This window comes from Kocuria sp. KH4 (assembly GCF_053711175.1).
The window spans coordinates 1-111,834 of the sequence record NZ_JBSJYX010000001.1; the positions used below are offsets into that span (position 1 = coordinate 1).

Below are 111,834 nucleotides of genomic sequence, written 5' to 3' on the forward strand. Positions count from 1 at the left end.
GCCGAGATCAGCAGGAACACGTCCACCCCGCCGGAGACCCGCCCGAGGAACACGTGGTAGAGCACCACCAGCAGCACCGCCACGAACCGCAGCCCCTGCACCTCCGGACGGAACCCCGCGTACCGGGACGGCCCGGTGCGCGGGTGGGCGGCGGCACCGGACGGGTCGGACGAACGGTCGAGCGTGGTGGTCACAGGATCTCCAGGACGTGCGGGGGGGGGGTGGGGGGAGGTGGAGCGGGGGCGTCAGGGCGTGACGCCGTCGGTGGCCAGGGCCTCGAGGAGCCGCCGGCCGAAGATCGGGGCGGTGGTCTCGGAGTAGACGCGGCTGAGGTGGTCGTCGTCCCAGTAGACGTAGACGTTGCCGATCACCGGTGGGCACCGGCCGTCCGGGCAGATCAGGTCGGTGAGGTCCATGACCGAGTACAGGGGCAGCTCCTCGGCCAGCGGCGCCGCGGGGTCGGGGGTGCCGACCATGGGGTGGTCGAAGGTGCAGCCGGGGGCGTCGGCGCCGTCGCGCACGGCGCACTGCGCCGGCGCCTCCGGGAAGCGGGGGGTGTCGCGGATCCCGACGACGGGCACCCCGGCGCCGGTGAGCTCCCGCACCCGGTCCTCCAGCCCGGGCCGGGTGAACTCCCGCTGCGTGTCGGTGAAGGTGGACTGGACCAGGACGAGCCCGGGGTCGACCGCGCCGAGCATGTCCCCGGCGCCCTCGAACCACGCCCGGCAGCTCGCCGATCCCGGCTGGTCCTCCGCGGAGGCGTAGAAGCAGCCCGGCTGGATGTAGGTGAGGACCCGCCAGCCCCGTTCCTCCGCGAGAGGGCGCAGGGCGGGCAGCCAGTGCTGGAGGTGGCTGTTGCCCACCACGAGCACGGTCCGCCGGGCCTCCTCCTGGGGCACGCTCTCGTGGCAGAAGCGGCGGTAGTCCTCCGGGAGGCCGACGTCCTCGGGGCAGGGCGTGCCGAGGGAGGCCGGCTGCTTGGGCAGGTCCTCGGGCAGGGGCAGGACGGGGGCGTCCGGGTCGCCGCGGAACTCGAAGCCGGGCTCCAGGACGGCGGCCCCGGGGTTGTTGCGGTCCGCGGCGGCCAGGACCTGGGCGGTGCGCCGCTCCTCGATGTGCTGCCAGGCGAGCACGGGCATGGCTACCAGGGCCAGGCTCACGACCACCGACATCGCCAGGCGCCGCTTGGTGCGCTCGGGCCAGGCCCAGCGCTGGAACGGGCGCTCCACCAGCGTCGTGGCCAGCACCGCCAGCACCAGCGAGACCAGGATCAGGGCCACCCCCGAGCGGGGTCCGGCCATCGGCCGGTCGCGCAGCACCAGGTAGGTGATCAGCAGCGGCCAGTGCACCAGGTACAGCGCGTAGGAGGCGTCCCCCAGCCGCACCAACGGCTTCGAGGCCAGGATCCGGTCTAGCCCGAACGGGGACCCCGAACGCCCGGCCACGATGATCGCCGCCGCCGAGACCAGCGGCCACAGCGCGATCCACCCCGGGAACGCGCCCTGCACATCCACCAGCACGCCCACCGAGACCATGCTCACCAGCCCCGCCCAGCCCAGCACCACCCGCACCCGGGGCGAGGGCCGCAGATACGGCAGGGCCAGGGCCAGCAGCGAGCCCAGGGCGAACTCCCACAACCGGGCCCGGGTGTCGAAATAGGCGAAGGCCTGCTGGGTGGCCGTGGTGTGCACCGACCACCCCAGGGAGACGACGAAGATCCCGGCGAAGGCCACCGCCAGCACCGGCACCGGCCGCCACCCCCGCCACCGGCCCAGCAGCCAGGCCACCCCGAACACCAGCGGCCAGACCAGGAACACCTGTCCCTGCACCGACAGCGACCAGAAGTGCTGGAACGGGGAGGCCGTGGAGTGGTCGGCCGCGTAGTAGTCCACCGCGTTCAGCGCCAGCGCCCAGTTCTCCACGTAGAACACCGAGGCCAGCCCCTCGGACCGCCACCGCGCCACGTCGGCGTCGGGGTAGACGGCGGCCACCAGGACGAGGGTGCCCAGGATTGTGAGCACGGCCAGGGGCAGGAGGCGTTTGAACACGTGCAGCCAGTAGCGTCCCAGGGCGAGCGGCTGTCCGGCCTCGAGCTTGCGCACGAAGGACAGGGTGAGGAAGAACGCCGAGATCAGCAGGAACACGTCCACCCCGCCGGAGACCCGCCCGAGGAACACGTGGTAGAGCACCACCAGCAGCACCGCCACGAACCGCAGCCCCTGCACCTCCGGACGGAACCCCGCGTACCGGGCCACCCGCCGGGCCGTGGCCGCGTCGGCCGGGACCCCCTGCTCGCGAAGGCTGGTCATGGGCATCTCCTGGGCGCACCGTGCCGCCGAGGGGCGCGGGCAGTGGTCGGACGGGACCTCCGCACTCTACCGGAGGTGGACCGGGCGCGGACGGCAACGGCCGACGGACCCGCCCCGCGCGGGCGGGACGGGTCCGTCGGACGGGCGGCGCAGGTCAGTGCTGGTGGCCGTGCCCCGCGTCCTCGGCGGGCTTGTTCGCCACGAGGGTCTCCGTGGTGAGCACGAGCGCCGCGATGGACGCGGCGTTCTGCAGCGCCGAGCGGGTGACCTTGACCGGGTCGATGATGCCGGCGGCGACCATGTCGACGTACTCGCCGGCGGCGGCGTCGTAGCCGTGGCCGGGCTCGAGGTCGGTCACGCGGGAGACGACCACGGCCCCGTCCTGGCCGGCGTTCTGCGCGATCCAGTACAGCGGCTGGCGCAGCGCGCGGCGGACGATGCCCAGCGCGGTCGCCGCGTCGCCGGTGAGCCCGAGGTCGGACTCGTCGAGGACCTTCGCGGCGTGCACCAGGGCGGTGCCGCCGCCGGAGACGATGCCCTGCTCGAGGGCCGCGCGGGTCGAGGAGACGGCGTCCTCGATGCGGTGCTTGCGCTCCTTGGCCTCGACCTCGGTGGCCGCGCCGACCTTGATCACGGACACCCCGCCGGCGAGGCGGGCGAGCCGCTCCTGGAGCTTCTCGCGGTCCCACTCGGAGTCGGTGCGCTCCGCCTCGGCGCGGATCGTGGCGACGCGCTCCTGGATCTGCTCCGGGGTCCCGCCGCCGTCGACCAGCGTGGTGGTGTTCTTGGTCACCGTGACGCGCCGGGCCGTGCCCAGCTGCTCCAGGGTCACCTGGTCGAGGCTGATGCCGAGCTCCGAGGTGATGAACTCACCGCCGGTGAGCACCGCGAGGTCCTGCAGGATCGCCTTGCGGCGGTCGCCGAAGCCGGGGGCCTTGAGCGCCACGACGTCGAGCGTGCCGCGCAGCTTGTTGACCACCAGGGTGGACAGGGCCTCGCCCTCGACGTCCTCCGCGATGATGGTCAGCGGCTTCTTGGCCTGGAGGACCTTCTCCAGGACCGGCATGAGCTCCTGCACGGAGGAGATCTTGCCCTGGTACAGCAGCACCAGGGAGTTCTCCATGACCGCTTCCTGGCGCTCGGCGTCGGTCACGAAGGACGGGGACAGGTAGCCCTTGTCGAACTGCATGCCCTCGGTGACCTCGAGCTCCACCTCGGTGCTGGAGCCGTCCTCGACCGTGATGACACCGTCCTTGCCGACCGTCTCGAAGGCCTGGGCGATGAGCTCCCCGATCGCGGGGTCCTGCGCGGAGATGGTCGCCACGTGGGCGACGTTGACGCCCTCGACCGGGCGGGCGTTGTCCAGCAGCCGCTGCGCGACGGCCTCGACGGCCTGCTCGATGCCGCGCTTGAGGCTCAGCGGGTCGGCGCCGGCGGCCACGTTGCGCAGGCCCTCCTTGACGAGCGCCTGGGCCAGGACGGTGGCGGTGGTGGTGCCGTCGCCGGCGACGTCGTTGGTCTTGGTCGCCACCTCCTTGGCGAGCTGGGCGCCGAGGTTCTCGTAGGGCTCGTCGAGCTCCACCTCGCGGGCGATGGTCACGCCGTCGTTGGTGATCGTGGGGGCGCCCCACTTCTTGTCGAGCACCACGTTGCGCCCGCGGGGGCCGAGGGTGACCTTGACGGTGTCGGCGAGCTTGTTGACGCCGTTCTCGAGGGACTTGCGGGCGGCGTCGTCGAATGCCAGCTGCTTGGCCATGGGCGAAGAGCTCCTTCTGGGTGGCTGGTGGTCCAGCGGGGTTCGGTGATCGGGAGCGACGAAGGGTGCCCGCCGCGGCCCGCCGGGGAAGCGGGGCGCGCGGCGGGCACCCTTCGTCAGGACTGCGGGGTCTGCTGCGCCGGTTCTACTTCTCGACGACGGCGAGGACGTCGCGGGCCGGGAGCACCAGGTACTCCTCGCCGTTGTACTTGACCTCGGTCCCGCCGTACTTGGAGAAGATCACGACGTCGCCCTCCTTGACGTCGACCGGGATGCGGTTGCCGGAGTCGTCGACGCGGCCGGGGCCCACGGCCAGGACCTTGCCCTCCTGGGGCTTCTCCTTGGCGGTGTCCGGGATGACGAGACCGGACGCGGTGGTCTGCTCGGCGGCGAGCGGCTGGACGACGATGCGATCCTCGAGGGGCTTGATGGAGACCGACACGATCTCTCCTTCTCTGTAGGCGTGGAAAGCGGTGGGCGACCGCGGGCAGGGCCCGCCGTCGTGCTTCGGGCCGGTTGGCGCACCAACCGTCGTCGCGGTGCCGATCGATCGCCTGGCCCTTAGCACCCTCACCCGGAGAGTGCCAAGGCCCACTGTAGGAGGGGGCTGGCAGTCGGTCAAGGCGAGTGCCAGCGCGGTGGGACGGGCGCTCCCGGCCGCCGAATTAGGGCACGCCGCTGTTCGCCAATGATTTGCCTCACCCGCCCGGCACCCTCTAGGTTGAGCGGTAAGGCAAGCCTTACCTCGGCCGAGAACCGGTGCCGCCCCGACGTCCCGTGCCCGCGCACCGGGACGTCGCCCCGTGCGCGGCCCGCCGTGCGCCCCGCCGGGGGCGGCACGGCGGGACTCCGCACCCGAAATCCCCGCACGAAGGACCACCATGAACCGCACACCGTACCCGGCCGCCGCCCTGGCCGCCGTCAGCGCCCTCGCCCTCACCGCCTGCAGCGGAGCCCAGGGCGGCGAGACGGCGTCCGCCGAGCCCTCTGCCGCCGCCACGGTCGAGGTCGAGGACAACTACGGCACCCAGACCGTGAGCACCCCGCCGACATCGGTCGTCGCCACCGACAACCGCACCTTCGAGACGCTGGCCGACTGGGGCGTCGAGCTGGTGGCCGCCCCGCGCGCCCTGATGCCGGACACCATCGCCTACGCCGACGACGAGTCCGTCACCGACCTCGGCAACCACCGCGAGCCCGACCTCGAGGCCGTCGTCGCGGCCGAGCCCGACCTCATCGTCAACGGTCAGCGCTTCGCGGACTTCCGCGACGACTTCGCCGACCTCGTGCCGGACGCCAGCATCGTCGAGCTCGACCCGCGGGAGGACCAGCCCTTCGACGAGGAGCTGAAGCGGCAGACCTCGGTGCTGGGCGAGATCTTCGACCGGACCGCGGAGGCGGAGGAGATCAACGGCGCCTTCGACGCGGCGATGCAGCGCGTCGTCGAGGAGTACCAGCCCGGCGACACGGTCATGGCCGTCACCGTCTCCGGCGGCGAGATCGGCTACATCGCCCCCGAGGTGGGGCGGACCCTGGGTCCGCTGTTCGAGATCTTCGACTTCACACCCGCCCTCGAGGTCGACGGGGCCACCGACGACCACCAGGGCGACGACATCTCGGTCGAGGCGATCGCCGACTCGAACCCCGACTGGATCCTCGTGATGGACCGCGACGCGGCGGTCAGCCCCGACGACGCCGAGTACACGCCCGCGCAGGAGGTCGTCGAGAACGCCGAGGCGCTGCGCAACGTCACCGCCGTGCAGGAGGACAACGTGGTGTACATGCCCAAGGACACGTACACCAACGAGGGCATCCAGACCTACACGGAGTTCTTCGACACCCTGGCCGACGCCATGGGCGAGCAGAACTGACCGACCGTGCGGACGACGGTGGTGGGGCTGCCGACGGCGGCACCACCACCGTCCCGCGCCGGGCACGAGGCCGGAGGAGAGGCACACCCATGACCACGACCACACCGGGGCACCGGGCCGGGAGCAGCCCGGGGAACAAGGGCGCGCTGTTCGACCGGAAGCTGCTCGCCGGCGCGCTCGCGGTCCTCGCGCTGCTGGCCGTGTCCCTCCTCACGGGGGTCTACGACGTGTTCGGCGCCGAGGGCGGCGGCGAGATGTTCGCCATCACCCGCATCCCCCGCACCGTGGCCCTGGTGCTCGCCGGGGCCGCCATGGCGATGTCCGGGCTGGTGATGCAGCTGCTCACGCAGAACCGGTTCGTGGAGCCCACCACGACGGGCACCACCGAGTGGGCGGGGCTCGGCCTGCTCGTGGTCACGCTGCTGGTCCCCACGGCGAGCCTCCTCACCCGGATGGTCGGCGCCGTGGCCGCGGCCTTCCTGGGAACCATGATCTTCTTCCTCTTCCTGCGCCGGGTGTCGCTGCGCTCCTCGCTGATCGTCCCCATCGTGGGGATCATGCTGGGCGCGGTGGTCGGGTCCGTCTCGACGTTCCTGGCGCTGCAGACCGACATGCTGCAGAGCCTGGGCGTCTGGTTCGCCGGCAGCTTCATCTCCGTCCTGCGCGGCCAGTACGAGGTGCTGTGGATCGTGCTGCTGGTCGTCGTCGCGGTGTTCCTCGTGGCGGACCGGCTCACCGTCGCCGGGCTCGGCGAGGACATCGCCACCAACGTCGGCCTGGACTACCACCGGACCGTCCTGCTCGGCACCGGGCTGATCGCGGTGGCCACCGGCGTGGTGACCGTCGTCGTCGGCAACCTGCCGTTCCTGGGCCTCATCGTCCCCAACATCGTCTCGATGGTCCGCGGCGACGACCTGCGCAGCAACCTGCCGTGGGTCTGCCTGCTGGGCATCGCCGTCGTGACGGTGTGCGACCTGATCGGGAGGATCGTCATCATGCCCTTCGAGATCCCGGTGTCCGTGATCCTCGGGATCCTCGGCGCCGTCGTGTTCATCCACCTGCTCCTCAGGCAGCGCCGACGTGTCTGAGGCCGTGACCGCGACCCCCGCGACGATCCCGGCCGCGGCGCCGCCGGCCCCGGCCGGCCGGCGCGGCGCCGGCGCCTTCCCCTCGCCCCGGGCCCGGCGGCGGTACTGGACCGTGGTGGCCGTGCTGGCCCTCGCCTCGGCCGGCTTCGCCTTCGGCCTGCTCGCCTGGGACAACCCGATGCCGGTCGGCTCGGACGGCTTCTGGCGGATCGCGGAGCGCCGGGTCACCGCCGTCGTGATCATGGCGGTCGTGGCCTTCTGCCAGGCGATGGCCACCGTGGGCTTCCAGACGGCCACCAACAACCGCATCATCACCCCGTCGATCATGGGCTTCGAGTCCCTCTACGTGGCGATCCAGACCTCCACGGTCTACTTCCTGGGCGCCGCCGGGATCCTCGTCCTCCAGGGCGTCCCGCAGTTCCTGCTGCAGGTCGCCCTCATGGTGGGCCTCTCCCTCGCCCTCTACGGATGGCTGCTCTCCGGCCGGTACGGGAACCTGCAGGTCATGCTGCTCGTGGGCATCATCATCGGGGGCGGGCTCGGGTCGGTCTCGACGTTCATGCAGCGCCTGCTCTCCCCCAGCGACTTCGACGTGCTCTCCGCGCGGCTGTTCGGCTCGGTGACGAACGCCCACGCCGACTACCTGCCGGTGGCCGTCCCCCTGTGCGTGCTGGCCGGCGGCGCCCTGTGGCTGAGCTGCGCCCGCCTCAACGTGCTCGCCCTGGGGCGGGACGTGTGCCTGAACCTGGGCCTGCGGCACCGGAGCGAGGTCATGCGCACGCTCTTCCTCGTCTCCGTGCTGATGGCGGTCTCCACGGCGCTGGTCGGCCCCATGACGTTCCTGGGCTTCCTGGTGGCCACGCTCGCCTACCAGTTCGCCGACACCTACGACCACCGCCGCGTCTTCCCCGTGGCGGTCCTCACCGGGTTCCTCGTCCTCACGGGCGCCTACTTCGTCCTCAACCACGTCTTCTACGCCCAGGGCGTGGTCTCGATCATCATCGAGCTGGTCGGCGGCTCCGTGTTCCTCTACGTCATCCTCCGAAAGGGCCGGCTGTGATCACCCTCACCAACGTGCGCAAGGACTACGGGAGCGAGGTCACCATCGGCCCCGTGGACCTGGAGATCCCCTCGGGCGGGATGACCGCCCTGGTCGGCCCCAACGGTGCGGGCAAGTCCACGCTCCTGACCATGATCGGGCGGCTGCTCGGCCTCGACGCCGGGACCATCGACATCGCCGGCTACGACGTGGCCCGCACGAAGTCCAAGGACCTCGCCCGGATCGTCTCCGTCCTGCGCCAGGAGAACCACTACGTCACCCGGCTCACGGTGCGCCAGCTGGTCGGCTTCGGGCGCTTCCCGCACAGCCACGGCCGGCTGACCGCGGTGGACGAGGAGGTCGTCAGCCGGTACATCGACTTCTTCGGGCTGCGGCCGCTGGAGCACCGCTACCTCGACCAGCTCTCCGGCGGGCAGCGCCAGCGCGCCTACGTGGCCATGGTCCTGGCCCAGGAGACCGACCACGTGCTGCTGGACGAGCCCCTGAACAACCTGGACATGCGCCACGCCGTGTCGATGATGCAGCACCTGCGGCGGGCCTGCGACGAGATGGGCCGCACCATCCTCATCGTCCTGCACGACATCAACTTCGCCAGCCACTACGCCGACCGGATCTGCGCCGTGAAGGACGGCCGGGTCGCCGAGTTCGGCGAGCCGCGGGAGATCATGGACGACGCGGTCCTCAGCCGCGTCTTCGAGACCCCGGTGACGGTCATCGACGGCCCCCGGGGCCGCCTCGCCGCGTTCTACTGACCGGCCGGCGCCCGGGCGCACCGGGGGCCGGGCCGGGGCCGGATAGGGTGACCCCATGCGCGACGAGGCGACCGACATCGCACCCCTGCTCACGGACGAGGGACGCCGGCTGCTGGAGCGGACCGGCCCCTACGACGCCGACGACGCCCTCGCGGCGGCGACCCGGCTGCGGGCCCAGGGCCACGACGCCGGGCTCGTCTCCGCGGTCCTCACCCAGGCGAGGCTGCGCACGCGGGCGCGCGCCAAGTTCGGGGACTTCGCCGAGCGGATGCTGTTCACCCGGGCCGGCCTCGAGCAGGCCACCCGGCTGCGCGTGGCCGCCCTGCACGCCCGCCGCTTCGCCGACGCCGGCCTCGCCCACGTGGCGGACCTCGGCTGCGGCATCGGCGCCGACGCCCTGGCCCTGGCCTCCCTGGACCGGCGGGTCACGGCGGTGGAGCTCGACGAGACCACGGCCGCGGTGGCCCTGCTCAACCTCCGCCCCTTCCCCGAGGCCACGGTGCTGCACGCCGACGCCGCGTCCCTGGACCTGGACGGGCTCCCCGGCGGGCCGCCGGACGGGGTCTGGCTGGACCCGGCCCGGCGCGAGACGTCGTCGTCCGGGACCCGCCGGATCTTCGACCCCGAGGCGTTCTCCCCGCCGCTGTCCTTCGTCGAGGCGCTCGCCGCGCGGGGGCTGCCCGTGGGGGTGAAGCTGGGCCCCGGCATCCCCCACGAGGCGGTGCCGGCCGGGTGCGAGGCGCAGTGGGTGTCCGACCGCGGGGACGTGGTCGAGGCCGTGCTGTGGTTCAACGCGGTGGCCCGGCCCGGTGTCCGGCGGGCGGCCCTCGTCCTCTCCGAGCACGGGTCCACGGAGCTCACCAGCCCGGAGGACCTCGACCCCGCCCACGCGGACGCGGTGGTGGGTCCGGTGGGGTCGTACCTGTACGAGCCGGACGGCGCGGTGATCCGCGCGGGCCTCGTCACCGATCTCGCCCGCCGGCTGGACGCGCGGCTGATCCACCCGCGGATCGCCTACCTGAGCTCCGACGAGCTCGTCCGCACGCCGCTGGCCCGCGCCTACCGGGTGCGGGAGGTGCTGCCGCACACCGTGAAGGTGCTCAAGCGGTGGGTGCGGGAGCACGAGGTCGGCACCCTCGAGATCAAGAAGCGCGGCACCGACGTCACCCCGGAGCAGCTGCGCCGCCAGCTCGCGCCGAAGGGACCCGGCCGCGCCACCCTCGTGCTCACCCGCACGGGCCCGGGCGCGGGCCCGGGGGCCGCGGAGCGGCGCGTCGTCCTCGTCGTCGAAACCGTAGACTGAGGGCTCCGCGGGCGAACTGCCCCGCACCCGACCGGGCGATCCGGCCCGCCACCGCGCGGGCGAGCACGCCCGCAGAGCACGGAGGACCTGCCGCGTGGAGATCTCGTTCGCCCGCTCCGACCAGTCGACGCTGGGCGTCGAGTGGGAAATCGCCCTGGTGGACGGCACCACGGGCGACCTCGTGCCGCGCGGCCGGGAGACGTTCGAGGCGGTCCTGGAGGCCCACCCCGAGTGGGGCACCGACGGCGACCACCCGCAGCTGACCGGGGAGTTCCTGCTGAACACCGTGGAGATGGTCACCGGGGTGTGCCGCGACGTCGCCCACTCCACCGAGCAGCTGGCGGCCATGATGGACGAGATCCACAAGGTCACCGACCCGCAGGGCCTCGAGATCTTCGCCGCCGGCACCCACCCCTTCGCCCGCTGGCAGGACCAGCAGGTCACCGACAAGCAGCGCTACCATAAGCTCGTGGACCGGACCCAGTACTGGGGCCGGCAGATGGTCATCTACGGGGTGCACGTGCACGTGGGCCTGGACTCGCGGGCCAAGGCCCTGCCGGTGCTCGACGGGCTGCTGACCTACTACCCGCACCTGCTGGCCCTGTCCTCGAACTCCCCCTTCTGGGCCGGGGAGGACACCGGCTACGCGTCCCAGCGCTCCATGATCTTCCAGCAGCTCTCCACCGCCGGGCTGCCCTACCACTTCCCGTCCTGGGACGCCTACGAGCAGTGCATCGAGGACATGGTCGCCACCGGCATCATCGAGGAACTCAGCGAGGCGCGCTGGGACGTGCGCCCCGTGCCGCGGCTGGGCACCGACGAGGTGCGGTTCTGCGACGGGCTCTCGACCCTCTGGGAGGTCGGGGCGCTGACCGCCCTCACCCAGTGCCTCGCCGAGTCCCTGTCCCGCGACGTCGAGGCCGGCCGCGAGCCCGTCCGGCTGAGGCCGTGGCACATCCAGGAGAACAAGTGGCGGGCCGCCCGCTACGGCCTGGACGCCGAGGTCATCACGGGCGCGGACAACACCGAGCGGGACCTGCGCGAGGACCTGCTCGGCCTGCTCGACCGGCTCGAGCCCGTCGCCGCGCGGCTGGGCTGCGCGCAGGAGCTCTCCGACGTGGAGCGGATCCTGCGGGAGGGCGCCGGCTACCAGCGCCAGCGGGCCGTGGCCCGCGCCCACGGCGGCGACCTGCACGCCGTCGCCCTCGACATCGTGCGCCGCACCCGCGAGAACGACTGAGCGTCCCGTCCGGCCGAGCCCCCGCGGGCTCCCGTCCCCCACAGGTGGCAGACATGAGCGAACCGACCCGTCCGGGCGGCACCGTGCCGCAGGGCCCCGTCCTGCAGATCGGCGCCCTGCACCCCCTGGTGGAGGAGACCCTCGCCGCCGAGCACTCGGCGCTGCGCCTGCCCGCGGACGCCCGCGAGCGGGAGGAGTTCCTGGACCGGCACGCCGGGGAGGTGCGCGTGGCGGTGTGCTCCGGGCGCACCGGCGTGGACCGGGAGCTCATGGCCCGCCTGCCCCGGCTGGAGGCCGTCGTGCACTTCGGCGTGGGCTACGACGGGACGGACGCCGCCGAGGCCGCCGCGCGCGGGATCCGGATGAGCAACACCCCGGACGTGCTGACCGACGCGGTGGCGGACACCGCGCTGGCCCTCTACCTCGACGTGCTGCGCCGGTTCTCCGCGGCCGACCGCTTCGTGCGCCGCGGGGAGTGGGAGTCGACCGGCAACTACCCCCTGACCGTGCACGCCTCCGGGCGCCGCGTCGGCATCCTCGGCCTCGGCCGGATCGGCCGGGCCGTGGCCCACCGCCTCATCGCGCTCGGCTGCGAGATCCACTACCACAACCGGCGGCCGGTCCCCGGCGCCGCGCACCGCTACCACCGCTCCCCCGCGGAGCTCGCCGCCGCCGTCGACGTCCTGGTGGTCGCCGTGCCCGGCGGCCCGGACTCCGCGGCGCTGGTCGACGCCGCGGTCCTGGACGCCCTCGGCCCGCAGGGCTTCCTGGTCAACGTCGCCCGCGGCGCGGTCGTGGACGAGACCGCGCTCGTCGCCGCCCTGGAGGACGGCCGGCTGGCCGGGGCCGGACTCGACGTGTACCGCGCCGAGCCGCACGTGCCGCCCGCGCTGCGCCGGCTCGAGAACGTGGTGCTGCTCCCGCACGTGGGCAGCGCCACGGTGCAGACGCGGCGGGCCATGGCCGAGCTCACCCTGCGCAACCTGCGCAGCTGGCTCGCCGACGGGACCCTGGTCACGCCCGTGGACTGACGGGCGCGGACCGGCTCAGACCGAGACGGTCGTGACGGGCAGGGAGGAGTCGGCGGCGAAGCCCAGCCCCGAGGGCTCGCGGCCCTCGGCCACGACGCGGGCGGCGAGCGCCGCGACCATGGCCCCGTTGTCGGTGCACAGGGAGAGCTTCGGGACCACCAGCTCGATCCCGTGCGCGGCGCAGCGCTCGGCGGTGAGCTCCCGCAGCCGCGAGTTCGCCGCCACTCCCCCGCCCAGCAGCAGCGTGCCGAGCCCCTGCTCGGTGCACGCGAGCACCGCCTTGCGCGTGACGACGTCGGCCACGGCCTCCTGGAAGGACGCCGCGACGTCCTCGACCGGCACCGCCCGGCCCTCCGCCTCGTGGGCCTCGACCACGCGGGCCACCGCCGTCTTGAGCCCGGAGAAGGAGAAGTCGTAGCGGTGCGGGCCGGGCCCCTCGGCCGAGCCCAGGTACTTCCCGGCGGTCAGCCCGCGCGGGAAGCGGAAGGCCGTGGGGTCCCCGGCCCGGGCGGCGGCGTCGATGGCCGGCCCGCCGGGGTAGGCCAGCCCCAGGACCCGGGCCACCTTGTCGTAGGCCTCGCCGGCCGCGTCGTCGATCGTGGCCCCGAGCAGCCGCACGTCCCGGGAGAGGTCGTCGACGGCGAGGATCTCGGTGTGCCCGCCGGAGACCAGCAGCGCGCCGAGGTCCCGGGGCAGGCCGTCCTCGAAGCCGCCCCGGAAGCCGTCGATCCCCGAGTCCTCCAGCACGCCCACGCTCACGTGGGCCACGAGGTGGTTGACCGCGTAGAGCGGCTTGCCGGTGGCCACGGCGAGCGCCTTCGCGGCGGCCACGCCCACCATGAGCGCCCCGGCCAGGCCGGGGCCGGAGGTCACGGCCAGGGCGTCGAGCTCGCCCAGGCCCACGCCGGCCCGGTCCAGGGCCTCGCGCAGCGTGGGCACGAGGGCGTCGAGGTGGGCCCGGGAGGCGATCTCGGGGATCACGCCCCCGAAGCGCGCGTGCTCGTCCATCGAGGAGGACACGACGTTGGCGAGCAGGGTGCGCCCGCGCACGATCCCCACGCCCGTCTCGTCGCAGGAGGACTCGATGCCCAGCACCAGCGGTCCGTCGGTCATCGGTCGTCCTCCGTGGGGCGGGTCGGGCCCGGGGCGCTCGGGGGCTCCGGGGTGGTGAGGTCCAGGCGCATGATCAGCGCGTCGGTGCCGTCCCGGTAGTAGCGGGGCCGGGTGTGGATGTGCTCGTAGCCGAAGCGGCGGTAGAGCCGCTGGGCGCGGGGGTTGTCGGCGCGGACCTCGAGCAGCACCTCGGTGGCGCCGAGCTCGCGGGCCTGCCCGTGCAGGGTGCGCAGCAGCGCCGAGCCGATCCCGCGGCCCTCGAGCTCGGGCAGCACGGCGATGGTCTGGACGTCGCCGACCGGGCGGATGCACATCAGTCCCGCGTAGCCGACGATCCGGTCGTCCAGCTCCGCCACCCAGTACCAGCACACGGGTTGGGCCAGCTCGGCGGAGAACATCTCCAGCGGCCAGGCGTCGGCCGGGAAGAGGTCCTGCTCCAGGGCGTGCACCACGGGCAGGTCCCGGGCGGTCATCCGGCGCAGGGTCCAGGGAGGCCGGGGGTCGCTCACGCGAGGGCCTTCTTCCGGGGGCCGGGGACCTTCGCGTCGGACTCGCGCAGGTACAGGGGCGTCGTGTCCGGGCCGGGCTCCTCGCCGCGGGCGCGCAGGCGCAGTGCGGCGAGCCCCAGCGACGACGCCGTGGGCTGGGCCGCGGCGAACGCCGGCACGGGGAAGGCCAGCCGCTCCGCCCAGATCCCCGCGCCGCGGCCGTAGGCGGGCAGCGCCGGGAGATGCTCCGCGACGGCGACCCCGGGCCCGGCGACGCGTCGCGGGCCGTCGGGCTCCAGGACGTAGCGGGCCCAGTAGACCTCCTTGCGGCGGGCGTCGGTGAGCACGAGGAACTCCTCGTGGCCGGCCGCCCGGGCGTGCCCGGCGGCGTCCTGGGCCAGGGCCTCCAGGCTCATCAGCCCGTGCAGCGGCAGGTCCCACGCGAAGGCGAGCGCCCGGGCGGTCGCGATCCCGGCGCGCAGCCCGGTGAAGGGGCCGGGTCCGGTGCCCACCAGCACGCCGTCGAGCCCGGCGCCGGTCAGGCCGTGCCCGTCCAGCAGGTCACGGACGGCGGGGGCCAGCACCTCGGCGTGGGAGCGGGTGTCGGGGCTCACGAAGGAGCCGGCGATCCCGCCCGCCCCGGTCACGAGGGCGGCGGAGGCGACGGCGGAGGAGTCCAGGCACAGGAGAAGCACCAGGCCATTCTAGTGCCCGCGCGCGGGGGCCTCCCCGGGCGGGTCCAGCGGCGGGGGCCCGCCCGCCCAGCGCGGGCCGATCCCGGTCAGCGTGATCCGGCGGGGCTCCGCGTCCTCGTCCTCCGTCCCGTCGTCCTCCGTTCCGTCCTGCGGCCCGTGCCCTTCCGCCGCGCCGCCGGGGGGCGCGGCGCCCACGGCGCGCTCCAGCACGATCTCCAGGCGGGAGTCGGCGAGGTGCTCGACCTTCCCGGCGCCCCACTCCACCACGGTGACGGCCGAGTCCACGGTGTCCTCCAGGTCGATGTCGTCGACCTCCGCCGCGCTCTCCAGCCGGTAGGCGTCCACGTGCACGAGGTCCGGGCCGCCGGGGCGGGGCCCGTCCGGGACGTTGGGGTGGCGCCGCACCAGCACGAACGTGGGCGAGATGATGCCGGGGCGCACCCCCAGGCCCCGGCCCAGCCCCTGGGTGAAGGTGGTCTTGCCCGCGCCGAGCTCGCCCGTGAGGACCAGCAGGTCCCCGGCGCGCAGCCGGGCCCCGAGCCGCTCGGCGAGGGCCTGGGTCCGCTCCGGGCCGTCCACGCTCAGGGTGAGGGTCCACTCGCTCATGCCCGCTCCTGCCCGTCGGCCGCCGCGCCGTCCACGTGCACCCGGGGCACGCGGGACGAGACGCGGGTGACGATCTCGTAGTTGATGGTGCCCGCGGCGTCCGCCCAGGCGGACGCGGAGGGGTCGTCGCCGGCCCCGAACAGGACGGCCTCCGCGCCGAGCAGACCGTGCTCGGGCGCGGACAGGCCGGGGGCGCCCAGGTCCACGACCAGCTGGTCCATCGCGACCCGGCCGACCTCGGGGTAGGTGCGCCCCAGGATGCGCACCGGCCCGCCGGTCCCGGAGCGCGGCACGCCGTCGGCGTAGCCCAGCGGGATCAGGGCGAGGGTGGTGGGCCGATCGGTCACGTAGCCCAGCCCGTAGGAGACGCCCTGCCCGGCGGGGACCTCCTTGACGGCGCTGACGGTGCTGCGCAGGGTCATGGCCGGCACCAGGCCGAGCTGCTGCGGCGTGCGGTCCGGGAACGGGGAGAGACCGTAGAGGCCGACCCCCACGCGGACCATGTCCAGCAGCATGTCCTCCGGGCGCTCGAGGCCGGCGGCCTGGAACAGGCCCGGGGAGTTCGCGGCGTGCCGCAGCGCGGGGCGCAGCCCGGCGGCACGCGCCGTGTCCACGGCCGCGCGGAAGCGCTCGAGCTGCTCGCGGGTCTCGGGCCGGGCGGGCTCGTCGGCCACGGCGAGGTGGGTGAACACGCCGGTGACGCGCAGGAGGCCCTCGGCCTCGGCCTGCGCGGCGCGGCGCACGAGCTCGGGCCACCGCTCGGCCGTCGCGCCGTTGCGGCCCAGTCCGGTGTCGATCTTGAGGTGGATGCGCGCCGGCCGGCCGAGCGCCCGGGCGGCCTCGGCGACCGGGCCGAGCTCCCACCCGCTGACGCCGAGCTCGACGTCCTGGGCGAGGGCGGCGCGGAAGTCCGTGTCCACGGTGTGCAGCCACGCGAGCACCGGGGCGGTGATCCCCGCCGCGCGCAGGGTGAGGGCCTCGGCCACGTGGGCGACGCCCAGGGCGTGCGCGCCGGCTCCCAGGGCGGCGCGGGCCACGGGCACGGCCCCGTGGCCGTAGGCGTCCGCCTTGACCACGGCCATCAGTCGCGCGGGGCCGGCCAGCTCCCGGATCCTGCGCACGTTGGCGCGGACCGCGGCGAGGTCGACCACGGCGCTGCGCTCGGGCCGGACGCTCCTGGAGAGGTCGTCGGCAAGGACACCGGGAAGGTCTCCGGGCAGGGCGCCGGGAGTGCGGTCGGAGCGCCCGCCGGTGCTCCCGCCCGCGACGCCGCCGGGGGAGCCACCGGCGCGGGCGCCGGTCGGAGGGCACGGGACGGGCTCAGCACGGTTCACGGGTCCCATTCTCGCACCCGCCCGCCCGCGCCCCGCGCTTCGGGGCCCCACCCCCGGGCCGGGCGGCGCCCGCGGGCGCCGGCGGGACCCGGGCCGGGGGCTACAGTGGAGCCGTGTCCGACGCTCCGCTGCACGTCCTGCTGATCAGCCTGCACACCAGTCCCCTCGAGCAACCCGGGTCCGGCGACGCCGGCGGGATGAACGTCTACGTGCGCCAGCTCGCCGCGGCGCTGGTGGCCGCCGGGCACACCGTGGACATGGCCACCCTGGACCGGGACCCCGGTGCGCCGCGCACCGCGGGGGTGCGGGCGTCCCGCATCGGCGAGGGCCTGCGGCTGCTCACGGTCTCGCTGCCCGGGGCGGCCGGCGCCGCGAAGGAGGACCTCCCGGGACTGACCGGCGCCTTCGCCGAGGTGCTCCGCGCCGAGGCCCCCCGCCCCGACGTGGTGCACGCCCACTACTGGCTCTCCGGGACCGTGGGCCGGGCGCTCGCCGACGACTGGCGCGTACCCCTGGTGCTCACCCTGCACACCACGGCCCTGGGCAAGAACCTGCGGACCCGGGCCGGGGAGGGGCTGGAGCCCGCCGCCCGCGCCGAGGCCGAGGCCGGGCTGATCGCCCGGGCCGAGGCCACCGTGGTCAACACCCGCACCGAGGCCCTGCAGATGGTGGAGCTCTACGACGCCGACCCGGCGCGGCTGACCGTGATCATGCCCGGGGTGGACCTCTCCGCCTTCTCCCCCGCCGGGTCCGGCCGGGACCGCCGGGACGGGTCCCGGCCCGGCTCCCCGGGCCGACCGCTGCGGGTGCTCTTCGCCGGCCGGCTGCAGGCGCTCAAGGGCCCGCACGTGCTGGTGGACGCGCTCGCCCGGCTCCGCGCGGACGCGCCCGGGATGCCGGTCGAGCTCGAGGTCGTGGGCGTGGGCACCCGTGCGTTCACGGCCGGGCTGCAGCGGCAGGTGCGCGAGCTCGGGCTGGCGGACGCGGTGCAGTTCGGCCCGGCCCTGCCGGCTCCGCAGCTGGCGGAGCGGATGCGCCGGGCCGACGTGGTGGCCGTGCCCTCCTCCTCCGAGACGTTCGGCCTCGTGGCGCTGGAGGCCCAGGCCTGCGGCACCCCCGTGCTGGCCACGGACGTGGACGGGCTGCGCACCGCCGTGCTCGACGGGGTCACCGGGCGGCTCGTCCCGGACCGCGACCCCGCGTCGTGGGCGCACGCCCTCCTCGGGCTCGCCCGCGACCCGGAGGCCCGGGCGCGCATGGGCGCCGCCGCGGCCCTCCGCGCCCGGGAGCACTCCTGGGAGCGCACCGCCCTGGCCACGGCCGAGGTCTACGCCCGGGTCCGGGACCGCGTGCGGGTACGCCACGGTAGCCCGTGGAGCGTGCCTACACTCGGACGGTGACGACTTCGTTCCTCCCCCCCGCCGACCTCGCCCGCCACCTCGACCGCCACCGTCTCACCGGAGCGGTGGCCACCCCGCGGGAGGCGAACCTGCGCAACATCCAGGGCTTCCTCGACGGCGACCAGCACCAGCACATGGGCGTGGTCCGCACCCGGGACTGGACGTACGACGAGGTCTTCGCGCTCATGCGCGACCGGGTCGGCATCTCGCCCGACCGCTCCCACGTCGAGGGCCAGGACACGATCTCCGCCGAGCTCGCCGTCGCCGCGCTGGAGCGCTACGCGCGCGTGTTCGGGGAGGTCGTCGCCGCCGGCGGGCGCGTGCTCTTCGCCACGGGCCACCCGGCCGGGCTGTTCCCCGTCTACGCGCAGCTGGCGCGCGTGGCCCGGCGCGCGGGCGCCCACGTCGTCCGGGTCCCGGACGGCTTCGCCTTCGAGGACGGCGACGTGCGCCAGATCGAGCACGTGGTGATGGTCGAGCAGTACGGGGGTCTGCGGCACACCCACTTCCCCGGGCCGATGTCCCTGGCCCTGGAGACGCTGCGCCGCGACGGGCAGAACCCGCCGGACCTCGTGGTCGCCGACCACGGCCTCGCCGGGGCGGCCGGCTCGCGCGGGCTGCGGACGATCGCGATCGCCGACTGCAACGACCCCGGGGTGTTCGTCGCCGAGGCGCAGGGGCAGGTGGAGGTCGCCGTCCCGCTCGACGACAACCTCCCGCCGCGCCTCTACGACCCCGTCACCGCGTTCGTGCTGCACCGCGCCGGCCTCGACGACTGGGTGTAGGCCGGCCCGGGGGCGGGGGAGCCCCGCACCGGTCCGGTGCGGGGCTCCTGTCCCGCCCCTCAGCGGGCGGGGGCGGGGGTCAGCGTTCGCGTTCCCCGCGGATGAAGGCCTCCAGGTTCGCCCGGGCGGTGTCATCGGCCTGCTGCTCGGGCGGGGACTTCATGAAGTACGCCGCCGCCGAGGTCAGCGGCCCCCCGATCCCGCGGTCCAGCCCGATCTTCGCCGCCCGGATCGCGTCGATGATCACCCCGGCCGAGTTCGGGGAGTCCCACACCTCCAGCTTGTACTCCAAGGAGATCGGGGCGTTGCCGAAGCCGTGGCCCTCCAGACGCACGTAGGCGAACTTGCGGTCCTCCAACCACGGCACGTGGTCGGAGGGCCCGATGTGCACGTCCTTGGTGCCGAACTCCCGCTGAACGTTGGAGGTCACCGCCTGGGTCTTGGAGATCTTCTTGGACTCCAACCGGGTGCGCTCGAGCATGTTCATGAAGTCCATGTTCCCGCCCACGTTGAGCTGGTACGTGCGGTCCAGCACGTACCCGCGGTCCTCGAAGAGCTTGGCCAGCACCCGGTGGGTGATCGTCGCCCCGATCTGGGACTTGATGTCATCCCCGACGATCGGCACCCCCGCGGCGGTGAACTTGCCCGCCCACTCCTCGGTGGAGGCGATGAACACCGGCAGCGCGTTGACGAAGGCCACCCCGGCGTCCAGGGCGGCCTGGGCGTAGAACCGGTCGGCCTCCTCCGAGCCCACCGGCAGATAGGACACCAGCACATCCACCTGCGCCTCCCGCAGCGCGGCGGCCACGTCCACCGGCTCCTGCTCCGACTCCTGGACCATCTCCCGGTAGTAGGAGCCCAGCCCGTCCAGGGTCGGCCCGCGCTGGACGGTCACCCCGGTGTGCGGCACGGAGGCGAAGGCCAGGGTGTTGTTCTGCCCGGCGGAGATCGCCTCGCACAGATCGACCCCGACCTTCGCGGCGTCGACGTCGAAGGCGGCCACGAACTGCACGTCGGAGACGTGGTAGTCCCCGAAGACCACGTGCATCAACCCCGGCACGGTCTCGGCCGGATCGGCCTCGGCGTAGAAGTGCACGCCCTGGATCAAGGACGAGGCGCAGTTGCCGACACCGGCCACGGCCACTCGGATGGGATGCTGGGACACGGTTCTCCTTCGTCGCGGAACGTCCGCCCCCCGCCCGGCGGCTCGGGCCGCACCGGCGTCGTCGACGGCGTCCGGGTGCGGCGGGGAGGACTCAAACCCCCCAAGTCTAGACCCCGCCACGGGGAACGGCCCGCCCCCGGAGGGACGGGCCGTTCCCCGTGGCGGGCCGGCGGTCAGCGCAGCCAGCCCTGCAGCACGTTGCGCGGCCGCTGCATCTCACCGTGCTTGGCGCCGAGGACCACCACGGTGCCCGACAGGGCCGGGATCACCCACTGGAGCACCTTCAGCTGCTTCTGGGCGGAGGCCAGCTCCGGGGAGGCGTCCGGGCGCGGCTCGGTGGCGCCCTGCGCGCCCTCGTCCGCGAGCTTCTCGATCTTCTTGCCGAGCACGCGGGAGTACGCCGTGACCCCTGCGCCCACCACGGTGATCAGGGCCTTGGAGACCGTCGCCCCGCCGACCCCCTCCTGGCTGGCCAGCCGGCCCTTGTTCTGGGCGATGAGCGCCGCGCCGGCGACGCCGTGGGCGACCAGCGCCGCCGCCTGGAGCGGCGCCCACTTCTTCCACCCCAGGTTGGACAGGCGGGTGCGCTCCCGCGGGTCCTGCGCGGCCGCGGCCGCCCCGTTGAGCCCGACGGCGCCCATGAGGGAGCCGCCGAACCAGGCCGCGGCGGTGAGGTCGTGGATCGAGCGGGTCAGGTACTCGTTGTCGGACATCGCACTTCTCTTCCTGGAGACGGGCCCGGTGCGGCCGCGGAGCGGACGCACCGGCGATAAGGATGCTTACTTCCTATCACCGGCCGGTCCGCGGGGAAACCCCTGCGCACCAGATGACCGCCCGCGGGGGCGGTTTTCACAGGGCGCTCACCAGCAGTGCCAGGGCGAGCACCAGGAACAGGGCCCCGGCGGCCAGCTCCACGGCGGCCCCGTGGCGGCGGAAGGCCGCGGCCAGGCGTTCGACGGAGCCCATCCACGCCACGGCGGTGAACCAGGCGAGGCCCACCGCCACCAGCAGCACGAAGACCAGGGCGGTCTCCCACCAGCGGGCCCCGGCCGGGACCACGTTGGCGAACAGGGCCACGAAGAAGACGACGGCCTTCGCGTTCGAGAGGTTGGTGACGAGCCCCAGCACGAACGCCCGGGCCGGGCCGGGGGCGCCCCCGCGCGGGGCGCCACCCGGCAGCGGCACCGTGGACCCGGCCGCTCCCGCCGGCACGGCCGCCGGCACGGCCCGTGCGGCGAGCCCGGCCCGGACCCCGCTCACCCCCAGCCAGCCGAGGAACAGCGCCCCCGCCACCTGGATGAGCCGCTGCACGGTGTCGGCCTGGCTGATGAGGACGGTGACGCCCGTGAGGGACAGCGTGATCCACACGAGGTTGCCGGTCATCACGCCCACGGCGGTGAGCACCCCGGCCGCACGGGAGCCCAGCGACGAGCTGCGCAGGATCACCAGCACGTCCGGGCCGGGGGCCACGATCCCGGCGATCCACACCCCCAGCAGGGCGAGGTACTGCGAGACCTCCACGGCCTACCGGGCCCCTCGGCTCATGCGTGCTTGGAGTCCTGGGCACCCGCCCAGATGTTGATGTCGGAGTCGGTGGCCAGACGGTCGATGGCCTCCAGCTCCCCGGGGGTGAACGCGAGGTGGTGCACCGCGCCCACGCTGTCCTCGAGCTGCTCCGGCGAGGAGGCGCCCACGAGGGCCGTGGTCACCTGCCCGTCCTGCTGCTCGCGCAGCACCCACGCGATCGCCATCTGGGCCAGGCTCTGCCCGCGGGCGGCGGCGATCTCGTGCAGGCCGCGGACCTTCTCCAGGGTCGTGTCCGAGAGCCACTCCGGGTCCAGGGACTTCTCGGCCGCGGCCCGGGAGCCCTCCGGGATGCCGTCGAGGTAGCGGTCCGTGAGCATGCCCTGGGCCAGCGGGGAGAACACAATCGAGCCCATGCCGGCCTCGGTCAGCGCCCCCAGCAGCGAGGTCCCCGAGGGCCCCGGGGCCTCGACCCACCGGTTGAGCATCGAGTAGGAGGGCTGGTGGATGAGCAGCGGGGTGCCGAGCTCGCGCATGATCCGCTGGGCGCGCAGGGTCAGCTCCGCGTTGTAGGAGGAGATCCCCACGTGCAGCGCCCGCCCCGAGCGCACGATGTGGTCGAGGGCCCGCATGGTCTCCTCGAGCGGCGTGTCCGGGTCCGGGCGGTGGTGGTAGAAGATGTCCACGCGGTCCAGGCCCATCCGCTGCAGGGACTGGTCCAGGGAGGACACCAGGTACTTGCGCGAGCCGCCGAACTGGTACGGTCCCGGGCCCATGGTCCAGCCGGCCTTCGAGGAGATCACGAGCTCGTCCCGGTACGGCGCGAGGTCCTGGGCCAGGATCCTGCCGAAGTTCAGCTCGGCGGCGCCGGCCGGCGGGCCGTAGTTGTTGGCGAGGTCGAAGTGGGTCACGCCCAGGTCGAAGGCCCGGCGCAGCGTGGCGCGCTGGGTGGCGAGCGGCTTGTCGTCGCCGAAGTTGTGCCACAGCCCCAGGGAGATCACGGGCAGCTTGAGCCCGGAGTCCCCCACGCGCCGGAAGGGCATGGTCTCGTAGCGGTCCTCGGCGGCGAGGTATCGGTCATCGGGTCCGTAGGTGCGCACGGCGGCCTCTCGGGGGTCGGTGGACGGTCGGGGGGACAGGGCGCGGCGGTTCAGTAGCGCACCACCGCCGCGCCGTGGGGCGGCAGGGCGGCGACGGCGCCGCCGTCGGCCCCCGCGGTGAGGGAGACCTCGCCGGAGCGGAACAGCACCTCGGCGCCGGCCGCCCCGGGCACGGGCGCCTCGACCGGGCCCGCCCCGAAGTTCAGGACGACCGCGACCCCGTGGGCGGAGCCCGGCGCCGTGGCCCGGCGGAGCACGAACCAGCGGGCGTCCTCGTCGTGGTCGGTGTCGATGGTCCCGAACCGCGGGTCCGTGAGCTCGGGCACCGCGCGCCGCAGCGCGATGAGCTCGCGGTAGGCGGCCAGCACCCGGGCGTGGTCGCCCCGGCCGGGCTCGTCCCAGTCCAGCTTCGAGTCGGTGAAGGTGCTGGGCGCCTGCGGGTCCGGGACCGTGGACTCGTCCCAGCCCATCGCGGCGAACTCCGCCTTGCGGCCCTTCGCCACGGCCTCGCCGAGCTCGGGCTCGGGGTGGGCGGTGAAGAACTGCCACGGGGTGGACGCGCCCCACTCCTCGCCCATGAACAGCATGGGGGTGAACGGCTGGGTGAGCAGCACGGTGGCGCCGAGCACCAGCTGGTCGGCCGAGAGGCTCGCGCTGATCCGGTCCCCGGCGGCCCGGTTGCCCACCTGGTCGTGGTTCTGGATGCAGGTGACGAACTGCCACGGGCGCACCCGCTGTTTGTCGACCGGCCGGCCGTGGTGGCGGCCGCGGAAGACCGACATGGTGCCGTCGTGGTAGAACGCGTCGCGCATCACCTTGTCGAGGGTCCCCAGCGCGGCGAAGTCGGCGTAGTAGCCCTGGGTCTCCCCGGTCAGCGCCACGTGGGCGGCGTGGTGGAAGTCGTCGAGCCACTGCCCGGTCATGCCGAGGCCGTGGGCCGTGGTCGGCGTGATCATCCGGTGGTCGTTGAGGTCGGACTCGGCGACCGTGAACAGCGGCCGGCCCGTCTCCACGCCCACCCGCTCCACGAGGTCGGCGATCTCCTCGAGGATGTGCACGGCCCGGTGGTCCTGCAGCGCGTGCACGGCGTCGAGCCGGAACCCGTCCACGTGGTAGTCGCGCAGCCACATCTCGATGTTGTCGAGGATGTAGTCGCGCACCCCGTCCGAGCCCCAGCCGTCGAGGTTGATGAGGTCGCCCCAGGTGCTGGAGCCGGGCTTGAAGTAGTCGGCGAACAGGGGCAGGTAGTTCCCGGAGGGGCCCAGGTGGTTGTAGACCACGTCCTGGATCACGCCGATCCCGCGCTGGTGGCACGCGTCCACGAAGCGCTGGTAGGCGGCGGGCCCGCCGTAGGACTCGTCCACGGTGTACCAGAGGACGCCGTCGTAGCCCCAGTTGTGCTCGCCGTTGAAGCCGTTGACGGGCAGCAGCTCCACGAAGTCCACGCCGAGGTCCACCAGGTGGTCGAGCCGCTCGACCGCCGCGTCGAGCGTGCCGGCGGGCGTGAAGGTGCCCAGGTGCAGCTCGTAGATGACCGAGCCCGCCAGGGTCCGGCCGGTCCACGCGGTGTCGCCCCACCGGTGCGCGGAGGGGTCGAAGGTGCAGGAGAGCTCGTGCACGCCCTGCGGCTGGCGGCGCGAGCGGGGGTCGGGCAGGACCTCGGAGACCTGCGAGCGCTCCTCGGGGGTGCCCTCGTCGAAGGTCTTGCCCAGGACGTAGCCGTAGCGGACGGTGCCGGCGGGGACGTCGGCGTCGTCGGGCAGGGTCCACCAGCCGTCGCGGCGGGCGGCGGGCCCCTCGGACGAGCCCGCGGGCAGGGAGGCGGCGGGGACCATGGCGTGGTCCTCGCCCTCGATCCGCACGGTCACGGACCGGGCGTGCGGGGCCCAGACGTCGAAGCGGTTCAGGTGGTCACGGGTGTTCATCGGGTCTCAGGAGTCCTTCCGGCGCAGCAGCGCCACGGGGTAGTCGGACAGCAGGTCGGAGAGCGCCACGGTGCCCGTGTGCGGGCGGCGGGTGAGCACGTCCTCGAAGTCGCCCTCGGGCAGCTGAAGGGTCTCGTCGGCGAAGCCGCCGCGGGCCGCCAGGCCCAGGGGGAGGCGGGTGGCCACGGTCACGGCGCCGCCGCGGTCGAAGGCGAACACGTGCCCGGCCCGCGGGCCGGAGGCCTCCAGCGGGGTGTAGCCGGTGAACAGCCCGGGGTGGTCGCGGCGCAGCCGGAGGGCCCGGCTGGTGACGAGCAGCTTGGCCGCGGCGTCGGGGCCCACCGCCGGGATCCCCTCGGCGGTCCCGGCGCCGGGCGCGTCCAGCCGGGCGAGCATCGCTGCCCGCTCCTCGAAGTCCACGGGGCGGCGGTTGTCCGGGTCCACGAGGGACTCGGCCCACAGCTCGGAGCCCTGGTAGACGTCGGGGACGCCGGGCATCGTGAGCTGGACCAGCTTGGCGGCGAGCCCGTTGCTCCACCCGGCCTCGGTCACGTGCTGGGCGAAGCCCTCCACCACGGCCCGGATCTGGGGGTCGTGGAAGACCAGCCCGACGAACCGCACGAGCCGGTCCTCGAAGTCGTCGTCCCCGTCCACCCAGGCGGTCGAGTTCCCGGCCTCGCGGGCGGCCTTGAGCGCGTAGTCCACGGTGCGCTCCTGGGAGATCGGCCAGGCGCCCACCACGGCCTGCAGCACGAGGTTGACGAGCGGCCCGTCGCCCACCCGGACGCCGGCCTCCCCGGCGAGCCGGGTCGCGGTGCCCACCACGCCGGCCCACTGCTCGGCGGCCTCGGACAGGACCGTGATCCGTGCGCGCACGGCCTCCGAGCGCTTGGTGTCGTGGGTGGACAGGGCGGTCATGGCGAGGGGCTCCTCGGCGGCCCGGCGGCCGAGCTCGGCGTGGGCCTCCTCGGGCGTCACGGCGAAGTGCGAGGGGTCGCCGCCCACCTCGGTCAGGGAGGTCAGGCGGGGGAAGCGGTAGAACGCGGTGTCCTCGACGCCCTTGGCCATGACCATCCCGGAGGTCTGCTGGAAGCGGCGCGCCAGCTCCCCGAGCTCGGCGTCGTCCGTGGCGCCGACCCCGAGCAGCTCGCCCAGGGTGCCGATCGGGCCGGTGAGCTCGGGCCGCCGCTGCCGGGCGGCGTCGAGGGCGGTGCGCAGGTGCTCGGCGCCCTCGGGCAGGTAGCTGCGGTAGACGGGGAAGCCGGCCAGGATCTCCGCGAGGGCGTCCACGGCCTCGTCGTGGTCGAGCCCGGCGTCGGCGGGGACCGCCCGGGCCAGGCGCAGGACCTCGGCGTGCAGGGCGTCGTCGGCCATGGCGCGCTTGGTGCCGTGGATCATCTCCTCCCAGTGCACCGGCTCCCCGCCGCGCAGGCGGGCGTCGAGGCTGGTGAGCGCGTACTCCCCCGCCGGGTCGGTGAGCAGCCGGTCGAGCACGCCCAGGGCGTCGTAGCCCGTGGTGCCGGCCGTGGCCCAGTCCCGGGGCAGCCGCTCGCCGGGCTCGAGGATCTTCTCCACGACGACGTAGGCGCCGCCGGTGAGCTCCTTGAGCCGCTCGAGGTACTGCCGCGGGTCGCGCAGCCCGTCGGGGTGGTCGATGCGCAGCCCGTCGACGAGGCCCTCGTCGACCCAGCGCCTGATCTCGGCGTGGGACTCCTCGAAGACGGCCGGGTCCTCCACGCGCACCCCGGCGAGCGTGGCCACGGTGAAGAAGCGGCGGTAGTTCAGCTCGGCGTCCCCGCGGCGCCAGTTGATCAGCTCGTAGTGCTGACGGGCGTGCACGTCCCGCGGGTCGTCGCCGGCGGCCCAGGTGCCCTCCGCGAGGGGGTAGACGTTGTCGTAGTAGCGCAGGGTCCCGTCCTCGACGCGCAGCTGCTCCAGCTCGTCGTCGCCGTCGCCCAGCACCGGGAGCAGCACCTTGCCGCCGCCGGCCTCCCACTCGACGTCGAAGGCGGCCGCGTAGGGCGAGTCCTGCCCCTCGGCGAGCAGGGACCACCACCACGGGTTCTGCTGCGGGACGGCCACGCCCTGGTGGTTCGGGACGATGTCGACCAGCACGCCCATGCCGCGGGCGTGGGCGGCGTCGGCGAGCGCCGTGAGCCCGGCGGGACCGCCGCGGACGGGGTCCACCTCGGCCGGGGAGGCGACGTCGTAGCCGTGGTCCGAGCCGTCGACGGCCCGCAGGATCGGGGACAGGTAGACCCAGTCCGCGCCGAGGTCGTGGAGGTAGTCCACGAGCCCGGCCGCGCGGTCCAGCGTCAGGTCGGAGGTGATCTGGAGTCGGTAGGTCGAGATAGGTGTGCGCACCGCACCAGTCTGTCGGCCCGGGCCCGGAAATGCCAGCAGGCTGTCGACCCGTGTCCGGGTCGACAGCCTGCCGGCGCCGCGGCTCACTGGTCGGCGGGCGTCCTCACGTACACCGCCACGGAGGCGGCGACCGACGCGTCGGGCTCCTCCTCGGGGGCCTCGTAGGCGCGCAGCACGACCGTGGACTTGCCCTCCAGGGTGATGGCGCTGCGGGCCTTGCGGATCTGCCCGTCGGAGTGCCGGCCGGCGGTGTCCAGGATCTCCTCCCACTGCCGGCCGTAGCGGGCCGGCGGCAGCTTGTACTTCACGGGCTCCGGGTTGGAGTTGAAGTACACGATGAAGTTGACGTCCGTGATGGGCTGCCCGCGCATGTCCACCCCGGCGATGCCGTGGCCGTTGAGCCACATGCCCAGGGACCGGGACAGCGGCTCGTCCCAGTCGGCGGGCTTCATCGGGGAGCCGTCGGGGTTCAGCCACGCGATGTCGGGCATCGGGCGCCCGGTGTCGTCCTCGTCCATCTCCACGGGCCGGCCGTCGAAGAAGTTCGACCGGCGGAACGTGGGGTGCTGGTGGCGCAGCTGGGTGACCGCGGCGGTGAACTCGGTGAGCGGGGCGTCCATCGCGTCCCAGTCGATCCAGGACAGCTCGTTGTCCTGGCAGTAGGTGTTGTTGTTGCCGTCCTGGCTCCGGCCCAGCTCGTCCCCGTGCAGGACCATGGGGGTGCCCTGGGACAGCAGCAGGGTGGCCAGGAAGTTGCGCTGCTGGCGGGCGCGCAGCGCCAGGATCTCCGGGTCGTCGGTGGGGCCCTCCACACCGCAGTTCCAGGAGCGGTTGTGGGACTCCCCGTCGTTGTTGTCCTCCCCGTTGGCGTCGTTGTGCTTCTCGTTGTAGGAGACGATGTCCCGCAGCGTGAAGCCGTCGTGGGCGGTGACGAAGTTGATCGACGCGAAGGGACGCCGGCCGCTGTGCTCGTAGAGGTCGGCGGAGCCGGTGATCCGGGAGGCGAACTCCCCGAGGGTCGCCGGCTCCCCGCGCCAGAAGTCCCGGACGGTGTCCCGGTACTTGCCGTTCCACTCGGTCCACTGCGGCGGGAAGTTGCCCACCTGGTAGCCGCCGGGGCCGATGTCCCACGGCTCGGCGATCAGCTTGACCTGGGAGACGACCGGGTCCTGCTGGACGAGCTCGAAGAACGTGGAGAGCTTGTCCACGTCGTAGAACTCGCGGGCCAGGGTGGCCGCGAGGTCGAAGCGGAAGCCGTCCACGTGCATCTCGGTCACCCAGTAGCGCAGGGAGTCCATGATCAGCTGCAGGGAGTGCGGGTGCCGGACGTTGAGCGAGTTGCCGGTGCCCGTGTAGTCCATGTAGAACTTCTCGTCGCCCTCCACCGTGCGGTAGTAGGCCTGGTTGTCGATGCCCTTCATCGACAGGGTGGGGCCCATGTGGTTGCCCTCGGCGGTGTGGTTGTACACCACGTCGAGGATGACCTCGATGTCCGCCTGGTGCAGGGCGCGCACCATGGCCTTGAACTCCTGGACCTGGCCGCCGAGGTCGTTGGTGGAGTTGTACTCGTTGTGCGGGGCGAAGAAGCCGATCGTGTTGTAGCCCCAGTAGTTGCGCAGGCCCTTCTCGAGCAGGGTGCTGTCCTGGACGAACTGGTGCACGGGCATCAGCTCGATGGCCGTGACGCCGAGCTTCTGCAGGTGGGCGATGACGGCGGGGTGGGCCACGCCGGCGTAGGTGCCGCGCTGCTCCTCGGGGACGTCCGGGTGCTGCTGGGTGAGGCCCTTGACGTGCGCCTCGTAGATCACGGACTTGTGGTACGGGGTGCGCGGGGTGCGGTCGCCCTCCCAGTTGAAGAAGGGGTTGATCACCACGCCCATGGCCATGTGCGGGGCCGAGTCCTCCTCGTTGAACGAGTCCTCGTCGCCGAAGTTGTAGGAGAACAGCGGCTGGGCCCAGTCGAACTCGCCCGCCACCGCCTTCGCGTAGGGGTCGAGCAGCAGCTTGGAGGGGTTGCAGCGCTGGCCCGCCGCGGGGTTCCACGGCCCGTGCACCCGGTAGCCGTAGCGCTGACCGGGTTGGACCGTGGGCAGGTAGCAGTGCCAGACGTAGCCGTCCTGCGCGTCGACCTCGATGCGGGTCTCCGACCCGTCGTCGTCGAACAGGCACAGTTCGACCTTCTCGGCGATCTCGCTGAAGAGCGCGAAGTTGGTGCCGGTGCCGTCGAAGGTGGCACCGAGGGGATAGGACTGGCCGGGCCAGACTTCCATGAGGTCTCCTGTCGTACCGCCGGGCAGGGGTCACCGTCAGCGGGCTGGGTATCGGGGCAAGTGCGCTTAACCTTAGCCGGGTCCGGCGGCCGTCGTGGCCGCCCCGCTCGCGGGGCGCCCGCGGGTCCGGGTGCGCGGAGCCGGACCCGGTTCAGGGACGGGCGGACCGGGGGCCGGAGCGCAGCACCCGCCGGACGTTGCCGGCGAGGACCGTGGGCGGCACCGGCCCGAGCCCGTCGAGGCGGGACGCGTACCCGTGGACGGCCACGGCGAGCGCGGCCGCCACCGCGAGGCGGGCGTCCCCGCGGGCCCAGTCCCCGGCGGCGGCGAACGCGTCCGGGTCCTCGGCGCAGCCGGCGAGCGCGGCGCCCATGATCCCCGCGAGGGTGTCCCCGCTGCCGGCCGTGGCCAGCCAGGGGCTCCCGTCCGACTGGGAGAGCATCGTGCCGTCCGGGGCCGCCACCAGGGTGGTGGCGCCCTTGAGCACGACCACGGCGCCGGTGGCCTCCGCGGCCGCGCGCGCCCACCGGGCCGGCTCGGCCTCGATCGCGGCGCGGTCGGGGGCGTCCGCGTCCCCGCGCAGGGCGGCCAGCCAGGCCAGGACCTGCTCCAGCTCCCCGGCGTGCGGGGTCAGCACCTTCCCGGGGCCGAGACCGCCCTCGGCCGCGGCGCGCGCCGCGGCGGTGAGCGCGCCCGCGTCCACGACGGCGGGCAGCCCGCCGGCGAGGACCGCCCCGATGCGCGACTCCTGCGCGGGGTCGCCCACCGCGCCGGGGCCCACGACCCACGCCTGGACGTGCACGTCGGCGGGGTGGTCCTCGGAGGCGACGACCTCCGGGCTGGTCAGGCAGACGAGCGAGCGGGTCGCGGCGTCGCCCAGGTGGCGGACCATCCCGGCGCCGGCGTCCACGGCGGCGCGGGTGCACATCAGGGCGGCACCGGGATACGTGGGCGAGCCCGCCACGACGCCGACCACGCCGCGGGAGTACTTGTGGGACGCCGCACCCGGGCGCGGCCACAGCGCCGCGACGTCGGCGGGCTCGAGGCGGCGCAGCGCCGGGGCGGGCAGGTCGTCCTCGATGCCGATCCGCACGGTGCGCACCTCCCCGCAGGACCGCTCGCCCGGGGGCAGGAGGAGCCCGGCCTTCGCGCCGCCGAAGCTCACCGTCACGTCCGCGGGGAGCACCGGCCCGGAGACGGCGCCCGTGTCCGCCGAGACCCCGGAGGGGACGTCGCAGGCCACGACCAGCGGGGCCTCCCGGTCCGGCCACCGCTCCAGCACCGCCCGGACGAGGTCCGCGGCGGCCCCGCGCAGCCCGCCGCGGGCGCCGGTGCCGAGCACGGCGTCGAGCACGAGGTCGGCGGCCAGCACGCGTGCGGGGCCCTCCCCCTCCGGGACGTCCGCCAGCGGCAGGACGCGCCCGCCGGCCGCCGCGAGCGCCGCGGCGGCCTCCGGGTGCAGCCGGTCCCCGACCGCCACGGCCAGCACGGACGCGCCGCGCCGGGCCAGCTCGGCGCCGGCCCACAGCCCGTCCCCGCCGTTGTTGCCGGTGCCGGCCAGGACGACCACCCGCGCGCCGGCGACCCGGCCGCGGCGGGCGCGCAGGCGCTCCGCGCAGGCCAGCGCCAGTCCGTGCGCGGCGCGGCGCATCAGGGCGGGGCCCTCCCCCCGGGCCAGGTGGGGCGCCTCCGCGTCGCGGACCTGCGCGCCCGTGTACGCGACGATCACGACGCCGCCCCGGCGGACGCGGCCGCCCGCGCCCCGGCCGGCGCGGCGCCCTCCCCGGTGCGCTCGGCGATGACCATGGCCATGGCGATCCCGCCGTCGTGGGTCATGGTCAGGTGCCACCGGTCGATGCCCTGCCGCCGGGCCTCCTCCGCCACGGTCCCCTCCGTGCACAGCACCGGGGCGCCGGAGGGGTCGTTCTCGATCCAGCAGTGCTGCCAGATCATCCCGGGCGGCGCCTTCAGCGCCTTGGCCGCCGCCTCCTTCGCCGCGAAGCGCGCCGCGAGCGAGCGGACGTGCAGGTCCCGTTCGAGCGGGGTGAAGAGCCGGGCCACGAGGCCGGGGGTGCGGGCGATCTGCTGCTCGAAGCGGGCGATGTCCACCACGTCGATGCCGGTGCCGATGATCATGTCCCCACCCTAGCCACCCGGCCGGGGCCCCCGACGACCACCGGCCCGCCGCCCCGGGGACGGGGCGACGGGCCGGTGGTCGTCGGGCGGCTGCCTACTCGACGGTGACGGACTTCGCGAGGTTGCGCGGCTGGTCCACGTCGTAGCCCTTGGCGGTGGCGAGCTCGCAGGCGAAGATCTGCAGCGGCACCGTGGTGAGCAGCGGCTGGAGCAGCACCGGGGACTGCGGGACGCGGAAGATGTGGTTCGCGTAGTCCGCGACGGCCTCGTCCCCCTCCTCCGCGATGACGATGGTGACCGCGCCGCGGGCGCGGATCTCCTGGATGTTGGAGACCACCTTCGCGTGCAGGGAGTCGCGGCCCCGCGGGGAGGGCACGATCACGAAGACGGGCTGCCCCTCCTCGATCAGCGCGATCGGGCCGTGCTTGAGCTCGCCGGCGGCGAAGCCCTCGGCGTGGATGTAGGCGATCTCCTTGAGCTTCAGCGCGCCCTCCAGGGCCACCGGGTAGCCGACGTGGCGGCCGAGGAAGAGCACCGAGGCCGCGTCCTTCATCGACTGGGCGAGGTCCTTCACCGCGGCCTGCGCGTCGATGACCTGCTGGATCTTCGCGGGCATGGCCTCGAGCTCGGCGAGGATCCCGGCGATCTCGTCCTTGTACTTGTTGCCGCGCAGCTGGGCCAGGTAGAGCCCCAGGAGGTAGGCGGCGGTGATCTGGGCCAGGAACGCCTTGGTGGAGGCCACGGCGATCTCGGGCCCGGCGTGGGTGTAGAGCGCGGCGTCGGCCTCGCGCGGGATGGTGGAGCCGTTGGTGTTGCAGATCGCCACGACCTTGGCGCCCTGCTCCTGGGCGTGCCGCACCGCCATGAGAGTGTCCATGGTCTCGCCCGACTGGGACAGGGCCACCACCAGGGTGCGCTCGTCGACGATCGGGTCCCGGTAGCGGAACTCGTGGGCGAGCTCGACCTCGGTGGGGATCCGGCACCAGTGCTCGATGGCGTAGCGGGCCACCTGCCCGGCGTAGGCGGCGGTGCCGCAGGCGACGACGACGATCTTGTCCACCGCGCGCAGCACGGACTCGTCGATCTTCAGCTCGTCGAGCACCAGGTTGCCGTCCGGGTCCGTGCGGCCCATCAGGGTCTGCTCCACGGCGGCGGGCTGCTCGTTGATCTCCTTCTCCATGAAGGAGGGGAAGCCGCCCTTCTCGGCCGCGGCGGCGTCCCACAGCACCTCGAAGGGCTTGCCCTGGGCCGGGTTGCCGTGGAAGTCGGTGATCTCGTAGTCGTCGGCCGTGATGGTCACGACCTGGTCCTGGCCGAGCTCGACGGCGCTGCGGGTGTAGTCGATGAACCCGGAGACGTCGGAGCCCAGGAAGTTCTCGCCCTCGCCGAGGCCGAGCACCAGCGGGGAGTTGCGGCGGGCGGCGACGACGTGGCCGGGGTGGTCCACGTGCACGGCGAGGAGGGTGAACGCGCCCTCGAGCCGGCGGCAGGCGACCTGCATGGCGGCGGTGAGGTCCTGGTCGCCGAGGTCGTTGTAGACGTCGGCCAGCAGCGTGGCGGCCACCTCGGTGTCGGTCTCCGAGGCGAACGCGTGGCCCTTCTCGACCAGCTCGCGCTTGATCTCGGCGAAGTTCTCGATGATGCCGTTGTGGATCACGGCCAGCCGGCCGCCGTCCACGACGTGCGGGTGGGCGTTGGTGTCGGACGGGCCGCCGTGCGTGGCCCACCGGGTGTGCCCGATGCCGGTGCTGGAGCGCGGCAGGGGACGCTCGCCCAGCTCCTGCTCGAGGTTCAGCAGCTTGCCGGCCTTCTTGCGGAAGCCGACGGTGCCGTTCGAGAGCACCGCGACCCCCGCGGAGTCGTAGCCGCGGTACTCGAGGCGGCGCAGGCCCTCCACGAGGACGGTCAGGGCGTCGTGCCCGGAGGAGGTGCCGCGCTCGTCCGCGACCAGGGAGGAGGGGCCCACATATCCAACAATTCCACACATGCGCTTCAGGCTACCGCATGGATCCGCGCCGCCACGGTGCGCCGGACCGGCGGCGCGGACCCCATTTCCGGGGACGTCCGCGGCGCCGTGTCCCCGGAACGGGCCCGGTCCGCGACGCCGTGCCCGGGGCCGTGGTGCGGCGTCCCGGGGCCGTGGTGCGGCGTCCTCGAGCACCCGGCCCGCCGGACCCGGCCGGGTCCGGCGGGCCGGGTCCGCGTCAGTCGTTGACCTTCCCGAGGAGCTCGAGGACCTCGTCGGCGGTGCTCGCCCCGTCCAGCTGCCGGACCTTCTCCTTGTTGCCGAAGATCTTCGCGACCCGCGAGAGGATGGCCAGGTGCTCGTTGTCCTTGCCGGCGATGCCGATCACCCAGGTCACCGGCTTGCCGTTCCAGTCCAGGCCCTCGGGGTACTTCACGACCGACAGGGCCGAGGAGCGGATGCTGTCCTTGGCCTGGTTGGTGCCGTGCGGGATCGCCAGCCCGTTGCCCATGAACGTGGACACGGAGGCCTCGCGCTCGTGCATGGAGGCCACGTACGCGTCGGTCACCGCCCCGGCGGCGACCAGCAGCCCGCCGGCCTCGTCGATGGCCTGCGCGGCGTTGCGCGCCCCGCCGTCCATCACGATCCGCTCGCGGGTGAGGATCGCGCCCCCGGACGCGGCGTCCCCGCCGGTCGCGGGCCCGCCCGCCGCGGCCGCGGCGCCGGCCGGAGCACCGGCGGCGTTGCCGGCCGGGCCGCCCGTCGCCGCGGTGTCCGCCGCGGGAGCGCCCGCGGCGGGGACGGTGGCGCCGTTGCGCTGCTGGACGGCCTCGACGATCTCGTCGTAGCGGGGGCTGCCCATGAAGTTGTCCACGGTCACCAGGGCGGCGCCGGGCACCTTGGGGCGGGCCCGGGTGGCCAGGTCCTGGTGGGTGACCACGATGTCGAAGTCGTCGGTGAGGTTGGCGATCGCGGCGTTGGTGACCTTGACGTCGCCGAAGCCCGCGGCCTTGACCTTGTTGCGCAGCACCGAGGCGCCCATCGCGGAGGAGCCCATCCCGGCGTCGCAGGCGAAGACGATGTGGCGCACCGGCCCGCCGTCGCCGAGCTCCCGGGCGGTGGTCCCGCCGCTGTCGGCGCCGCCGCTGGTGCCGACCATCGCGGAGGCGACGCTCGACTTCCGGCCCTTCATGGTCTCCATCCGGGAGGTCGCCTCGGCCAGGTCGCCCTCCCCCTTGTCCTTCGACGTCTTGAGGATCACCGCCGCGACCAGGAAGGTCACCACCGTGGCGATGGCGACCCCGGCCAGCACGCCCAGGTAGTTGCCCGCCGACGGCGGGGTCTGGGCGAGCACCGCGATGATCGATCCCGGCGCGGCCGGGGCCTGCAGCCCGGCCCCCAGCAGCGTGAAGGTCAGCACCCCCGAGGCGCCCCCGGCGATCGCGGCCAGGATGAGCGCCGGCTTCATCAGCACGTAGGGGAAGTAGATCTCGTGGATGCCGCCCACGAAGTGGATCAGCGCCGCGCCCGGGGCCGAGGCCCGGGCCGTGCCGCGGCCGAAGACCATGTAGGCCAGGAGGATGCCCAGCCCCGGACCGGGGTTGGCCTCCAGCAGGAAGAGGATGGACTTGCCCTCCTCCAGCGCCTGGGTGGTGCCCAGGGGGGTGAGGATCCCGTGGTTGATCGCGTTGTTCAGGAACAGCACCTTCGCCGGCTCGATCAGGATCGAGGTGAGCGGCAGCAGGTTGTTGGCCACCAGGAAGTCGACCACCCGCGCGGCGGCCTCGGAGAACACCGTCACGGCGGGGCCGACCACGAAGAAGCCCACGATCGCCATGAGACCGCCGAAGATCCCGGCCGAGAAGTTGTTCACCAGCATCTCGAACCCGGGCTTGATCTTCCCGTCCCAGATGGCGTCGATCTTCTTCATCAGCCACGCGGTGAGCGGGCCCATGATCATCGCGCCGATGAACATCGGGATGCCCGCGCCCACGATCACGCCGCTGGTGGCGATCGCCCCGACCACGCCGCCGCGCACGTCGTAGACCATCCGCCCGCCGGTGTAGGCGATGAGCAGGGGCAGCAGATAGGTGATCATCGGTCCGACGAGGCCGGTGTGCGGGGTGCCCTCGGCGTCGGTGCCGAAGCCGCCGATGGGCCCGTAGGGCAGGAACGGGGACGTCTCGATGAACAGGGCCGTGATCAGGCCCCAGGCGATGAACGCCCCGATGTTGGGCATGATCATCCCGGACAGGAACGTCCCGAACCGCTGCACGTGGGCGCGGGCCGCCTGTGATCGGCCGCCCGTCGGTGTCGTCGTTCCCGTGGTCGTCGCCGTGGCCATGGTGGTGTCCTCGCTCTCGGGAGGGGCGGTGCTCCCTCCGATGGATCGCACCCGCCCTGCGGTGTCGCGGTCCCTCGGAGGCCGAGGGCCGGAACGTGATCAAATCTACACCCGGGCCCCGGCGGTGTCTGCGGCGCGCGGGGCCGTGACGCGGCGCGGTCTAGACTGTGCTCGATGACCGCATCTACGCTGAGCGAACGCACCTCGCCCTTCGTGGAGCTCGACCGGCAGACCTGGTCGAGGCTCTCCCACGAGATCGACGTTCCGCTCACCTCCCAGGAGATCGAGAACCTGCGCGGCCTCGGCGACCGGCTCGACGTCGCGGAGGTGCGCGAGGTGTACCTCCCGATCTCGCGGCTGCTGACCCTCTACGACGAGTCCTCCAACCGGCTCAACGCCTCCACCAACGCCTTCCTCGGCGAGGAGCACGCCCGGACGCCCTTCGTGATCGGCATCGCCGGGTCCGTGGCGGCCGGCAAGTCCACCACCGCCCGCCTGCTGCGGGAGCTGCTGTCCCGGTGGCCCTCCACCCCGAACGTCCAGCTGATCACCACGGACGGGTTCCTGCACCCGAACGCCGAGCTCCAGCGCCGCGGGCTCATGGACCGCAAGGGCTTCCCGGAGTCCTACGACCGCCGGGCCCTGCTCCGCTTCGTCGCCAAGATCAAGTCCGGCGCCCCCGAGGTGCGGGCCCCGAAGTACTCCCACCACAGCTACGACATCGTGCCCGGCGAGGAGGTCGTGGTCACCCGCCCCGACGTCGTGATCGTCGAGGGGCTCAACGTGCTCGCACCGGCCAAGGTGGGTCCCGGGGACCGGGCCTCCCTCGCGCTCAGCGACTTCTTCGACTTCTCCATCTACGTGGACGCCCGGCCCTCGGACATCGAGCGGTGGTACGTGGAGCGCTTCCAGGCGCTGCGCTACTCCGCCTTCGCCGACCCCGGCTCGTACTTCCACCGCTACGCCGACCTCTCCGACGCCGAGGCGGTGGCGACCGCCACCGGGATCTGGCGGCGGATCAACGAGCCGAACCTCATCGAGAACGTGCAGCCGACCCGCGGACGTGCCCGGCTGATCCTCTCCAAGGACTCCGACCACTCGATCCGCCGCGTGCTGCTGCGCAAGAACTGATGCGCGCCCCCCGCCGGGCCGGGCCGGCACCCCGCGCCACCGGGCGGCGCGGCGCGGGACCGCCCGCGGCCGGGCTGCTCGTGAGCGGGGTGCTCGTGGCCGGCCTGCTCGGCGGGTGCACACCGGGGACCGGGACGCCCGGCGGCGGGGACCCCGCGCCGGGGAGCGCTCCCCCGGCGTCCCCGGCCCCCGGCACGCCCGGCACCGGGCCCTCCGGCACCGCGGCGGCCGCGGGCCCGCCCACCGCCGCCGGGTCCTCCGCGGCCCCGGCGGAGCGGTCCCGGTCGCTGGACGACCCGGCCTCCCTGTCCGTCGTGGTCAACAAGCGCCGGCCCCTCGTCCCGGCGGACTGGGCCCCGCCGGCGCTCGAGGACGTCGAGGGCCACCGGCTGCGGCCCGAGGCCGCCGCGGCCGCGCGCGGGATGCTCGCCGCGGCCCGGGCGGACGGGGTGCCGCTGCGGATCGTCTCCGGCTACCGCTCCTGGGCGGAGCAGCAGGAGACCTACGCCGGCTGGGTGGCGCGCAAGGGGGCCGCCGCCGCGGACGTCGTCTCCGCCCGGCCGGGCCACTCGGAGCACCAGACCGGTCTGGCCGTGGACGTCGGCGAGGGCGGCGGCTGCGACCTGCAGGTGTGCTTCGCCGACACGGCCGCCGCCGCCTGGGTGGCCGAGCACGGGCCCGAGCACGGCTTCGTCGTCCGCTACCCGTGGGGCGAGGAGGCCGTCACCGGCTACTGGTACGAGCCGTGGCACCTGCGCTATCTCGGGCCGGGGCCCGCGCAGGAGCTCGTGCGCTCGGACGCCGCCACCCTGGAGCAGTTCGCCGGGCTGGGCCCGGCCCCGGACTACGGGACGCCCGGCCCGGGCTGATCCGCCGCGGGCCGGTAGTCTGCGGGGATGCTCAAAGGATTCAAGGACTTCATCATGAAGGGCAACGTGCTGGACCTGGCCGTGGCCGTGATCGTCGGCGCGGCCTTCGCCCAGGTCGTCAACGCCATGGTCGAGGCGGTGCTCATGCCGGGGATCTCCGCCCTGGTCGGATCGCCCGACTTCGACTCCTTCGCCGTGCTCACCCTCAACGGCAACGACATCAGGTTCGGCGTGCTGCTCACCGCGCTGGTCAACTTCCTGCTCGTGGCCGGCGCGGTCTACGTCGCCGTCGTGCTGCCCATGAACAAGATCCTGGAGGCCCGCGACCGGCGCCTCGGCATCGACCCGGACGTGGAGGAGGCCGACGCCCAGGTGCAGCTGCTCACCGAGATCCGGGACGAGCTGCGCCGCCGCGCCTGACCCCTCCCGCCACGGGGACGCCGCCTCCACCATCACCCGGACCACGGGCTCCGTTCCCGACGGGCGCAGCAGCACCCGGCCCGTCTCGCCGAGGCGCTGCTCGACCTCCGCGACGGCCGCCTGCACACCGGGGTTGGAGCCCACCGCGGCACGGTCCACGCCGCGGACGTTGAGCAGCACCTGCGGCAGGCGGGTCATCACCGTGGCCAGCTCGGAGAGCGGCGCACGGGTCTGGGCCACGCGGGAGGCCAGCATCAGCCCGGTCAGCAGCCCGTCGCCCGTGGTGGCGTAGTCGGACATGATGACGTGGCCGGACTGCTCCCCGCCCAGGTTGTAGCCGTGCTCGGTCATGGTCTCGAGGACGTAGCGGTCCCCCACCGCGGTCTCGCGCAGCTCGATGCCCGCCTCCCGCAGGGCGAGCTTGAGCCCGAGGTTGCTCATCACGGTGGCCACGAGGGTGTCGTCGACGAGCCGGCCGGCGTCCTTCAGGGCGAGGGCGAGGATCGCCATGATCTGGTCGCCGTCCACCTCCCGCCCGGCGGCGTCCACGGCGAGGCAGCGGTCCGCGTCCCCGTCGTGGGCGATCCCGAGGTCGGCGCCGAGCTCCACGACGGCCCGCCGGAGGGGCTCCAGGTGGGTCGAGCCGCAGCCGTCGTTGATGTTCAGCCCGTCCGGCTCCGCGCCGATGACGTGCACGTCGGCGCCCGCGCCGCGGAACGCGTCCGGGGAGACCCCGCTGGCGGCGCCGTTGGCGCAGTCGAGGACCACGCTGAGGCCCTCCAGCCGGTGCGGGATGGCCCCGACCAGGTGCAGGACGTAGCGGTCCTCCGCGTCCGTGAGCAGGTGGACGCGGCCCACCCCGGCGCCCGTGGGGCGGCGGAAGTCACCGGCCTCGAACACGGCCTGGATCTCGTCCTCCACGCGGTCGGGCAGCTTGCGCCCGCCGTGGGCGAGGAACTTGATCCCGTTGTCCGGGGCCGGGTTGTGCGAGGCGGAGATCATCACCCCGAAGTCCGCGTCCAGGTCCGCGACGAGGTAGGCCAGCGCGGGGGTCGGCAGCACCCCGGCGTCGTGCACGTCCACCCCCGAGCCGGCGAGGCCGGCGGCGACGGCGGCGCTGAGGAACTCGCCGCTGGCGCGCCCGTCCCGGGCGACGACCGCGGTGGGGCGCCGCCCCTCGGGGGCGTGGCCGTGGCCCAGCACGATGGCGGCGGCCTGGGCCAGGTCCAGGGTCATGTTGGCTGTGAGGAGGTCGTTCGCGAGCCCGCGCACGCCGTCCGTTCCGAATAATCTAGACATCGCCCCCATCCTACGTTCCCGTCGCCGCGGGGGACGGCAGGCGGCGCACGAACGCACGAACCCCGTCCGCGTCCGGTGGGCACCGGGGCGGACGGGGTCCGTGGGGCTGGGCGGACGGGCCGGGCGGCCCGTTCGATCAGCGCTTGGAGTACTGCGGGGCCTTGCGGGCCTTCTTGAGACCGGCCTTCTTGCGCTCGATGACGCGCGGGTCACGGGTGAGGAAGCCGGCCTTCTTGAGCGTGGGCCGGTTGTTCTCCACGTCGATCTCGTTCAGGGCGCGGGCCACGCCGTGGCGCAGCGCGCCGGCCTGGCCGGAGGGGCCACCGCCGTGGATGCGGGCGATGACGTCGTAGGCGCCCTCGAGCTCCAGCAGCCGGAAGGGGTCGTTGACCTCCTGCTGGTGCAGCTTGTTGGGGAAGTAGTTCTCCAGGGTGCGGCCGTTGATGGTCCACTGGCCGGAGCCGGGGACGACGCGCACGCGGGCGACGGCCTCCTTGCGGCGGCCCACGGCCTGGCCGGAGACGGTCAGGGCCGGGCGCTCGGCGGCGACGGCGGACTCGGCGGCGGGGGCCGACTCGGAGGTGTAGCTGCTCAGCTGCTCCTCGACGTCCACGGTGTTCTGCTCTTCAGTGTTCTGAGCCACGATTCTCCTCGATCAGTTCTTGTCTCGTAGGCCCGGAACTACTGGGCGACCTGGGTGAACTCGAAGGTCTGGGGCTGCTGGGCACCGTGGGGGTGCTCCGGGCCGGCGTAGACCTTGAGCTTGGACATCTGCTGGGCGGCCAGCTTGTTCTTCGGGAGCATGCCACGGATGGCCTTCTCCACGGCGCGGACCGGGTTCTTCTCCAGCAGCTCGGCGTAGGAGGTGGACTTGAGCCCGCCCGGGTAGCCGGAGTGGCGGTAGGCCCGCTTCTTCTCGAGCTTCGAGCCGGTCAGGGCGACCTTCTCGGCGTTGATGATGATGACGAAATCACCGGCGTCCACGTGGGGAGCAAAGGTCGGCTTGTGCTTTCCGCGCAGCAGCGTTGCGGTCTGGCTGGCAAGACGACCCAGGACGACGTCGGTGGCATCGATGACGTGCCACTGGCGCTGGATGTCACCGGGCTTCGGGGTGTACGTACGCACGTTAGTTTGCCTTCGTTCGGGTTCTCTCGGTGGCGCTAGTTGGGATCACGCCGTTTCTCGGTGTGCCGTCCGGGGCTCGGGTGAGGACCGAGCTGCATCCGGTGCCCGAGACCCCGGTGCACCGGAGCGCCATGCGTCCTGCAACTGGACGGCGGATCCGGGTACACGTGAACCGAGGCGGGACACGCACAACAGCACCCCACGTTACCGGATCGGGCGGTCAAAGACCACTCCGCGGCATACACCCGGACCGTGCGGCGGTCAATCCCGGTGCAGGGGGTCCCGCAGGGCCCGCGTGCGCTCGGCCCGCTCCCCCAGTCCGTCGGCGCCGGGGTAGCGCACCTCCTCGAGGACCAGGGCGTGCGGGGGCGCCAGCAGCACCCGGGCGTCCCGCACCCGGTCCGCGAGGCGGCGGCCCAGCCAGTCCTGGTGCTCGCGCCCGGCGCCCACCCGGGCGGCGGCGCCGACGACGGAGCGGACCATGTGGTGGCAGAACGCGTCCGCCTCGATGCCGAGCACCACGAGGCCGTCCCGGTCCCGCTGCACGGACACGGCGAGGACCTCCCGCACCGTGGTGGCGCCCTCCCGGGGGCGGCAGAAGGACAGGAAGTCGTGCAGCCCGACCAGGTCCTGCACGGCCGCGGCCATGGCGTCGGCGTCCAGGACGTCCTTGGTCCACCAGGTCAGGTGGCGGGTCAGCGGGTCGTGGCCCGCCGCGCCGTCGTCGATCCGGTAGCTGTAGCGGCGGGCGACGGCCGAGAACCGGGCGTCGAAGCCCGCCGGCGCGGCCGCGGCCCGGCGCACCACGACCGCTCCCGGGCTCTCCGGCAGCCCGCGCTCCCGGCGGCCGCGCCCCAGCACGTGGCCGAGCGCCCCGGTGAGCCGGCGCCCGAGCGCCACCCCGGGATCCTCCCCGCGGCCGCGGGCCAGCCCGCGCCACTCCTCCGGGGTGAGGTCGAGGTGCACGACCTGGCCGCGGGCGTGGACCCCGGTGTCGGTCCGGCCCGCCACCACGACCCGCACCTCGCGGCGCACCAGCACGGCCAGGGCGTCCTCGAGGGCGCCCTGGACGGTGGGCAGCCCCGGCTGACGGGCCCACCCGGCGAAGGGCGCTCCGTCGTAGGCGAGGTCGATCCGCACCCGCACGGCGTTCTCGGTCATGGGCGTTCCTTACGGTCGGGGTCGGCGGCGGTGCCCGGCGTCCGGGCGCGGGGGCCCTGGGACGAGCCGCCGGGCGCGAGGGGACCGGGCACGGCAACGCCGCCGGGGACCAGGTCCCCGGCGGCGTGCGCGGTGTTCGTCCGGACGGACCCGCTCAGCGCAGCTTCTGCGCGGCGGAGCCGCCGGCCGGCTGGAAGCCGGCGGCCTCGGCGTTGGCCGGGGAGTCGAACCAGATCTCGGCGGTGGTGCCCGCGTACCAGCGCGAACCGGGCACGTGGTACTTCATCGAGTTCCGGTTGCCCTTGACCTCGAAGCCCTCGGGGGCCTCGCCCGACTCCAGCGGGGCGTGCGAGCCGGGGAACTCCGCCTCGGCGTTCTCGGCGGCGACCTCGGCGGCCTGCTCGGAGCCGACCTCGGGGGCCTGCTCCTCGACCGGGATCTCCTCGGCGGCGACCTCGGCGGCGGTGCTGCCGGCCGGGGTGTCGACCGGGGCGGCGGGCGCCGGGGCGGCGGGCGCCGGGGCGGCCTTCGCGGTGGCGCGCTCGGCCTCGGCCACGGTGGCCTTGGTCGCGACGGGCTCCATCACGAGCTCGATGACGGCCATGGGGGCGTTGTCGCCCTTGCGGTTGCCGATCTTGGTGATGCGGGTGTAGCCGCCATTGCGGTCCTCCATCGCCGAGGCGATGGTGGTGAACAGCTCGTGCACCACGGACTTGTCGGTCAGCTGCGCGAGCACGCGCCGGCGGGCGGCCAGGTCACCGCGCTTGGCGAAGGTGATCAGCCGCTCGGCGTAGGGACGCATCCGCTTCGCCTTGGTGACGGTGGTCGTGATGCGCTTGTGCTCGAACAGCTGCTGGGACAGGTTCGCCAGCATCAGGCGCTCGTGGGCGGGGCCGCCTCCGAGGCGGGGTCCCTTGGTGGGAGTAGGCATGGTTGTTGATCTCCTGGAAGTTCGTCCCGCCCGGGCCGGGCGGCCGGCGGGACCTCAGCGGGAAGGACTAGTGGTCGTCGTCGTCGAACGGGTTCTCGTCGTCGATCGCGGCGGCGCGGGCGGCGAGGTCGAAACCGGGAGGCGAGTCCTTGAGGGCCAGGCCGAGGTCGACGAGCTTGGCCTTCACCTCGTCGATCGACTTGGCGCCGAAGTTGCGGATGTCCATCAGGTCCGCCTCGGAGCGGCCCACGAGCTCACCCACGGTGTGGATGCCCTCGCGCTTGAGGCAGTTGTAGGACCGCACGGTGAGCTCGAGGTCCTCGATGGGCAGCGCCATGTCGGCGGCCATCGCGGCGTCGGTCGGCGAGGGGCCGATCTCGATGCCCTCGGCGGCCGTGTTGAGCTCCCGGGCCAGGCCGAACAGCTCCACCAGGGTGGTGCCGGCGGAGGCCACGGCGTCACGCGGGGTGATGGCCTCCTTGGTCTCCACGTCGAGCACCAGCTTGTCGAAGTCGGTGCGCTGCTCCACGCGGGTGGCCTCCACGCGGAAGGTCACCTTGAGCACGGGCGAGTAGATGGAGTCGACCGGGATGCGGCCGATCTCCGCGTCGCCCGCCTTGTTCTGGGCGGCCGAGACGTAGCCGCGGCCGCGCTCGATGGTCAGCTCGAGCTCGAGCTGGCCCTTGGCGTTGAGCGTGGCGATGTGCAGGTCCGGGTTGTGGATCTCCACGCCGGCCGGGGCCGTGATGTCCGCGGCGGTCACGACGCCCGGGCCCTGCTTGCGCAGGTAGGCGACGACGGGCTCGTCCTGCTCCGAGGACACGGCGAGCTTCTTGACGTTGAGGATGATCTCGGTGACGTCCTCCTTGACGCCCTCCACGGTGGAGAACTCGTGGAGCACCCCGTCGAGCCGGATGCTGGTCACGGCAGCACCGGGGATGGAGGAGAGCAGCGTGCGGCGGAGGGAGTTGCCGAGGGTGTAGCCGAAGCCGGGCTCGAGCGGTTCGATCACGAAGCGGGACCGGTTGTCGGCCACGACCTCTTCGGAGAGGGTGGGGCGCTGTGCGATGAGCACTGATGTTTCCTTTCAGCGGGCATCCGCTATATGACGCGCGCAAATGGTGGAAAACAGTTGGTGGGTGCGGACCGGTGCCCGGTCCGTCAGTCGGCGTGCCCACCGGGGCCCCCGCGGGGTCCCGGTGGGCACGCTCGCATCAGACGCGGCGGCGCTTCGGCGGGCGGCAACCGTTGTGCGCGCTCGGGGTGACGTCCGAGATGGAGCCGACCTCGAGGCCGGTGGCCTGCAGGGAGCGGATGGCGGTCTCGCGCCCGGAGCCCGGGCCCTTGACGAACACGTCGACCTTGCGCACGCCGTGCTCCTGCGCGCGCTTGGCGGCGGCCTCGGCGGCCATCTGGGCGGCGAACGGGGTGGACTTGCGCGAGCCCTTGAACCCCATCTCCCCGGCGGAGGACCAGGAGAGGACGGCGCCGGTGGGGTCGGTGATGGTGACGATGGTGTTGTTGAACGTCGACTTGATGTGGGCCTGGCCCTGGGTGACGTTCTTCTTGTCCTTGCGGCGGGGCTTGCGGGAAGCCGCTGCGCGAGTCTTCGGGGGCATGGATGTCTCCTACAAAGTTTTCAGGAAGAGCAGTGAAGAGTGGTGGTGGGCCGCTCGGAGGACCGTGGGGTCCCGGCGTGCGAGCGGCGGCCGGCTACTTCTTCTTGCCGGCGACCGTGCGCTTGGGACCCTTGCGGGTGCGGGCGTTGGTCTTGGTGCGCTGGCCGTGCACCGGCAGGCCGCGGCGGTGCCGGATGCCCTGGTAGCTGCCGATCTCGACCTTGCGGCGGATGTCGGCGGCCACCTCGCGGCGGAGGTCACCCTCAACCTTGTAGTTGTCCTCGATGTAGTCGCGCAGCTCCACGAGCTGGGCGTCGGTGAGCTCGCGCACGCGCAGGTCGCCCGAGATGCCGGTGGCGGCCAGGGTTGCCAGCGCGCGGGTGCGGCCCACGCCGTAGATGTAGGTGAGCGCGACTTCCAGCCGCTTCTCACGGGGAAGGTCGACGCCTGCGAGACGAGCCATATCGGCAGTTCTCCTTGTGCTTCTCCAGAGGTCTGGAGCATCGCTGTCCGGTCGGGGACGTCATGTCCGTCCGCCGGTCCCCGGCCTCTGTACCGGGGGCACCCGCCTGGATCTCTCCGGTCGGGAGCGGTGCCTTTCGTGGTTCCACTTGCGTGGGTGGTCGGGGCGGGTCAGCCCTGACGCTGTTTGTGGCGCGGGTTCTCGCAGATCACCATGACCCGCCCGTTGCGGCGGATCACCTTGCACTTGTCGCAGATCGGCTTCACGCTCGGTTGGACCTTCATCGCATTCCTTCGCGTCGTTCTCTCGAGTGGGTGCGGCCCGGGGGCCGCCGGTCCTACTTGTAGCGGTAGACGATACGACCGCGGGTGAGGTCGTACGGGCTCAGCTCCACCACCACGCGGTCCTCGGGGAGGATCCGGATGTAGTGCTGGCGCATCTTGCCGGAGATGTGGGCGAGGACCAGGTGACCGTTGTTCAGCTCAACGCGGAACATCGCGTTGGGCAGAGCCTCGACCACAGTGCCTTCGATCTCGATGACTCCGTCTTTCTTGGCCATATCCTCCGCTAACTTCAGGTGCCCCCCGCCGGGGCGGCGGGCAGGGTTTCGGGTGTACATCGTCGTTAAACGCCGCAGCGGACCTGTACGCGCGCACCATCACCGTTCGTGGTGCACGGTGGGGGTCGGCGGGGTCCGATGAGTGCGGAATCGCTGGAGCACAGACAACCAACAGAACACTCTACGTGATGGGGGGCGCGGGCCGCCGCTCAGACCACGGCGGCGAGCTGCCCGCAGGCGCCGTCGATGTCCGAGCCGCGGGTGTCCCGCACGGTCGTGGGGATGCCGTGGGCGCGCAGGCGCTCCACGAAGTTCTGCTCCACGCCCGGGCGGGAGGCGGTCCACTTGGAGCCGGGGGTCGGGTTGAGCGGGATGGGGTTGACGTGCACCCAGCCGGCGCCGCGGGAGTTGAGCTTCTCCCCCAGCAGGTCGGCGCGCCAGCCCTGGTCGTTGATGTCGCGGATCAGGGCGTACTCGATGGACACCCGCCGGCCGGTGACGTCGTAGTACTCGCGGGCGGCGTCGAGGGCCTCGTCGACCTTCCACCGGGTGTTGATGGGGATCAGCTCGTCGCGCAGCTCGTCGTCCGGGGCGTGCAGGGACAGCGCCAGCGTCACGGGCAGCTTCTCCCGGGTGAACTTCCGGATCCCGGGGACCAGGCCCACGGTGGACATGGTGATCCCGCGCGCGGAGATGCCCAGCCCCTCGGGCGACGGGTCGATCAGCCGGTGCACGGCGCCCAGCGTGGCCTTGTAGTTGGCCAGGGCCTCCCCCATGCCCATGAACACGATGTTGGACACGCGCAGCGGCTCCTGCTCGGCCCGGCCCACCCGGCCGCCGCGCAGCAGGCGCGCCCCCTGGACCACCTGCTCCACCATCTCGGCGGTGGACAGGTTGCGGGTCAGCCCGGCCTGCCCGGTGGCGCAGAACGGGCAGTTCATCCCGCACCCGGCCTGCGAGGAGATGCACATGGTCACCCGGTTGGTGTAGCGCATCAGCACGGACTCGACCATCGCCCCGTCGAAGAGCCGGTGCACGCTCTTGAGGGTGGCGCCCTGGTCGGCCTCGAGGGTGCGCACGGAGGTGAGCAGCGTGGGCAGGGCCTGTGCCACCAGCTCCTCCCGCCCGGCCGCGGGCAGGTCGGTCATGTCCTCGGGGGCCGAGGCGAGCCGGTCGAAGTAGTGCCGGGAGAGCTGTCCGGCGCGGAAGGGCTTGTGCCCCAGCTGCGCGAGGAACTCGCGGCGGCCCGCGAGGTCGAAGTCGGCGAGGTGCTGCGGCGGCTTGCCCCGGCGCGGCGCGGTGAAGGTCAGCTGGCCGGGCTTCGGGCGGACGGTCAGCTCGACGGGCGTCGCGGTCCGGCCGCCGGCCGGGCCGTCCTGCTGCGGTGCCTGGGTCACGGTGGTCTCCTCGGTGGGTCGGGGGTCGGTCCGCCGGTTCACGAGCGGTCCTCCGGGATCGGGACGGGGGTGACGCCGAGCGGCTCGAGCTCCGCGGCGCCGCCGTCCTCGGCCGTGAGCACCCAGACGCCGTCGGCGTGCAGGGCCACGGAGTGCTCCCACTGGCTGGAGCGGGCGCCGTCGGTGGTGACCACGGTCCAGTCGTCGTCGAGCACGCGGGTGCCGATCCCCCCGCGCACGAGCATCGGCTCGATGGCGAGGGCCATCCCCGGCCGCAGCCGGGGGCCGCGGTCGGTGCTGCGGAAGTTCAGGACGTCGGGGGCCATGTGCATCTTGGAGCCGATGCCGTGGCCCACGTACTCCTCGAGGATCCCGAACCGGTGCCCGGAGACCTGGCGGACGTGGTCCTCCACGGCCGCGCCGATGTCCCCCACGTGCGTGCCGGTCGCGGCGGCGGCGATCCCCCGCCACATGGCCTGCCGGGTGACCTCGGACAGCTCCGCGTCGGCGGGGTCGGGACGGCCGAGCAGCACGGTGCGCGCCGAGTCCCCGTGCCAGCCGTCCACGACGGCCCCGCCGTCCACGGAGAGGATGTCGCCCTCCTGCAGCACCTGCTCGCCGGGGATGCCGTGCACGACGACCTCGTTGACGGACACGCACACCGCCGCCGGGTAGCCGTAGTAGCCCAGGAAGTTGGAGCCCGCCCCGTGCTCCTCCAGCACGGAGCGGAACACCGCGTCCAGGGACGCGGTGGTCACCCCGGGCACGGCGGCCGCCACGGCGGCGTCGAGGGCGCGCGAGGTCACCACCCCGGCGCGCTGCATGCTGCGCAGCTGGGCGTTGGTCTTGTACTCGATCCGGCGGCGGCCGAACATGCGGTGTTCCTTCCGGGCCGCTGCCCCGGACGGGGGGCTCGCGGCGGTCGTGGGTTAAACGTGAGACCCCCGGCGGGTGTCCGGGGGTGTCACGGAGTCGGCGGTGCGGGGCGTCCGGTCAGGACAGGACCGCCAGGATCCGTGCGGTGACGTCCTCGACGCTGCCCAGCCCGTCGACCTCGCGGACGATCCCGCGCCGGTCGTAGAGGTCCACGACCGCGGCGGTCTCCGCGTCGTAGACGTCGAGGCGGTGGCGGATGACGTCCTCGGTGTCGTCGGTGCGGCCCTCCTTCTGGGCCCGGCCCAGGAGCCGCTGGACGAGCTCGTCGCGGTCGGCGGTCAGCTTGAGCACGGCGTCGAGCTCCTGGTCCAGCTCGGTCAGGATCGTGTCGAGCTCCTCCACCTGCGCGGCGTTGCGCGGGTAGCCGTCGAGCAGGAAGCCGTCCGCGGTGTCCGTCTCGGCCAGCCGGTCGCGCACCATCCGGTTGGTCACCGAGTCCGGGACGAGGTCGCCGGCGTCGATGTAGCTCCTGGCCTCCTCGCCCAGGGCCGTCCGGCCCTTGATGTTGGCGCGGAAGATGTCACCGGTGGAGATCGCCGGCACGCCCAGCTTCTCCGAGATGCGCACGGCCTGGGTGCCCTTGCCTGCGCCCGGGGGGCCGATGATGAGCATGCGGGTCATGAAGTCTCCTTGCGGTCGGGATGGGCTGCGGGCCCAGTCTACCGGGCGTCCTCCGCGGGGCCCGGGCCGGGCCTCAGCGCAGCAGGCCCTCGTAGTTGCGCTGCTGCAGCTGCGCCTCGATCTGCTTCACCGTGTCCAGCCCCACGCCCACCATGATGAGCAGCGAGGGCCCGCCGAACGGGAAGTTCTGGTTGGCGTCCACCAGCACGAGCGCCACGAGCGGGATCATGGACACGATGCCCAGGTACAGGGCCCCGGGGAACGTGATCCGGCTCAGCACGTACTGCAGGTACTTCTCCGTGGGCCGGCCCGCCCGGATGCCCGGGATGAAGCCGCCGTAGCGCTTCATGTTGTTGGAGACCTCCTCCGGGTTGAACGTGATCGACACGTAGAAGTACGTGAAGAACACGATCATCAGGAAGTACAGCACCATGTAGACGGGGTGGTCGCCGGTGACCAGGTAGGTGTTGACCCAGTTGACCCAGCCGGGGATGTCCGAGCCGTCGTCCGGCATGCCGAACTGGGCGAGCATCCCGGGCAGCATCAGCATCGAGGACGCGAAGATGATGGGGATGACGCCGGCCATGTTGACCTTGAGCGGGATGTAGGTGGTCGTGCCGCCGATCGTGCGCCGGCCCACCATCCGCTTGGCGTACTGCACCCGCACCCGGCGCTGGGACTGCTCCACGAACACCACGCAGGTGATCACCACGAGCCCCACGGCCAGCACCGACAGGAACACGCCCCAGCCCCGGGTCCGCAGGATCTCGCCGAGGGCGGAGGGGAAGGTCGCGGCGATCGAGGTGAAGATCAGCAGGGACATGCCGTTGCCCACGCCCTTCTCCGTGATCCGCTCCCCCAGCCACATGATGATGGCGGTGCCCGCGGTCATCGTGATGACCATGATCAGGATCGTCAGGACCGTGTCGTCGGGGATGACCGGCAGGGGGCAGTCGCCGAGCAGGGCGCCGGAGCGGGCCAGGGAGACGATCGTGGTGGCGTTCAGCAGCGCCAGCCCGATCGTGAGGTAGCGGGTGTACTGGGTGAGCTGGGTCTGTCCCTGCGCGCCCTCCTCGTGCAGCTCCTGGAAGCGCGGGATCACCACGCGCAGCAGCTGGACGATGATGCTGGCGGTGATGTACGGCATCACGCCGAGGGCGAAGACCGACAGCTGCAGCAGGGCGCCGCCGCTGAAGAGGTTCACCATGTCGTAGACCCCGCCCGTGGTGGTGCCCAGGGCCAGGCATTGCTGCACGTTGCCGTAGTCGACGCCCGGCGCCGGGATGAACGTGCCCAGGCGGTAGAGCACGATGAGGGCGAGGGTGAACCCCAGCTTGCGTCGCAGGTCGGGGGTTCGCAACGCCCGTCCGAAAGCGCTGAGCACATGTCCTCCTAGAGACTGGGTCCGACCGGCGTCCGGCCGCGGGGGTGGGGTGGGGCGGGAGCCCGGTCCTGCGGTCCGCGCGCGGGCGGGCACGGACGACTCCGGCCAGTCTAACGAACGCACCGCGACCGGGGCGGCCCGGCGCGCGCCGGGCCGGGGCGGCCAACGGGTCAGGCCCCGCCCACGCTCGCGTGGACGGGGCCTGCTCCGACGATGCCGTGGGACCGGGCGTGCCCGGTCCCACGGCGCGCGCTCACAGCGCGGTGGTGCTGCCGCCGGCGGCGGCGATCTTCTCGGCGGCGGAGCCGGAGAAGGCGTGCGCCTTCACGTCGACCGCGACCGCGATGTCGCCGGAGCCCAGCACCTTGACGGGCTGGTTCTTCCGGACCGCGCCGCGGGCCACGAGCGACTCCACGGTCACCTCGCCGCCCTCCGGGTAGAGCTCGGAGAGCTTGTCGAGGTTGACGACCTGGTACTCCACGCGGAACGGGTTCTTGAACCCGCGCAGCTTGGGCAGGCGCATGTGCAGCGGCAGCTGCCCGCCCGCGAAGCCCGCCTTGACCTGGTACCGGGCACTGGTGCCCTTGGTGCCGCGGCCGGCGGTCTTGCCCTTGGAGCCCTCACCGCGACCCACGCGGGTCTTGGCGGTCTTCGCGCCCGGGGCCGGACGCAGGTGGTGCACCTTCAGGGCGTGCACCTTCTCGGTGCTCGGAGCGGTGCTCTGAGCGCTGTTCTCAGCAGTGTTCTCTGCCATGGTTACTTGGCCTCCTCGACCTTGACCAGGTGGGCGACGGTGTTGACCATGCCCGCGGTCACGCCGTCGGCCTTGCGGACCACGACGTTGCCCGGCCGCTTGAGGCCGAGGGACCGCAGGGTGTCCCGCATGTTCTGCTTCTGGCCGACCACCGAGCGGATCTGCGTGATGCGCAGCTCCGCCCCGTCGGGCTGGATACGCTTGCCGGACATCAGGCACCTGCCTTCTGGATCGAGCGCAGCAGCGGACCGGGGACGACCTCGTCGACCGGCAGCCCACGACGGGCCGCGACGGCCGCCGGCTCCTCGAGCTGGCGGAGCGCCTCGATCGTTGCGTGCACGATGTTGATCTGGTTCGACGAGCCGAGGGACTTCGACAGCACGTCGTGGATGCCGGCGCACTCGAGCACGGCGCGGACCGGACCACCGGCGATCACACCGGTACCCGGGGTCGCCGGACGGAGCATGACGACACCGGCAGCGGCCTCGCCCTGTACACGGTGCGGGATGGTGCGGTCCTCGATGCGCGGGACGCGGAAGAAGTTCTTCTTCGCCTCCTCGACGCCCTTGGAGATCGCGGCCGGCACCTCCTTGGCCTTGCCGTAGCCGACACCGACCATGCCGTTGCCGTCGCCGACGACGACGAGGGCGGTAAAGCTGAAGCGACGACCGCCCTTGACGACCTTGGAGACGCGGTTGATGGTCACGACGCGCTCGAGGAACTTGTCCTTCTCCTCCTCGCGCCCGCCACGGCCGCCGCGGCCACCGCGCTCGCCACGGCCCCCGCGCTCACCGCGGCCGCCGCGCTCGCCACGGCCCCCGCGGTCGCCGCGGGAGTCCTGGGAGCGGTTGGCGTCGGTGCTCTGCTGGGCCCCGGTCGCCTCCGTGGAGGCAGTGCTGGCTTCGGTCACCTGGGTTTCCTTCTCGTTGTTCTGCTCGCTCACAGTGCCAGACCTCCCTCGCGGGCGCCGTCGGCGACAGCCGCCACGCGACCGTGGTACTTGTTGCCGCCGCGGTCGAACACGACGGCCTCGACACCGGCGGCCTTGGCGCGCTCGGCCACGAGCTCGCCCACGCGCTTGGCCTTGGCGGTCTTGTCCGCCTCGGCACCGCGCAGATCAGCCTCCATGGTGGACGCCGAGGCGACGGTGACACCCTTGGTGTCGTCGACGACCTGGACGAACACGTGGCGGGCCGAGCGGTTGACGACCAGGCGCGGGCGGGCGGCCGTGCCGGCCAGGTGCTTGCGCACCCGGACGTGGCGGCGGCTGCGCGCAGCGGCCTTGGACTTGCCCTTGATCTTCAGAGCCATGATTACTTACCAGCCTTTCCGGCCTTGCGGCGGATCTGCTCGCCGGCGTACCGCACGCCCTTGCCCTTGTAGGGCTCGGGGGCGCGCAGCTTACGGATCTTCGCGGCGACCTCGCCGACCTGCTGCTTGTCGATGCCGTTGACCGAGAGCTTGTTGACACCCTCGACGGTGAACGAGATGCCGTCCGGGGCCTTGAAGGTGATCGGGTGGCTGTAGCCGAGGGCGAACTCGAGGTCCTGGCCCTTGGCCTGCACGCGGTAACCGGTGCCGACGATCTCGATGCCCTTGGTGTAGCCCTGGGTGACGCCCTGGATCATGTTGGCGATCAGGGTGCGGGTGAGCCCGTGCAGCGACCGGGACTCGCGCTCGTCGTTGGGTCGGGTGACGGTGAGGGTGCTGTCCTCGAGCGCGACGGTGATCGGGCTGGCAACGGTGTGCTGCAGCTCGCCCTTGGCGCCCTTGACGGAGACGACGTTGCCGTCGATCTTGATCTCCACACCGGCCGGCACAGAGATGGGGAGACGTCCGATACGTGACATGTTCTCTTCCTTTCTGTTCCGGGTTACCAGACGTACGCGAGGACTTCGCCGCCCACGCCCTTCTTCGCGGCCTGCTTGTCGGTCAGCAGCCCGGAGGAGGTGGACAGGATGGCGATGCCCAGGCCGCCCAGGACCTTGGGGAGGTTGGTGGACTTGGCGTAGACGCGCAGGCCCGGCTTGGAGATGCGACGGACGCCCGCGATGGAGCGCTCCCGGTTGGGACCGAACTTCAGGGACAGCGTGAGGGTCTTGCCGACCTCGGCCGCCTCCTCCTGGTAGTCCGCGATGTAGCCCTCGGTCTTGAGGATGTCCGCGACCCGGGCCTTGAGCTTCGAGTACGGCATGCTCACGGAGTCGTGGTAGGCGGAGTTGGCGTTGCGCAGACGCGTCAGCATGTCCGCGACAGGATCTGTCATTGTCATTTTGGGGGCACATGCCCTTCCTCGTCCCGGTTTCCGCAGGCGCCGTGCGGCGCGCGAGCAGACCTGGAACGTAGCGAGATTAGTTGGTCTTGAAGGGGAAACCGAGCGCCTTCAGCAGCGCGCGGCCCTCGTCGTCGGTCTTCGCGGTGGTGACCACCGTGATGTCCATGCCGCGGACGCGGTCGATGCGGTCCTGGTCGATCTCGTGGAACATCGACTGCTCGGTCAGGCCGAAGGTGTAGTTGCCGTTGCCGTCGAACTGGCGGTCGGAGAGACCGCGGAAGTCGCGGATGCGCGGCAGCGCCAGGGTGACGAGGCGGTCGAGGAACTCCCACATGCGGTCGCCGCGCAGCGTGGTGTGCGCGCCGATCGGCATGCCCTCGCGCAGCTTGAACTGCGCGATGGACTTCTTCGCCCGGGTCACGAGCGGCTTCTGGCCGGTGATCGCGGTGAGGTCGCGGACCGCGCCGTCGATCAGCTTCGAGTCCTTGGCGGCGTCACCGACGCCCATGTTCACGACGACCTTGACGACGCGCGGGATCTCCATGACGTTGCCGTAGCCGAACTGCTCCTGCAGCGCGGGCACGACGGTCTCGCGGTACTTGTCCTTGAAGCGCGGGGACACGCTGATCTCGGTGGTTTCGCTCATCACAGATCCTTGCCGGTGCTCTTGGAGACCCGGACGCGGACGGTCTTCTGGCGTCCGTCGCGCTCCACGGTCTCGGTGCGGTAGCCGATGCGGGTCGGCTTGTTGGTCTCCGGGTCCACGAAGGCCACGTTGGACACGTGGATCGGGGCCTCGACCTTCACGATGCCGCCGGCTTCGCCCTGCTGGGTGGCCTTGCGGTGGCGGGTGACCACGTTGACGCCCTCGACGAGCACGCGGGAGGTCTCGGGGAACACGCGCAGGACCTTGCCCTGCTTGCCCTTGTTGTCCTTGTTGCCGGAGATGACCTGCACCAGGTCGCCGGTCTTGATCTTGAACTTCGCCATGGTCAGAGCACCTCCGGGGCCAGCGAGATGATCTTCATGAACTTCTTGTCGCGCAGCTCGCGGCCCACGGGGCCGAAGATGCGAGTACCACGGGGGTCCCCGTCGTTCTTCAGGATCACTGCGGCGTTCTCGTCGAACTTGATGTAGGAACCGTCCGGACGACGGCGCTCCTTTTTGGTGCGGACGATGACGGCCTTGACGACGTCGCCCTTCTTCACGTTGCCGCCGGGGATCGCGTCCTTGACGGTGGCGACGATGATGTCGCCGATGCCTGCGTAGCGACGTCCGGATCCACCGAGAACACGGATGGTGAGGATTTCCTTCGCACCCGTGTTGTCGGCGACCTTCAGTCGCGACTCCTGCTGAATCACTGATTACTCCTGTCGTCACGCCGGTTCCAACACCGATCGAGAGCACGGTGCGGGCCTTGCGGAACAGCTTGTCGGATGATGTGCCCTCCCCCGGCGTCGCACGCCGGACCGGGCCCAGCCCTCCATGCCAGGAGCATCTGAACCCGCCACCAGGCGGCGCGGAGGCGCCCTGCACGCGGTCATTATGCGCTGGCACGAAGAGCTGTGGGGTGTACGGGCAGACGAAAACGCCCATACAAGCTCACCAGCTTAGCACAGGCGGCGCCGCGCCCGGGCCGCCGGGGAACGACGGCGGCCCGCCCCTCGCACGGAGGGACGGGCCGTCGCCGCGGTGGCCGGCTCGGCGGAGCCGGTCCGGACTACTTCGCCTTCTCGATGATCTCCACGATCCGCCACCGCTTGGAGGCGGACAGCGGACGGGTCTCCGAGATCAGCACGAGGTCGCCGACGCCGGCGGCGTTCTGCTCGTCGTGGGCCTTGACCTTCGACGAACGGCGGATGACCTTGCCGTACAGGGCGTGCTTGACGTTGTCCTGCAGCTGCACGACGACGGTCTTGTCCATCTTGTCGGAGACCACGTAGCCGCGACGGCTCTTGCGGTCACCGCGCTCGGGGGCCTGCTCGGCCCCGCTGTTGATCTGCTCGGTCACTTGGCGTCCTCCTCGGAGGTGGTCTCGGCGGTGGTCTCGGCGGAGCCCGCCTGGGGCCGGATGCCGAGCTCGCGCTCGCGCAGCACCGTGTAGATGCGGGCGATGTCGCGCTTGACCGCCTTCAGGCGGGCGTTGTTCTCGAGCTGACCGGTTGCGGACTGGAAACGGAGGTTGAACAGCTCCGTCTTCGCCTTGCGCAGCGCCTCACCCAGAGAGTCCTTGTCGAGGGCCGCGAGGTTCTCGATGCTCAGATCCTTGGATCCAACAGCCATTCTCATTCACCACCTTCGCGACGCACGATGCGTGCCTTCATCGGGAGCTTGTGGATCGCCAGGCGCAGGGCCTCGCGGGCGACCTCTTCGGAGACACCGGAGAGCTCGAACATCACGCGCCCGGGCTTGACGTTCGCGACCCACCACTCGGGCGAGCCCTTACCGGAGCCCATGCGGGTCTCGGCGGGCTTCTTGGTCAGGGGACGGTCCGGGTAGATGTTGATCCAGACCTTGCCGCCACGCTTGATGTGGCGGGTCATGGCGATACGAGCGGCCTCGATCTGACGGTTCGTCACGTAGGCCGGCGTGAGCGCCTGGATGCCCCACTCGCCGAAGGCGACGGTGGTGCCGCCCTTGGCGGCGCCCGTGCGCTTCGGGTGGTGCTGCTTGCGGAACTTCACACGACGTGGGATGAGCATTTAGTTACCACCCTCTGCGTTGGTCGCCCCCGCGGCCGGGGCCTGGGAGGCGGGGGCGGAGTCGCCGCGCTCACGGCGTCCGCCACGGTCGTTACGGTCGGTGCGACGACGGTCGCCGCCGCCACGACGCTCACCCGGACCGCCGCGGCGGTCACGGTCGCCACCACGCCCGCGCGAGGGAGCGGCGGCCTGCTGGGCCGCCAGTTCCTTGGCGGTGAGGTCGCCCTTGTAGATCCAGACCTTCACGCCGATGCGGCCGAAGGTCGTCTTGGCCTCGAAGAAGCCGTAGTCGATGTTCGCGCGCAGGGTGTGCAGGGGCACACGGCCTTCGCGGTAGAACTCCGAACGGCTCATCTCGGCGCCGCCCAGGCGGCCGGCGCACTGGATCCGGATGCCCTTGGCGCCGGCGCGCTGCGCCGACTGGATGGCCTTCTTCATGGCGCGGCGGAAGGCCACGCGGGAGGCGAGCTGCTCGGCGACGCCCTGGGCGACCAGCTGGGCGTCCACCTCGGGGTTCTTGACCTCGAGGATGTTCAGCTGGATCTGCTTGCCCGTGAGCTTCTCGAGCTCGCCGCGGATGCGGTCGGCCTCGGCGCCGCGGCGGCCGATGACGATGCCGGGGCGGGCGGTGTGGATGTCCACGCGCACCCGGTCCCGGGTCCGCTCGATCTCCACCTTCGAGATGCCGGCGCGCTCCATGCCCGTGGACATGAGCTTGCGGATCTTGATGTCCTCACGGACGTAGTCCTTGTACCGCTGGCCCTCCTTGGTGGAGTCCGCGTACCAGTGCGACACGTGGTCGGTGGTGATGCCCAGCCGGAACCCGTGCGGGTTGATCTTCTGTCCCACTTAGCGGACCTCCTCGCTGTCAGGGCTCGCCACGATCACGGTGATGTGGCTCGTGCGCTTGTTGATGCGGTAGGCGCGGCCCTGGGCGCGCGGCTGGAACCGCTTCATGGTCGGACCCTCGTCGACGAAGGCCTCGCTCACCACGAGCTCGTCCTCCTTGAACGGCAGGCCGTCGCGGTCGGCCAGCTGGCGCGCGTTGGCGACGGCCGACTGGAGGACCTTGAACACCGGCTCCGAAGCGCCCTGGGGGGCGAACTTCAGAATCGCCAGAGCCTCATTCGCCTGTTGGCCACGAATCAGGTTGACGACGCGCCGGGCCTTCATAGGCGTCACGCGGATGTAGCGCGCAGATGCCTTGGCTTCCATTGCTTTCCTTCTCTCGTCTTCTCGAAGTGCTCACGCTGCGGGATCCCGGAGGATCAGCGGCGCTTGCCCTTCTTGTCGTCCTTCACATGGCCGCGGAAGGTCCGCGTGGGAGCGAACTCGCCGAGCTTGTGCCCGACCATCGACTCGGTGATGAACACGGGGATGTGCTTGCGTCCGTCGTGCACGGCGATCGTGTGCCCCAGCATGTCGGGGATGATCATCGAGCGGCGGGACCACGTCTTGATGACGTTCTTGGTGCCCTTGTCGTTCTCCTTGGCGACCTTCAGGAAAAGGTGCTGATCGACGAAAGGGCCCTTCTTCAGGCTGCGTGGCATGTGTCAGGCTCCTTAGCGCTTGTTCTTGCCGGTGCGACGACGGCGGACGATGAGCTTGTCGCTCTCCTTGTTGGGGCGGCGGGTGCGACCCTCGGGCTTGCCGTTCGGGTTGACCGGGTGGCGGCCACCGGAGGTCTTGCCCTCGCCACCACCGTGCGGGTGGTCGACGGGGTTCATGACCACACCGCGCACGGTCGGGCGGATGCCCTTCCAGCGGTTGCGGCCGGCCTTGCCCCAGTTGATGTTCGACTGCTCGGCGTTGCCGACCTCGCCGACCGTCGCGCGGCAGCGGACGTCGACGTTGCGGATCTCGCCGGAGGGCAGGCGCAGCTGGCCGTACTTGCCCTCCTTCGCCACGAGCTGCACGGACGCGCCGGCGGAGCGGGCGAGCTTGGCGCCGCCGCCCGGACGGAGCTCGACGGCGTGGATCACGGTGCCGACGGGGATGTTGCGCAGCGGGAGGTTGTTGCCGGGCTTGATGTCGGCGCCGGGACCCGACTCGACGACGTCGCCCTGGGACAGCTTGTTCGGCGCGATGATGTAGCGCTTGGAGCCGTCCACGAAGTGCAGCAGCGCGATGCGCGCCGTGCGGTTGGGGTCGTACTCGATGTGCGCGACCTTGGCGTCGACGCCGTCCTTGTCGTGACGGCGGAAGTCGATGACGCGGTACTGGCGCTTGTGCCCGCCACCCTTGTGCCGGGTGGTAATGCGGCCGGTGTTGTTGCGACCGCCCTTCTTGGGCAGCGGCCGGACCAGCGACTTCTCGGGGGTCGTGCGCGTGATTTCTGCGAAGTCGGCAACGGAGGAGCCGCGACGGCCCGGGGTTGTCGGCTTGTGCTTACGGATAGCCATGTGTCAGTTCCTCGTTAAAGTGGTCTCCGCTCAGGCGAGCGGACCGCCGAAGATGTCGATGGTGCCTTCCTTCAGGGTCACAACGGCACGCTTGGTGCCCTTGCGCTGACCCCAGCCGAAGCGCGTGCGCTTCCGCTTCCCGGCACGGTTGATGGTGTTCACGGTCCCGACCTTGACGCCGAAGATCTGCTCCACGGCGTACTTGATCTCCGTCTTGTTCGAGTCGGGCGCCACGAAGAACGTGTAGCGGCCCTCGTCGATGAGACCGTAGGACTTCTCCGAGACGACGGGCGCAATGATGACGTCGCGGGGATCCTTGATGGTGGTCGCGCTCACTTGGCGTCCTCCTGCTTCTTCTTGCCGGCGGCCGCCACGAAGGACTCGAAGGCGTCCTTGGTGAAGACCACGTCGTCGGAGACCAGCACGTCGTAGGTGTTGAGCTGGTCGGCGTAGACGGTGTGGACGTCGTCGAGGTTGCGCACCGAGAGCGCGGCCACGTCGTCGTTGCGGTGGAGCACGACCAGCAGGTTCTTCCGGTCGGTGAGCCCGCGCAGGGTCGCCAGGGCGCCCTTGGTGCTCGGGGCGGTGCCCTCGACGACGGCCTCCACGACGTGGATGCGGCCGTTGCGCGCCCGGTCCGAGAGGGCTCCGCGCAGGGCGGCGGCCTTCATCTTCTTGGGGGTGCGCTGGCTGTAGTCGCGCGGGGTCGGCCCGTGCACCACGCCGCCGCCGGTCATGTGCGGGGCGCGGATCGAGCCCTGACGGGCGCGGCCGGTGCCCTTCTGCTTGAACGGCTTGCGGCCGGCGCCGGAGACCTCGGCGCGGTTCTTGGTCTTGTGCGTGCCCTGGCGGGCGGCCGCCAGCTGGGCGACGACGACCTGGTGCAGCAGCGGCACGTTGGTCTGGACGTCGAAGATCTCAGCGGGCAGGTCGACGTTGACGGTCTGAGTTGCCATGGCCTATCAGGCTCCCTTCACTGCGGTGCGGACGAGGACGACCGAACCCTTGGGGCCCGGCAGGGCGCCCTTGATGAGCAGCAGGGAGTTCTCGACGTCCACGGCGTGAACCGTGAGGTTCTGCGTCGTGTGACGGACGGCGCCCATGCGGCCCGCCATGCGCATGCCCTTGAACACGCGAGCGGGGTAGGACGCGCCGCCGATGGATCCCGGCTTGCGGTGGTTCTTGTGGGCACCGTGGGAGGCGCCGACGCCGGCGAAGCCGTGACGCTTCATCACACCGGCGGTGCCCTTGCCCTTGGTCTTGCCGATGACGTCGACCTTCTGGCCGGCCTCGAAGATCTCGACGGAGAGCTCCTGGCCCAGCGCGTAGGTGTCGGCGTCCGCGGTGCGGAGCTCGACGACGTGGCGGCGGGGGGTGACGCCGGCCTTCTCGAAGTGGCCGGCCAGCGGCTGGGTCACCTTGCGGGGGTCGATCGCGCCGAAGCCGATCTGCACGGCCGAGTAGCCGTCCCGGTCCTGGTTGCGCAGCTGGGTCACGACGTTGGAGTCCGCCTTGACGACGGTCACCGGCACGAACTTCCCGTTCTCGTCCCAGACCTGGGTCATGCCGAGCTTCGTGCCCAGCAGGCCCTTCACCTGGCGTTCGAAAGTGGTAGTCATTGGGATGCGATCCTCTTTACAGCTTGATTTCGATGTTCACGTCGGCCGGCAGGTCGAGGCGCATGAGCGAGTCGACGGCCTTCGGCGTGGGGTCGATGATGTCGATCAGCCGCTTGTGGGTGCGCATCTCGAAGTGCTCACGGCTGTCCTTGTACTTGTGCGGCGAGCGGATGACGCAGTACACGTTCTTCTCCGTGGGCAGCGGCACGGGGCCGACCACCGTGGCGCCTGCGCGCGTCACCGTCTCAACGATCTTCCGGGCCGAGACGTCGATGACCTCGTGGTCGTACGACTTCAGCCGGATGCGGATTTTCTGTCCCGCCATGGCGTCGTGACTCTCTTTCTTCAAGTACTTCCCTGTGACGGAGCGTGTGCTCCTTGTGCATGGCGCCGCCTGCTGGGCGCCCCTCCACGCAGACTGAATCCGGAAACCTCCGGGTTCCTCACCCTGCTGGAGCTCCGACCCCCGAACTCGGGCGTGTCGCCGCGTGCAGCACACGCGGGCGCACCGAATCCGCTGAACGGGGTGGGCTGTATGTGGTCCGTACGTGGCAGCGTCTCGGGCAGCTGGCCCTCGGTTCTGCTTCGGGTCCCGACGACTTCTCGGGTGGTGCCGGTTCGAACCGCTGAGAGCACACGTCGGCGCTTGAACAACGTCGTCCATCCTGCCAGAGATGGGCATCCGGTGCAAACGCACGCGGGGCGGCGCCGGCGCCGGACGCGTACCCGACCGAGCCGCAACCGTGAGGATCCCGCGACCCGCGCCGGCGGGGACGGTCGTATCCTGGCCGTGTCCGTGCACCGGTGTCCGGAAGGGGCGGGTCCCGTGCTGTCCACCACGCGACTGGTCGCGATCGTGCCCGTGCGGGACCTCGACCGCGCCCGGGAGTTCTACGAGCACACCCTCGGCCTCTCCCCCGGGGTCGGCCCCGACCCGGAGGGCGTGCTGTTCAGCGACGACGGGCACAGCGGCCTGCAGCTGCTGCTGCGCCCGGACGCGCCCGCGTCGGGGCTGACGCAGGTCAGCTTCGAGGTGCCCGACGTCGAGGCCGCGGTCCGGGAGCTCGAGGGCCGGGGCGTGCGCTTCGAGGACTACGACCTCCCCGGGCTGCGGACCGTCGCGCACGTGGCCACCACGGAGGGGATGCGCGCCGCCTGGTTCACCGACCCCGAGGGCAACATCCTGTGCCTGCACGAGCGCACCGGCTGACCCGGCCCCGGACACGGCAGGACCCCCGCCGCTGCACGAGCGACGGGGGTCCTGCTGATCGGCAAGGAGCCCGGGAGGATTACTTGATGATCTTGGTGACGCGGCCGGAGCCCACGGTGCGGCCACCCTCGCGGATGGCGAAGCCGAGGCCCTCCTCCATGGCGATCGGCTGGATCAGCGCGACCGTCATCTCGGTGTTGTCGCCGGGCATGACCATCTCGGTGCCCTCGGGCAGCGTGATGACGCCGGTGACGTCGGTGGTCCGGAAGTAGAACTGCGGACGGTAGTTCGAGTAGAACGGGTTGTGACGGCCACCCTCCTCCTTGGAGAGGATGTAGACGTTCGCCTCGAAGTCGGTGTGCGGGGTGATGGAACCCGGCTTGCACACGACCTGACCGCGCTCGACGTCGTCACGCTTGAGACCGCGCAGCAGCAGGCCGCAGTTCTCGCCCGCCATGGCCTCGTCCATCTGCTTGTGGAACATCTCGATGCCGGTGACGGTGGTCTTCTGGACCGGGCGGATGCCGACGATCTCGACCTCGGAGTTGATCGGCAGCGTGCCGCGCTCGGCACGGCCGGTCACCACGGTGCCGCGGCCGGTGATCGTGAAGACGTCCTCGATCGGCATGAGGAACGGCTTGTCCATCTCGCGGATGGGGTCCGGCACGTTCTCGTCGACGGCCTCCATGAGCTCCTCGATCTTGGAGACCCACTCGGGGTCGCCCTCGAGGGCCTTCAGGGCCGAGACGCGCACGACCGGGGCGTCGTCGCCGTCGAAGCCCTGGTCGGAGAGGAGCTCGCGCACCTCCATCTCGACGAGGTCCAGCAGCTCCTCGTCGTCGACCATGTCGGACTTGTTCAGGGCCACCAGCAGGTAGGGCACGCCCACCTGGCGGGCGAGCAGCACGTGCTCGCGGGTCTGGGCCATGGGGCCGTCGGTGGCGGCGACCACGAGGATGGCGCCGTCCATCTGGGCCGCACCGGTGATCATGTTCTTGACGTAGTCGGCGTGGCCCGGGGCGTCCACGTGAGCGTAGTGACGCTTCTCCGTCTGGTACTCGATGTGCGCGATGTTGATCGTGATGCCGCGCTGCTTCTCCTCCGGGGCGGAGTCGATGGCGCCGAAGTCGCGCTGCTCGTTCAGGTCCGGGTACTTGTCCGCCAGGACCTTGGAGATGGCAGCCGTGAGCGTCGTCTTGCCGTGGTCGACGTGGCCGATGGTGCCGATGTTGACGTGCGGCTTGGTGCGCTCGAACTTGGCCTTCGCCATGGTTGTTCCTCCTAGAACATTTGTCGAAACTTGCTCAGCACTACCCCACCGGGTGTTGGTCGGGGGGCGCTGAGGCACTCAGCAGTACTGAAACCTCTGCAAGTCTACTTTGGCTGTGCGTGTTTGATGAAATTCCCGGCCGGGGCCGAGGGGTGGTGCCTACTCGCCGCGGTTCTTCTGCACGATCTCCTCGGCGACGGCCTTCGGGACCTCCGAGTAGCTGTCGAACTGCATCGAGTACACGGCGCGGCCCTGGGTCTTGGACCGGAGGTCGCCGATGTAGCCGAACATCTCGGACAGCGGCACCAGGGCGCTGACCAGCTTGACGCCGCTGACGTCCTCCATGGACTGGATCTGGCCGCGGCGGGAGTTCAGGTCGCCGATGACCTCGCCCATGTACTCCTCGGGGGTGCGCACCTCGACCGCCATGAGCGGCTCGAGGAGCACGGGCTGCGCCTTGCGGGCACCCTCCTTGAAGACCATGGAGCCGGCGATCTTGAACGCCATCTCGGAGGAGTCGACGTCGTGGTAGGCGCCGTCCAGCAGGGTGGCCTTGACGCCCACGACCGGGTAGCCGGCGAGGATGCCGAGGCGCATGGCGTCCTGGATGCCCGCGTCCACGGAGGGAATGTACTCGCGGGGCACGCGACCGCCGGTGACCTTGTTGTCGAACTCGTAGAGCTCCTCGGCGTCCAGCGGGATCGGCTCGAAGGCCACCTGCACCTTGGCGAACTGACCGGATCCACCGGTCTGCTTCTTGTGCGTGTAGTCGATCTTCTCGACGGTCTTCTTGATCGTCTCGCGGTAGGCCACCTGGGGCTTGCCGACGTTGGCCTCGACCTTGAACTCGCGCTTCATGCGGTCCACCAGGATGTCCAGGTGGAGCTCGCCCATGCCGCCGATCTCGGTCTGGCCGGTCTCCTCGTTGAGGGACACGGTGAACGTGGGGTCCTCGGCGGAGAGCTTCTGGATCGCGACGGACAGCTTCTCCTGGTCGCCCTTGGTCTTCGGCTCGATGGCCACCGAGATGACCGGGTCCGGGAAGGACATGGACTCGAGCACGATCGGGTTCTGGATGTCGCACAGGGTGTCGCCCGTGGTGGTGTCCTTGAGCCCGATGGCGGCGTAGATGTGGCCGGCCTGGATGGTGTCGACCGGGTTCTCCTTGTTGGAGTGCATCTGGAAGAGCTTGCCGATGCGCTCCTTCTTGCCCTTGGTGGAGTTCAGCACCTGGTCGCCGTTGCCGGCCTTGCCGGAGTACACGCGGATGTAGGTCAGCTGCCCGTAGAAGGGGTGGGTGGCGACCTTGAACGCGAGCGCGGAGAACGGCGCGGTCGAGTCGACCGGGCGGGTGAGGATCTCCTCCTCGTCGTTGAGCGCGTGGCCCTCGACGTTCGGCACGTCCAGCGGGGACGGCAGGAAGTCGATCACGGCGTCGAGCATGGGCTGCACGCCGCGGTTCTTGAACGCGGAGCCGCACAGCACGGGGTAGGCCTGCGAGTTGATGGTCAGCTTGCGGATGCCGGCCTTCAGCTCGTCGAGGGTCAGCTCCTCGCCGCCGAGGTACTTCTCCATCAGGTCGTCGTCGGCCTCGGCCACGGCCTCGACCAGCTCGCTGCGGTACTGCTCGGCCCGCTCCTGGAGATCGGCGGGGATGTCCTCGATCTCGTACTTGGCGCCCATGGAGACGTCGCCCTTGGAGTCGCCGGGCCACACGAAGGCCTTCATGGTGAGCAGGTCGACCACGCCGGTGAAGGCGGACTCGGAGCCGATCGGCAGCTGCATGACCAGCGGCTTGGCGCCGAGGCGGTTGATGATGGTGTCGACGGTGAAGTAGAAGTCGGCGCCCAGCTTGTCCATCTTGTTGACGAAGCAGATGCGGGGGACGTCGTACTTGTCGGCCTGGCGCCAGACCGTCTCCGACTGGGGCTCGACGCCCTCCTTGCCGTCGAAGACCGCGACGGCGCCGTCGAGCACGCGCAGGGAGCGCTCGACCTCGACCGTGAAGTCCACGTGGCCGGGGGTGTCGATGATGTTGATCTGGTTGTCGTGCCAGTAGCAGGACGTCGCGGCCGACGTGATGGTGATGCCGCGCTCCTGCTCCTGCGCCATCCAGTCCATGGTGGAGGCACCATCGTGGGTCTCGCCGATCTTGTGGGAGATACCGGTGTAGAACAGGATGCGTTCGGTGGTGGTGGTCTTCCCGGCATCGATGTGGGCCATGATGCCGATGTTGCGGACCTTCTTGAGGTCGGTAAGCACGTCAAGTGCCACGGTGTTTCCCTTCAGGAGATGGTGCCGGCGGCCTGTCGGCCCGGTGGGGCCGACAGGCCGAAGAAGATTCTACCAGCGGTAGTGGGCGAAGGCCTTGTTGGACTCCGCCATCTTGTGGGTGTCCTCGCGGCGCTTCACGGCGGCACCGAGACCGTTGGACGCGTCCAGGATCTCGTTCTGCAGACGCTCCGTCATGGTGTTCTCGCGGCGGAGCTTGGAGTAGCCCACGAGCCAGCGCAGGGACAGGGCCTGGGCGCGGCCGGGCTTGACCTCCACGGGCACCTGGTAGGTGGCGCCGCCGACGCGGCGGGACTTCACCTCGAGGGCCGGCTTGACGTTCTCCAGGGCCTTCTTCAGGGTGGCGACGGGGTCGGCGCCGGTCTTGCCGCGGACGCCCTCGAGGGCGCCGTAGACGATGCGCTCGGCGGTGGACTTCTTGCCGTCCTGGAGGACCTTGTTGATCAGCTGCGTGACGACCGGGGAGCTGTAGACCGGGTCGACGACGAGCGGGCGCTTGGGAGCGGGACCCTTACGAGGCATTACTTCTTCTCCTTCTTGGCGCCGTAGCGGGAACGGGCCTGCTGGCGGCCCTTGACACCCTGGGTGTCGAGCGCGCCGCGGACGATCTTGTAGCGGACACCGGGGAGGTCCTTCACGCGGCCGCCGCGGACGAGCACGATGGAGTGCTCCTGGAGGTTGTGGCCCTCACCGGGGATGTAGGCCGTGACCTCGATGCCGCCGTTGAGCTTCACGCGGGCGACCTTGCGCAGCGCGGAGTTCGGCTTCTTGGGGGTGGTGGTGTACACGCGGGTGCACACACCGCGCTTCATGGGGCTGCCCTTGAGTGCGGGCGCCTTGGTCTTGACGACCTTCGGGGTCCGGCCCTTGCGGACCAGCTGCTGGATTGTAGGCACAGTGTCTCCTGATTGGACGGGCCGCGGCAGCGGCCCGCTGGATGGTCGGCTCCCCCGCGACCGGCCGGGGCCGGGTGCGGGTGCAACGCGTGTCGTGGGCCCGGCGGGCGGACCCCACGGCGTTCGCGCTGCCGGCACGTGGGCAGACGAAAAGGATGGCATTTTGGTACATACCGCGTACCAGAGGACCGAGTCCGTTCTGCCATGGATTTCCGCGGCCCCCGGCGGCGCTGGTGAGCGCCGGCGGACGACCGTGCAATTCCTCGACAGCCTATCAGACCGGGCCCTCCGGGGGAAACGGGGCCCGGGCGGGCTCAGCGCCCGGTCGCGGCGAGGTCCGCGGAGATCCGCCGGGCGCACTCGAGCAGCGCCGGGACGACGTCGCGCACGGGGTCCCCCGCGCCGGCCCCGGGCATGCCCACGCGCATGGACACGTTGACGGCCGCGACCACGCGCCCCGTCCGGTCCGTGACGGGGGCGGCCACGGAGCGCAGTCCGACCTCCAGCTCCTGGTCCACGAGCGCCCACCCCTGGGCGCGGACCCGCTGCAGGTCGTCCTCGAGGGCGGCGGGGTCGGTGAGGGTGTGCTCGGTGAGGCGCTCGAGCCGGGCCGTGCGCAGGTACTCGGCGCGCCGCTGCGCGTCGAGGCCGGCGAGCAGGACCCGGCCCATGGACGTGGCGTGGGCCGGGAACCGGGTGCCCACGGCGATCGCGACGGTCATGATCCGGTGCGTGGACACCCGGGCCACGTACACGATGTCGGAGCCGTCCAGCACGGAGGCGGAGGTGGACTCCTCGACCCGCGCGGACAGCGCCTCGAGGTGCGGCCCGGCCAGGGCCGGCAGCGACAGCGCGGAGAGGTAGGAGAAGCCCAGCTGGAGCACCCGGGGCGTGAGCTCGAACAGACGCCCGTCGGTGCGGACGTAGCCCAGCTCCTCCAGCGTCAGCAGGAACCGGCGGGCGGTGGCCCGGGTGAGACCGGTGCGCCGGGCGACGTCGCTGAGGGTCATGCGGGGGTGCCGGGCGTCGAAGGCGGTGATCACCTGCAGACCGCGGGCGAGCGACTGCACGAACTGCCCGGGCACCCCCCGCTCCTCTGCGGGGTCGGTCCGGTCCTGCTCGGTCATCGGTGGCCTCCTCGGAGCCTCGGGCGGGTGCGCGGCAGGGGCGCCGCGCCTCCGGTGCCGCGCCGTGCTCAGCGCGCGGGCCGCAGCGGGACGTCGACGATCCGCCGCAGCTCCTCGAAGCTCGTGCCGAAGGTCTCGCGCACGCGCACCCCGTCCGCCTCCACGAGGAAGACGGCCTGGTCGGTGTAGATCCGGGACACGCAGCCCACGCCGGTGAGCGGCATGGTGCACCGCTCCACCAGCTTGGCCTGTCCGGTCCGGCTCTGCAACGACATCATCACGAAGGTCTGCTTCGCCCCGGTGGCCAGGTCCATGGCCCCGCCCACGGCGGGGATCGCGTCGGGCCTGCCGGTGTGCCAGTTGGCGAGGTTGCCCTTGACGTCGACCTGGAAGGCCCCGAGCACGCAGCAGTCCAGGTGGCCCCCGCGCATCATGGCGAAGGAGTCGGCGTGGTGGAAGTAGGAGCAGCCCGGCGTCTCGACCACGGGCACCTTCCCGGCGTTGATGAGGTCGGGGTCCACCTCCTCGTCCCGGGCCGCGGGGCCCATGCCGAGCATCCCGTTCTCGGTGTGCAGGGTGACGTCGTCCTCGGCAGAGAGGTGGTCGGCGACGAGGGTCGGCTGCCCGATCCCCAGGTTGACGTAGGAGCCCGCGGGGATGTCCCGGGCCACCACCCGGGCCAGCTCGTCCGGGGACAGGGGCGTCGGCGACGTCATGGGCACCGCGTCCGCGCGGTCCTCCCCCGCGCCGCCGGCCTCCTCCGTGCCGGTGCCCGGGTCCGTGCTCGGGTGCTGGTTCATCTCAGCGCTCCTCTCGGGGGTCGGTGGTGGCCGGGGCGGGGATCCGCACGACCGTGTCCACGTAGATGCCGGGGGTGACGACGACCTCGGGGTCCAGCGCCCCGCGGGCCACGACGTCGGTGACCTGCACGATGGAGGTGGTGGCCGCGGCGGCCATGATGGGGCCGAAGTTGCGGGCGGTCTTGCGGTAGACGAGGTTGCCGGCCCGGTCGGCGACGTGCGCCTTGGTCAGGGAGAAGTCGGCCCGGATGGGGTGCTCCAGGACGTAGTGGCGGCCCTCGATCTCCCTCACCTCCTTGCCCTCGGCCAGCGGGGTGCCGTAGCCGGTGGGGGTGAAGAACGCCCCGATCCCGGCCCCGGCGGCCCGGATGCGCTCGGCGAGGTTGCCCTGGGGCACGACCTCGAGCTCGATCTGCCCGGCCCGGTACTTCTCGTCGAAGTGCCAGGAGTCGGACTGGCGCGGGAAGGAGCAGATGATCTTGGCCACCCGGCCCAGCCCGATGAGCCGGGCCAGCCCGACGTCCCCGTTGCCGGCGTTGTTGTTGACGACGGTCAGACCGGTGGCGCCGGTCTCGATCAGCGCGTCGATGAGCTCGACGGGCTGGCCGGCCACGCCGAAGCCGCCGATCATGACGGTGGCGCCGTCGTGGACGCCGGCCACGGCCTGGGCGCAGTCCTCTGCGATGGTGAGCATGCGATGTGCCTCTCTGGTGGTCGGAGGGGTCTCAGGCGGTCTGGTTCTCGAGCACGACGGCCAGTCCCTGGCCCACGCCGATGCAGATCGCCGCCACGCCCCAGCGGGCCCCTGAGGCTCGCAGGGACTTGGCCAGGGTGCCGAGGACGCGGGTGCCCGAGGCCCCGAGCGGGTGGCCGATCGCGATGGCCCCGCCGTGCCGGTTGACGATGCCCGGGTCGATCCCCCACGCGTCGACACAGGCCAGGGACTGGGCGGCGAAGGCCTCGTTGAGCTCCACGGCCGCGACGTCCTCCCACGTGATCTCGGCGCGCTTGAGGGCCCGGTTGGCGGCCTCGACGGGGGCGAAGCCGAAGTACTGCGGTTCGTTGGCCGCCGCGCCCCGGCCGGCGATCCGGGCCAGCGGAGTCAGTCCGGTGAGCTCGGCGGCCCGCCCCGAGCCCAATAGGGCGGCCGAGGCGCCGTCGTTGAGCGGGGAGGCGTTGCCGGCGGTGACGGTGCCGCCCTGCTCCGGGGTGCGGAAGACGGTCTTCAGCCCGGCCAGCTTCTCGACGGTGGAGGAGGCGCGCACGGACTCGTCGCGGGTCAGCTCGGTGCCGGGGACGGCCACGGTGAGGTCGTCGTAGAAACCCTCGTCCCAGGCCTGCTGGGTGCGTTGGTGGGAGGTGTAGGCGAACTCGTCCATCCGCTCCCGGGTGATGCCGTGGCGTTCGGCCAGCTGCTCGGTGGCCTCCCCCAGGGACACGGTCCAGGCCGGGTCCATCCTCGGGTTGACCAGTCGCCAGCCCAGCGTGGTGGAGGCCAGGGTCATGTCTCCGGCCGGGTAGGGCTTCTCGGTCTTGGGCAGCACCCAGGGGGCGCGGCTCATGGACTCGACCCCGCCCACGAGCATCAGGTCGGCCTCGCCCGCGCCGATCTGCCGGGAGGCGATCATCGCCGCGTCCAGCGAGGAGCCGCACAGGCGGTTGACGGTGGTGCCGGGGACCCCCACCGGCAGCCCGGCCAGCAGGGTGGCCATGCGGGCGACGTTGCGGTTCTCCTCCCCGGCGCCGTTGGCGTTGCCGAGCACGACCTCGTCGATCGCGGCCGGGTCCAGCCCGGGGGCGCGGCGCACCAGCTCCCCGACGACCAGGGCGGCCAGGTCGTCGGGGCGGGTGCCGGCCAGGGCGCCGCCGAAGCGGCCGAAGGGGGTGCGCACGGCGTCGTAGAGGTAGGCCTCGGTCATGGGATTCCTTCCGGGCGTCGGGACCGGCGTCGGGGCAGACCGGTCGCGGGGCGTGGGGTGGGAGCGGCGGTCGGGGATCAGCGGGGCGGGGGCGTACCGTCGCCGGCGGCCTCGGCGTCGAGGGCGTCGAGGACCTGCTTCGCGTGCTTGAAGGCGTTGTTGGCGGAGGGCACGGAGAGGTAGATCGCCGACTGGAGGAGGATCTCCTGGATCTCCTCGCGGGTCAGGCCGTTGCGCAGGGCGGCGCGCACGTGCATCTCGAACTCCTCCCAGTGTCCGGCGGCGATCAGGGCGGTGAGGGTGACGGCGCTGCGCATCCTGCGGTCCAGGCCGGGGCGGGTCCAGATCTCGCCCCAGGCGTAGCGGGTGATGAAGTCCTGGAACTCCGTGGTGAACGCGTCCTTGGTCGCCTCGGCGCGGTCCACGTGGGCGTCGGAGAGCACCTCCCGGCGCACGGCCATGCCCTCGGCGTGGGCCTGCTGCTCGGTGCGGGAGGGGTCGGTGCTCATGCTCGGTCTCCTTCGGGATCGGTGCGGGCGGCGGCGAAATGCCCGGCCAGCAGGCGGGCGACCTCCAGCGGGGCCTCGGCGGGGATCAGGTGGCCCGCGTCCTCGACGACGACGAGGCGACCGCCGGTGGCCGTGGCGAGCTGCTCGACGGCCGCGGGCGGGACCGGGATGTCGTGGGCGCCGGCCACGGCCAGCACGGGCGCTGCCACGGCGCCGAGCCGGTCCCGGAGGTCGAAGCCAGCGAGGGCCTCGCAGACCCGGGCGTAGGAGGCGCGGTCAGCATCCTGGAGGTCGTGCAGCAGCTCCGTGGCCACGACCGGGTCCCGCTGGAGGAACCCGGGGGCGAACCACCGCCGGGCCGAGCCCTCGACCTGGGTGGGGGTCCCGGCGGCGGCCACGAGCCGGGCCCGCTCGGCCCAGCCGGCGGGCTCGCCGACCCGGGCGGCGGTGCCCAGCAGGACCGCGGCGCCCACGCGCTCCGGCGCGTCGAGCAGCAGCTGCTGGCCCACGCAGCCGCCCACGGAGTTCCCCGCGTAGCAGAACGGCCCGTCGACCGGCGCGCCGAGGGATCGGAAGTAGCCGTCCACGGCGGCGAGCACGCCCCGGGCGAGCTCGGCCATGTCGAAGGCCTCCGCGGCGGCCGGCGAGGCGCCGTGGCCGGGCAGGTCCCAGCCGACCACCCGGTAGTCGCCCTCGAGCGCCCGGACGGTGGCCGACCACAGCGAGGTCACGGAGGTGCCCAGCGACGGCCCGAGCACCACCAGCGGCGCCTCCGGGGAGGGGGCGGGGCGGTCGGTGAACTCGACCAGGGTCAGGACGGGGACGCTCATGCGGGGTCTCCTGGGGTCGGTCGGGCGGTGGGCGGCGGACTTGGGGTGGTGCGGTGGTGGCGCTCGAGCACGCGGTCGATCAGCAGGTCGTGGGCCCCGAGGTAGCCGGTGGGCTCCAGCAGCCCGGCCACGAAGGCCTCGTTCACCGGGGCGCCGTCGGGCTGGGCAGCGCCTGCGGCCAGGGTCAGGAGGGCGGCGACCAGGCCATCGCGGTCGGTGGCGTGCTCGCGCACGGCGTCCTGTACCTGCTGCTTGCCCGTGGCGCCGCCGGCGGCGGGCACCAACGGGGCCAGGACGGCGCTGATCCGCTCGGCGAGCACGGCCGGGCCCGAGGCCTCGAGGTTCGCGCGCATCCGTGCCGGGTCCACGACGAGGCCCCCGGTCAGCTCGGCCGCGTGCGAGGACGCCGCGACGGCGAGCCGGGCGAGCTCCCGCAGGGCCGGCCACTCGGCGTGCCAGGCCCCGTCGGGGCGCTCGTCCACGTACTGGCCGGCGGCGAGGTGGACCTGCGCGAGCAGCTGCGGGGCGCTCAGGGCCGTGCGCTTGAGCAGCACCGACAGGACCGGGTTCTGCTTCTGCGGCATCGCCGAGGACACGCCCCGACCCTCGGCGGCGGGCTCGCGCAGCTCCCCGAGCTCGGGCCGGGAGAGCAGCAGCACGTCGTTGGCGATCCGGCCCAGCGCCGCGCACACGGCCGCGAAGGCGTGGGCGGCCCGCAGCACGGGCCGGCGCGTGGTGTGCCACACGTGGGGCGGGAGCTCCAGGCCGAGCTGCCCCGCCCAGGCGCCGGCGAGGTCCAGGGCCCGCTGCGGGGCGTCCGGGGCGTCCGGGAACAGGGCCACGGTCCCGGCGAGGGTGCCGGCGGCACCGCCGAGGGCCAGCGGGGGGCGGGCGAGCTCGGCGAGGTCCGCCTCGAGGTCCTGCAGCCCGGCGAGCCAGCCGGCCGCCTTGAGCCCGAAGGTGGTGGGCACGGCGTGCTGGGTGAGGGTGCGGGCGGCCTGGACGGTGCCCCGGTGCTCGTCCGCGAGGCGGGCCAGGGCGTCCCGGACGGTGCGCAGGTCCCGGGTCAGGGGTTCGGCGGCGCGGCGGACGACCAGCATCATCGCGGTGTCCATGACGTCCTGGCTGGTCAGCCCTCGGTGGACGAAGCGCACCGCGTCCGGGTCGAGCCGGCCCAGGCGGCGGCGGTAGTCGGCCAGCAGCGGGATGACGGGGTTGCCGCCACCCTCGGCGCGCCGGGCCAGGTCCCCGGCGTCGTAGTCCTCCGCCCGGGCGGCCGCCCGGGCGGAGCCGGCGGCGCCCGCCGGGGCCAGCCCGGCCCCGGCCTGCGCGGCGACCCACGCGGCCTCGGCGTCCAGCAGCGCCTGGAGCACCGCCGTGTCGTTCGTGGCCGCGGCGCCGCGGTGGGTCCCGGGGCTGAGCAGCCCGACGTCGGTCATGCGGATCCTCCTGGGAAGTCGGCCGGTCGGTGCCGGCGCGGTGGGTGCGGCTGCCGGCGCGGGGGTCCGACCCGGCCGGGAGCACCGTCCGGGCGGGTCACCGCTCGTGGCGGGGATAGGTGAGGAAGACGGTCTCCCCCTCCCCCTGGAGCCGCACGTCGAAGCGCAGGGAGCCGTCGGCCTCCCGCTCGGCGATCAGGGTGCGGCGGCGCTCCTCCGGCAGCGAGGCCAGCAGCGGGTCTCCCGCCAGCGCCCCGGCGTCCTCCGGCAGGTAGACGCGGGTGAACAGGCGGTTCGTGATGCCGCGACCGAAGAGGGTCAGCGCGATGAACGGCGCCCTGCCCGGCTCGGTCGGGCCCGGGTCGACGGTCGTGAAGGTGTAGTGCCCGGCGTGGTCCACCGGGGCGCGGCCGAAGCCGGTGAAGGTCCAGCCGTCCCGCCGCAGCGAGCCGGGCGCGGAGGGGACCTGGCCGTTGCCGTCGGCCTGCCAGATCTCCAGCAGGGCGTCGGGCACCGGCGTCCCGTGGCCGTCGAGGACGTCCCCGTGCAGCCGCACCGCCTGCGGGTGCCCGAACGGTACGAGCTGCTCGCCCCCCTCGTAGGGCAGCGCGTAGCCGAAGAAGGGGCCGATGGTCTGGCCGGGGGTGGCCACGAGTTTGGTGGTCGAAGAGTTCTCAGACATCGGTCTCGCCTTCCGTCCAGGTGCGGTGGGAGCCGCTGAGCACGATGTCCCAGCGGTAGCCGAGCAGCCACTCGTGCTCGGAGACCTCGTGGTCGTAGCGCGCCACCAGCCGCTCGCGCGCCGTGGGATCGACGATGGACCGGTAGATCGGGTCGAGGTCGAACAACGGGTCGGAGGGGAAGTACATCTGGGTGACCATCCGCTGGGTGAAGTCCGTGCCGAACAGCGAGAAGTGCACGTGCGCGGGCCGCCACGCGTTGCGGTGGTTCTTCCAGGGGTACGGGCCGGGCTTGATGGTGGTGAACTCGTAGGAGCCGTCCTCGCCCGTGAGGCACCGGCCCACGCCCGTGAAGTTCGGGTCGATCGGGGCCGGGTGCTGGTCGCGCTTGTGGATGTAGCGACCGGCGGCGTTGGCCTGCCAGATCTCCACCAGCTGGCGGCGCACCGGGCGGCCGTCGCCGTCGAGGACCCGCCCGCGGATCTTGATCCGCTCCCCGATGGGCTCCCCTTGCGCCTGGACGGTCAGGTCCGACTCGAGCACGTGCACGTCCCGGTCCCCGAAGGCGGGGGCGTGCAGCTCGATGGTCTCCGGGTCCGCGTGGTGCAGGTCCTTGGTGGGGTGGCGCAGCGCCGAGCTGCGGTACGGGGCGTAGTCCAGGCGCGGCTGGGTCTCGGCGGTCCCCGAGGCGGCGTGCTCCTCGCTGATCCGGTCCATCTCCCGGCTCAGCTGCGCCTGGCTCTCGGCCGCGTCGTCGGCGCCCCGGGTCCACGAGACCGGCTCGAAGGTGCCGTCGAGCGCGTCCTGGTCTTCCTCTGCCATGGGTCAACTCCTCTGTTGCGGGTGGCGGCGCTGCTGCGGGGCGGCCGCCGCACCGGACGGCGGTCCGGCGGAGGACTTCCTGCACTCTAGCGCCTCGGTGCGTATTTCGCACAGGCGTTCGCATTGCGCACACCGGCGGGTGCCGGGTCGGCGCCCGCGGCTCAGTCCTCCGGCCAGCCGGTGTAGCACTCGGCGAAGTAGGCGGCGCCGCGGGCGGACGAGGTGATCGCGGTGAACTCCCCGTGCCGGCGCTTCTGGTGGAACGGGTTCTCCCCCGGCTGGGCGTGCAGCAGGTTGGTCGCCCAGTAGGAGAAGTTCTGCGCCTTCCAGACCCGCTCCAGGGCGGTGGCCGAGTAGCCGGCCAGCCCGGCGTCGTCGCCGTCCCGGAAGAAGTCGACCAGGGCCGGGGCCAGGGCACGGACGTCGCAGAAGGCCAGGTTCAGGCCCTTCGCCCCGGTCGGGGGCACCGTGTGGCCGGCGTCGCCCACGAGGAAGAGCCGGCCGTGGCGCAGGGGCTCGCAGACGTAGGAGCGGAACCTCAGCACGGTCTTGTCGAAGATCGGGCCCTGCTGCAGCCGCAGCCCGTCCGGGCCGTCGACCCGGCGCTGCAGCTCGGCCCAGATCCGCTCGTCGTCCCACTCGTCGACGTCCTCGTCCGGGTCGCACTGGAAGTACATGCGCTGGACCTCCTCGCTGCGCGAGGAGATCAGGGCGAAGCCGTGCTCGGAGTTCGCGTAGATCAGCTCGGGGGCGCTCGGCGGGGCCTGGGTGAGGATGCCGAACCACGCGAAGGGGTACTCGACGAAGTTGTCGGTGCGCGCGTGCTCCGGGATCGCGCGGCGACAGATGCTCTGCGAGCCGTCCGCGCCCACCAGGACGTCGCAGCGGACCTCGCACGGCGTGCCCTCGGCGTCGGTGAAACGGATCCGGGGCCGGTCGGTGTCCAGGTCGAGGACCTCGGTGTCCGTGACCGACCAGCGCACGTCCCCGCCGTCGCGCTCGCGGGCCGCGGCCAGGTCTCGGAACACCTCGTTCTGCGGGTAGAGCCACACGGAGTGGCCGACGAGCTCCTGGAAGTCGATGCGGTGGCTCTCGCCCTGGAAGCGCAGGACGGTGCCCCGGTGCTCGTGGCCCTCGGTGAGCACCCGCCCGTCCACGCCCGAGTCGGTGAGCATCCGGACCGTGGCGGCCTCCAGGATGCCGGCGCGGTGGGTGGCGTGGATGGTCTCCGGATCGCGCTTCTCCACCACGACGCTCTCGATCCCCGCCCGGCCCAGCAGGTGGGCGAGCATGAGCCCCGCCGGGCCGGCGCCGACGATGCCGACACGGGTCGAGGAAACGGTGCGCTCGGTGCTCATAGGTGCTCCTGGGACGATGGACGGGATGTGCCCAGTGTCTCAGCGGCCTGTGGGCGCCACCACAGAGCGTCCGTTCAACGGGACGGCGGCGGATTCGTCAGCCGTCCGTGTCCCGGTGGGTCTCCCGCAGCGTGCGCCGGATGCCGTGCGCCGCGGTGTGCAGGGCCTGGACGATGGCCCCCGCCCGCGCGGCGGGGTCGCCGGCCGGGGTGATGACGCCCAGGCCCGCCACCACCTGGTCGCCCCGCCCGCGCACCGGCACGGCGATGCCCGCCGTGCCGGTCTCCAGGTAGCCCGTCTGCAGGGCGTGCCCGGCGGCCCGGACGCGGGCGAGCTCCTCCGCGAGCACCTCCGGGTCCGTGGGCGAGAGCTCCGTGAGCGCCGGCAGCGGGCCCTCCAGATAGCTCACCCGGAAGTCCTCCGGGGCGTGCGCCAGCAGCACCAGGCCCGTGGCCGAGAGGTGCAGGGGCAGCCGTCCCGCCACCGCGGAGCGGACCGGCACCGCCCGCGGGTGGGAGAGCCGCTCCACCAGCAGCACCTCCCGGCCCTCCACGATGCCGAGCTGCACGTGCTGGCGCAGCACCGCGTGGATGTCCCCCATGAACGGGCGGGCGGCCTGGGCCAGGCCGAGCTCCCGGGAGGACCGGTTGGCCAGCTCCCACAGCCGGGTGCCGACGACGTAGCGCCCGCCCTCGACCCGGTCGAGCCACCCCCGGCGGGCCATCTCCCGCACCAGCCGGTGGGCCGTGGCCGGAGGCAGCCCGGTGCGGGCGGCGATCCCGGCCCCGGTCAGCCGGGGCTCCTCCGCCGTGAAGGCCGCGAGGATGCGGTCCGCGCGCTCGAGCACGGACTCCCCGCTGGGCGAGTTGGCCATGGTCCTGCTGTCTCCTTCCCGGGGACGCGCGCCCCGCCCCACAACGGCGGCAGCCCCGCACCGGAGGTGGTCCTCCGGGGCGGGGCTGCCGTGCTGGTCACCGCGTGATCACGTGGTTGTCAGGACACCGACCTCAGTTGGAGCCGAAGTCGTAGTCCTCCAGCGGGATCGCCTGGAACTCGGCCGGCGCGGAGTTCTCCTCCGCGTAGCTGAAGTCCGAGAACGCCCCCGGCTCCGTGAACAGCGAGGCCTTCGCCTCGTCCGTCGGCTCGACGTCGATGTTGTTGTACCGCGCGAGCCCGGTGCCGGCAGGGATCAGCTTGCCGATGATCACGTTCTCCTTGAGGCCCACCAGCGGGTCGGACTTGCCCTCCATGGCCGCCTGCGTGAGCACGCGGGTGGTCTCCTGGAAGGACGCGGCCGACAGCCACGAGTCGGTGGCCAGCGAGGCCTTGGTGATGCCCATCAGCTCCGGCCGGCCGGCGGCGGGCCGGGTGCTCTCGGCCACCGCCTTCCGGTTGGCCTCCAGGAAGCGGACGTTCTCGACGAGCTCGCCCGGCAGCAGGTCCGTCTCGCCCGACTCGATGATCGTCACGCGGCGCAGCATCTGCCGCACGATGACCTCCACGTGCTTGTCGTGGATGCCCACGCCCTGGGAGCGGTACACGCGCTGCACCTCGTCCACGAGGTGCTTCTGCGCCTGCCGCGGACCGCGGATGCGCAGCACCTCCTTGGGGTCCACGGCGCCCGAGACCAGCTGCTGGCCGACCTCGACGTGGTCCCCCTCGGTCACCAGGAGCTTGGCGCGCCGCAGCACCGGGTAGCCGATCGCCTCGTCCCCGTTGTCCGGGGTCACGACGACCTTCAGCGACTTCTCGGTGTCCTCGAGGCTGACCCGCCCGGCGACCTCCGAGATCGGCGCGACGCCCTTGGGCGTGCGGGCCTCGAAGAGCTCCTGGATACGGGGCAGACCCTGCGTGATGTCACCGTCCGAGGACGCGACACCACCGGTGTGGAAGGTGCGCATCGTCAGCTGGGTGCCCGGCTCGCCGATCGACTGCGCGGCGATGATGCCCACCGCCTCGCCGATGTCCACGAGCTGGTTGGACGCCAGGGAGCGGCCGTAGCACGCCGCGCACACGCCGACCGCGGACTCGCAGGTCAGCACGGAGCGCACGCGCACCGTGTCGATCCCGCCGGTGAACAGCGCGTGGATCAGCGGGTCGGAGAGGTCCGTTCCGGCCGAGGCCAGGATCTCGCCGTTCGCGTCCACCGCGTCGACCGCGAGCACGCGGCCGTGCACGGTGTTCTCGATGTCCTCGTGCAGGGTGCGGGCGCCGGTCTCCTGCACGTCGGCGAGCGGCAGGTTCAGGCCGCGCTCCGTCATGCAGTCCGCCTCGCGCACGATGACGTCCTGGGAGACGTCCACGAGACGACGGGTCAGGTAGCCCGAGTTCGCCGTGCGCAGCGCGGTGTCGGCCAGGCCCTTGCGGGCGCCGTGGGTCGCGATGAAGTACTCCAGCACCGACAGGCCCTCGCGGTACGAGGACTTGATCGGGCGGGGCATGATCTCGCCCTTCGGGTTGGACACGAGCCCGCGGATGCCGGCGATCTGGCGGACCTGCATCCAGTTGCCTCGGGCGCCGGAGGACACCATGCGGTTGATGGTGTTCAGCGGCGAGAGGTTGGCCTGCATGGCCTCGGCGACCTCGTCGGTGGCCTTGGTCCAGATGTCGATCAGCTCCGAGCGGCGCTCGTCGTCGTCGATCAGACCGCGGTCGTACTGGCCCTGGATCTTCGCGGCCTGCGCCTCGTAGCCCTCCATGATGGCGGGCTTCTCCGGCGGGGTCGCGATGTCGGAGATCGCCACGGTCACGCCCGAGCGGGCCGCCCAGTGGAACCCGGCGTCCTTGAGCTCGTCCAGCGTGTGCGCCACCGTCACCATCGGGTAGCGCTCCGCGAGGTCGTTGACCAGCGCGGACAGGTGCTTCTTGTCCGCGACGGCCTCGTCCCAGGGGTAGTCCTGCGGCAGCGTGTCGTTGAACAGCACGCGGCCCAGGGTGGTCTCCACCACCACCGGCCGGCCCGGCTCCCAGCCCTCGGGGGCGGTCCAGCCCTCGAAGGGCACGAAGTCCTCCAGCTCGATCCGGCACAGCGCGTTCAGGTGCAGCCTGCCCGCGTCGTGGGCCATGATCGCCTCGGCCACGGAGGAGAACGACCGGCCCTCCCCCACCTCGCCCTCGCGGACGGTGGTGAGGTGGTAGAGGCCGATGATCATGTCCTGCGAGGGCAGGGCGATCGGCTTGCCGTCCGAGGGCTTCAGGATGTTGTTCGAGGACAGCATCAGGATGCGGGCCTCGGCCTGGGCCTCCGGGGACAGGGGCAGGTGCACGGCCATCTGGTCGCCGTCGAAGTCGGCGTTGAACGCGCCGCACACGAGCGGGTGGAGCTGGATGGCCTTGCCCTCGACGAGCTGCGGCTCGAACGCCTGGATGCCGAGACGGTGCAGGGTGGGGGCACGGTTGAGCAGCACGGGGTGCTCGGTGATGACCTCCTCCAGCACGTCCCACACCTGGGGGCGGTAGCGCTCGACCATCCGCTTGGCGGACTTGATGTTCTGCGCGTGGTTGAGGTCCACGAGCCGCTTCATCACGAACGGCTTGAACAGCTCGAGCGCCATCTGCTTGGGCAGGCCGCACTGGTGCAGCTTCAGCTGCGGGCCGACCACGATGACCGAGCGGCCCGAGTAGTCGACGCGCTTGCCGAGCAGGTTCTGGCGGAACCGGCCCTGCTTGCCCTTGAGCATGTCGGACAGCGACTTCAGCGCCCGGTTGCCCGGCCCGGTGACCGGCCGGCCGCGGCGGCCGTTGTCGAACAGCGAGTCCACGGCCTCCTGGAGCATCCGCTTCTCGTTGTTGACGATGATCTCCGGGGCGCCGAGGTCCAGCAGCCGCTTGAGGCGGTTGTTGCGGTTGATCACGCGCCGGTAGAGGTCGTTGAGGTCCGAGGTGGCGAAGCGGCCGCCGTCGAGCTGGACCATGGGGCGCAGTTCCGGCGGGATCACCGGGACGGCGTCCAGGACCATGCCCAGCGGGGAGTTGTCCGTGGTCAGGAACGCGTTGACGACCTTGAGCCGCTTCAGGGCGCGGGTCTTGCGCTGGCCCTTGCCGGTGGCGATGGTCTCGCGCAGGGACTCGGCCTCCGCCTCGAGGTCGAAGGTCTCCAGGCGCTTCTTGATCGCCTCGGCGCCCATCGAGCCCTCGAAGTACATGCCGTAGCGGTCCACCATCACGCGGTAGAGCGCCTCGTCGCCCTCGAGGTCGTTGACCTTGAGGTTCTTGAAGCGGTCCCAGACCTGCTCGAGGCGGTCGACCTCCAGGTTGGCGCGCTTGCGCACGTTGGCCATCTGGCGGTCGGCGGAGTCGCGGAGCTTGCGCTTCTCCGCGGCCTTGCCGCCCTCCTCCTCGACCCGGCCGAGCTCGGTCTCGAGGTCACGGGCGATCGCGGCGATGTCCGCGTCGCGGGTGGCCTCCATCTGGGCCTTCTCCCGGTCCACGGCGGCCTGCAGGTTCGGCAGGTCGTCGTGGCGGGCGTCCTCGTCCACGGAGGTGATCATGTACGCCGCGAAGTAGATGACCTTCTCGAGGTCCTTCGGGGCCAGGTCCAGCAGGTAGCCCAGCCGCGAGGGCACGCCCTTGAAGTACCAGATGTGGGTGACGGGAGCGGCGAGCTCGATGTGGCCCATCCGCTCGCGGCGCACCTTGGCGCGGGTGACCTCCACGCCGCAGCGCTCGCAGATGATGCCCTTGTAGCGCACCCGCTTGTACTTGCCGCAGTAGCACTCCCAGTCCCGGGTGGGGCCGAAGATCTTCTCGCAGAACAGGCCGTCCTTCTCCGGCTTGAGCGTGCGGTAGTTGATGGTCTCCGGCTTCTTGACCTCGCCGTACGACCAGGTCCGGATGTCCTCCGCGGTCGCAAGACCGATCCGCATGAGGCCAAGTGAAGATTCGTTGGACATGAGGGTCCTTTATCTCTTTCTCTGGAAAGGGTGACGTCTCGTCGGGGGTGGAGGGAGGGTCTCAGACCTCTTCGACCGAGCTGGGCTCGGAGTGCGAGAGATCGATGCCCAGCTCCTCGGCCGCCCGGAAGACCTCGTCATCCGAATCGCGCATCTCGATGGTGTTGCCGTCGGCCGAGAGCACCTCGACGTTCAGGCACAGCGACTGCATCTCCTTGATGAGCACCTTGAAGGACTCGGGAACACCCGGCTCGGGGATGTTCTCGCCCTTGACGATGGCCTCGTAGACCTTCACGCGCCCGTGCACGTCGTCGGACTTGACCGTCAGCAGCTCCTGCAGCGTGTAGGCGGCGCCGTACGCCTCGAGGGCCCAGACCTCCATCTCGCCGAAGCGCTGGCCGCCGAACTGCGCCTTACCACCCAGCGGCTGCTGGGTGATCATGGAGTACGGGCCGGTGGAGCGCGCGTGGATCTTGTCGTCGACCAGGTGGTGGAGCTTCAGGATGTACTGGTAGCCCACCGACACCGGGTCGGGGAACGGCTCGCCGGAGCGGCCGTCGAACAGCCGGGCCTTGCCGGTCCGGTCGATCAGGCGCACGCCGTCGCGGGTCGGGTTGGTGTGGTCGAGGAGGTCGAAGATCTCCTCCTCGCGCGCGCCGTCGAACACGGGGGTCGCCACGTTCGTGGGGCCCGACTGCTTCGGGAAGTTCGGCAGCCGGTCCAGCCACTCGGGCTCGCCCTCGATGTTCCAGCCCTGCTTGGCCAGCCAGCCGGTGTGCACCTCGAGGACCTGCCCCAGGTTCATGCGCCCGGGCACGCCCAGCGGGTTGAGGATGATGTCCACCGGGGTGCCGTCCTCCAGGAACGGCATGTCCTCCAGCGGCAGGATCTTCGAGATGACGCCCTTGTTGCCGTGCCGGCCGGCGAGCTTGTCGCCGTCGGTGATCTTGCGCTTCTGCGCCACGTACACCCGGACCACCTGGTTGACGCCCGCGGGCAGGTCGTCGTCCTCGTCGTCGCGGTCGAAGACGCGCACGCCGATGACGGTGCCGGACTCGCCGTGGGGCACCTTCAGGGACGTGTCGCGCACCTCGCGGGACTTCTCGCCGAAGATCGCCCGCAGCAGCCGCTCCTCCGGGGTGAGCTCGGTCTCGCCCTTGGGCGTGACCTTGCCGACCAGGATGTCCCCGGCCTGGACCTCGGCGCCGATGTGGATGATGCCGCGCTCGTCGAGGGCGGACAGCACCTCCTCGGACACGTTCGGGATGTCCCGGGTGATCTCCTCGGCGCCCAGCTTGGTGTCGCGGGCGTCGATCTCGTGCTCCTCGATGTGGATCGAGGTGAGCACGTCCTCGGAGACCATCCGCTGGGAGAGGATGATCGCGTCCTCGTAGTTGAGGCCCTCCCAGGACATGTAGGCCACCAGCAGGTTCTTGCCCAGGGCCAGCTCGCCCTGGTCCGTGGAGGGGCCGTCGGCGATGACCGAGCGCTCCTCGACGCGCTCGCCCTCGGAGACGATCACGCGCTGGTTGTAGGTGTTGCCCGGGTTGGAGCGCGTGAACTTGTTGATCGGGTAGACGGTGGTCGTCCCGTCGTCGTTGAGCACCCGCACGAGGTTCGCGGAGACCTCCTCGACCACGCCGGCCTTGCGGGCCAGCACCGAGTCGCCGGCGTCCAGGGCCGCGTAGCGCTCCATGCCGGTGCCCACGAGGGGGGCCTCGGACTCGAGCAGCGGCACGGCCTGGCGCTGCATGTTGGCGCCCATGAGCGCGCGGTTGGCGTCGTCGTGCTCGAGGTACGGGATGAGCGCGGTCGCCACGGACACCATCTGCCGCGGGGACACGTCCATGAACTGCACCGCGGTGGGGTCGACCAGCACGGCCTCGCCGGAGCCGTCGGCGGCGCGCGCGAGCACGGCGTCCTCGGCGAACCGGTTGTCGGCCGTCAGCGGGGCGTTGGCCTGCGCGATCGTGACGCCGCGCTCGTCGTCGGCGGTGAGGTACTCGACGTCGTCGGTCACCACGCCGTCCACGACCTTGCGGTACGGGGTCTCGATGAAGCCGAACGGGTTGATCCGCCCGTAGGTCGCCAGCGAGCCGATGAGGCCGATGTTGGAGCCCTCGGGGGTCTCGATCGGGCACATGCGGCCGTAGTGCGACGGGTGGACGTCGCGGACCTCCATGCCGGCGCGGTCGCGGGAGAGACCGCCGGGGCCCAGCGCGGACAGGCGCCGCTTGTGCGTCAGACCGGCCAGCGGGTTGTTCTGGTCCATGAACTGCGACAGCTGCGAGGTGCCGAAGAACTCCTTGATCGCCGCCACGACGGGGCGGATGTTGATCAGGGTCTGCGGGGTGATCGCCTCGACGTCCTGCGTGGTCATGCGCTCGCGCACGACCCGCTCCATGCGGGAGAGCCCGGTGCGGATCTGGTTCTCGATCAGCTCGCCGACCGCGCGGATGCGGCGGTTGCCGAAGTGGTCGATGTCGTCGACGTCCACGACGATCTCGCGGGCCTCGCCGTTGCGCACGCCCGGCATGGTGGCGCCGCCGGCGTGCAGGGTCACGAGGTAGCGGATCATCGCCACGATGTCGTCGACCGAGAGCACCGAGGCGTCCTCGTCCTCGAACGCCTTGTCCAGGCCCAGCTTGCGGTTGATCTTGTAGCGACCCACCTTGGCGAGGTCGTAGCGCTTGGCGTTGAAGTACATGTTGTCCAGCAGCGCCTGCGCGGCGTCGACCGTGGGCGGCTCCCCCGGACGCAGCTTGCGGTAGATGTCCAGCAGCGCGTCCTCGCGCGAGTCGACGGTGTCCTTCTCGAGGGTGGCGCGGATCGAGTCGAACTCCCCGAACTCCTCGAGGATGCGGGACTCGCTCCAGCCCAGGGCCTTGAGCAGCACGGTCACGGACTGCTTGCGCTTGCGGTCCAGGCGCACGCCCACCTGGTCCCGCTTGTCGATCTCCAGCTCGAACCAGGCCCCGCGGGACGGGATGATCTTCGCGGAGTAGATGTCCTTGTCCGAGGTGCGGTCCTGGCCGCGCTCGAAGTAGGCGCCCGGGGAGCGCACGAGCTGGGACACGACGACACGCTCGGTGCCGTTGATGACGAAGGTGCCCTTCTCGGTCATCAGCGGGAAGTCGCCCATGAACACGGTCTGCTGCTTGATCTCGCCCGTGTTGTTGTTCATGAACTCGGCCTTGACGTACAGGGGCGCCGAGTACGTGGCGTCCCGGTCCTTGCACTCGTCCATGGTGTACTTGGGCTCGTAGAACTCCGGCTCCGAGAAGGACAGGGACATGGTGCCCTGGAAGTCCTCGATCGGGGAGATCTCCTCGAAGATGTCGGAGAGCCCGGAGGTGCGGGCGATGCCCTGCTCACCGTTCTCGACGGCCTGCTGGACGCGGGCCTGCCAGCGCTCGTTGCCGACGAGCCGGTCGAAGCTGTCCGTCTGGAGGGCCAGCAGGTTCGGCACGTCCAGCGGCTCGTGGATCTTGGCGAAGGAGATGCGGCGCGGGAGGTCCCCGTCGGCCGGTCGGTTAGCGGTTACGTTCGAATCGGTGCTCGAGGCGACCAAGATGGATTCCTTCCACAGACCTGCAGTTGAATCGCGCAGTTCCCGAGATCGGGGATACGGGTGTGCGAGGTCCAGCGCGCTGAGCCGCTGGTTCGCGCCCCGGGGGTGCCCACCGCTATATGAAGGCACGCAGAATGAGGGACAACGCAAATAAACAGCATAGGCCGGACTCGCCGGTCTGTCCACCCGGCCGGTGGACGCGGGCGCCCACCGGCCGTAGGATGAGGAATTTCGTGCCGTGCGTCTCAGCCGCGGCGGTAGAAGGGCAGCCCGACGACCTCCACGGGCGCACGGCGGCCCCGCACGTCGGCCTCGAGCGGGACCCCGGCCTCCAGCGCCGCCGGCCGCACGAGGGCCATGGCCACCGGGTGGCCGAGGGTCGGCGACGGGACGCCGCTGGTGACCTCGCCGACCGTCTCGTCCCCCGCGAGCACCGCGTTCCCGGCCCGGACCGGGCGGCGGGTGAGCCCCCGGAGCCCCACGAGCACCCGGGCCGGGGGCTCGGCCGCCTGCGCCTCGAGCGCGGCCCGCCCCACGAACTCGCCCTTGCCGCGCAGCGCCGCCGCCACGAGCCGGCCCAGCCCGGCCTCGAACGGCGTGATGTCCGGGCCCAGCTCGTGGCCGTACAGCGGCATCCCCGCCTCCAGGCGCAGCGAGTCGCGGGCGGCGAGCCCGGCGGGGACGACCCCGCGGCCCTCCCCCGCGGCGAGCAGCGCGTCCCACACGGTGCGCGCGTGCTCGGGGGCCACGTAGAGCTCGAAGCCGTCCTCGCCGGTGTACCCGGTGCGGGCCACGAGCGCGGGCACCCCGGCGACCTCGCCGGGCGTGCAGGCGTAGTACCCGAGCCCCCGCACGGCGTCCGGGTCGGCGCACCCGGCGGCGAGCAGGGTGTCCTGGGCCGCGGGGCCCTGGACGGCCACCAGCGCGGTGGCCTCCGTGCGGTCCTCCACCGTGACGTCGTGGCCGTGCGCGCGCTCCTCCAGCGCCCGCAGCACGGCCGCCGTGTTCCCGGCGTTGGGCACCACCAGGAAGCGGTCCTCGGCCAGGCGGTAGACGATGAGGTCGTCGAGGACCCGTCCGGCCTCGTCGACCAGCAGCGAGTACTTGGCCCGGCCGGTGGCGACGGCGCTCAGCCGGGAGACGACCGCCGCGTCCAGGAACGCGGCCGCGTCCGGGCCCTCCACGGCGATCTCGCCCATGTGGGACAGGTCGAAGACCCCGGCGGCCCGGCGCACCGCGTGGTGCTCGGCGACGTCGTTGCCGTACTTGAGGGGCATCTGCCAGCCGCCGAAGTCGGTGCTCACGGCACCGGCCTCCCGGTGGGCGGCCGCCAGCGGCGTGGTGCGGGCGCTCATCGGGCGGCCTCCGCCGGCGCGGGCGAGGCGAAGGCCTCGATCGGCGGGCAGCTGCAGACCAGGTTGCGGTCCCCGGCGGCGTTCTCCACCCGGCCCACGGGCACCCAGTACTTCGCCAGCCGCAGCTCGGGCAGCGGGTAGGCGGCCTGGGAGCGCGGATAGGCGCGCTCCCAGGAGTCGGCCGTGAGCACCTCCGCGGTGTGCGGGGCGTGGCGGAGCACGGAGTCCTCCAGCGCCACCTCGCCGTCGGCCACGGCCTGCATCTCGGCGTGGATGGCGCGCATCGCGGCCACGAAGCGGTCCAGCTCGGCGAGGTTCTCGGACTCGGTGGGCTCGACCATCAGGGTGCCGGCCACGGGGAACGCGAGCGTGGGGGCGTGGAAGCCGTAGTCGACCAGCCGCTTGCACACGTCCTCGGCGGTGACCCCGGAGGCCTTGGTGAGGGGGCGCAGGTCCAGGATGCACTCGTGGGCCACGAGTCCGCCGGGGCCGGTGTAGAGCGTCGGGAAGACGTCCGCGAGCCGGGCGGAGACGTAGTTGGCGCTGAGGATCGCGGTGCGCGAGGACGCGGTGAGCCCCTCGGCGCCGGCCATGGCGATGTACATCCAGGAGATCGGCAGCACCCCGGCGGAGCCGTAGCGGGCCTGGGAGACGGGGAAGGTCTCGGCGCCCGCGCCCGCGCCCGCGGCGGCCGGGTCCTCGGGCAGGAACGGCACCAGGTGCTCGGCGACCGCCACCGGCCCCACCCCGGGCCCGCCGCCGCCGTGCGGGATGCAGAAGGTCTTGTGCAGGTTCAGGTGGGAGACGTCCCCGCCGAAGCGGCCGGGACGGGCCAGGCCCATGAGGGCGTTGAGGTTGGCGCCGTCCACGTAGACCTGCCCGCCGGCGTCGTGCACGGCCGCGCACACGGCGGTGACCTGTTCCTCGAACACCCCGTGCGTGGAGGGGTAGGTGATCATGATCCCGGCGAGCTCGTCCCCCACGGCCGCGATCTTGGCGTCGAGGTCGTCCAGGTCCACGGAGCCGTCCCCGGCGGTGGCCACGACCACGACCTTCAGGTCGGCGAGCACCGCGGACGCCGCGTTGGTGCCGTGGGCGGAGGACGGGATGAGGATCGTGGTGCGCCGGTCGTCGCCGCGGGAGAGGTGGTAGCGGCGGATCGCCAGCAGGCCGGCGAGCTCCCCCTGGGACCCGGCGTTGGGCTGGACGGACACGGCGGCGTAGCCGGTGATCTCCGCGAGCCAGGACTCCAGCTGGGCGATGAGCTCCCGGTAGCCGACGGTCTGCTCCTCCGGGGCCAGCGGGTGGATCGAGGCGAACTCGGGCCAGCTGATGGGCTCCATCTCCGCGGCCGCGTTGAGCTTCATGGTGCAGGAGCCCAGCGGGATCATGGTGCGGTCCAGGGCCAGGTCCTTGTCCGCGAGGGAGCGCAGCCAGCGCATCATCGCGGTCTCGGAGCGGTGCAGGGTGAACACCGGGTGGGCGAGGTAGGAGTCGGTGCGCAGCAGCGCGTCCGGCAGGTCCCAGCCGGCGGCGCCGTCCTCGGGGGCGGCCGCCCCGAAGGCGGCGAGCACCGCGTCCACGTCGCGCTCGCCGTGGGGCTCCCCCACCGAGACGGACACGTGGTCCGCGCCGGCCCGGCGCACGTTGATGCCGCGCTCCGCGGCGGCGGCGACGACCGCGTCGGCGCGCCCGGGCACCTCGGCCAGGACGGTGTCGAAGAACGTGCCGTGCACCACCGGCACCCCGGCCGCGGTGAGCCCCGCGGCCAGCCGCGCGGCGAGCCCGTGCACGCGCTCGGCGATGGCGCGCAGCCCGTCGGCGCCGTGGTAGGCGGCGTAGGCGCCGGCGACGATGGCCAGCAGCGCCTGGGCCGTGCAGATGTTGGAGGTGGCCTTCTCGCGGCGGATGTGCTGCTCGCGGGTCTGCAGCGCCAGCCGGTAGGCCGGCCGGCCGGAGGAGTCCACCGAGACGCCCACCAGGCGGCCGGGCAGATTGCGCTCCAGGCCCTTGCGGCAGGCCATGAACGCGGCGTGGGGCCCGCCGAAGAACAGGGGCACCCCGAAGCGCTGGGCGGAGCCGACGGCGATGTCCGCGCCCTGCTCCCCCGGTGAGCGCAGCAGGGTGAGGGCCAGCAGGTCCGTGGCGACGGCCACGAGCGCGCCCTGCGCGTGGGCCTGCTCCGTGCGCTCCGCCAGGTCGGCGACGTCCCCGTCCACGCCCACCTGGGTCAGGACCACGCCGAAGAACTCGCCCTCGGGCAGCCCCTCGGCGAGGTCGGCGACGACCAGGTCGATGCCCACGGCCCGGCAGCGGCCGCGCAGCACGGCGAGGGTCTGCGGGAGGGCGCGGGAGTCCACGGCGACGCGGCGGCTGCCGGAGCGGCGGTTGGCCCGGCGCATCATGAGCACGGCCTCGGCCACGGCGGTGGCCTCGTCGAGCAGGGAGGCGTTGGCCAGGTCCAGGCCCGTGAGGTCCATGACGGCGTTCTGGAAGGTCAGCAGGGCCTCGAGCCGGCCCTGGGAGATCTCCGGCTGGTACGGCGTGTAGGAGGTGTACCAGGCGGGGTTCTCGAGGATGTTGCGGCGCAGCGCGGGCGGGGTGACGGTCTCGGCGTAGCCCTGCCCGATCATCTGCGTCATCACCCGGTTCTTCGCCGCGATCCGGCGCAGGGCGGTGAGGGCCTCGTGCTCGGACATGGGCTCCGGCAGCCGCAGGGGCTCGTCGGCGGCGATGCTCCGGGGGACCGCGCGGGCGACGAGCTCGTCGAGCGCGCCCGCGCCGACGGTCTCGAGCATGATCGCGGTCTCGGCGGCGTCGGGTCCGAGGTGGCGTGGAAGGAAGGACAAGGTCAGCTCCTCGTGGTTCGAGGCCCGGTGGGGCCCGTCGGACCCTCCCCGCTCTGTTCGCTGACCTGAGAGTTTTCGCCGGCCCCGGGCGGGAGCCGGCCTGCACCGTCGGTGGCCCTCCGCCCGGGCCGGTGGCCGTGGGCAGGGGGGCCTCTTCAGAGTGGCCTGCTCGCAGCGGTACGGGTGCCTGAGAGATTCCCGGGGAGGATTTGCTCCTTCGGCGCCGCCGGCCGTCCGGGGGCGGACGGCGGCGGACTCTCCCGCTGCGGGTGGGCGGCCGATGTGGTTGTGCCCCCAGTGTCCCACACCTCGCCGGGCACGGCGCGAGGCCCCGGACGCCGAGCGTCCGGGGCCTCGCGGGAACGGTCGCGCCGCGGCGCGTCCGGGAGGGACTACTTGAGGGTGACGGTGGCGCCGGCGCCCTCGAGGGCCTCCTTGGCCTTGTCCGCGGCCTCCTTGTTGGCGCCCTCGAGGACGGCCTTGGGGGCCGAGTCCACGAGGTCCTTGGCCTCCTTGAGGCCGAGGGAGGTCAGCGCGCGGACCTCCTTGATGACCTGGATCTTCTTGTCGCCGGCGGCCTCGAGCACGACGTCGAACTCGGTCTGCTCCTCGGCCTCCTCGGCGGCGGCGGCCGGAGCGGCGGCACCGGCGACGGCCACGGGGGCGGCGGCGGTGACGTCGAAGGTCTCCTCGAAGGCCTTGACGAACTCGGAGAGCTCGATGAGGGAGAGCTCCTTGAACGCGTCGATCAGTTCAGCGGTGGTGAGCTTGGCCATGGTGTGGCTCCTTTTCGATGGTGTGCCCCGGCCGGGTTCGTCGGCGCGGGACGGTCTGGTTCCGTGGTGAGAATGTGCCTCGCGGCGGGGTGCTGGTCAGGCGCCCTGCTCCTCGACCTTGGCGCGCAGCGCCTCGGCCGTACGGACGGTCTTGGACAGCGGGGCCTGGAACAGCGCCGCGGCCTGGGACAGGGACGCCTTGGCGGCACCGGCCACCTTGGCCAGCAGCACCTCGCGGGACTCGAGGTCCGCGAGCTGCTTGATCTCCGCCTCGCTGAGGGCCTTGCCCTCGAGGTAACCGCCCTTGACGACGAGCTGCGGGTTCGCCTTGGCGAAGTCACGCAGGCTCTTGGCGGCCTCGACGGGGTCCCCCGAGATGAAGGCGATCGCGCTCGGGCCGGCGAGCTGGCCGTCGAACGCGTCGATGCCCATCTCCTTGGCCGCGATCGCGGTCAGCGTGTTCTTCACCACGGCGTATTCGGCGTTCTCACCGAGCGAGCGGCGCAGCTCCTTGAGCTGGGCCACGGTGAGGCCGCGGTACTCCGTCAGGACAGCGGCGTCCGAGTTGGAGAACAGTTCCTTCAACTCGGCGACCGCGGCTGCCTTTTCCGGGTTCGCCATGGTACTCCTTCCGGTCTTCGATGCCGGGCGCTGCCGGAAGGGCCCGGGCACAGAAAAAGCCCCGCGCAGATGCCCGGGGCTCGAACGGCCCGCCCCGGTCGGGGGCGTGCACGCTGTGCTGGTTCACCTGCGCTGGCCGTTCCTGGCGGAACTCTTACGGCTGCTCCCCGTGGCGCACGCTCCTGAGACAGGACGCGCGGGGCAGGGGAGAACACGACCGGCGGTCTTTGGTACGCCCCACCCTACCCGAGGGGCCCGCACGCGCCAAATCGGGCCCGCCCCGGGCCGGTCAGGCGGGCGGGAGGTCGCGGGACCACACGCCGCTGCGCCCGGCGACCCGGAAGCCGAGCCGGCTGTTGACCCGGCTCATCCGGTCGTCGCCGCTGTGGGACCACGAGTACACGGTGCGCACCGCCGGGGCCAGCCGCTCCAGCTGCTGCAGGTTCGCCAGCTTGAGCCGGGTGGCGATCCAGCGGCGGCGGTGCTCGCGCAGCACCACGGTCTCGTCCTGCATCCCGATCACCGGGTCCTCCCCCGCCAGGACGATCTCGGTCATCCCGACCAGGTGACCGGTGGTCCCCCGCTCGGCGACGGCGACCAGGGACACGTTGCCGGCCTCGGCGCGCAGCTGCTCGGTGCGGCGCACCCGCTCGGCGTCCCAGGGCTCGGGGTCGGCCGCCGCCGGCGCCAGGAAGGAGTCGGCGGCCATGCGGGAGTGCAGGGCCGCGAGCTCGTCGAGCCGCTCCTCGGGAGCGGGCCCGGCCCACACGTGGATGCGGTACTCCTCCGGCGCCGGCGAGGCCTCGACCTCGCGCAGCAGCGTCTGCACGCGGGTCGGCGAGAGGGGGACCTCCAGGACGCCGAAGTCGCTGACCGACTCCAGCCGGTACCCGGCGTGGAGGGCGAAGCGGGTCTGCCGGTTGGAGACGGGCAGGCGGCCGGAGCCGTCCGCGGCGTCGACCCACTCGACCATGCCCGGGGTGACCACGGGGAAGACGCCGGTCACGCTGCCGTCGCCCTGGATCTCCTCCGGGCCGGGGTGCTCGGTCTGGATGCTCAGGTGCCGGCGGGACTCGCCCACCGCGAGCTGCTCGGCGGCGCTGAGCAGCTCGCTGCCGGTGCCCTGGGAGGTGACCTCGGGGTCCACGTCGACGGTGATGTGCGCGGTCCCGGTGGCGGCCACCAGCGGCAGGCGCACCTCGGCCCGCCCGGCGAGCCGGTCCCCGGCCCAGGCCAGCAGCACCACGACCCGCTCGAAGGGGTCCAGCAGGTCGCGGTAGAGCTCCTGCGCGTCGCCGGTGAGGTCCGAGATGCCCCAGACGTGCTGCCGGGACCGGCGCACGAGACCGGCCACCCGGCCCAGCAGCTCCTGGGCGGCGGCGTCGAAGTCGTCGGGGATGCGCATCTGCTCGATCCGCACTGGGGGGTGCTCGATCACGGGGACTCCCTTCCGGAGGGCGGCGGTGCCCCCGGGTTCGCGTGGGTGGAACGACGGGGGGCCCGGCCGCAGCGGCCGGGCCCCCCGTGCGGGCCCGTGGGGGCCCGGTGTCCGGCGTCAGGCGCCGAGGACGACCTCGGTGGCGTTCGGGTCGACCGGGATGCCCGGGCCGAACGTGGTCGAGACGGTCGCCTTGGTGATGTAGCGGCCCTTCGAGGCGGATGGCTTCAGGCGCAGGATCTCCTCGAGCGCGGCGCCGTAGTTCTCGGCCAGCTTCTCGACCTCGAAGGAGGTCTTGCCCACGATGAAGTGCAGGTTCGAGTGCTTGTCGACGCGGAAGTCGATCTTGCCGCCCTTGATGTCGTTGACGGCCTTGGCCACGTCCATGGTGACGGTGCCCGTCTTCGGGTTCGGCATGAGGTTGCGCGGGCCGAGCACCTTGCCCAGGCGCCCCACCTTGCCCATCATGTCCGGGGTCGCCACGGCGGCGTCGAAGTCGGTCCAGCCGCCCTGGATGCGGGCGATCAGGTCGTCGGAGCCCACGTGGTCGGCGCCGGCCTCCTCCGCGGCGGCGGCCTTGTCGCCGGTCGCGAAGACGACGACGCGGGCGGTCTTGCCCGTGCCGTTGGGCAGGTTCACCGTGCCGCGGACCATCTGGTCCGCCTTGCGGGGGTCCACGCCGAGCCGGAGGACGACCTCCACGGTGGAGTCGGTCTTGGCCGTGTCGATCTCCTTGGCCAGGGCCACGGCCTCGGCCGGGCTGTAGAGCCCCTCGCCGATCCGGGCCGCCGCCGCCTGGTATGCCTTGCTGCGCTTTGCCATCTGCTTCTTCTCCTTGTGCAGTTGTGGTCTGCGGACCGCGCTCGGTCCTGCCACGTCAATAACGGTGGGTGGTGATCAGCCGAGGCCGATCACTCGACCTCGATGCCCATCGAGCGGGCGGTGCCGGCGATGATCTTCGCCGCGGCGTCGATGTCGTTGGCGTTGAGGTCTTCCTTCTTGGTCTCGGCGATCTCCCGGACCTGGTCCATGGTGAGCTTGCCGACCTTCTGGGTGTGCGGGACACCGGAGCCCTTGGCGACGCCGGCGGCCTTCTTGATCAGCTGCGCGGCGGGCGGGGTCTTCGTGACGAAGGTGAACGAGCGGTCCTCGTACACCGTGATCTCCACGGGGACGATGTTGCCGCGCTGGGACTCCGTGGCCGCGTTGTAGGCCTTGCAGAACTCCATGATGTTCACGCCGTGCTGACCGAGGGCGGGGCCCACGGGGGGCGCCGGGTTCGCGGCGCCTGCCTGGATCTGCAGCTTGATGAGGCCGGAGACCTTCTTCTTCTTGGGAGCCATGTGCTGGTCCTTCTTCTGCTGGACGTACCGGCGCACAGGAGCGTACGACGGCGGGTGGCCGCCGTGGCGCGGCGGCCGGTCGGCCCCGGCGGCGAAGCATGCGCCGCGGGGACGGGAACGGTGGGCGGGCGCGCGCGCCCGCCGGGTCAGATCTTGGAGACCTGGTTGAAGCCGAGGGTGACGGGGGTCTCGCGCTCGAAGATCGACACGAGGACGACGAGCTGCTGGGACTCCACCTTGATCTCGGAGATGGTGGCGGGGAGGGTCTCGAAGGGGCCCTCCTTGACGATCACGGACTCCCCGACCTCGAAGTCCACGTTGACCTGCGGCTGCGCGCTCGGCTGGGCCGCGGCCTCGCCGCCGGCGCCCTGCGGGGCCTCGAACACCGGGTTGAGCATCTCGAAGACCTCGTCCAGGCGCAGGGGGACGGGGTTGTAGGCGTCCTGGCCCACGAAGCCCGTCACGCCGGGGGTGTGGCGCACCGCGCCCCAGGAGGCGTCGGTGAGGTTCATGCGCACCAGCACGTAGCCAGGGATCCGCACGCGGCGGACCACCTTGCGCTGGGCGTTCTTGATCTCGACGACCTCCTCCATGGGGACCTCGATCTGGAAGATGTCCTCCTCCATGTTGAGGGACTGGATGCGGGTCTCCAGGTTCGTCTTCACGCGGTTCTCGTAGCCGGCGTAGGTGTGGATGACGTACCAGTCACCCTCCTGGCGGCGCAGCTTGGACTTGAACTCCTCGACAGGGTCCACCGCGGGGGCCTCGTCCGTGACGGGCTCCGCCTCGGCGACGGGTGCGGCCGCGGACTCCTCCGGCGCGTGGGCGGCGGCGAAGTCCTCCTCCTGCACGGAGGCCTCGGACGCCGGCAGCGCCGGGGCCTGCTGGTCGACCTCGGCCGGTGCCTCGGTGCCGTTTTCGAGCTCGTGCTCGGTCACTGGATCTCCCTGTTCTGTCGTGGATGTCGTGCTCTGCTGGGCCACGGTCGCCGCTGCCGGTCCGTGCGCCGCCCGGGTCATCCGGCGGCGTCGCCCTGCCCGAAGATCCACAGGGCGGCCTGCCCGAACGCGAGGTCCAGGACGGAGATGAGCACCATCATGAACGCGACGAACACGAGGACGACCAGCACGTAGTTCACCAGTTCGCGCCGCGTGGGGGTGACGACCTTCCGGAGCTCCCCGACGACCTGGCGCAGGAAGAGGAACAGGCGCCCGAAGACGCCGCGGGGACTCCCGGCGCCCTGCTCCGGGGGCTGGCCCGACGCCCTGCCGGCGGTGGTCTGCGACATCGGCTCTCCCTGTGTGGACTCGTGCGGGCCGCGCGGTGCTGGCGGCCCGCCGTCGCCGTGCAGCTCCGGACTGGAGCAGGGCAGACAGGACTCGAACCTGCAACCTGCGGTTTTGGAGACCGCTGCGCTACCAATTGCGCCACTGCCCTTCGCGCCTCACGGCCTCGGCCGGCGTGCGCACGCCGGCCTCGATCGCTCGGACCCGGTCACCGACTCTACCACCCGGCACCGCCGCGACGGCGCGCCCGGGCAGGCGTCGATGACACCAGTCGTCCATCCTAGGGGACCGGGCCGTGCCGGTGCAATCCGCCCCGGGCGGCGGCGCGTCCCCGCCCCGGGCCGGGCCGCCGCCCGCAGCGGCGCCCCGAGTAGCATGGGGCAGGTCCGCACCGCCGTCGCCGCGCCCGGCGACGCCCGCCCGTCCCCCTTCCAGGAGGCCCCCGGTCATGACCGCATCCCGCATCTCCCGGCGCGTCGGCGCCATCGCAGAGTCCGCGACGCTCGCGGTGGACGCCAAGGCGAAGGCGCTCAAGGCCGCCGGCCGCCCCGTGATCGGCTTCGGGGCCGGGGAGCCCGACTTCCCCACCCCGCAGGCCATCGTGGACGCCGCCGCGGCGGCCCTGCAGGACCCGGCGAACTTCCGGTACACGCCGGCGGCGGGCCTGCCGGAGCTGCGGAAGGCGGTCGCCGAGCAGACCGCGCGGGACGACGGGTACGCGGTGGAGCCCTCGCAGGTGCTCATCACCAACGGCGGCAAGCAGGCCGTGTTCCAGGCCTTCGCCACGGTCGTGGACGAGGGCGACGACGTCCTGCTCCCCGCCCCGTACTGGACCACCTACCCGGAGGCGATCAAGCTCGCCGGCGGCAACCCGGTGGAGGTCTTCGCCGGCCCGGAGCTCGGCTACAAGGTCACCCCGGAGCTGCTCGAGCAGGCGTGCACGGAGCGCACCAAGGCGCTGCTGTTCTGCTCCCCGTCCAACCCCACCGGCGCGGTGTACTCCCCCGAGGAGACCGCCGCCGTGGGCCGCTGGGCGGCCGAGAAGGGGATCTTCGTGCTCACGGACGAGATCTACCAGCACCTCACCTACGACGGCGTGCCGTTCACCTCGATCGCCGCCGCCGTGCCCGAGCTGGGCGACCGGGTGGTGATCCTCAACGGCGTGGCCAAGACCTACGCGATGACCGGCTGGCGCGTGGGCTGGATGATCGCGGCCCCGGACGTCGTGAAGGCCGCCACGAACCTGCAGTCCCACCTGACCTCCAACGTCAACAACGTCGCCCAGCGCGCGGCGCTGGCCGCGGTGTCCGGGTCCCTCGACGAGGCGCACCGGATGCGGGAGGCGTTCGACCGCCGGCGCCGGACCATGGTGGAGGCGCTCAACGCGATCGAGGGCGTGGAGTGCCCCGTGCCCACCGGCGCCTTCTACGCCTACGCCGACGTGCGCGGGCTGCTCGGCCGGCGCTTCGGCGACGCCGTGCCGCAGACCTCGGCCGACCTGGCCGGGCTGATCCTCGAGCGGGCCGAGGTCGCGGTGGTGCCCGGCGAGGCGTTCGGGCCCTCCGGCTTCCTGCGGCTGTCCTACGCCCTGGGCGACGACGACCTCGCCGAGGGCCTGCGCCGGCTGCAGGAGTTCCTGGGGAGCGCCGCGTGAGCGCCCTCGGCGGCGCCGTGGCCGCGGCGGAGTCGGTGCCGGCCGCCGTGCTCGTGACCGGCGGGCTGATCGGCGGCTACGCCACCGCCCGGGCCACCGGCGTGCGCCCTCTGGGCGGGGCGGTGCTGGCCGCCGCCGGCGCGGCGGCGGCGCACTCGTGGTGGCACCGCGGCGGACCGGCGACCACGGCGGCGCTCGGCGGGCTCTACGTCCTGGGCTTCGGGCTCTCCCACCCGCTGGCCAAGCGGATCGGCCCCTGGCCCTCCGTGCTGGCCGTCACGGCCGCCAACGCCGCCGCCAACGCCGTGCTGGTGGACCGTCCCGGCCGCTGAGCCGCCCCGCGACGACGACGCCGCCCGTCCCCGGTCCGGGGGCGGGCGGCGTCGTCGGCCGTGCCGGGGTCTCAGTCGCCGACGGCGTCGCGGCCGCGGCGGACGATCAGCGGATCCGGGGGATAGACCACCGCCGGGTCCTTGTCCTCGTAGTCGAACTGGTTCAGGAAGAAGCGCATGGCATTGAGCCTCGCCCGCTTCTTGTCGTTGGACTTCACCGTGATCCACGGGGCGTGATCGGTGTCGGTGCGCAGGAACATCTCCTCCTTCGCCTCCGTGTAGTCCTCCCACCGGTCCAAGGAGGCCAGATCCATCGGGGAGAGCTTCCACCGCCGCACCGGATCGATCTGCCGGATCGCGAAACGCGTGCGCTGCTCGTGCTGGGTGACCGAGAACCAGAACTTCGTCAGGTGCACCCCCGAGTCCACCAGCATCTGCTCGAACACCGGGGCCTGCACCATGAACTGCTCGTACTCCGCGTCCGAGCAGAAGCCCATCACGCGCTCCACGTTGGCCCGGTTGTACCAGGACCGGTCGAACATCACGATCTCCCCGGCGGTGGGCAGGTGGGCGATGTAGCGCTGGAAGTACCACTGCCCCCGCTCCCGGTCCGAGGGCTTGGTCAGGGCCACCACCCGGGCCGCGCGCGGGTTCAGGTGCTCGGTGAAGCGCTTGATCGTCCCGCCCTTGCCGGCCGCGTCGCGGCCCTCGAACACGATCACGTGCTGGAGGTCGTGGTCCTGGCCCCAGTACTGGAACTTCAGCAGCTCGATCTGCAGCCGGTACTTCTCCAGCTCGTAGTCCTCCCGCTCCAGGCGCTGCTCGTAGGGGTAGTCCTCCTGCCAGGTCTGCACCGCCGACCCGCCCGGGTCGATGAGGTCCGGGTCCGGCGACTGCCCGTCCCGCACCGTGTAGCCCTGATCGACCAGCTTGTCGATGAACTCCCGCAGGTTCTCCCGGACCGGTTCCATGTCCTCGTTCACCGCCGACCTCCTTCCGGGCCCGTCAGGCCCCTTCCCCCGCAGTCTAGGCCCGGGCCCGGGGACCCGTCCCCCGGCCCGTCCCCTGGCCCCGCCCCGGGGCCCGGTCACTAGACTGGGCGAGCCGGTGCACGTCCGGCCGAACTCGCACGCCGCCGACCCGGAGGAGACTGTACGGATGAAGATCGGACTGCTGACCAGCGGCGGGGACTGCCCCGGGCTCAACGCGGTGATCCGCGGAGCGGTGCTGCACGGGATCAAGACCTACGGCCACGAGTTCGTGGGCTTCCGCGACGGCTGGCGCGGGGTCGTGGAGGGCGACGTCATGGACCTGCCCCGCACCCGGGTGCGCGGACTGGCCCGGGAGGGCGGCACGATCCTGGGCACCTCCCGCACCAACCCCTACGACGGCCCCGGCGGCGGGCCGGAGAAGATCGCGGTGATGCTCGAGCGCCACCACATCGACGCGATCGTGGCCATCGGCGGGGAGGGCACCCTGGCCGGCGCCAAGCGCCTGGCCGAGGCCGGGCTGCCGGTCGTGGGGGTGCCCAAGACCATCGACAACGACCTGCAGGCCACCGACTACACCTTCGGCTTCGACACCGCCGTGCAGATCGCCACCGACGCCATGGACCGGCTGCGCACCACCGGGGAGTCCCACCACCGGTGCATGGTCGCCGAGGTCATGGGCCGCCACGTGGGCTGGATCGCGCTGCACTCGGGGATGTCCGCCGGGGCGCACGCCGTGCTGATCCCCGAGCAGTCGGTGTCCATGGAGCAGGTCTGCGCCTGGGTCACCGAGGTGCACGAGCGCGGCCGCTCCCCGCTGGTGGTGGTGGCCGAGGGCTTCATCCCCGAGGGCCACGAGGACGTCCTGGCGGGCAAGGGCACCGAGGCCTCCGGCCGGCCCCGGCTGGGCGGGGTCGGGGAGTACGTCACCGAGCAGATCGAGGCCATGACCGGGATCGAGACCCGCAACACCATCCTGGGCCACATCCAGCGCGGCGGGGCCCCCACCGGCTTCGACCGGGTCCTGGCCACCCGCTTCGGGCTGACCGCCGTGGACCTGGTCACCGAGAAGGGCTGGGGCCAGATGGTCGCCATCCGCGGCACCGACATGGTCCGGGTGCCCTTCGGCGAGGCCCTCGACGGGCTCAAGACCGTCCCCCAGCACCGCTGGGACGAGGCCCGGGTCCTCTTCGGCCGCTGACCGCGGCGCGCCCGGGGCGGCGGCCGGCACCGGACCGGGGCCGGCCGCCGGGCCCGGACCGCGGGATCCGGGGGCCGCTAGGCCCGGGGGCCGCGGAGGAAGCCGGAGCGCCGCCCGACCACCTGGCCGGCGTCGGGCTGGACCACGACCTGCTGGGCGGCGGCCCAGCGCTGCTCGCCGTCCGTGACGACGAGCGGGGCCTCGGGGTCGGCCGTGCGCTTGAGCACGGCCAGCGCGATCGGGCCCTGCTCGTGGTGCAGCTGCACGGAGGTGACCCGGCCGACGGCCCGCTCTCCGGCGTGGACCTCGGCGCCCGGGGACGGCAGGGTGTGCTCGGAGCCGTCGAGGTCGAGCAGCACGAGCCGCCGGGGCGGGTGGCCGAGGTTGTGCACGCGCGCCACGGTCTCCTGCCCCTTGTAGCAGCCCTTCTGCAGGTGCACGGCGGTGCGCAGCAGGTCGAGCTCGTGCGGGATCGTGCGCTCGTCCGTCTCGGCCCCCCAGCGCGGGCGCCAGGCGGCGATCCGCAGCGCCTCGGCCGCCCACGCACCGGCGAGGGGCAGCTCGCGGGTCCGGGCGTCGAGCTCGGCACGGGGCACCAGGTGCTCCCACCAGGTGCGCTCCTCCCCCGGGTGCGGGCCGTCGAGGGCGGCGTAGCTCCACCCGCCCGGGGCGACCGCGGGCCAGGGGTCGCGCCAGACCGGCCCGTCCCCCGCTCCGGGCACGGGGCCGGAGGCGCCGAGCACCGCCCACTCGCCGGAGCGGTCGGCCACCTCCACGCGCAGCGCGAAGCGCATGGACTCCAGCCACGCGGTCAGCGGCGCGGTCTCCTCGGCCTCGGTGATCAGCCAGGTGGTCGTGCCGTCGTCCACGACGTGCGGGGCGGTCTCGATGCGCCCCTGCACCGACAGGAACAGGGTCTCGGCGCTGCTGCCCGGGGCGAGCCCGGTGAGCACCTGCGAGGACAGCGTGGTCAGCCAGCTGAGCCGGTCCGGGCCGGTGACGGTGACGACGCCCTTGTGGGAGAGGTCGACCACGGTGCCGGGCGTCCGCACCAGGGCGCGCTGCTCGCGCACGGGGTCGCCGTAGTGGGCGGCCACCCCGCGGTCCAGGCCCTCGGCCTCGACGGCGCCCGGGCGGTCGAGCAGGGGCGAGCGGTAGGTCGTCACGGGATCAGCCGATCTTCTTGAGCTGGGCGGAGGCGTGCGTGGCCAGCGGCCCGCCCAGGGCCGCCATGTCCCAGGCCCAGAACAGGTCGCCGTGGACCAGGCCGTACATCCGGGTCGAGGAGCTGTACTCCTTGGCGCCGCGGGCGCGCACCACGGCGTCCGTGGCGAGGTCGATGCGGGGGCCCTTGATCTGGCCCACGTAGAGCTCGGCGACGCCGCCGGGATGGGTGAGGGTCACCAGGACGTCGAAGCCGCCGTCGCCGTTGCGCAGCCGTTCGACGTCCTCGGCGCCCTGGAGCACCGGCACGAGGTCCGGCGGGAGCATCCCGGGCCCGACGTCGCCGTCCTCCAGGGTGCGGTCGAGCTGCCAGAAGCCCTGCTCCACGGTGGCCGGGCGCATCGGCTGCCCCTCCTCGTCGAGGAGCGTGGTCTCCGCCCGGTACTCCAGGAACGGCAGGCCGTTCTGCTCGAAGGTCACGCGCTGCCGGAAGGGCCGCTGCTCGACCTCGCCGTAGCCCATGAAGCCGTCGCCCTCCCAGGCGCCCAGCAACCAGGCGAACGGGACGAGCTCGGGGGTCAGATCCGAGGGGATCTCGATCGGCACGGAACTAGTGCTGGCCCTTGAACAGGCCGAGGATCACCTTGAGGGAGATCCCGGCGATGAACAGACCGGAGATGCCCAGCAGGACCAGGTAGAAGATCTCGAGTGCAAGCATGGACCCTAAGCTACCACGGTGCTCACCAGGCGGGCCGTGAACAGGGCCCCCACGCCGAGGAACGCCACGGGCGTCACGCCGAGGGCCACCACCCCCCGCTTCGGCGAGCGCTTCGGGGCCGACGAGATGACCCGGGCGCCCACGCCGCCCACGACCGCGGCGACCACGGCGCCCACCACCACCAGCTGCACGGGGTCCGGGCCGGTCGCCCGGTAGTCGCTGGCCAGGGCGATCCAGCCGGAGGAGCTGACCGTGGCGAGCACCCCCGCCGTGGAGGCGATCGTGGACTCCAGCCGGTGCTCGGCGCCCTCCCCGCGCACCAGCTCCGCCGCGAACACGGTCATCAGGGCCACGCCCACGACCGCGGGCAGCCACACGAGCTGCTGGCCGGGGAGGATCTGGACGAGCAGGGCGGCCACCACGCCGGCCGCGCTCAGGATCACGTTGTGCCGGTGCCGGGCGGTGATCCCGGTGGCCGCGGGCCAGCCGAAGCCGATCACCAGGGACATCCCGGCGGCCAGGAGCAGCGGCGCGGGGCCGGCGACCACGACCGCCGCCAGGGCCGCCGCCAGACTGAGCACGCTGCACGCGGCGATCATGGCGTATCTCATGGCGATCGGGTTCCTGCACTGTCGAGGGTCGGGGCCGGCGCCCGGACCGGCGCGACCGGGCGGACACGAGCAACGATAGCGGCTGGCCGGGAGGGGCGGACCGGGCGCGCGGCGCCCGGCGCGGGGGCCGGGTCGCGCGGGAGGGGACCGGCGCCGACTTATACTGACAGCTCAGCCCGTACGCCAGAGTGGAGAAGCGCGAGTGTTCCAGATCCTGATGCTGACCGACGCGGACGGTCCCTCGGCATCGGTGCTGCCGGCCCTCGACCTGCTCAACCACCGGGTGACGGTCGCCCCGACCCGCACCGTCTCGGGCAGCCTCGACGGCCGCCACCCCGACGTCGTGCTGCTGGACGGGCGCACCGACCTGATCACCGCGCGCAACCTCGCCCAGCTGCTCACCACGAAGGGGCTGGCGGCGCCGCTGCTGATGGTCCTCACGGAGGGCGGGATGGCCGCGGTGGCCGCGAACTGGATGGTCGACGACGTGGTGCTCGACACCGCCGGCCCGGCGGAGGTCGAGGCCCGGCTGCGGCTGGCCTCCTCCCGCACGGCCGAGGCCCCCGAGGACGACACCCGGATCCGCGCCGGCTCGGTGGTCATCGACGACGCCGCCTACTCCGCCCACGTCAACGGCGCCCCGCTGAACCTGACGTACAAGGAGTTCGAGCTGCTGAAGTTCCTGGCCCAGCACTCCGGACGGGTCTTCACCCGGGCGCAGCTGCTGAGCGAGGTCTGGGGCTACGACTACTACGGCGGCACCCGCACCGTGGACGTGCACGTGCGGCGGCTGCGCGCCAAGCTGGGCGCCGACCACGAGCACCTGATCACCACGGTGCGTAACGTGGGCTACAGCTTCGCCACGAGCCGCAGCCGGGAGCACTGAGCACCGGCCGCCCGGCCCGCCCGTCCCGCCGCCCCGTTCCCCAGGAGGTCCCGATGCCCCAGTCCGCGCCCTACGAGCTCGAGCACCCGGCCGTCGCGCCGGTCGGGGAGATCACGGCCCTCGCCTCCCGCGCCGAGGCCGCGGACGGCGACCCGCCCTTCTCGGACCAGACCCTCGTGGACCTGCGGACCGCGCCCGGCGGGCGGGTGCGCGCGGTCCTCGCCCGGTCCGCCGGCGGGGAGCTGCTCGGCGCCGCGGTGCGCGTGCACGAGCCCGACGACGGCGCCGCGCTCGTGGAGCTCGTGGTGGACCCCGGGCACCGCCGCGGCGGGATCGGGGCGGCGCTGGCCGCGGCCCTGGCCGAGGAGACCGCGGGCACGGTCCGGGCGTGGGCGCACGGCGGCCACCCCGGCGCGGCGGCGCTCGCCGCCCGGCACGGGCTGGTCCCGGTGCGCGACCTGCACCGCCTGCTCCGCCCGCTGGGCGAGGCCCCCGACCTGCCCCTGCCCGAGGCGATGCCCGACGGCTACCGGCTGCGCGCCTTCGAGCCCGGCCGGGACGAGGACGAGTGGCTGCGCGTCAACGCCGCCGCGTTCGCCGCCCACCCCGAGCAGGGCCGGATGACCCTCGAGGACCTCCGGCAGCGGGAGGCCGAGCCCTGGTTCGACCCGTCGGGGTTCCTGCTGGCGGTCCGGTCCGGGGAGCCCGGCACGGTGGCCGGCTTCCACTGGACCAAGGTCCACCCCGGGGACGGCGAGCGCCCCGCCCTGGGCGAGGTCTACGCCGTGGGCGTCGCCCCGGAGCACCAGGGCACCGGACTGGGCCGGGCCCTGACCGCCGCGGGGGTCAACCACCTGGCCCGGCAGGGCCTGGGCGAGGTCATGCTCTACGTGGACGGCGACAACACCGCCGCGCTGCGGCTGTACGAGCGGCTGGGCTTCCGGCCCTGGCACCTCGACGTGATGTACGCCCGCACCGCCTCCGCCTGACCCGCGCCCCGGCCCGGTCCCGCCCCGCCCCGGCCCGGTCCCGCTCCCGCCCCACCAGACAGGATTCCCATGACCCCGCACCCGCAGGACGCCCCGCAGCCCGCTCCGGCCCCGCGCCCGAGCGCGCCCCCGGAGCCGGCGGCGCCGCCCGCCGACGGCGCCGAGCCGGCCGACGCCGCCCGCGGCCACGGGGACCGCGACCGGATCGACGACCCCGTGCCCGCCGCCCGGCAGGTGCTCGAGGGCACCCACGGGCCCGAGCGCTTCCTGGACCGGGAGGCCAGCTGGGTCGCCTTCAACACCCGGGTCCTGGAGCTGGCGGAGGACCCGGACCTGTTCCTGCTGGAGCGGGTGCACTTCCTGTCCATCGTGGCCTCCAACCTGGACGAGTTCTTCATGGTCCGGGTGGCCGGGCTCAAGCGGCGCATCGCCACGGGCATCGCCCGGCCCGCGGCCTCGGGGCACTCCCCCGCGGCGCAGATGGCGACCATCGCGGTGCGCGCCCACGAGCTGCAGGAGCGCCACGCCCGGGCCTTCCACGACCTGGTGCGCCCGGAGCTGGCCCGGGAGGACATCCACCTCATCGGGTGGGAGGACCTGGACGAGCCCACCCGGGAGCGGCTCACCCGGGACTTCCACCGCAAGGTCTTCCCGATCCTCACGCCCCTGGCGGTGGACCCGGCCCACCCGTTCCCCTACATCTCCGGGCTGAGCCTGAACCTGGCCGTGATGGTCCGCAACCCGCAGTCGGGCAAGCGACTGTTCGCCCGCGTCAAGGTGCCGGACCAGCTGCCCCGGCTGCTCTCGGTGGACGGGCCCGGCGCGTCCCCCGCGTCGCACGGGCAGGCCCGCTTCATCCCGCTCGAGGACGTCATCGCCCAGCACCTGGACGACCTGTTCCCGGGGATGGAGGTCGAGGAGCACCAGGTGTTCCGGGTGACCCGCAACGAGGACCTGGAGGTCGAGGAGGACGACGCCGAGAACCTGCTGCAGGCCCTGGAGAAGGAGCTGCTGCGCCGCCGCTTCGGCCCGGCGGTGCGCCTGGAGGTCACCGACAGCATCAGCACGGAGGTGCTCGAGCTGCTGGTCTCGGAGCTGGGCATCGACGAGTCCGAGATCTACCGCCTGCCCGCCCCGCTGGACCTGCGCGGGCTGGGGGTGATCGCCGGCGTCGACCGCCCGGAGCTGCACTATCCCCGCCACGTGGCGCACACCTCCCGCTACCTCAACGCCGCGGAGACCGCCAAGGCCGCCGACGTCTTCGCCGCCACCCGGTCCCGGGACGTGCTGCTGCACCACCCCTACGACTCCTTCGCCACCAGCGTGCAGGCCTTCCTGGAGCAGGCCGCCGCGGACCCGAAGGTCCAGGCGATCAAGCAGACCCTGTACCGCACCTCCGGGGACTCCCCGATCGTGGACGCGCTGATCGACGCCGCCGAGGCCGGCAAGCAGGTGCTGGCGCTGGTGGAGATCAAGGCCCGCTTCGACGAGCAGGCCAACATCTCCTGGGCCCGCAAGCTCGAGCAGGCCGGGGTGCACGTGGTCTACGGCATCGTGGGGCTGAAGACCCACTGCAAGCTCTCGCTGGTGGTGCGCCAGGAGGACCAGGGGCTGCGCCGCTACGTGCACATCGGCACGGGCAACTACCACCCCTCCACCGCGCGCTTCTACGAGGACCTGGGCCTGCTCACCTGCGACCCGGAGGTCGGGGAGGACGTCTCGCGGCTGTTCAACCAGCTCTCCGGCTACGCCCCGAAGACCACCTTCCAGCGCCTGCTCGTGGCGCCCCGGTCGGTGCGCTCCGGGCTGATCGACCTGGTCGAGGCCGAGATCCGCCACCACCGGGCCGGCCGGTCCGCCCGGATCCAGGTCAAGTGCAACTCCATCGTGGACGAGGCCGTCATCGACGCCCTGTACCGGGCCTCCCAGGCCGGGGTGCCCGTGGACGTGGTGGTGCGCGGGATCTGCGCGCTGCGCCCGGGGGTGCCGGGACTGAGCGAGAACATCCGGGTCCGCTCCGTGCTGGGCCGGTTCCTGGAGCACTCGCGGGTGTTCGCGTTCTGCAACGCCGGGGAGCCGCTGGTCTACATCGGCTCGGCGGACATGATGCACCGCAACCTGGACCGCCGGGTGGAGACCCTCGTGCGGATCACCGACCCGCAGCAGGCCGAGGCGCTGGTGCGGCTGCTCGCCCGGTACGCCTCGGACGCCACGAGCAGCTGGCACCTGGGCGCGGACGGGGTGTGGACCCGTCACCACCGGGACGCCGAGGGGCGTCCGCTGGTGGACGTCCAGGAGCACCTCCTGCGCAGCCGGACCCTGGGCCGCCCCACGATCTGAGCACCGGTACCATCGTGGGGGTGCCACCCGACGACCCCGGGCCGGGGCGGGGCGGTGCACCACGGACACGGGACGAGAGAGGGACCATGCCCAGGACCGCCGAGAAGACCGCTCCGAGGACCGCCGCGACGACCGGCGGGCCGACCCCGGAGCAGGCCGCGGAGCAGGCGCCGGAGAGCGGCCTGAAGCAGGCCCCGGAGAAGGACGCGGAGCAGGTCCCGGGGAGAAACACGGAGAGAGAGCTGGAGAAGAACGCCGAGAAGACCGCCGGACGGGCCGCTCCGCGGGAGACCGCGTCGTCCGCCCGCCCCGCCGACGTGCTGGCGGCGGGGTGCCTGTGCTGGCGCCGGGCCGGCACCGGGGTGGAGGTGCTCCTCATCCACCGCCCGCGCTACGACGACTGGTCCTTCCCGAAGGGCAAGCAGGACGCCGGGGAGACCCTGCCCGAGACCGCCCACCGGGAGGTGGGCGAGGAGATCGGGCTGCTGCCGCGCCTGGGCGTCCCGCTGCCCACCATCCGCTACGGCGTCAAGGACGGCGTCAAGGACGTGCACTACTGGGCGGCGGAGTTCGGTCCCGGCGCCCGGCCCGAGCCCGACGGGCGCGAGGTCGACGAGGTCCGCTGGACGGACCCGAGGACGGCGGCCCGGATGCTCACCAACCCCTCCGACCTGGAGCCCCTGGCCGCGCTCGTGGACCTGCACGCCCGCGGCGACCTCGCCACCCGCCCGGCCATCGTGGTGCGCCACGCCAAGGCCAAGCCGCGCTCGACGTGGTCGCGGGCCGAGGGCGACCGCCCCCTCGCCGCGACCGGGAAGCGGCAGGCGCTGGCGGTGACCCGGCTCCTGCGGGCGTGGTCCCCCGAGCGGATCATCACCTCCCCCTGGCTGCGCTGCCTCTCCACCGTGGTGCCCTACGCCCGCAAGGCCGGGATCACCGTGCGGGAGCGGCCCCAGCTCACCGAGGCCGCCCACAAACGCCACCCCAAGAAGGCCGCCGCCGTGGTGCAGACCCTCTTCGACAAGGACGTCCCGGCCGCGCTGTGCACCCATCGCCCGGTGCTGCCGACCGTCCTGAAGGTGCTCGCCCGGCACATGACGCCCGAGCTCGCCGGGCAGCTGCCCGCCAAGGACCCGTACCTGACCCCGGGCGAGATGATCGTGCTCCAGATCTCCCGGCGGCACCGCCGGCGGGTGGTCTCCGTGGAGCTCGTGAAGCCCTTCGACGACTGACCCTTCCGCCTCCCTGCCCGAGGAGCCCGCATGACCTCCCTCTCCCCCGTGCCGACCCCCTACGAGGACCTCCTGCGCGAGATCCTCGGGACGGGCGTGCACAAGCCGGACCGCACGGGCACCGGGACCCGCAGCGTCTTCGGCCGCCAGATCCGCTTCGACCTCGCGGACTCCTTCCCGCTGCTGACCACCAAGCGGGTGCACTTCCGGTCCCTGGCGCTGGAGCTGCTGTGGTTCCTGCGCGGGGACTCCAACGTGCGCTGGCTGCAGGAGCGCGGGGTGTCCATCTGGGACGAGTGGGCCGACGAGGATGGGGAGCTCGGGCCCGTCTACGGGGTGCAGTGGCGCTCCTGGCCCACTCCCGGGGGCGGCTCGATCGACCAGATCGCGAAGGTCGTGGAGCAGATCCGCACGAACCCGGACTCCCGCCGCCACGTGGTGACTGCGTGGAACCCGGCCGAGGTGGACGAGATGGCGCTGCCGCCGTGCCACGCCCTGTTCCAGTTCTACGTCCAGCCCGCCGAGGACGGGCCCGGACGGCTCTCGTGCCAGCTCTACCAGCGCTCCGCGGACATGTTCCTGGGCGTGCCGTTCAACATCGCCTCCTACGCGCTGCTGACCGTCATGGTCGCCCAGCAGACCGACCTGGTGCCCGGCGAGTTCGTGTGGACCGGCGGGGACTGCCACGTCTACGACAACCACGTGGAGCAGGCCCGCGAGCAGCTCTCCCGCACGCCCTACCCCTATCCGCGGCTGCGGCTGGCGCGGCGGCCCGACTCCCTCTTCGACTACGCCTACGAGGACTTCGAGGTCCTCGGCTACCGCCACCACCCGGCGATCACGGCACCGGTGGCCGTATGAGCACGGACCACGGCCAGCACGCGCCGCAGCCCCCCGCGGGGACCGTCGGGGCGATCTGGGCGCAGACCGCCGAGGGCGTCATCGGCCGCGGCGGCACGATGCCCTGGTCCCTGCCGGAGGACCTGGCCTTCTTCCGACGCACGACCACCGGCCACCCCGTGATCATGGGCCGGCGCACCTGGGAGTCGTTCCCCGAGCGCTTCCGCCCGCTGCCCGGGCGCACCAACATCGTGGTCACCTCCGCCCCGGAGCGGGTGGCCCCCGGCGGCGGGGGCGTGCGCACGGCGGCGTCCTACCCCGAGGCCGTCGCGCTGGCGCGGAGCAGCCCCGGCGCGGAGCGGATCTGGGTGATCGGGGGCGGGGAGGTCTACCGGCAGGCCCTGTCGGACCCCCGCGACCCCGTGACGGAGGTGCTCGTGACGGTCATCGACCTCGTCGTGGAGGGGGACACGCACGCCCCGGTGCTCGGCGAGGGGTGGACCACGGAGCCGGTCGTGGGGCCCTCCGTCTCCCGCACCGGACTCGGCTACCGGATCGACCGGCGCACCCGCCCCTGACCCGCCGGCCTGTTCCGTCCGTCCCGGCGCTCCGGTAGCGTGAGCCGCACCACGACCAGGAGGACGACCGTGACCGCACCGCACCCCGACCCGGCGATCCGCGACGACGAGCAGCTGCGCGTCGTGGAGAACGCGGACCTCGACCGCTACGAGCTGTGGAACGGGGAGCAGTTCATCGGCTTCGAGGGCTTCGAGAAGCACGAGGACGGCACGGTGGAGCTGCAGCACACGATCATCGGCGAGCAGTTCGGCCGGCAGGGCTACGCCCGCACCCTCGTGACGCTGCTCCTGGAGCGCTTCCGGGCGCAGGGGACCACCGTGCGGCCCACGTGCACCTACGTCCAGGACTACCTGCACCGCTTCCCCCAGTACCAGGACCTCATCGCCGCCGGCTGCGCGCTGCCCCCCGCCCCGGCGGTCAAGGAGAAGCGGCGTCGCTGGGCGCTGCACCGCTCCCACTAGACTGGGGGCCATGACTTTTCGCTCGGGTGATCAGGTAGGGTTCGTCGGCTGGCGCGGCATGGTGGGCTCCGTGCTCATGCAGCGCATGCAGGAGGAGGGGGACTTCGCGGGCATCACCCCGGTGTTCTTCTCCACCTCGAGCGCCGGCCGGCCCGCCCCCTCCTTCGCCGGGGACGCCGGGGAGCTGCAGGACGCCTACGACCTCGAGTGCCTCGCGTCGCTGCCCGTGATCGTCACGGCCCAGGGCGGGGACTACACCAAGGCCGTGCACGGCCGGCTGCGCGCCGCCGGGTGGGACGGGCTGTGGATCGACGCCGCGTCGACCCTGCGGATGAACGACGACGCCATCATCGTCCTGGACCCGGTCAACCGGGACGTCATCGACCGCGGCCTCGCGGCGGGCGTGAAGGACTTCGTGGGCGGCAACTGCACGGTCTCCTGCCTGCTCGTGGGTCTGGGCGGGCTGTTCCGCAACGACCTCGTCGAGTGGGCCACGTCCATGACCTACCAGGCGGCCTCCGGCGGCGGGGCCCGGCACATGCGCGAGGTGCTCACGCAGTTCGGCGCCCTGCACGGCGCCGTCGCCGACGAGCTCGCCGACCCGGCCTCCGCGATCCTGGAGATCGACCGCAGGGTCCTCGAGACGCAGCGCGGTGACGCCCTGGACAGCTCGATGTTCGGCGCGCCCCTGTCCGGCTCCCTGATCCCCTGGATCGACGCCGACCTCGGCAACGGGCAGTCCCGCGAGGAGTGGAAGTCCGCGGCCGAGACGAACAAGATCCTGGGCCGCACCGACCGCTTCGCCCAGAACTGGGTGCCCATGGACGGGCTGTGCGTGCGCATCGCCACGATGCGCTCGCACTCCCAGGCCCTGACGCTCAAGCTGCGGGAGGACCTCCCGGTGGAGGAGATCGAGCGGATCATCGACGCCGACAACGAGTGGGCCACCGTGGTGCCCAACACGAAGGAGGACACGATGCGGGCCCTGACCCCCGTGGCCACCTCCGGGACGCTGCAGATCCCCGTGGGTCGGATCCGCAAGCTCGCCATGGGTCCCGGCTACATCAGCGCCTTCACGATCGGCGACCAGCTGCTGTGGGGCGCGGCCGAGCCGCTGCGCCGCATGCTGCGCATCGCCACGGGCACCCTGTAGCCGTGGCCGGGACCGGGGTCCCCGCGGCGCTGACCCTCGACCCCGCCGATCGGCGCCCGCCCTCCGAGCAGCTCCGGCAGGCGGTGCTGCGGGGCCGGGAGGACGGCACCCTGCCGGCGGGCACCCGGCTGCCGCCGGTGCGCCGGCTCGCCGAGGCGCTCGGCCTCGCGGCGAACACCGTGGCCAAGGCCTACCGGGAGCTGGAGTCCGCCGGCGTGATCGAGACCCGCGGCCGGCTGGGCAGCTTCGTGCGCGCCGGGGACCCCGGCGAGGAGCTGGCCGTCGAGGCCGCCCGCCGCTACGCCGAGACGGTCGCCGGGCTGGGGATCCCGTCCGCACGGGCCCTGGAGCTCGTCGCCGCCCAGCTGGACCGGTCGGGCTGAGACCCGGTCGGGGCCGGGCGCGAACGGTCCCCGGTCTCCTCGAGGCGGGCCCGGCTGAGCCGCGGCCCTGTCGGCGCCGCGCCGGCGGAGCCCGTCCGGGTGGTCAGGCCCCGGGGCTGCGCAGGTGCCGCGGCCCCGGCACCAGCCCGCCCGGACCGGCCAGCGCCCGGCGGTGGCGGCCCTCCGCGGTGCGGGCCAGCCACCAGCGCCACCAGCGCATGACCTGCGCCTTGGCCCACGTGTTGAGCCGGTGCGCCCAGTGGTACTCGGTGCTCAGGATGCCCAGGCCCAGGAAGACCGCCAGCCAGCCCGGCCCCGGGGCGACGAGCATGATCAGCCCGGCCAGCACGAACACCCCGCCGAGGAGCGTCACGACCGTCTTGTAGGCGACGAAGAGCAGCGGGTGGCCCCGGGCCCAGGTGCGCACTCGGCCCAGCGTCCGGCGCACCCGGCCCTCGGAGTCCTCCCCCTGGGCGATCTCGTCCTCGAGGCTGCTCACCGCGGCCGCCTCAGACGCCGGTGCCCACGATGACGGGCTCGGCGACCAGGTCCACCCCGTAGACCGAGGCCACCCCGTCGCGCACGGTGCGGGCCAGGGCCATGAGGTCGGCCGCCGAGGCGTCCCCGCGGTTGGTCAGCGCGAGCGTGTGCTTGGTGGACAGCGAGGCCCGGCCCCCGGCCACCGCGGCGCCGTCGAGGCCCAGCACCTCGTTGCGCGTCCCGGGCAGCCCGAAGCCCTTGCCGAAGCCGGCGTGGTCGATGAGCCAGGCGGCCGAGAGCTTCACCCGGTCCTCCAGCGGGTGCCCGGCGGTGTCCGCCACGGGGAACCGGGGGGCGTCGGCGGGCAGCCGGTCCCCGAGCGCCTCCACCGGGAGGATCGGGTTGGTGAAGAACGAGCCGGTGCTGTACGTGTCCCGGTCGGCGGGGTCGAGCACCATGCCCTTGCCGGCCCGCAGGGCCAGGACCGTCTCGCGGACTCGCGCCAGGGGGGCCCGCTCCCCCACCTCGACGCCCAGCCGGCGGGCGAGCTCCCCGTAGCGCACGGGGGCGCCGTCCGTCCCGCGCGCGAGCCGGAAGCGCACGGCCAGGACCACGTGGCGGGGTGAGCCGTCCACGGTGCTGCGCTTGAGCGCCGAGTCGCGGTAGGCGAACGCCAGCTCGGCCGGGGCGAACTCCCGCACCCGGCCCTCGTGCCGGTCCCAGGCGCGCACGAGCTCCACCGTCTGGACGACCTCCTGGCCGTAGGCGCCCACGTTCTGCACCGGGGTGGCGCCGGTGGTGCCCGGGATGCCGGAGAGCGCCTCGATGCCCACCAGGCCCTCCGCCACGGCCTGCGCCACGAGCTCGTCCCAGGAGTGCCCGGCCTGGACCTCCAGGAGCACGCCGTCCGCGTCCTCCGCGACGACCTGCACGCCGCGCGAGGCCACGTGCACCACGGTGCCCGCGTACCCGGCGTCGGCCGCGATGAGGTTGGAGCCGCCGCCCACCACCAGCACGGCCCGCCCGGCGGCGTCGGCCTCCGCCACGGCGTCGACGACCGCCCGCTCGGTCTGCGCGCGCACGTAGTGCCGGGCGGGACCGCCCACGGCGGCGGTGGTGAGGTCTGCGAGATGAGGGGACGTCATGGCGCCCAGTTTATCGGCCGTCCCGGGGGGAGCCTGCGCCGACCGCCCGCGGCGCCGCGGAGGGGCCCACCGGGCGCAGGGCGGGGACCAGGAGAAGGGACACGACGACGAACAGGGCCACGGCCCCCAGCGCCGGGCGCACCCCGACCGCGTCGCCGAGCAGGCCCAGCAGCGGCGGCCCCCCGAGGAAGGCGCCGTAGCCGATGGTCGAGACGACCGAGACGTTGGCGGCCGCGTTCCGCGTGTCGTCCGCGGCGGCGGACATGCCGACCGGGAAGCCGAGGGAGACCCCCAGGCCCCACAGGAACAGTCCCACCAGGCCGAGCCACAGCCACGGGGAGAGCACGAACACGCCGAGGCCCGCCGCGGCCAGGGTGCCCGCTGCCCGGAGGATCGTCACCCGCCCGAACCGGTCGAGCAGCGGGGTCCCGGCGAGCCGCCCGGCGGTCATCGCCGTCACGAAGATCCCGTAGCCCAGGGCGCCGAGCGCCTCGGTGGTGCCGTAGCCCTGGGTCAGGGCGAGCGCGACCCAGTCGCCGGCCGCGCCCTCGGCGAGCGCCACGCCCAGCACGAAGAGCCCGACCACGAGGTTGCGCGGGGTGCGCCACGCCCCGCGCACCCCGTGCGTGCGCGGGGACGCCGCGGCGACGGCCTCGAGGTCCAGGGACCCGGTGTCGGTGCGCGGCTCCGGCCGGGCCCGGGGGTCCTCCCCCCGGAAGGAGCGCACCGCCGTGCCGACCACGGCCAGGACGACCACGGCCACGGCCCCCGTGTGCCAGGCCACCGGCACCCCGGCAGCCGCGGCGCCGGCGCCGATCCCCGCACCGAGCACGGTGCCGACCGAGAAGAACGCGTGCATGACCGGCATGACCGTCCGGCCGAGCGCGCTCTCGCAGGCCACGCCCTCGACGTTGGCGGCCACGTTCCAGGTGGCCAGGCCGGTGCCGAAGAGCAGGAACCCGGCCGTGGTCACGGGCAGGGACCCGAGCGCGGAGGCGCCGGCGCCGATGAGCACGAGCCCGGCCGCCACCAGGGCGGAGGTGAGGCGCAGGGCGCGGGCCGGGCCCAGCCGCGCCACCGTGACCCCGGACAGGGACACGGACACGAAGGCCGCCACCGTCTGCGTGAGCAGCAGGGCCCCCAGGCCCGCGGGCGAGAGCCCGAGTCCGTCGGCGATGGCGGGCAGGCGGGTCAGCCAGGCCGAGAGCGCCAGCCCCGAGGCGAGGTAGACGGCGAGGACCGCGTCCCGCCACGCCCTCATGCCAGCCGCACCACGGCCTGGGCCTTGACCAGCACCTTGAGCGGCGCGGCGGTCGCCGGGTCGGCGTCCGGGGCGGTGAGGTCGGGGGCGGTGACGGTGAGGTCGACGCGCGCGGTGCGGGCCGCGGCGTCGAGCGCCCCGATCCTCCCGCTGACCGTGAGCGCCGTGGAGGCCTCCACGGTGGTCCCGAAGCGGTTGGGCACGACGACCGGCTTGGTGAAGCGGGTCTGGTAGTCGACCACGGCGCCGGGGTCCCCGGCCCAGTCGGTGACGAGCTGCACGGCGGCGCCCATGGTGAGCATCCCGTGCGCGATGACGTCGGGCAGGTCCACGGCCCGGGCGAACTGCTCGTTCCAGTGGATGGGGTTGAGGTCCCCGGAGGCGCCGGCGTAGCGGACCAGGTCCGCGCGGGAGAGCTCGATGCGGCGCTGCCCGATCTCCTGGCCCTTCTCGAGGTCGTCGAAGGCGATGCTCACGCGTCCTGCTCCTCTCCGCGCACCAGCAGGGACGACACGGTCGTGGCGACCTGCTCGCCGTCCGCGGTGCGGATCTCGGCCCGGGACGTCACCATGGCGCCCGCGCCCATGACCCGGACCTGGTCCACGTGCAGCTCGGCCACGAGCTCGTCGCCGGCGACGATCGGGCGGTGGTGGGTGAAGCGCTGGTCGGCGTGGAGCACGCGCGAGAAGTCGATGCCGGCCTCGGGGTCGGCGATGAGCGCGGCGTCGGCCCGCTGGGCCACGACGATCGCGAAGGTGGGCGGCGCCACGAGGTCGGCGTGCCCGAGCGAGCGGGCGGCCTCGACGTCGTGGTGGGCGGGGTGGCCGGCCCGGACGGCGCG

Annotated in this window: 113 protein-coding genes, 1 tRNA gene, 1 pseudogene and 1 riboswitch (1 of these 116 only partly in view); of the genes and pseudogenes, 25 read left to right on the forward strand and 90 right to left on the reverse strand. The window is 72.6% G+C overall.

What is annotated here, in order from left to right:
• The 4 genes from ACWCOM_RS00005 to groES form a co-directional block, all read right to left on the reverse strand.
• Positions 1-194 (reverse strand): hypothetical protein (locus ACWCOM_RS00005; RefSeq protein WP_454546703.1); only part of this gene is annotated, 194 nt, incomplete at its 3' end.
• Positions 195-245: 51 nt separating this feature from the next.
• On the reverse strand, positions 246-2,309 hold the full coding sequence (locus ACWCOM_RS00010; protein ID WP_454546704.1) for an acyltransferase family protein: 2,064 nt from the start codon (positions 2,307-2,309) through the stop codon (positions 246-248).
• Positions 2,310-2,463: 154 nt separating this feature from the next.
• Entirely contained in the window at positions 2,464-4,065 is a 1,602-nt protein-coding gene (gene groL / locus ACWCOM_RS00015; protein ID WP_454546705.1) for a chaperonin GroEL, read from the reverse strand.
• Positions 4,066-4,210: 145 nt separating this feature from the next.
• Complete coding sequence (gene groES, locus ACWCOM_RS00020) at positions 4,211-4,507, reverse strand: co-chaperone GroES (RefSeq protein ID WP_047801805.1); 297 nt, start codon at positions 4,505-4,507, stop codon at positions 4,211-4,213.
• Positions 4,508-4,946: 439 nt separating this feature from the next.
• Here groES and ACWCOM_RS00025 point away from each other — a divergent pair, with 439 nt between their 5' ends.
• From ACWCOM_RS00025 to ACWCOM_RS00055, 7 genes are all read left to right on the forward strand, one after another.
• Positions 4,947-5,936, forward strand: a complete 990-nt coding sequence (locus tag ACWCOM_RS00025) for a siderophore ABC transporter substrate-binding protein (RefSeq protein WP_454546706.1) — start codon at positions 4,947-4,949, stop codon at positions 5,934-5,936.
• An 89-nt stretch (positions 5,937-6,025) separates the two neighbouring features.
• The gene (locus ACWCOM_RS00030; RefSeq protein ID WP_454546707.1) at positions 6,026-7,024 is read left to right on the forward strand and encodes an ABC transporter permease; all 999 of its coding nucleotides are present in this window, start codon (positions 6,026-6,028) and stop codon (positions 7,022-7,024) included.
• Positions 7,017-8,084 carry an iron chelate uptake ABC transporter family permease subunit gene (locus ACWCOM_RS00035; RefSeq protein WP_454546708.1) on the forward strand — a complete coding sequence of 356 codons (1,068 nt, stop codon included), beginning with the start codon at positions 7,017-7,019 and terminating at the stop codon, positions 8,082-8,084. Before ACWCOM_RS00030 ends, ACWCOM_RS00035 begins: the two co-directional genes overlap by 8 nt.
• Positions 8,081-8,836, forward strand: a complete 756-nt coding sequence (locus ACWCOM_RS00040; RefSeq protein ID WP_454546709.1) for an iron ABC transporter ATP-binding protein — start codon at positions 8,081-8,083, stop codon at positions 8,834-8,836. Before ACWCOM_RS00035 ends, ACWCOM_RS00040 begins: the two co-directional genes overlap by 4 nt.
• Positions 8,837-8,891: 55 nt before the next feature.
• Positions 8,892-10,139 (forward strand): THUMP-like domain-containing protein, encoded by a 1,248-nt coding sequence (locus ACWCOM_RS00045; RefSeq protein ID WP_454546710.1) that lies wholly within the window; start codon positions 8,892-8,894, stop codon positions 10,137-10,139.
• A gap of 94 nt (positions 10,140-10,233) precedes the next feature.
• Entirely contained in the window at positions 10,234-11,379 is a 1,146-nt protein-coding gene (locus ACWCOM_RS00050; protein WP_454546711.1) for a glutamate--cysteine ligase, read from the forward strand.
• Between the two features lie 53 nt (positions 11,380-11,432).
• Positions 11,433-12,410, forward strand: coding sequence for a 2-hydroxyacid dehydrogenase (locus tag ACWCOM_RS00055; RefSeq protein WP_454546712.1), 978 nt, complete (start codon positions 11,433-11,435; stop codon positions 12,408-12,410).
• Positions 12,411-12,425: 15 nt separating this feature from the next.
• Here ACWCOM_RS00055 and tsaD read toward each other — a convergent pair whose 3' ends face one another.
• The 5 genes from tsaD to alr are packed head-to-tail and all read right to left on the reverse strand — an operon-like array spanning position 12,426 to position 16,646.
• The gene (gene tsaD / locus ACWCOM_RS00060; protein ID WP_454546713.1) at positions 12,426-13,523 is read right to left on the reverse strand and encodes a tRNA (adenosine(37)-N6)-threonylcarbamoyltransferase complex transferase subunit TsaD; all 1,098 of its coding nucleotides are present in this window, start codon (positions 13,521-13,523) and stop codon (positions 12,426-12,428) included.
• Positions 13,520-13,996 carry a ribosomal protein S18-alanine N-acetyltransferase gene (rimI, locus tag ACWCOM_RS00065; RefSeq protein ID WP_454547075.1) on the reverse strand — a complete coding sequence of 159 codons (477 nt, stop codon included), beginning with the start codon at positions 13,994-13,996 and terminating at the stop codon, positions 13,520-13,522. The genes tsaD and rimI overlap by 4 nt, the downstream gene beginning before the upstream one ends.
• A 32-nt stretch (positions 13,997-14,028) precedes the next feature.
• Positions 14,029-14,706 (reverse strand): tRNA (adenosine(37)-N6)-threonylcarbamoyltransferase complex dimerization subunit type 1 TsaB, encoded by a 678-nt coding sequence (gene tsaB / locus ACWCOM_RS00070; protein WP_454546714.1) that lies wholly within the window; start codon positions 14,704-14,706, stop codon positions 14,029-14,031.
• Between the two features lie 9 nt (positions 14,707-14,715).
• Entirely contained in the window at positions 14,716-15,312 is a 597-nt protein-coding gene (tsaE, locus tag ACWCOM_RS00075; protein ID WP_454546715.1) for a tRNA (adenosine(37)-N6)-threonylcarbamoyltransferase complex ATPase subunit type 1 TsaE, read from the reverse strand.
• Positions 15,309-16,646, reverse strand: coding sequence for an alanine racemase (gene alr / locus ACWCOM_RS00080; protein ID WP_454546716.1), 1,338 nt, complete (start codon positions 16,644-16,646; stop codon positions 15,309-15,311). The genes tsaE and alr overlap by 4 nt, the downstream gene beginning before the upstream one ends.
• Before the next feature lie 113 nt (positions 16,647-16,759).
• Here alr and ACWCOM_RS00085 point away from each other — a divergent pair, with 113 nt between their 5' ends.
• The gene (locus tag ACWCOM_RS00085; protein ID WP_454546717.1) at positions 16,760-18,046 is read left to right on the forward strand and encodes a glycosyltransferase; all 1,287 of its coding nucleotides are present in this window, start codon (positions 16,760-16,762) and stop codon (positions 18,044-18,046) included.
• A complete protein-coding gene (locus ACWCOM_RS00090; RefSeq protein ID WP_454546718.1) occupies positions 18,043-18,831 on the forward strand; it encodes a phosphatase in 789 nt (262 codons plus the stop codon). The genes ACWCOM_RS00085 and ACWCOM_RS00090 overlap by 4 nt, the downstream gene beginning before the upstream one ends.
• A gap of 79 nt (positions 18,832-18,910) precedes the next feature.
• On the opposite strand, the gene ACWCOM_RS00095 is transcribed toward ACWCOM_RS00090, so the two are convergent.
• The 11 genes from ACWCOM_RS00095 to ACWCOM_RS00145 form a co-directional block, all read right to left on the reverse strand.
• Complete coding sequence (locus ACWCOM_RS00095) at positions 18,911-19,996, reverse strand: inositol-3-phosphate synthase (RefSeq protein ID WP_454546719.1); 1,086 nt, start codon at positions 19,994-19,996, stop codon at positions 18,911-18,913.
• A 173-nt stretch (positions 19,997-20,169) separates the two neighbouring features.
• Positions 20,170-20,709, reverse strand: a complete 540-nt coding sequence (locus ACWCOM_RS00100; RefSeq protein ID WP_454546720.1) for a hypothetical protein — start codon at positions 20,707-20,709, stop codon at positions 20,170-20,172.
• Between the two features lie 136 nt (positions 20,710-20,845).
• Positions 20,846-21,517: a LysE family translocator gene (locus tag ACWCOM_RS00105; RefSeq protein ID WP_454546721.1), complete on the reverse strand. Its 672-nt coding sequence runs from the start codon at positions 21,515-21,517 to the stop codon at positions 20,846-20,848.
• 20 nt (positions 21,518-21,537) lie between these two features.
• Positions 21,538-22,563, reverse strand: a complete 1,026-nt coding sequence (locus ACWCOM_RS00110; RefSeq protein ID WP_454547076.1) for an aldo/keto reductase — start codon at positions 22,561-22,563, stop codon at positions 21,538-21,540.
• Between the two features lie 107 nt (positions 22,564-22,670).
• Complete coding sequence (gene treZ / locus ACWCOM_RS00115; RefSeq protein WP_454546722.1) at positions 22,671-24,545, reverse strand: malto-oligosyltrehalose trehalohydrolase; 1,875 nt, start codon at positions 24,543-24,545, stop codon at positions 22,671-22,673.
• A 6-nt stretch (positions 24,546-24,551) separates the two neighbouring features.
• A complete protein-coding gene (gene treY / locus ACWCOM_RS00120) occupies positions 24,552-26,909 on the reverse strand; it encodes a malto-oligosyltrehalose synthase (RefSeq protein ID WP_454546723.1) in 2,358 nt (785 codons plus the stop codon).
• An 83-nt stretch (positions 26,910-26,992) separates the two neighbouring features.
• Positions 26,993-29,179, reverse strand: a complete 2,187-nt coding sequence (glgX, locus tag ACWCOM_RS00125; RefSeq protein WP_454546724.1) for a glycogen debranching protein GlgX — start codon at positions 29,177-29,179, stop codon at positions 26,993-26,995.
• A gap of 151 nt (positions 29,180-29,330) precedes the next feature.
• The gene (locus ACWCOM_RS00130) at positions 29,331-30,908 is read right to left on the reverse strand and encodes an NAD(P)H-hydrate epimerase (RefSeq protein ID WP_454546725.1); all 1,578 of its coding nucleotides are present in this window, start codon (positions 30,906-30,908) and stop codon (positions 29,331-29,333) included.
• Positions 30,905-31,315: a holo-ACP synthase gene (locus ACWCOM_RS00135; RefSeq protein WP_454546726.1), complete on the reverse strand. Its 411-nt coding sequence runs from the start codon at positions 31,313-31,315 to the stop codon at positions 30,905-30,907. Before ACWCOM_RS00135 ends, ACWCOM_RS00130 begins: the two co-directional genes overlap by 4 nt.
• A 94-nt stretch (positions 31,316-31,409) precedes the next feature.
• Complete coding sequence (gene glmS, locus ACWCOM_RS00140) at positions 31,410-33,302, reverse strand: glutamine--fructose-6-phosphate transaminase (isomerizing) (RefSeq protein WP_454546727.1); 1,893 nt, start codon at positions 33,300-33,302, stop codon at positions 31,410-31,412.
• Positions 33,303-33,519: 217 nt separating this feature from the next.
• Complete coding sequence (locus tag ACWCOM_RS00145; protein WP_454546728.1) at positions 33,520-35,625, reverse strand: PTS mannitol transporter subunit IICBA; 2,106 nt, start codon at positions 35,623-35,625, stop codon at positions 33,520-33,522.
• 174 nt (positions 35,626-35,799) lie between these two features.
• On the opposite strand from ACWCOM_RS00145, the gene coaA reads away from it, so the two are divergent.
• Genes coaA through mscL form a run of 3 tightly spaced genes read left to right on the forward strand, consistent with a single transcriptional unit; the run spans position 35,800 to position 38,045 of the window.
• The gene (gene coaA, locus ACWCOM_RS00150) at positions 35,800-36,756 is read left to right on the forward strand and encodes a type I pantothenate kinase (protein ID WP_454546729.1); all 957 of its coding nucleotides are present in this window, start codon (positions 35,800-35,802) and stop codon (positions 36,754-36,756) included.
• Positions 36,756-37,625, forward strand: a complete 870-nt coding sequence (locus ACWCOM_RS00155; RefSeq protein WP_454546730.1) for a M15 family metallopeptidase — start codon at positions 36,756-36,758, stop codon at positions 37,623-37,625. Before coaA ends, ACWCOM_RS00155 begins: the two co-directional genes overlap by 1 nt.
• A gap of 27 nt (positions 37,626-37,652) precedes the next feature.
• Complete coding sequence (gene mscL, locus ACWCOM_RS00160) at positions 37,653-38,045, forward strand: large conductance mechanosensitive channel protein MscL (protein WP_454546731.1); 393 nt, start codon at positions 37,653-37,655, stop codon at positions 38,043-38,045.
• Here the strand turns inward: mscL and glmM are convergent.
• The 34 genes and pseudogenes from glmM to rpsJ all read right to left on the reverse strand — a co-directional run.
• A pseudogene (glmM, locus tag ACWCOM_RS00165) lies at positions 37,989-39,344 on the reverse strand (phosphoglucosamine mutase); the annotation flags it as partial. The gene mscL and the pseudogene glmM sit on opposite strands and share 57 nt — an antisense overlap.
• Positions 39,345-39,480: 136 nt before the next feature.
• The gene (gene rpsI, locus ACWCOM_RS00170; RefSeq protein ID WP_454546732.1) at positions 39,481-39,987 is read right to left on the reverse strand and encodes a 30S ribosomal protein S9; all 507 of its coding nucleotides are present in this window, start codon (positions 39,985-39,987) and stop codon (positions 39,481-39,483) included.
• A gap of 38 nt (positions 39,988-40,025) precedes the next feature.
• A complete protein-coding gene (rplM, locus tag ACWCOM_RS00175) occupies positions 40,026-40,469 on the reverse strand; it encodes a 50S ribosomal protein L13 (RefSeq protein WP_062734945.1) in 444 nt (147 codons plus the stop codon).
• A gap of 261 nt (positions 40,470-40,730) precedes the next feature.
• Complete coding sequence (gene truA, locus ACWCOM_RS00180; RefSeq protein WP_454546733.1) at positions 40,731-41,630, reverse strand: tRNA pseudouridine(38-40) synthase TruA; 900 nt, start codon at positions 41,628-41,630, stop codon at positions 40,731-40,733.
• A 154-nt stretch (positions 41,631-41,784) separates the two neighbouring features.
• Complete coding sequence (gene rplQ / locus ACWCOM_RS00185; protein WP_454546734.1) at positions 41,785-42,561, reverse strand: 50S ribosomal protein L17, sunset domain variant; 777 nt, start codon at positions 42,559-42,561, stop codon at positions 41,785-41,787.
• A 67-nt stretch (positions 42,562-42,628) separates the two neighbouring features.
• On the reverse strand, positions 42,629-43,636 hold the full coding sequence (locus ACWCOM_RS00190; RefSeq protein ID WP_454546735.1) for a DNA-directed RNA polymerase subunit alpha: 1,008 nt from the start codon (positions 43,634-43,636) through the stop codon (positions 42,629-42,631).
• 139 nt (positions 43,637-43,775) lie between these two features.
• Positions 43,776-44,180 carry a 30S ribosomal protein S11 gene (gene rpsK / locus ACWCOM_RS00195; RefSeq protein WP_156267366.1) on the reverse strand — a complete coding sequence of 135 codons (405 nt, stop codon included), beginning with the start codon at positions 44,178-44,180 and terminating at the stop codon, positions 43,776-43,778.
• Between the two features lie 94 nt (positions 44,181-44,274).
• Entirely contained in the window at positions 44,275-44,643 is a 369-nt protein-coding gene (rpsM, locus tag ACWCOM_RS00200) for a 30S ribosomal protein S13 (protein ID WP_062734947.1), read from the reverse strand.
• Positions 44,644-44,813: 170 nt separating this feature from the next.
• A complete protein-coding gene (rpmJ, locus tag ACWCOM_RS00205) occupies positions 44,814-44,927 on the reverse strand; it encodes a 50S ribosomal protein L36 (RefSeq protein ID WP_017833320.1) in 114 nt (37 codons plus the stop codon).
• Between the two features lie 53 nt (positions 44,928-44,980).
• Positions 44,981-45,202 carry a translation initiation factor IF-1 gene (gene infA / locus ACWCOM_RS00210; protein ID WP_017833319.1) on the reverse strand — a complete coding sequence of 74 codons (222 nt, stop codon included), beginning with the start codon at positions 45,200-45,202 and terminating at the stop codon, positions 44,981-44,983.
• A gap of 209 nt (positions 45,203-45,411) precedes the next feature.
• On the reverse strand, positions 45,412-46,599 hold the full coding sequence (gene rlmN, locus ACWCOM_RS00215; protein ID WP_454546736.1) for a 23S rRNA (adenine(2503)-C(2))-methyltransferase RlmN: 1,188 nt from the start codon (positions 46,597-46,599) through the stop codon (positions 45,412-45,414).
• A 38-nt stretch (positions 46,600-46,637) separates the two neighbouring features.
• Positions 46,638-47,474: a type I methionyl aminopeptidase gene (map, locus tag ACWCOM_RS00220; protein WP_454546737.1), complete on the reverse strand. Its 837-nt coding sequence runs from the start codon at positions 47,472-47,474 to the stop codon at positions 46,638-46,640.
• Between the two features lie 118 nt (positions 47,475-47,592).
• On the reverse strand, positions 47,593-48,156 hold the full coding sequence (locus ACWCOM_RS00225; protein WP_454546738.1) for an adenylate kinase: 564 nt from the start codon (positions 48,154-48,156) through the stop codon (positions 47,593-47,595).
• 73 nt (positions 48,157-48,229) lie between these two features.
• Positions 48,230-49,540: a preprotein translocase subunit SecY gene (gene secY, locus ACWCOM_RS00230; protein WP_454546739.1), complete on the reverse strand. Its 1,311-nt coding sequence runs from the start codon at positions 49,538-49,540 to the stop codon at positions 48,230-48,232.
• A 253-nt stretch (positions 49,541-49,793) separates the two neighbouring features.
• Positions 49,794-50,294 carry a 50S ribosomal protein L15 gene (gene rplO / locus ACWCOM_RS00235; protein ID WP_454546740.1) on the reverse strand — a complete coding sequence of 167 codons (501 nt, stop codon included), beginning with the start codon at positions 50,292-50,294 and terminating at the stop codon, positions 49,794-49,796.
• 2 nt (positions 50,295-50,296) lie between these two features.
• Positions 50,297-50,506: a 50S ribosomal protein L30 gene (rpmD, locus tag ACWCOM_RS00240; protein WP_047804314.1), complete on the reverse strand. Its 210-nt coding sequence runs from the start codon at positions 50,504-50,506 to the stop codon at positions 50,297-50,299.
• The gene (gene rpsE / locus ACWCOM_RS00245; RefSeq protein ID WP_454546741.1) at positions 50,506-51,237 is read right to left on the reverse strand and encodes a 30S ribosomal protein S5; all 732 of its coding nucleotides are present in this window, start codon (positions 51,235-51,237) and stop codon (positions 50,506-50,508) included. The genes rpmD and rpsE overlap by 1 nt, the downstream gene beginning before the upstream one ends.
• Positions 51,234-51,605, reverse strand: a complete 372-nt coding sequence (gene rplR, locus ACWCOM_RS00250) for a 50S ribosomal protein L18 (protein ID WP_062734952.1) — start codon at positions 51,603-51,605, stop codon at positions 51,234-51,236. Before rplR ends, rpsE begins: the two co-directional genes overlap by 4 nt.
• 2 nt (positions 51,606-51,607) lie before the next feature.
• Positions 51,608-52,144 (reverse strand): 50S ribosomal protein L6, encoded by a 537-nt coding sequence (rplF, locus tag ACWCOM_RS00255; protein WP_062734953.1) that lies wholly within the window; start codon positions 52,142-52,144, stop codon positions 51,608-51,610.
• 23 nt (positions 52,145-52,167) lie between these two features.
• Positions 52,168-52,566: a 30S ribosomal protein S8 gene (rpsH, locus tag ACWCOM_RS00260; RefSeq protein WP_454546742.1), complete on the reverse strand. Its 399-nt coding sequence runs from the start codon at positions 52,564-52,566 to the stop codon at positions 52,168-52,170.
• Between the two features lie 79 nt (positions 52,567-52,645).
• Positions 52,646-53,215: a 50S ribosomal protein L5 gene (gene rplE / locus ACWCOM_RS00265; RefSeq protein WP_047804319.1), complete on the reverse strand. Its 570-nt coding sequence runs from the start codon at positions 53,213-53,215 to the stop codon at positions 52,646-52,648.
• Positions 53,215-53,559 (reverse strand): 50S ribosomal protein L24, encoded by a 345-nt coding sequence (gene rplX, locus ACWCOM_RS00270; RefSeq protein WP_454546743.1) that lies wholly within the window; start codon positions 53,557-53,559, stop codon positions 53,215-53,217. The genes rplE and rplX overlap by 1 nt, the downstream gene beginning before the upstream one ends.
• A 2-nt stretch (positions 53,560-53,561) precedes the next feature.
• A complete protein-coding gene (gene rplN / locus ACWCOM_RS00275; protein ID WP_017833306.1) occupies positions 53,562-53,930 on the reverse strand; it encodes a 50S ribosomal protein L14 in 369 nt (122 codons plus the stop codon).
• A gap of 359 nt (positions 53,931-54,289) precedes the next feature.
• Positions 54,290-54,580, reverse strand: coding sequence for a 30S ribosomal protein S17 (gene rpsQ / locus ACWCOM_RS00280; protein ID WP_454546744.1), 291 nt, complete (start codon positions 54,578-54,580; stop codon positions 54,290-54,292).
• A complete protein-coding gene (gene rpmC, locus ACWCOM_RS00285) occupies positions 54,577-54,852 on the reverse strand; it encodes a 50S ribosomal protein L29 (protein WP_047803928.1) in 276 nt (91 codons plus the stop codon). Before rpmC ends, rpsQ begins: the two co-directional genes overlap by 4 nt.
• 2 nt (positions 54,853-54,854) lie before the next feature.
• On the reverse strand, positions 54,855-55,271 hold the full coding sequence (gene rplP, locus ACWCOM_RS00290) for a 50S ribosomal protein L16 (protein WP_047803927.1): 417 nt from the start codon (positions 55,269-55,271) through the stop codon (positions 54,855-54,857).
• On the reverse strand, positions 55,272-56,120 hold the full coding sequence (gene rpsC / locus ACWCOM_RS00295) for a 30S ribosomal protein S3 (protein ID WP_047803926.1): 849 nt from the start codon (positions 56,118-56,120) through the stop codon (positions 55,272-55,274).
• Positions 56,121-56,486, reverse strand: a complete 366-nt coding sequence (gene rplV, locus ACWCOM_RS00300; protein WP_047803925.1) for a 50S ribosomal protein L22 — start codon at positions 56,484-56,486, stop codon at positions 56,121-56,123.
• Positions 56,487-56,539: 53 nt separating this feature from the next.
• Positions 56,540-56,821 (reverse strand): 30S ribosomal protein S19, encoded by a 282-nt coding sequence (gene rpsS, locus ACWCOM_RS00305; RefSeq protein ID WP_047803924.1) that lies wholly within the window; start codon positions 56,819-56,821, stop codon positions 56,540-56,542.
• Positions 56,822-56,833: 12 nt separating this feature from the next.
• A complete protein-coding gene (gene rplB, locus ACWCOM_RS00310) occupies positions 56,834-57,673 on the reverse strand; it encodes a 50S ribosomal protein L2 (protein WP_454546745.1) in 840 nt (279 codons plus the stop codon).
• Between the two features lie 30 nt (positions 57,674-57,703).
• Positions 57,704-58,009: a 50S ribosomal protein L23 gene (gene rplW, locus ACWCOM_RS00315; protein WP_454546746.1), complete on the reverse strand. Its 306-nt coding sequence runs from the start codon at positions 58,007-58,009 to the stop codon at positions 57,704-57,706.
• Entirely contained in the window at positions 58,006-58,629 is a 624-nt protein-coding gene (rplD, locus tag ACWCOM_RS00320; protein ID WP_454546747.1) for a 50S ribosomal protein L4, read from the reverse strand. The genes rplW and rplD overlap by 4 nt, the downstream gene beginning before the upstream one ends.
• Positions 58,630-58,635: 6 nt before the next feature.
• Entirely contained in the window at positions 58,636-59,292 is a 657-nt protein-coding gene (gene rplC, locus ACWCOM_RS00325) for a 50S ribosomal protein L3 (protein ID WP_454546748.1), read from the reverse strand.
• Between the two features lie 16 nt (positions 59,293-59,308).
• The gene (gene rpsJ, locus ACWCOM_RS00330; RefSeq protein WP_003803825.1) at positions 59,309-59,617 is read right to left on the reverse strand and encodes a 30S ribosomal protein S10; all 309 of its coding nucleotides are present in this window, start codon (positions 59,615-59,617) and stop codon (positions 59,309-59,311) included.
• A gap of 501 nt (positions 59,618-60,118) precedes the next feature.
• Between rpsJ and ACWCOM_RS00335 the strand changes: the two genes are divergently transcribed.
• Positions 60,119-60,502 carry a VOC family protein gene (locus tag ACWCOM_RS00335; RefSeq protein ID WP_454546749.1) on the forward strand — a complete coding sequence of 128 codons (384 nt, stop codon included), beginning with the start codon at positions 60,119-60,121 and terminating at the stop codon, positions 60,500-60,502.
• A gap of 79 nt (positions 60,503-60,581) precedes the next feature.
• Here the strand turns inward: ACWCOM_RS00335 and tuf are convergent, their stop codons facing one another.
• The 27 genes from tuf to ACWCOM_RS00470 form a co-directional block, all read right to left on the reverse strand.
• Complete coding sequence (tuf, locus tag ACWCOM_RS00340; RefSeq protein ID WP_454546750.1) at positions 60,582-61,772, reverse strand: elongation factor Tu; 1,191 nt, start codon at positions 61,770-61,772, stop codon at positions 60,582-60,584.
• Between the two features lie 159 nt (positions 61,773-61,931).
• Positions 61,932-64,046, reverse strand: coding sequence for an elongation factor G (fusA, locus tag ACWCOM_RS00345; RefSeq protein ID WP_454546751.1), 2,115 nt, complete (start codon positions 64,044-64,046; stop codon positions 61,932-61,934).
• A gap of 69 nt (positions 64,047-64,115) precedes the next feature.
• Complete coding sequence (gene rpsG / locus ACWCOM_RS00350; protein ID WP_047803917.1) at positions 64,116-64,586, reverse strand: 30S ribosomal protein S7; 471 nt, start codon at positions 64,584-64,586, stop codon at positions 64,116-64,118.
• Positions 64,586-64,960 (reverse strand): 30S ribosomal protein S12, encoded by a 375-nt coding sequence (gene rpsL, locus ACWCOM_RS00355; protein WP_062734959.1) that lies wholly within the window; start codon positions 64,958-64,960, stop codon positions 64,586-64,588. The genes rpsG and rpsL overlap by 1 nt, the downstream gene beginning before the upstream one ends.
• A 314-nt stretch (positions 64,961-65,274) precedes the next feature.
• The gene (locus ACWCOM_RS00360; protein ID WP_454546752.1) at positions 65,275-66,087 is read right to left on the reverse strand and encodes an IclR family transcriptional regulator domain-containing protein; all 813 of its coding nucleotides are present in this window, start codon (positions 66,085-66,087) and stop codon (positions 65,275-65,277) included.
• A 68-nt stretch (positions 66,088-66,155) separates the two neighbouring features.
• A complete protein-coding gene (locus ACWCOM_RS00365; RefSeq protein WP_454547077.1) occupies positions 66,156-66,803 on the reverse strand; it encodes a 3-oxoacid CoA-transferase subunit B in 648 nt (215 codons plus the stop codon).
• 85 nt (positions 66,804-66,888) lie between these two features.
• Positions 66,889-67,581, reverse strand: coding sequence for a 3-oxoacid CoA-transferase subunit A (locus ACWCOM_RS00370; protein ID WP_454546753.1), 693 nt, complete (start codon positions 67,579-67,581; stop codon positions 66,889-66,891).
• 31 nt (positions 67,582-67,612) lie between these two features.
• Positions 67,613-68,806: a thiolase family protein gene (locus ACWCOM_RS00375; RefSeq protein ID WP_454546754.1), complete on the reverse strand. Its 1,194-nt coding sequence runs from the start codon at positions 68,804-68,806 to the stop codon at positions 67,613-67,615.
• A 77-nt stretch (positions 68,807-68,883) separates the two neighbouring features.
• Positions 68,884-69,315 carry a 4-carboxymuconolactone decarboxylase gene (gene pcaC, locus ACWCOM_RS00380; protein ID WP_454546755.1) on the reverse strand — a complete coding sequence of 144 codons (432 nt, stop codon included), beginning with the start codon at positions 69,313-69,315 and terminating at the stop codon, positions 68,884-68,886.
• Complete coding sequence (locus tag ACWCOM_RS00385) at positions 69,312-70,145, reverse strand: alpha/beta fold hydrolase (protein WP_454546756.1); 834 nt, start codon at positions 70,143-70,145, stop codon at positions 69,312-69,314. The genes pcaC and ACWCOM_RS00385 overlap by 4 nt, the downstream gene beginning before the upstream one ends.
• Entirely contained in the window at positions 70,142-71,584 is a 1,443-nt protein-coding gene (locus ACWCOM_RS00390) for a lyase family protein (RefSeq protein ID WP_454546757.1), read from the reverse strand. The genes ACWCOM_RS00385 and ACWCOM_RS00390 overlap by 4 nt, the downstream gene beginning before the upstream one ends.
• Before the next feature lie 97 nt (positions 71,585-71,681).
• The gene (gene pcaG / locus ACWCOM_RS00395) at positions 71,682-72,266 is read right to left on the reverse strand and encodes a protocatechuate 3,4-dioxygenase subunit alpha (protein WP_454546758.1); all 585 of its coding nucleotides are present in this window, start codon (positions 72,264-72,266) and stop codon (positions 71,682-71,684) included.
• Positions 72,259-73,086, reverse strand: a complete 828-nt coding sequence (gene pcaH / locus ACWCOM_RS00400) for a protocatechuate 3,4-dioxygenase subunit beta (RefSeq protein WP_454546759.1) — start codon at positions 73,084-73,086, stop codon at positions 72,259-72,261. Before pcaH ends, pcaG begins: the two co-directional genes overlap by 8 nt.
• A 161-nt stretch (positions 73,087-73,247) precedes the next feature.
• Positions 73,248-74,444 (reverse strand): 4-hydroxybenzoate 3-monooxygenase, encoded by a 1,197-nt coding sequence (locus tag ACWCOM_RS00405; RefSeq protein ID WP_454546760.1) that lies wholly within the window; start codon positions 74,442-74,444, stop codon positions 73,248-73,250.
• 97 nt (positions 74,445-74,541) lie between these two features.
• Entirely contained in the window at positions 74,542-75,318 is a 777-nt protein-coding gene (locus ACWCOM_RS00410) for an IclR family transcriptional regulator (RefSeq protein ID WP_454546761.1), read from the reverse strand.
• A 133-nt stretch (positions 75,319-75,451) separates the two neighbouring features.
• Positions 75,452-79,336, reverse strand: coding sequence for a DNA-directed RNA polymerase subunit beta' (locus tag ACWCOM_RS00415; RefSeq protein WP_454546762.1), 3,885 nt, complete (start codon positions 79,334-79,336; stop codon positions 75,452-75,454).
• Between the two features lie 61 nt (positions 79,337-79,397).
• Positions 79,398-82,907: a DNA-directed RNA polymerase subunit beta gene (gene rpoB / locus ACWCOM_RS00420; RefSeq protein WP_454546763.1), complete on the reverse strand. Its 3,510-nt coding sequence runs from the start codon at positions 82,905-82,907 to the stop codon at positions 79,398-79,400.
• Between the two features lie 245 nt (positions 82,908-83,152).
• Positions 83,153-84,262 (reverse strand): glycine cleavage system aminomethyltransferase GcvT, encoded by a 1,110-nt coding sequence (gcvT, locus tag ACWCOM_RS00425; RefSeq protein WP_454546764.1) that lies wholly within the window; start codon positions 84,260-84,262, stop codon positions 83,153-83,155.
• The gene (gene gcvP / locus ACWCOM_RS00430) at positions 84,259-87,111 is read right to left on the reverse strand and encodes an aminomethyl-transferring glycine dehydrogenase (protein ID WP_454546765.1); all 2,853 of its coding nucleotides are present in this window, start codon (positions 87,109-87,111) and stop codon (positions 84,259-84,261) included. The genes gcvT and gcvP overlap by 4 nt, the downstream gene beginning before the upstream one ends.
• 165 nt (positions 87,112-87,276) lie before the next feature.
• Positions 87,277-87,384: riboswitch (glycine riboswitch) on the reverse strand.
• 119 nt (positions 87,385-87,503) lie between these two features.
• Positions 87,504-87,887, reverse strand: coding sequence for a 50S ribosomal protein L7/L12 (gene rplL / locus ACWCOM_RS00435; RefSeq protein ID WP_047803902.1), 384 nt, complete (start codon positions 87,885-87,887; stop codon positions 87,504-87,506).
• 96 nt (positions 87,888-87,983) lie between these two features.
• Positions 87,984-88,508, reverse strand: coding sequence for a 50S ribosomal protein L10 (gene rplJ / locus ACWCOM_RS00440; protein ID WP_156267316.1), 525 nt, complete (start codon positions 88,506-88,508; stop codon positions 87,984-87,986).
• Positions 88,509-88,797: 289 nt separating this feature from the next.
• Positions 88,798-89,946, reverse strand: a complete 1,149-nt coding sequence (locus ACWCOM_RS00445; protein WP_454546766.1) for a GNAT family N-acetyltransferase — start codon at positions 89,944-89,946, stop codon at positions 88,798-88,800.
• 117 nt (positions 89,947-90,063) lie between these two features.
• Positions 90,064-90,768, reverse strand: a complete 705-nt coding sequence (gene rplA / locus ACWCOM_RS00450) for a 50S ribosomal protein L1 (protein WP_454546767.1) — start codon at positions 90,766-90,768, stop codon at positions 90,064-90,066.
• An 89-nt stretch (positions 90,769-90,857) separates the two neighbouring features.
• Entirely contained in the window at positions 90,858-91,289 is a 432-nt protein-coding gene (gene rplK, locus ACWCOM_RS00455; RefSeq protein ID WP_047803898.1) for a 50S ribosomal protein L11, read from the reverse strand.
• Between the two features lie 146 nt (positions 91,290-91,435).
• Positions 91,436-92,227: a transcription termination/antitermination protein NusG gene (gene nusG / locus ACWCOM_RS00460; RefSeq protein WP_454546768.1), complete on the reverse strand. Its 792-nt coding sequence runs from the start codon at positions 92,225-92,227 to the stop codon at positions 91,436-91,438.
• 77 nt (positions 92,228-92,304) lie between these two features.
• Positions 92,305-92,577, reverse strand: coding sequence for a preprotein translocase subunit SecE (gene secE / locus ACWCOM_RS00465; protein WP_454546769.1), 273 nt, complete (start codon positions 92,575-92,577; stop codon positions 92,305-92,307).
• A gap of 76 nt (positions 92,578-92,653) precedes the next feature.
• Positions 92,654-92,726: transfer RNA gene (locus ACWCOM_RS00470), tRNA-Trp, on the reverse strand.
• A gap of 297 nt (positions 92,727-93,023) precedes the next feature.
• Here ACWCOM_RS00470 and ACWCOM_RS00475 point away from each other — a divergent pair.
• Together ACWCOM_RS00475 and ACWCOM_RS00480 are read left to right on the forward strand one after the other, a co-directional pair.
• Complete coding sequence (locus ACWCOM_RS00475; RefSeq protein ID WP_454546770.1) at positions 93,024-94,229, forward strand: pyridoxal phosphate-dependent aminotransferase; 1,206 nt, start codon at positions 93,024-93,026, stop codon at positions 94,227-94,229.
• On the forward strand, positions 94,226-94,561 hold the full coding sequence (locus tag ACWCOM_RS00480; RefSeq protein WP_454546771.1) for a hypothetical protein: 336 nt from the start codon (positions 94,226-94,228) through the stop codon (positions 94,559-94,561). The genes ACWCOM_RS00475 and ACWCOM_RS00480 overlap by 4 nt, the downstream gene beginning before the upstream one ends.
• 71 nt (positions 94,562-94,632) lie before the next feature.
• Here ACWCOM_RS00480 and ppk2 read toward each other — a convergent pair whose 3' ends face one another.
• Positions 94,633-95,532, reverse strand: a complete 900-nt coding sequence (gene ppk2 / locus ACWCOM_RS00485) for a polyphosphate kinase 2 (protein WP_454547078.1) — start codon at positions 95,530-95,532, stop codon at positions 94,633-94,635.
• A 187-nt stretch (positions 95,533-95,719) separates the two neighbouring features.
• On the opposite strand from ppk2, the gene ACWCOM_RS00490 reads away from it, so the two are divergent.
• The gene (locus ACWCOM_RS00490; RefSeq protein WP_454546772.1) at positions 95,720-96,751 is read left to right on the forward strand and encodes a 6-phosphofructokinase; all 1,032 of its coding nucleotides are present in this window, start codon (positions 95,720-95,722) and stop codon (positions 96,749-96,751) included.
• A 77-nt stretch (positions 96,752-96,828) separates the two neighbouring features.
• On the opposite strand, the gene ygfZ is transcribed toward ACWCOM_RS00490, so the two are convergent.
• The 3 genes from ygfZ to ACWCOM_RS00505 all read right to left on the reverse strand — a co-directional run bounded on the left by ygfZ (position 96,829) and on the right by ACWCOM_RS00505 (position 99,244).
• Positions 96,829-97,917 carry a CAF17-like 4Fe-4S cluster assembly/insertion protein YgfZ gene (ygfZ, locus tag ACWCOM_RS00495; RefSeq protein WP_454546773.1) on the reverse strand — a complete coding sequence of 363 codons (1,089 nt, stop codon included), beginning with the start codon at positions 97,915-97,917 and terminating at the stop codon, positions 96,829-96,831.
• Between the two features lie 4 nt (positions 97,918-97,921).
• Positions 97,922-98,521 (reverse strand): FABP family protein, encoded by a 600-nt coding sequence (locus ACWCOM_RS00500; RefSeq protein ID WP_454546774.1) that lies wholly within the window; start codon positions 98,519-98,521, stop codon positions 97,922-97,924.
• A 117-nt stretch (positions 98,522-98,638) separates the two neighbouring features.
• Positions 98,639-99,244 carry a hypothetical protein gene (locus ACWCOM_RS00505; RefSeq protein WP_454546775.1) on the reverse strand — a complete coding sequence of 202 codons (606 nt, stop codon included), beginning with the start codon at positions 99,242-99,244 and terminating at the stop codon, positions 98,639-98,641.
• Positions 99,245-99,446: 202 nt separating this feature from the next.
• Here ACWCOM_RS00505 and ACWCOM_RS00510 point away from each other — a divergent pair, with 202 nt between their 5' ends.
• The 9 genes from ACWCOM_RS00510 to ACWCOM_RS00550 all read left to right on the forward strand — a co-directional run bounded on the left by ACWCOM_RS00510 (position 99,447) and on the right by ACWCOM_RS00550 (position 108,107).
• Complete coding sequence (locus tag ACWCOM_RS00510) at positions 99,447-100,130, forward strand: response regulator transcription factor (protein ID WP_454546776.1); 684 nt, start codon at positions 99,447-99,449, stop codon at positions 100,128-100,130.
• A 53-nt stretch (positions 100,131-100,183) separates the two neighbouring features.
• Positions 100,184-101,119, forward strand: a complete 936-nt coding sequence (gene mshD / locus ACWCOM_RS00515; protein ID WP_454546777.1) for a mycothiol synthase — start codon at positions 100,184-100,186, stop codon at positions 101,117-101,119.
• Between the two features lie 69 nt (positions 101,120-101,188).
• Positions 101,189-103,459, forward strand: coding sequence for an RNA degradosome polyphosphate kinase (locus tag ACWCOM_RS00520; protein ID WP_454546778.1), 2,271 nt, complete (start codon positions 101,189-101,191; stop codon positions 103,457-103,459).
• An 86-nt stretch (positions 103,460-103,545) separates the two neighbouring features.
• A complete protein-coding gene (locus tag ACWCOM_RS00525) occupies positions 103,546-104,691 on the forward strand; it encodes an NUDIX hydrolase (RefSeq protein WP_454546779.1) in 1,146 nt (381 codons plus the stop codon).
• Positions 104,692-104,721: 30 nt separating this feature from the next.
• Positions 104,722-105,552 (forward strand): thymidylate synthase, encoded by an 831-nt coding sequence (locus ACWCOM_RS00530; protein WP_454546780.1) that lies wholly within the window; start codon positions 104,722-104,724, stop codon positions 105,550-105,552.
• Complete coding sequence (locus ACWCOM_RS00535) at positions 105,549-106,109, forward strand: dihydrofolate reductase (RefSeq protein WP_454546781.1); 561 nt, start codon at positions 105,549-105,551, stop codon at positions 106,107-106,109. Before ACWCOM_RS00530 ends, ACWCOM_RS00535 begins: the two co-directional genes overlap by 4 nt.
• A gap of 69 nt (positions 106,110-106,178) precedes the next feature.
• On the forward strand, positions 106,179-106,571 hold the full coding sequence (locus tag ACWCOM_RS00540) for a GNAT family N-acetyltransferase (protein WP_454546782.1): 393 nt from the start codon (positions 106,179-106,181) through the stop codon (positions 106,569-106,571).
• A gap of 10 nt (positions 106,572-106,581) precedes the next feature.
• The gene (gene asd / locus ACWCOM_RS00545; protein ID WP_454546783.1) at positions 106,582-107,724 is read left to right on the forward strand and encodes an aspartate-semialdehyde dehydrogenase; all 1,143 of its coding nucleotides are present in this window, start codon (positions 106,582-106,584) and stop codon (positions 107,722-107,724) included.
• Positions 107,725-107,726: 2 nt separating this feature from the next.
• Complete coding sequence (locus tag ACWCOM_RS00550; protein WP_454546784.1) at positions 107,727-108,107, forward strand: GntR family transcriptional regulator; 381 nt, start codon at positions 107,727-107,729, stop codon at positions 108,105-108,107.
• Between the two features lie 103 nt (positions 108,108-108,210).
• Here the strand turns inward: ACWCOM_RS00550 and ACWCOM_RS00555 are convergent, their stop codons facing one another.
• The 5 genes in view from ACWCOM_RS00555 to ACWCOM_RS00575 are tightly spaced (at most 10 nt apart) and all read right to left on the reverse strand, a layout consistent with a single transcriptional unit that may run on beyond the window.
• Complete coding sequence (locus ACWCOM_RS00555) at positions 108,211-108,606, reverse strand: PGPGW domain-containing protein (RefSeq protein ID WP_454546785.1); 396 nt, start codon at positions 108,604-108,606, stop codon at positions 108,211-108,213.
• Positions 108,607-108,616: 10 nt separating this feature from the next.
• Positions 108,617-109,732 (reverse strand): UDP-N-acetylmuramate dehydrogenase, encoded by a 1,116-nt coding sequence (locus ACWCOM_RS00560; protein WP_454546786.1) that lies wholly within the window; start codon positions 109,730-109,732, stop codon positions 108,617-108,619.
• 10 nt (positions 109,733-109,742) lie between these two features.
• Positions 109,743-110,993 carry an MFS transporter gene (locus ACWCOM_RS00565; RefSeq protein ID WP_454546787.1) on the reverse strand — a complete coding sequence of 417 codons (1,251 nt, stop codon included), beginning with the start codon at positions 110,991-110,993 and terminating at the stop codon, positions 109,743-109,745.
• Positions 110,990-111,469, reverse strand: coding sequence for a MaoC family dehydratase (locus ACWCOM_RS00570; protein WP_454546788.1), 480 nt, complete (start codon positions 111,467-111,469; stop codon positions 110,990-110,992). The genes ACWCOM_RS00565 and ACWCOM_RS00570 overlap by 4 nt, the downstream gene beginning before the upstream one ends.
• A protein-coding gene (locus tag ACWCOM_RS00575) for an FAS1-like dehydratase domain-containing protein (RefSeq protein WP_454546789.1) crosses the window boundary here: on the reverse strand, positions 111,466-111,834 show its 3' portion. 87 nt of this gene lie beyond the right edge of the window; 369 of the gene's 456 nt are visible here — the last part of the coding sequence; the start codon falls outside the window, past its right edge; the stop codon is at positions 111,466-111,468. Before ACWCOM_RS00575 ends, ACWCOM_RS00570 begins: the two co-directional genes overlap by 4 nt.

What these genes read in the sequence shown, in the direction of transcription:
- ACWCOM_RS00010 (WP_454546704.1), bottom strand. Translation starts at nt 2,309, where the DNA reads ATGACCAGCCTTCGCGAGCAGGGGGTCCCGGCCGACGCGGCCACGGCC.
- groL (WP_454546705.1), bottom strand. Translation starts at nt 4,065, where the DNA reads ATGGCCAAGCAGCTGGCATTCGACGACGCCGCCCGCAAGTCCCTCGAG.
- ACWCOM_RS00025 (WP_454546706.1), top strand. Translation starts at nt 4,947, where the DNA reads ATGAACCGCACACCGTACCCGGCCGCCGCCCTGGCCGCCGTCAGCGCC.
- ACWCOM_RS00030 (WP_454546707.1), top strand. Translation starts at nt 6,026, where the DNA reads ATGACCACGACCACACCGGGGCACCGGGCCGGGAGCAGCCCGGGGAAC.
- ACWCOM_RS00045 (WP_454546710.1), top strand. Translation starts at nt 8,892, where the DNA reads ATGCGCGACGAGGCGACCGACATCGCACCCCTGCTCACGGACGAGGGA.
- ACWCOM_RS00055 (WP_454546712.1), top strand. Translation starts at nt 11,433, where the DNA reads ATGAGCGAACCGACCCGTCCGGGCGGCACCGTGCCGCAGGGCCCCGTC.
- tsaD (WP_454546713.1), bottom strand. Translation starts at nt 13,523, where the DNA reads ATGACCGACGGACCGCTGGTGCTGGGCATCGAGTCCTCCTGCGACGAG.
- rimI (WP_454547075.1), bottom strand. Translation starts at nt 13,996, where the DNA reads ATGACCGCCCGGGACCTGCCCGTGGTGCACGCCCTGGAGCAGGACCTC.
- tsaE (WP_454546715.1), bottom strand. Translation starts at nt 15,312, where the DNA reads ATGAGCGAGTGGACCCTCACCCTGAGCGTGGACGGCCCGGAGCGGACC.
- ACWCOM_RS00100 (WP_454546720.1), bottom strand. Translation starts at nt 20,709, where the DNA reads ATGTCCGACAACGAGTACCTGACCCGCTCGATCCACGACCTCACCGCC.
- ACWCOM_RS00110 (WP_454547076.1), bottom strand. Translation starts at nt 22,563, where the DNA reads ATGCCCTTCCGGCGCGTGGGGGACTCCGGGCTCAAGCTGCCCGTGATC.
- treZ (WP_454546722.1), bottom strand. Translation starts at nt 24,545, where the DNA reads ATGAACACCCGTGACCACCTGAACCGCTTCGACGTCTGGGCCCCGCAC.
- glgX (WP_454546724.1), bottom strand. Translation starts at nt 29,179, where the DNA reads ATGGAAGTCTGGCCCGGCCAGTCCTATCCCCTCGGTGCCACCTTCGAC.
- ACWCOM_RS00135 (WP_454546726.1), bottom strand. Translation starts at nt 31,315, where the DNA reads ATGATCATCGGCACCGGCATCGACGTGGTGGACATCGCCCGCTTCGAG.
- glmS (WP_454546727.1), bottom strand. Translation starts at nt 33,302, where the DNA reads ATGTGTGGAATTGTTGGATATGTGGGCCCCTCCTCCCTGGTCGCGGAC.
- ACWCOM_RS00145 (WP_454546728.1), bottom strand. Translation starts at nt 35,625, where the DNA reads ATGGCCACGGCGACGACCACGGGAACGACGACACCGACGGGCGGCCGA.
- coaA (WP_454546729.1), top strand. Translation starts at nt 35,800, where the DNA reads ATGACCGCATCTACGCTGAGCGAACGCACCTCGCCCTTCGTGGAGCTC.
- ACWCOM_RS00155 (WP_454546730.1), top strand. Translation starts at nt 36,756, where the DNA reads ATGCGCGCCCCCCGCCGGGCCGGGCCGGCACCCCGCGCCACCGGGCGG.
- mscL (WP_454546731.1), top strand. Translation starts at nt 37,653, where the DNA reads ATGCTCAAAGGATTCAAGGACTTCATCATGAAGGGCAACGTGCTGGAC.
- truA (WP_454546733.1), bottom strand. Translation starts at nt 41,630, where the DNA reads ATGACCGAGAACGCCGTGCGGGTGCGGATCGACCTCGCCTACGACGGA.
- rplQ (WP_454546734.1), bottom strand. Translation starts at nt 42,561, where the DNA reads ATGCCTACTCCCACCAAGGGACCCCGCCTCGGAGGCGGCCCCGCCCAC.
- rpsK (WP_156267366.1), bottom strand. Translation starts at nt 44,180, where the DNA reads ATGCCCCCGAAGACTCGCGCAGCGGCTTCCCGCAAGCCCCGCCGCAAG.
- rpsM (WP_062734947.1), bottom strand. Translation starts at nt 44,643, where the DNA reads ATGGCTCGTCTCGCAGGCGTCGACCTTCCCCGTGAGAAGCGGCTGGAA.
- rpmJ (WP_017833320.1), bottom strand. Translation starts at nt 44,927, where the DNA reads ATGAAGGTCCAACCGAGCGTGAAGCCGATCTGCGACAAGTGCAAGGTG.
- infA (WP_017833319.1), bottom strand. Translation starts at nt 45,202, where the DNA reads ATGGCCAAGAAAGACGGAGTCATCGAGATCGAAGGCACTGTGGTCGAG.
- map (WP_454546737.1), bottom strand. Translation starts at nt 47,474, where the DNA reads ATGTTCGGCCGCCGCCGGATCGAGTACAAGACCAACGCCCAGCTGCGC.
- ACWCOM_RS00225 (WP_454546738.1), bottom strand. Translation starts at nt 48,156, where the DNA reads ATGACCCGCATGCTCATCATCGGCCCCCCGGGCGCAGGCAAGGGCACC.
- rplO (WP_454546740.1), bottom strand. Translation starts at nt 50,294, where the DNA reads ATGGCAGAGAACACTGCTGAGAACAGCGCTCAGAGCACCGCTCCGAGC.
- rpmD (WP_047804314.1), bottom strand. Translation starts at nt 50,506, where the DNA reads ATGTCCGGCAAGCGTATCCAGCCCGACGGGGCGGAGCTGCGCATCACG.
- rplR (WP_062734952.1), bottom strand. Translation starts at nt 51,605, where the DNA reads ATGGCTCTGAAGATCAAGGGCAAGTCCAAGGCCGCTGCGCGCAGCCGC.
- rplF (WP_062734953.1), bottom strand. Translation starts at nt 52,144, where the DNA reads ATGTCACGTATCGGACGTCTCCCCATCTCTGTGCCGGCCGGTGTGGAG.
- rpsH (WP_454546742.1), bottom strand. Translation starts at nt 52,566, where the DNA reads ATGACAATGACAGATCCTGTCGCGGACATGCTGACGCGTCTGCGCAAC.
- rplE (WP_047804319.1), bottom strand. Translation starts at nt 53,215, where the DNA reads ATGAGCGAAACCACCGAGATCAGCGTGTCCCCGCGCTTCAAGGACAAG.
- rplX (WP_454546743.1), bottom strand. Translation starts at nt 53,559, where the DNA reads ATGGCGAAGTTCAAGATCAAGACCGGCGACCTGGTGCAGGTCATCTCC.
- rpmC (WP_047803928.1), bottom strand. Translation starts at nt 54,852, where the DNA reads ATGGCTGTTGGATCCAAGGATCTGAGCATCGAGAACCTCGCGGCCCTC.
- rplP (WP_047803927.1), bottom strand. Translation starts at nt 55,271, where the DNA reads ATGCTCATCCCACGTCGTGTGAAGTTCCGCAAGCAGCACCACCCGAAG.
- rplV (WP_047803925.1), bottom strand. Translation starts at nt 56,486, where the DNA reads ATGGAAGCCAAGGCATCTGCGCGCTACATCCGCGTGACGCCTATGAAG.
- rpsS (WP_047803924.1), bottom strand. Translation starts at nt 56,821, where the DNA reads ATGCCACGCAGCCTGAAGAAGGGCCCTTTCGTCGATCAGCACCTTTTC.
- rplB (WP_454546745.1), bottom strand. Translation starts at nt 57,673, where the DNA reads ATGGCTATCCGTAAGCACAAGCCGACAACCCCGGGCCGTCGCGGCTCC.
- rplD (WP_454546747.1), bottom strand. Translation starts at nt 58,629, where the DNA reads ATGGCAACTCAGACCGTCAACGTCGACCTGCCCGCTGAGATCTTCGAC.
- rplC (WP_454546748.1), bottom strand. Translation starts at nt 59,292, where the DNA reads ATGACTACCACTTTCGAACGCCAGGTGAAGGGCCTGCTGGGCACGAAG.
- rpsJ (WP_003803825.1), bottom strand. Translation starts at nt 59,617, where the DNA reads ATGGCGGGACAGAAAATCCGCATCCGGCTGAAGTCGTACGACCACGAG.
- tuf (WP_454546750.1), bottom strand. Translation starts at nt 61,772, where the DNA reads ATGGCGAAGGCCAAGTTCGAGCGCACCAAGCCGCACGTCAACATCGGC.
- rpsG (WP_047803917.1), bottom strand. Translation starts at nt 64,586, where the DNA reads ATGCCTCGTAAGGGTCCCGCTCCCAAGCGCCCGCTCGTCGTCGACCCG.
- ACWCOM_RS00360 (WP_454546752.1), bottom strand. Translation starts at nt 66,087, where the DNA reads ATGACCGAGCAGGACCGGACCGACCCCGCAGAGGAGCGGGGGGTGCCC.
- ACWCOM_RS00365 (WP_454547077.1), bottom strand. Translation starts at nt 66,803, where the DNA reads ATGACGTCGCCGACGCCCCTGTCCCCGGACGAGCTGGCCCGGGTGGTG.
- ACWCOM_RS00370 (WP_454546753.1), bottom strand. Translation starts at nt 67,581, where the DNA reads ATGCTCACCATCGCAGAGGACTGCGCCCAGGCCGTGGCCGGCGTCCAC.
- ACWCOM_RS00375 (WP_454546754.1), bottom strand. Translation starts at nt 68,806, where the DNA reads ATGACCGAGGCCTACCTCTACGACGCCGTGCGCACCCCCTTCGGCCGC.
- pcaC (WP_454546755.1), bottom strand. Translation starts at nt 69,315, where the DNA reads ATGAGCACCGACCCCTCCCGCACCGAGCAGCAGGCCCACGCCGAGGGC.
- ACWCOM_RS00385 (WP_454546756.1), bottom strand. Translation starts at nt 70,145, where the DNA reads ATGAGCGTCCCCGTCCTGACCCTGGTCGAGTTCACCGACCGCCCCGCC.
- ACWCOM_RS00390 (WP_454546757.1), bottom strand. Translation starts at nt 71,584, where the DNA reads ATGACCGACGTCGGGCTGCTCAGCCCCGGGACCCACCGCGGCGCCGCG.
- pcaG (WP_454546758.1), bottom strand. Translation starts at nt 72,266, where the DNA reads ATGTCTGAGAACTCTTCGACCACCAAACTCGTGGCCACCCCCGGCCAG.
- pcaH (WP_454546759.1), bottom strand. Translation starts at nt 73,086, where the DNA reads ATGGCAGAGGAAGACCAGGACGCGCTCGACGGCACCTTCGAGCCGGTC.
- ACWCOM_RS00405 (WP_454546760.1), bottom strand. Translation starts at nt 74,444, where the DNA reads ATGAGCACCGAGCGCACCGTTTCCTCGACCCGTGTCGGCATCGTCGGC.
- ACWCOM_RS00410 (WP_454546761.1), bottom strand. Translation starts at nt 75,318, where the DNA reads ATGGCCAACTCGCCCAGCGGGGAGTCCGTGCTCGAGCGCGCGGACCGC.
- ACWCOM_RS00415 (WP_454546762.1), bottom strand. Translation starts at nt 79,336, where the DNA reads ATGTCCAACGAATCTTCACTTGGCCTCATGCGGATCGGTCTTGCGACC.
- gcvT (WP_454546764.1), bottom strand. Translation starts at nt 84,262, where the DNA reads ATGAGCGCCCGCACCACGCCGCTGGCGGCCGCCCACCGGGAGGCCGGT.
- rplL (WP_047803902.1), bottom strand. Translation starts at nt 87,887, where the DNA reads ATGGCCAAGCTCACCACCGCTGAACTGATCGACGCGTTCAAGGAGCTC.
- rplJ (WP_156267316.1), bottom strand. Translation starts at nt 88,508, where the DNA reads ATGGCGAACCCGGAAAAGGCAGCCGCGGTCGCCGAGTTGAAGGAACTG.
- rplA (WP_454546767.1), bottom strand. Translation starts at nt 90,768, where the DNA reads ATGGCAAAGCGCAGCAAGGCATACCAGGCGGCGGCGGCCCGGATCGGC.
- rplK (WP_047803898.1), bottom strand. Translation starts at nt 91,289, where the DNA reads ATGGCTCCCAAGAAGAAGAAGGTCTCCGGCCTCATCAAGCTGCAGATC.
- secE (WP_454546769.1), bottom strand. Translation starts at nt 92,577, where the DNA reads ATGTCGCAGACCACCGCCGGCAGGGCGTCGGGCCAGCCCCCGGAGCAG.
- ACWCOM_RS00475 (WP_454546770.1), top strand. Translation starts at nt 93,024, where the DNA reads ATGACCGCATCCCGCATCTCCCGGCGCGTCGGCGCCATCGCAGAGTCC.
- ppk2 (WP_454547078.1), bottom strand. Translation starts at nt 95,532, where the DNA reads ATGGAACCGGTCCGGGAGAACCTGCGGGAGTTCATCGACAAGCTGGTC.
- ACWCOM_RS00490 (WP_454546772.1), top strand. Translation starts at nt 95,720, where the DNA reads ATGAAGATCGGACTGCTGACCAGCGGCGGGGACTGCCCCGGGCTCAAC.
- ACWCOM_RS00505 (WP_454546775.1), bottom strand. Translation starts at nt 99,244, where the DNA reads ATGAGATACGCCATGATCGCCGCGTGCAGCGTGCTCAGTCTGGCGGCG.
- mshD (WP_454546777.1), top strand. Translation starts at nt 100,184, where the DNA reads ATGCCCCAGTCCGCGCCCTACGAGCTCGAGCACCCGGCCGTCGCGCCG.
- ACWCOM_RS00520 (WP_454546778.1), top strand. Translation starts at nt 101,189, where the DNA reads ATGACCCCGCACCCGCAGGACGCCCCGCAGCCCGCTCCGGCCCCGCGC.
- ACWCOM_RS00525 (WP_454546779.1), top strand. Translation starts at nt 103,546, where the DNA reads ATGCCCAGGACCGCCGAGAAGACCGCTCCGAGGACCGCCGCGACGACC.
- ACWCOM_RS00530 (WP_454546780.1), top strand. Translation starts at nt 104,722, where the DNA reads ATGACCTCCCTCTCCCCCGTGCCGACCCCCTACGAGGACCTCCTGCGC.
- ACWCOM_RS00535 (WP_454546781.1), top strand. Translation starts at nt 105,549, where the DNA reads ATGAGCACGGACCACGGCCAGCACGCGCCGCAGCCCCCCGCGGGGACC.
- asd (WP_454546783.1), top strand. Translation starts at nt 106,582, where the DNA reads ATGACTTTTCGCTCGGGTGATCAGGTAGGGTTCGTCGGCTGGCGCGGC.
- ACWCOM_RS00560 (WP_454546786.1), bottom strand. Translation starts at nt 109,732, where the DNA reads ATGACGTCCCCTCATCTCGCAGACCTCACCACCGCCGCCGTGGGCGGT.
- ACWCOM_RS00565 (WP_454546787.1), bottom strand. Translation starts at nt 110,993, where the DNA reads ATGAGGGCGTGGCGGGACGCGGTCCTCGCCGTCTACCTCGCCTCGGGG.